At 34.2% G+C, this 91,734-nt stretch carries 74 protein-coding genes and 5 tRNA genes; 28 read left to right on the top strand and 51 right to left on the bottom strand.

The window, feature by feature from the left end; genetic code table 11:
• Positions 1 to 211: 211 nt before the first annotated feature.
• Both nadR and pnuC read left to right on the top strand, forming a co-directional pair.
• Complete coding sequence (nadR, locus tag B6C84_RS06065; RefSeq protein WP_034902156.1) at positions 212 to 1,444, top strand: multifunctional transcriptional regulator/nicotinamide-nucleotide adenylyltransferase/ribosylnicotinamide kinase NadR; 1,233 nt, start codon at positions 212 to 214, stop codon at positions 1,442 to 1,444.
• Between the two features lie 5 nt (positions 1,445 to 1,449).
• A complete protein-coding gene (pnuC, locus tag B6C84_RS06070) occupies positions 1,450 to 2,154 on the top strand; it encodes a nicotinamide riboside transporter PnuC (protein ID WP_065614590.1) in 705 nt (234 codons plus the stop codon).
• 71 nt (positions 2,155 to 2,225) lie between these two features.
• On the opposite strand, the gene B6C84_RS06075 is transcribed toward pnuC, so the two are convergent.
• The 6 genes from B6C84_RS06075 to B6C84_RS06100 are packed head-to-tail and all read right to left on the bottom strand — an operon-like array spanning position 2,226 to position 5,729.
• Entirely contained in the window at positions 2,226 to 2,852 is a 627-nt protein-coding gene (locus tag B6C84_RS06075) for a protein-L-isoaspartate(D-aspartate) O-methyltransferase (RefSeq protein ID WP_086354103.1), read from the bottom strand.
• Between the two features lie 5 nt (positions 2,853 to 2,857).
• Positions 2,858 to 3,880: a tRNA pseudouridine(13) synthase TruD gene (truD, locus tag B6C84_RS06080; RefSeq protein ID WP_086354104.1), complete on the bottom strand. Its 1,023-nt coding sequence runs from the start codon at positions 3,878 to 3,880 to the stop codon at positions 2,858 to 2,860.
• Between the two features lie 26 nt (positions 3,881 to 3,906).
• Positions 3,907 to 4,380, bottom strand: a complete 474-nt coding sequence (gene ispF, locus B6C84_RS06085; RefSeq protein ID WP_065614554.1) for a 2-C-methyl-D-erythritol 2,4-cyclodiphosphate synthase — start codon at positions 4,378 to 4,380, stop codon at positions 3,907 to 3,909.
• A 12-nt stretch (positions 4,381 to 4,392) separates the two neighbouring features.
• On the bottom strand, positions 4,393 to 5,088 hold the full coding sequence (ispD, locus tag B6C84_RS06090) for a 2-C-methyl-D-erythritol 4-phosphate cytidylyltransferase (RefSeq protein ID WP_244893529.1): 696 nt from the start codon (positions 5,086 to 5,088) through the stop codon (positions 4,393 to 4,395).
• 8 nt (positions 5,089 to 5,096) lie between these two features.
• Complete coding sequence (gene ftsB, locus B6C84_RS06095) at positions 5,097 to 5,390, bottom strand: cell division protein FtsB (protein WP_065614553.1); 294 nt, start codon at positions 5,388 to 5,390, stop codon at positions 5,097 to 5,099.
• Between the two features lie 21 nt (positions 5,391 to 5,411).
• On the bottom strand, positions 5,412 to 5,729 hold the full coding sequence (locus tag B6C84_RS06100; RefSeq protein WP_034902173.1) for a TusE/DsrC/DsvC family sulfur relay protein: 318 nt from the start codon (positions 5,727 to 5,729) through the stop codon (positions 5,412 to 5,414).
• A gap of 193 nt (positions 5,730 to 5,922) precedes the next feature.
• Here B6C84_RS06100 and B6C84_RS06105 point away from each other — a divergent pair.
• Positions 5,923 to 6,010: transfer RNA gene (locus tag B6C84_RS06105), tRNA-Ser, on the top strand.
• A gap of 265 nt (positions 6,011 to 6,275) precedes the next feature.
• On the opposite strand, the gene B6C84_RS11560 is transcribed toward B6C84_RS06105, so the two are convergent.
• Positions 6,276 to 6,431, bottom strand: a complete 156-nt coding sequence (locus B6C84_RS11560; RefSeq protein ID WP_165755147.1) for a hypothetical protein — start codon at positions 6,429 to 6,431, stop codon at positions 6,276 to 6,278.
• 568 nt (positions 6,432 to 6,999) lie between these two features.
• Here B6C84_RS11560 and B6C84_RS06110 point away from each other — a divergent pair.
• The 3 genes from B6C84_RS06110 to B6C84_RS06120 all read left to right on the top strand — a co-directional run bounded on the left by B6C84_RS06110 (position 7,000) and on the right by B6C84_RS06120 (position 11,369).
• Positions 7,000 to 8,175, top strand: a complete 1,176-nt coding sequence (locus B6C84_RS06110; protein ID WP_081300046.1) for an HlyD/EmrA/EmrK family protein — start codon at positions 7,000 to 7,002, stop codon at positions 8,173 to 8,175.
• Between the two features lie 8 nt (positions 8,176 to 8,183).
• Positions 8,184 to 9,713 carry a DHA2 family efflux MFS transporter permease subunit gene (locus B6C84_RS06115; RefSeq protein ID WP_086354105.1) on the top strand — a complete coding sequence of 510 codons (1,530 nt, stop codon included), beginning with the start codon at positions 8,184 to 8,186 and terminating at the stop codon, positions 9,711 to 9,713.
• Positions 9,714 to 10,550: 837 nt separating this feature from the next.
• Positions 10,551 to 11,369 (top strand): helix-turn-helix domain-containing protein, encoded by an 819-nt coding sequence (locus B6C84_RS06120; RefSeq protein ID WP_086354106.1) that lies wholly within the window; start codon positions 10,551 to 10,553, stop codon positions 11,367 to 11,369.
• Positions 11,370 to 12,124: 755 nt separating this feature from the next.
• Here B6C84_RS06120 and B6C84_RS06125 read toward each other — a convergent pair.
• Together B6C84_RS06125 and B6C84_RS06130 are read right to left on the bottom strand one after the other, a co-directional pair.
• Positions 12,125 to 15,442 carry a FimB/Mfa2 family fimbrial subunit gene (locus B6C84_RS06125; protein WP_086354107.1) on the bottom strand — a complete coding sequence of 1,106 codons (3,318 nt, stop codon included), beginning with the start codon at positions 15,440 to 15,442 and terminating at the stop codon, positions 12,125 to 12,127.
• Entirely contained in the window at positions 15,432 to 16,787 is a 1,356-nt protein-coding gene (locus tag B6C84_RS06130; RefSeq protein ID WP_086354108.1) for an SWIM zinc finger family protein, read from the bottom strand. Before B6C84_RS06130 ends, B6C84_RS06125 begins: the two co-directional genes overlap by 11 nt.
• Positions 16,788 to 17,135: 348 nt before the next feature.
• Between B6C84_RS06130 and B6C84_RS06135 the strand changes: the two genes are divergently transcribed.
• Positions 17,136 to 17,729 (top strand): hypothetical protein, encoded by a 594-nt coding sequence (locus B6C84_RS06135; RefSeq protein WP_086320570.1) that lies wholly within the window; start codon positions 17,136 to 17,138, stop codon positions 17,727 to 17,729.
• A 144-nt stretch (positions 17,730 to 17,873) separates the two neighbouring features.
• Here B6C84_RS06135 and B6C84_RS06140 read toward each other — a convergent pair whose 3' ends face one another.
• The 9 genes from B6C84_RS06140 to B6C84_RS06180 form a co-directional block, all read right to left on the bottom strand.
• Complete coding sequence (locus B6C84_RS06140; RefSeq protein WP_086320571.1) at positions 17,874 to 19,910, bottom strand: TonB-dependent siderophore receptor; 2,037 nt, start codon at positions 19,908 to 19,910, stop codon at positions 17,874 to 17,876.
• A 153-nt stretch (positions 19,911 to 20,063) separates the two neighbouring features.
• Complete coding sequence (gene fhuB, locus B6C84_RS06145; RefSeq protein WP_086354109.1) at positions 20,064 to 22,037, bottom strand: Fe(3+)-hydroxamate ABC transporter permease FhuB; 1,974 nt, start codon at positions 22,035 to 22,037, stop codon at positions 20,064 to 20,066.
• Positions 22,038 to 22,041: 4 nt separating this feature from the next.
• Entirely contained in the window at positions 22,042 to 22,950 is a 909-nt protein-coding gene (locus B6C84_RS06150) for an iron-siderophore ABC transporter substrate-binding protein (RefSeq protein WP_086354110.1), read from the bottom strand.
• Positions 22,947 to 23,711 (bottom strand): ABC transporter ATP-binding protein, encoded by a 765-nt coding sequence (locus B6C84_RS06155; RefSeq protein WP_086320574.1) that lies wholly within the window; start codon positions 23,709 to 23,711, stop codon positions 22,947 to 22,949. The genes B6C84_RS06150 and B6C84_RS06155 overlap by 4 nt, the downstream gene beginning before the upstream one ends.
• 59 nt (positions 23,712 to 23,770) lie before the next feature.
• On the bottom strand, positions 23,771 to 24,985 hold the full coding sequence (locus tag B6C84_RS06160) for an MFS transporter (protein ID WP_086354111.1): 1,215 nt from the start codon (positions 24,983 to 24,985) through the stop codon (positions 23,771 to 23,773).
• A 465-nt stretch (positions 24,986 to 25,450) separates the two neighbouring features.
• A complete protein-coding gene (locus tag B6C84_RS06165; protein WP_086320576.1) occupies positions 25,451 to 27,052 on the bottom strand; it encodes a bifunctional aspartate transaminase/aspartate 4-decarboxylase in 1,602 nt (533 codons plus the stop codon).
• 29 nt (positions 27,053 to 27,081) lie between these two features.
• The gene (gene aspT, locus B6C84_RS06170) at positions 27,082 to 28,782 is read right to left on the bottom strand and encodes an aspartate-alanine antiporter (protein ID WP_086320577.1); all 1,701 of its coding nucleotides are present in this window, start codon (positions 28,780 to 28,782) and stop codon (positions 27,082 to 27,084) included.
• Between the two features lie 297 nt (positions 28,783 to 29,079).
• On the bottom strand, positions 29,080 to 29,478 hold the full coding sequence (locus B6C84_RS06175) for a hypothetical protein (protein ID WP_034904273.1): 399 nt from the start codon (positions 29,476 to 29,478) through the stop codon (positions 29,080 to 29,082).
• Positions 29,479 to 29,504: 26 nt separating this feature from the next.
• Entirely contained in the window at positions 29,505 to 30,590 is a 1,086-nt protein-coding gene (locus B6C84_RS06180; protein WP_108720845.1) for a methyltransferase, read from the bottom strand.
• Between the two features lie 120 nt (positions 30,591 to 30,710).
• Here B6C84_RS06180 and B6C84_RS06185 point away from each other — a divergent pair, with 120 nt between their 5' ends.
• Genes B6C84_RS06185 through B6C84_RS06260 form a run of 16 tightly spaced genes read left to right on the top strand, consistent with a single transcriptional unit; the run spans position 30,711 to position 44,260 of the window.
• On the top strand, positions 30,711 to 31,430 hold the full coding sequence (locus B6C84_RS06185; protein WP_065578620.1) for a beta-ketoacyl synthase chain length factor: 720 nt from the start codon (positions 30,711 to 30,713) through the stop codon (positions 31,428 to 31,430).
• On the top strand, positions 31,412 to 32,209 hold the full coding sequence (locus tag B6C84_RS06190) for a lysophospholipid acyltransferase family protein (protein ID WP_065578619.1): 798 nt from the start codon (positions 31,412 to 31,414) through the stop codon (positions 32,207 to 32,209). The genes B6C84_RS06185 and B6C84_RS06190 overlap by 19 nt, the downstream gene beginning before the upstream one ends.
• A gap of 19 nt (positions 32,210 to 32,228) precedes the next feature.
• On the top strand, positions 32,229 to 32,483 hold the full coding sequence (locus B6C84_RS06195; protein ID WP_065578618.1) for a phosphopantetheine-binding protein: 255 nt from the start codon (positions 32,229 to 32,231) through the stop codon (positions 32,481 to 32,483).
• A gap of 15 nt (positions 32,484 to 32,498) precedes the next feature.
• Positions 32,499 to 32,747 (top strand): acyl carrier protein, encoded by a 249-nt coding sequence (locus B6C84_RS06200; RefSeq protein WP_034904287.1) that lies wholly within the window; start codon positions 32,499 to 32,501, stop codon positions 32,745 to 32,747.
• Positions 32,748 to 32,751: 4 nt separating this feature from the next.
• Positions 32,752 to 33,315 carry a COG4648 family protein gene (locus tag B6C84_RS06205; protein ID WP_034904284.1) on the top strand — a complete coding sequence of 188 codons (564 nt, stop codon included), beginning with the start codon at positions 32,752 to 32,754 and terminating at the stop codon, positions 33,313 to 33,315.
• Positions 33,285 to 34,655, top strand: coding sequence for an AMP-binding protein (locus B6C84_RS06210; protein ID WP_086320578.1), 1,371 nt, complete (start codon positions 33,285 to 33,287; stop codon positions 34,653 to 34,655). Before B6C84_RS06205 ends, B6C84_RS06210 begins: the two co-directional genes overlap by 31 nt.
• Complete coding sequence (locus B6C84_RS06215; protein ID WP_034904374.1) at positions 34,652 to 35,014, top strand: ApeI family dehydratase; 363 nt, start codon at positions 34,652 to 34,654, stop codon at positions 35,012 to 35,014. Before B6C84_RS06210 ends, B6C84_RS06215 begins: the two co-directional genes overlap by 4 nt.
• Complete coding sequence (locus B6C84_RS06220; RefSeq protein WP_086320579.1) at positions 35,005 to 36,738, top strand: glycosyltransferase family 2 protein; 1,734 nt, start codon at positions 35,005 to 35,007, stop codon at positions 36,736 to 36,738. Before B6C84_RS06215 ends, B6C84_RS06220 begins: the two co-directional genes overlap by 10 nt.
• A complete protein-coding gene (locus B6C84_RS06225) occupies positions 36,731 to 37,153 on the top strand; it encodes an acyl-CoA thioesterase (protein WP_086320580.1) in 423 nt (140 codons plus the stop codon). Before B6C84_RS06220 ends, B6C84_RS06225 begins: the two co-directional genes overlap by 8 nt.
• Positions 37,150 to 37,755: an outer membrane lipoprotein carrier protein LolA gene (locus B6C84_RS06230; RefSeq protein WP_217332130.1), complete on the top strand. Its 606-nt coding sequence runs from the start codon at positions 37,150 to 37,152 to the stop codon at positions 37,753 to 37,755. The genes B6C84_RS06225 and B6C84_RS06230 overlap by 4 nt, the downstream gene beginning before the upstream one ends.
• The gene (locus tag B6C84_RS06235; RefSeq protein ID WP_086320581.1) at positions 37,733 to 40,042 is read left to right on the top strand and encodes an MMPL family transporter; all 2,310 of its coding nucleotides are present in this window, start codon (positions 37,733 to 37,735) and stop codon (positions 40,040 to 40,042) included. The genes B6C84_RS06230 and B6C84_RS06235 overlap by 23 nt, the downstream gene beginning before the upstream one ends.
• Before the next feature lie 30 nt (positions 40,043 to 40,072).
• On the top strand, positions 40,073 to 40,642 hold the full coding sequence (locus B6C84_RS06240) for a DUF3261 domain-containing protein (protein WP_065578612.1): 570 nt from the start codon (positions 40,073 to 40,075) through the stop codon (positions 40,640 to 40,642).
• Between the two features lie 3 nt (positions 40,643 to 40,645).
• Positions 40,646 to 41,827: a beta-ketoacyl-[acyl-carrier-protein] synthase family protein gene (locus B6C84_RS06245; protein ID WP_086320582.1), complete on the top strand. Its 1,182-nt coding sequence runs from the start codon at positions 40,646 to 40,648 to the stop codon at positions 41,825 to 41,827.
• Entirely contained in the window at positions 41,827 to 42,300 is a 474-nt protein-coding gene (locus tag B6C84_RS06250) for a hotdog family protein (RefSeq protein WP_086354112.1), read from the top strand. Before B6C84_RS06245 ends, B6C84_RS06250 begins: the two co-directional genes overlap by 1 nt.
• A gap of 5 nt (positions 42,301 to 42,305) precedes the next feature.
• On the top strand, positions 42,306 to 43,037 hold the full coding sequence (locus B6C84_RS06255; RefSeq protein WP_086354113.1) for a 3-ketoacyl-ACP reductase FabG2: 732 nt from the start codon (positions 42,306 to 42,308) through the stop codon (positions 43,035 to 43,037).
• Positions 43,034 to 44,260: a beta-ketoacyl-ACP synthase gene (locus B6C84_RS06260; protein WP_086354114.1), complete on the top strand. Its 1,227-nt coding sequence runs from the start codon at positions 43,034 to 43,036 to the stop codon at positions 44,258 to 44,260. Before B6C84_RS06255 ends, B6C84_RS06260 begins: the two co-directional genes overlap by 4 nt.
• A gap of 187 nt (positions 44,261 to 44,447) precedes the next feature.
• Here B6C84_RS06260 and purD read toward each other — a convergent pair whose 3' ends face one another.
• The 10 genes from purD to B6C84_RS06310 form a co-directional block, all read right to left on the bottom strand.
• Positions 44,448 to 45,737: a phosphoribosylamine--glycine ligase gene (gene purD, locus B6C84_RS06265; RefSeq protein ID WP_086354115.1), complete on the bottom strand. Its 1,290-nt coding sequence runs from the start codon at positions 45,735 to 45,737 to the stop codon at positions 44,448 to 44,450.
• A gap of 27 nt (positions 45,738 to 45,764) precedes the next feature.
• The gene (purH, locus tag B6C84_RS06270) at positions 45,765 to 47,357 is read right to left on the bottom strand and encodes a bifunctional phosphoribosylaminoimidazolecarboxamide formyltransferase/IMP cyclohydrolase (protein ID WP_086354116.1); all 1,593 of its coding nucleotides are present in this window, start codon (positions 47,355 to 47,357) and stop codon (positions 45,765 to 45,767) included.
• Between the two features lie 175 nt (positions 47,358 to 47,532).
• On the bottom strand, positions 47,533 to 48,438 hold the full coding sequence (era, locus tag B6C84_RS06275) for a GTPase Era (protein ID WP_065651742.1): 906 nt from the start codon (positions 48,436 to 48,438) through the stop codon (positions 47,533 to 47,535).
• Positions 48,435 to 49,109: a ribonuclease III gene (gene rnc, locus B6C84_RS06280; protein WP_065578604.1), complete on the bottom strand. Its 675-nt coding sequence runs from the start codon at positions 49,107 to 49,109 to the stop codon at positions 48,435 to 48,437. The genes era and rnc overlap by 4 nt, the downstream gene beginning before the upstream one ends.
• Positions 49,110 to 49,120: 11 nt before the next feature.
• Complete coding sequence (lepB, locus tag B6C84_RS06285; protein ID WP_086354117.1) at positions 49,121 to 50,122, bottom strand: signal peptidase I; 1,002 nt, start codon at positions 50,120 to 50,122, stop codon at positions 49,121 to 49,123.
• A gap of 20 nt (positions 50,123 to 50,142) precedes the next feature.
• Positions 50,143 to 51,939: a translation elongation factor 4 gene (lepA, locus tag B6C84_RS06290; RefSeq protein ID WP_065578602.1), complete on the bottom strand. Its 1,797-nt coding sequence runs from the start codon at positions 51,937 to 51,939 to the stop codon at positions 50,143 to 50,145.
• Between the two features lie 127 nt (positions 51,940 to 52,066).
• A complete protein-coding gene (locus tag B6C84_RS06295) occupies positions 52,067 to 52,975 on the bottom strand; it encodes a MucB/RseB C-terminal domain-containing protein (RefSeq protein WP_165755148.1) in 909 nt (302 codons plus the stop codon).
• Positions 52,976 to 53,074: 99 nt separating this feature from the next.
• The gene (locus tag B6C84_RS06300) at positions 53,075 to 53,635 is read right to left on the bottom strand and encodes an RseA family anti-sigma factor (RefSeq protein ID WP_086354119.1); all 561 of its coding nucleotides are present in this window, start codon (positions 53,633 to 53,635) and stop codon (positions 53,075 to 53,077) included.
• Positions 53,636 to 53,670: 35 nt separating this feature from the next.
• Complete coding sequence (gene rpoE / locus B6C84_RS06305) at positions 53,671 to 54,243, bottom strand: RNA polymerase sigma factor RpoE (RefSeq protein ID WP_065614532.1); 573 nt, start codon at positions 54,241 to 54,243, stop codon at positions 53,671 to 53,673.
• 203 nt (positions 54,244 to 54,446) lie between these two features.
• Positions 54,447 to 56,918 (bottom strand): class I adenylate cyclase, encoded by a 2,472-nt coding sequence (locus B6C84_RS06310; protein WP_086354120.1) that lies wholly within the window; start codon positions 56,916 to 56,918, stop codon positions 54,447 to 54,449.
• Between the two features lie 108 nt (positions 56,919 to 57,026).
• Here B6C84_RS06310 and B6C84_RS06315 point away from each other — a divergent pair, with 108 nt between their 5' ends.
• The 3 genes from B6C84_RS06315 (at position 57,027) to B6C84_RS06325 (ending at position 60,489) form a co-directional block, all read left to right on the top strand.
• Positions 57,027 to 57,650, top strand: a complete 624-nt coding sequence (locus B6C84_RS06315) for an NUDIX hydrolase (protein WP_086354121.1) — start codon at positions 57,027 to 57,029, stop codon at positions 57,648 to 57,650.
• A 299-nt stretch (positions 57,651 to 57,949) separates the two neighbouring features.
• Positions 57,950 to 58,750 (top strand): YdgH/BhsA/McbA-like domain containing protein, encoded by an 801-nt coding sequence (locus B6C84_RS06320; RefSeq protein ID WP_065578596.1) that lies wholly within the window; start codon positions 57,950 to 57,952, stop codon positions 58,748 to 58,750.
• Between the two features lie 326 nt (positions 58,751 to 59,076).
• Complete coding sequence (locus B6C84_RS06325; protein WP_133052299.1) at positions 59,077 to 60,489, top strand: hypothetical protein; 1,413 nt, start codon at positions 59,077 to 59,079, stop codon at positions 60,487 to 60,489.
• A gap of 266 nt (positions 60,490 to 60,755) precedes the next feature.
• Here the strand turns inward: B6C84_RS06325 and B6C84_RS06330 are convergent.
• The 6 genes from B6C84_RS06330 to B6C84_RS06355 form a co-directional block, all read right to left on the bottom strand.
• Positions 60,756 to 60,830: transfer RNA gene (locus tag B6C84_RS06330), tRNA-Gln, on the bottom strand.
• 130 nt (positions 60,831 to 60,960) lie between these two features.
• Positions 60,961 to 61,035 (bottom strand) — tRNA-Gln (locus tag B6C84_RS06335).
• Positions 61,036 to 61,061: 26 nt separating this feature from the next.
• Positions 61,062 to 61,146 (bottom strand) — tRNA-Leu (locus B6C84_RS06340).
• 37 nt (positions 61,147 to 61,183) lie between these two features.
• A tRNA-Met gene (locus B6C84_RS06345) sits at positions 61,184 to 61,260 on the bottom strand.
• A gap of 117 nt (positions 61,261 to 61,377) precedes the next feature.
• A complete protein-coding gene (locus B6C84_RS06350; protein ID WP_086354123.1) occupies positions 61,378 to 62,475 on the bottom strand; it encodes a tRNA nucleotidyltransferase/poly(A) polymerase-related protein in 1,098 nt (365 codons plus the stop codon).
• Positions 62,476 to 63,090: a TIGR04211 family SH3 domain-containing protein gene (locus B6C84_RS06355; RefSeq protein ID WP_065578593.1), complete on the bottom strand. Its 615-nt coding sequence runs from the start codon at positions 63,088 to 63,090 to the stop codon at positions 62,476 to 62,478.
• A gap of 633 nt (positions 63,091 to 63,723) precedes the next feature.
• Between B6C84_RS06355 and B6C84_RS06360 the strand changes: the two genes are divergently transcribed.
• Entirely contained in the window at positions 63,724 to 64,728 is a 1,005-nt protein-coding gene (locus B6C84_RS06360) for a substrate-binding domain-containing protein (RefSeq protein ID WP_086354124.1), read from the top strand.
• Positions 64,729 to 64,924: 196 nt separating this feature from the next.
• Here the strand turns inward: B6C84_RS06360 and recB are convergent, their stop codons facing one another.
• From recB to B6C84_RS06375, 3 genes are read right to left on the bottom strand one after another with little or no spacing between them, the layout of a single operon-like run.
• The gene (gene recB / locus B6C84_RS06365) at positions 64,925 to 68,404 is read right to left on the bottom strand and encodes an exodeoxyribonuclease V subunit beta (protein WP_086354125.1); all 3,480 of its coding nucleotides are present in this window, start codon (positions 68,402 to 68,404) and stop codon (positions 64,925 to 64,927) included.
• On the bottom strand, positions 68,383 to 68,826 hold the full coding sequence (gene sixA / locus B6C84_RS06370; protein WP_217332131.1) for a phosphohistidine phosphatase SixA: 444 nt from the start codon (positions 68,824 to 68,826) through the stop codon (positions 68,383 to 68,385). Before sixA ends, recB begins: the two co-directional genes overlap by 22 nt.
• 25 nt (positions 68,827 to 68,851) lie before the next feature.
• Positions 68,852 to 69,148, bottom strand: a complete 297-nt coding sequence (locus B6C84_RS06375) for a YfcZ/YiiS family protein (RefSeq protein ID WP_086354127.1) — start codon at positions 69,146 to 69,148, stop codon at positions 68,852 to 68,854.
• A 181-nt stretch (positions 69,149 to 69,329) separates the two neighbouring features.
• Between B6C84_RS06375 and B6C84_RS06380 the strand changes: the two genes are divergently transcribed.
• Positions 69,330 to 70,697 (top strand): MFS transporter, encoded by a 1,368-nt coding sequence (locus tag B6C84_RS06380; RefSeq protein WP_165755523.1) that lies wholly within the window; start codon positions 69,330 to 69,332, stop codon positions 70,695 to 70,697.
• Between the two features lie 50 nt (positions 70,698 to 70,747).
• Here the strand turns inward: B6C84_RS06380 and B6C84_RS06385 are convergent, their stop codons facing one another.
• From B6C84_RS06385 to B6C84_RS06450, 14 genes are all read right to left on the bottom strand, one after another.
• Positions 70,748 to 72,514, bottom strand: a complete 1,767-nt coding sequence (locus B6C84_RS06385; RefSeq protein ID WP_086354129.1) for a DEAD/DEAH family ATP-dependent RNA helicase — start codon at positions 72,512 to 72,514, stop codon at positions 70,748 to 70,750.
• 348 nt (positions 72,515 to 72,862) lie between these two features.
• Complete coding sequence (nlpI, locus tag B6C84_RS06390; protein ID WP_086354130.1) at positions 72,863 to 73,714, bottom strand: lipoprotein NlpI; 852 nt, start codon at positions 73,712 to 73,714, stop codon at positions 72,863 to 72,865.
• 24 nt (positions 73,715 to 73,738) lie between these two features.
• Positions 73,739 to 75,853, bottom strand: coding sequence for a polyribonucleotide nucleotidyltransferase (pnp, locus tag B6C84_RS06395; RefSeq protein ID WP_086354141.1), 2,115 nt, complete (start codon positions 75,851 to 75,853; stop codon positions 73,739 to 73,741).
• A 317-nt stretch (positions 75,854 to 76,170) separates the two neighbouring features.
• On the bottom strand, positions 76,171 to 76,440 hold the full coding sequence (gene rpsO, locus B6C84_RS06400; RefSeq protein ID WP_065578587.1) for a 30S ribosomal protein S15: 270 nt from the start codon (positions 76,438 to 76,440) through the stop codon (positions 76,171 to 76,173).
• 147 nt (positions 76,441 to 76,587) lie between these two features.
• On the bottom strand, positions 76,588 to 77,511 hold the full coding sequence (locus B6C84_RS06405) for a LysR family transcriptional regulator (protein WP_086354131.1): 924 nt from the start codon (positions 77,509 to 77,511) through the stop codon (positions 76,588 to 76,590).
• Positions 77,512 to 77,752: 241 nt separating this feature from the next.
• Complete coding sequence (locus B6C84_RS06410; protein ID WP_133052300.1) at positions 77,753 to 78,994, bottom strand: hypothetical protein; 1,242 nt, start codon at positions 78,992 to 78,994, stop codon at positions 77,753 to 77,755.
• A 1,144-nt stretch (positions 78,995 to 80,138) separates the two neighbouring features.
• The gene (gene cas6f, locus B6C84_RS06415; RefSeq protein WP_086354133.1) at positions 80,139 to 80,708 is read right to left on the bottom strand and encodes a type I-F CRISPR-associated endoribonuclease Cas6/Csy4; all 570 of its coding nucleotides are present in this window, start codon (positions 80,706 to 80,708) and stop codon (positions 80,139 to 80,141) included.
• Between the two features lie 4 nt (positions 80,709 to 80,712).
• Entirely contained in the window at positions 80,713 to 81,726 is a 1,014-nt protein-coding gene (gene csy3 / locus B6C84_RS06420) for a type I-F CRISPR-associated protein Csy3 (RefSeq protein ID WP_086354134.1), read from the bottom strand.
• Between the two features lie 35 nt (positions 81,727 to 81,761).
• Complete coding sequence (gene csy2, locus B6C84_RS06425; RefSeq protein ID WP_086354135.1) at positions 81,762 to 82,679, bottom strand: type I-F CRISPR-associated protein Csy2; 918 nt, start codon at positions 82,677 to 82,679, stop codon at positions 81,762 to 81,764.
• Complete coding sequence (gene csy1, locus B6C84_RS06430; RefSeq protein WP_086354136.1) at positions 82,679 to 84,055, bottom strand: type I-F CRISPR-associated protein Csy1; 1,377 nt, start codon at positions 84,053 to 84,055, stop codon at positions 82,679 to 82,681. Before csy1 ends, csy2 begins: the two co-directional genes overlap by 1 nt.
• A gap of 67 nt (positions 84,056 to 84,122) precedes the next feature.
• Positions 84,123 to 84,446, bottom strand: a complete 324-nt coding sequence (locus B6C84_RS06435; RefSeq protein ID WP_133052301.1) for a hypothetical protein — start codon at positions 84,444 to 84,446, stop codon at positions 84,123 to 84,125.
• Positions 84,447 to 84,953: 507 nt separating this feature from the next.
• On the bottom strand, positions 84,954 to 88,325 hold the full coding sequence (gene cas3f, locus B6C84_RS06440) for a type I-F CRISPR-associated helicase Cas3f (RefSeq protein WP_086354138.1): 3,372 nt from the start codon (positions 88,323 to 88,325) through the stop codon (positions 84,954 to 84,956).
• A complete protein-coding gene (cas1f, locus tag B6C84_RS06445; protein ID WP_086319910.1) occupies positions 88,322 to 89,275 on the bottom strand; it encodes a type I-F CRISPR-associated endonuclease Cas1f in 954 nt (317 codons plus the stop codon). Before cas1f ends, cas3f begins: the two co-directional genes overlap by 4 nt.
• An 818-nt stretch (positions 89,276 to 90,093) precedes the next feature.
• Positions 90,094 to 91,482: a hypothetical protein gene (locus B6C84_RS06450; protein ID WP_086354139.1), complete on the bottom strand. Its 1,389-nt coding sequence runs from the start codon at positions 91,480 to 91,482 to the stop codon at positions 90,094 to 90,096.
• Positions 91,483 to 91,734: the final 252 nt, after the last annotated feature.

Below are 91,734 nucleotides of genomic sequence, written 5' to 3' on the forward strand. Positions count from 1 at the left end.
ATGATTTTATTTATTAATCTATTAAATATCATGTTAATAAAAATATAATTATCTACAGTTTTTTATGATCAAAAAATATTCATTATTTTATATTTAATCAGCATAAGATTTAAATTACAAATCAAAAATATTTATTTTTTGTTTAGTATATTGAACATTTATAAAAAATGATGTAAATTTTGTTACAGATAAAAAACAAAAAGGAGGCGGTATGGATGGTTTCAATTATTTAAAAGCAGCCATAAAACGCAAAAAATTATCATTACAGACTGTTGCTGATGCTTGTCAGATGACTAAAGGTTATTTGAGTCAATTGATCAATGATAAAATTAAAAATCCAAGCGCACAGAAATTACAATCACTTCATCATTATTTGCAAATAGACTTAGCTAGCAAAAATAAAAAAGTTGGAGTGATTTTTGGAAAATTTTATCCATTGCATACTGGTCATATTTATTTGATTCAACGTGCAATTAGCCAAGTTGATGAACTTTATATTATTCTTTGTTCCGATACTATCCGGGATATGGCGTTATTTGAAGAAAGTGCTATGTCACGCCAACCAACGATCAATGATAGGATTCGTTGGTTGTTACAAACATTCAAATATCAAAAAAATATCCATATTGAACTTTTAGAAGAAGATGGTATTCCGGCTTATCCAAATGGTTGGAATGAATGGAGTGATAGAGTCAAAAAATTATTTAAAGAAAAAGGCATTAATCCTAGTTGCGTCTATTCAAGTGAACCACAAGATGTAGCCATGTATAAAGATTTATTCGATTTAGACACAGTACTTATCGATCCTACTCGGCAATTTATGCAAGTCAGTGGTACTCAAATTCGTCAAGCCCCATTAAAAAATTGGCAATATATACCAACAGAAGTGAGACCATTTTTTGTGAGAACGGTAGCTATTCTTGGTGGTGAATCAAGCGGTAAATCGACACTAGTAAATAAATTAGCCAATATGTTTAATACCACTAGTGCTTGGGAATATGGCCGTGATTATGTATTTTCTCACCTTGGTGGCGATGAACGAGCATTGCAATATGCTGACTATGATAAAATTGCATTAGGGCATGCTCAATATATTGATTTCGCAATAAAACATGCTAACAAAGTGTCATTTATTGATACCGATTTTATTACCACTCAAGCGTTTTGTAAAAAATATGAAGGTAAAGAACATCCTTTTTTACAAGCTATGATCAATAATTATCGATTCGATCTAGTTATCTTATTAGGTAATAACACACCGTGGGTTGCTGATGGATTAAGAAGTTTAGGTAGTCCAAAACAGCGAAAAGATTTTCAACAATTGCTGATTTCATTGTTAGAAAAAAACCATATCAAATACATCCAAATTGATTCACCCGATTATGAAGAACGCTATTTGCGAAGTATCGAATTAGTCAATCAACTTATTAATGATGAAGAGTAATGATTATGAATAAATTAAGCCATTTTGTCATAGCTATTGGCCGCAATAAATTTTATCCATTGTTTTGTATTATTTGTGTCACCGGAGCATATATATATACGGATCCAATTAATGATTTCAATATACGCTATGCAGTATCATACGCTGGCGCATTTTTAGGATTGTTATGTGTAATCTTATTAGCTAAACGCAAAAATTTAGGTAATGTGCTTGGTATGCTAGCAGTAATCGCTGAATGTTGTGCAAATTTCCTTGGTGGCAATATTGGAGCAGGTTTACCAACGTTTTACTATTTTGGCTCACATATTTATGGCATATTAACTTGGCAAAAAAATCTAGATAATAATAAAAGCGTTAAAGTTCGTACTTTAAATGAAAACGCCTTTTTATATGCGTTAATATTCCTCATTGCGGCTGCTTTTTTCAATATTTATTTAACTAATGAAATCGGCGCAATAAATACCTCCTACCAACTTATTACTAACTGCTTTATATTCGGTCTAGGCGTAGTTGCTCAACTTTTATTAATGATGAGATATGCTTTCAATTGGTATTTATGGGTCTTATTAAATGTATTAGTTATTAGTTTAAATATTTATACTGACAATATTGTTATCGCAACTCAGTATTTAATTTATCTGTTTAATGCAGTATACGGTATTTGTGAGTGGAAACTTTCCGAACAAAAAGAAAAAGAGAAGAAAAATTAATTTTCGATAAATGAAAGAGAATAGTTAAATAGAAAAAGGAGCAAATAATCAAATTATTCGCTCCTTTTTCATTATTCTATATCACCATCAATAAGCGGAACAAATTTCACTTCACCTATATTCTGAGTAATAAAATTATCACCATCTCGCTCAATTAATTGTAACGTTTGCTGGTTTTTACCTACAGGTAACACTAGCCGCCCTTTGTCGGCTAGTTGTGTCAGCAGACTAGAAGGTACTTCGGTTGCTGCTGCAGTTACAATTATGCCATCAAATGGCCCACGTTCTGGCCAACCTTGCCAACCATTACCATGCCGAGTTGAAATATTATGGATATCAAGTAACTTTAATCGTCGTTTGGTATTCCATTGTAAGCTTTTTATTCTTTCTACTGAAAAAACATGATTAACTAGTTTGGCTAAAACTGCTGTTTGATATCCTGAACCGGTACCAATTTCAAGTACCCTAGCATTAGGCGTTAAGTTTAATAGTTCGGTCATTTTAGCAACAATATAAGGTTGAGAAATAGTTTGACCACTACCAATAGGTAACGAGCGATCATCATAAGCTTGATGTGAAAGCGCTTCATCAACAAAATTTTCACGTGGTATTGAAGCTATAGCATCTAAAACACGATCATCTTTTATGCCCTGCTGACGCAATAAGTCAATCAACTGCTGCCTTTTTAAACTTTGCATTTAAGTTACTCATTTCCAATAATCAATTCACGTAATACACTTGTTGCATAACAACCCGAAGGTAAATAAAAACTGATGTCCAAGTTATTTTCATCTCGCCATTGCCACTCTAGTTGCTCAGGACGTAACAATATTGAGCGTCGCATCGTTTCAACCCGTTCCTTTCTAAATAACTCAGTAAAACAAGACCAATTTTCCAAACAACTTTGTTCAAATGTTAAAGCAATAGATTCAGTACCTAATCCTGAATCCCCCACCAAAGGAGCGGTAATATTAATCTCACCATTTTGTAAACGTTGTTGTAAAAGTGATAATTCCTCTGTTTTAGACAAAAACCAACTATTACTTTTTGATAATTGTAATATATCCCCATCAACAACTGTTTGCTGAATCTGGCGTTGAATCCTTTGACTGACTATATCATTAAAAATAGCACTACGTGCAGCAGAAAGATAAAAACTTCGTTTTTTACGGTCTTTAACTGAAATTTCACCATTAGCCCACTTTATTGCTTGATAAATATTATTTTGCTCACGTCCAAATCGTTGTTCGCCAAAATAATTAGGAACACCATGCTGTTTAATTAACTCTAATTTTGATTCGACTTCTTGTTGACCAGTCAAATTTCTTAAAACAATTTTAAATCGGTTACCTTTTAAAGCCCCTATTTTCAGTTTTTTATTATGCCGAGTAACCTGCAATATTTGACAACCAGTTAAATCAAATTGTGAAAAATCTGGGGTATCTTGCCCTGGCATATGCAAACTAAACCATTGTTGGGTAACAGCTTGGCGATCTTTAAGACCTGCATAACTGACATTTTTCGCTGAAATGCCAACATATTTAGCTAACTGTTCAGCCACAAAGACCGTATTACAATCTTTCTTTTCGAGATAAACTAAAACATGTTCACCTTCACCAGTTAAATCAAAACCTAGTTCTTCGATAACAATAAAATCTTCATATTGTTGCTTATATAAACCATGGCTTGTTGGTTTACCATAAAAATAATTGAGCTCTGCTAACACGTAATCGCCTATTGTCTAATTTATCTCTATTTCTTTGCTAATAACACTACTGCTTCACAAGCTATACCCTCTTTACGGCCAGTAAAACCTAATTGTTCAGTCGTCGTTGCTTTGACACTAATCTGATCAAAATGAACTTGCAAATCTTCAGCAATATTAACCCGCATTTGATCGACATGAGGTCTCATTTTAGGTTCTTGTGCAATAATAGTAGTATCTAAATTAATTAATTTATAACCTTTAGATTGGATAATACCATACACTTCTTTCAATAATAATCGGCTATCTATACCTTTGTATTTAGGATCTGTATCTGGAAATAATTTACCAATGTCTCCTAAAGCCAATGCACCAATTAATGCATCAGTAATAGCATGTAATACCACATCACCATCAGAATGAGCAACAAGACCAAACTGATAAGGGATTTTCACTCCAGCTAATGTAATTGGCCCTTCACCACCAAATTTATGGACATCAAACCCATGACCGATTCGCATAATCTACCTATATTAATTTTGATTAGTTAAATAAAATGATGCTAAGTTTAAATCTTCTGGTCGAGTAATTTTTATATTATCTCGACGACATTCCACCAATAATGGATGACCACCACAATACTCTATAGCCGATGCTTCATCAGTAATTGCAATGTTATTTTTTAAGGCTTTACTTAAACATGTTTTAAGTTCACCAGCATTAAATAATTGCGGCGTAGCAGCTCCCCATAAATAAGTTCGATCGATAGAGTGATCAATAACAGTTTGATTATCTCTATAAGCTTGTTTAATCGTATCACTTAGTGGTGTTGCTAATATTCCACCCTTATTTTCGTGTAATACTCGATTAATTAATTTTGTAATATCTTCATGAGTAACACATGGCCTTGCGGCATCATGAACTAAGGCCCATTGGTTATCATTAACTAAATTTAAACCTGCTAAAACAGAATCAGCTCGAGTTTCACCACCATAAGCCACTTTAACATTATCTTGCGATGCGAGTTCAAGTGTATTAAAAAATTTATCCTCAGGACTGATGACCACCACTACACAGGAAATATTGGGATGAGTTAACAATTTTTGTATAGTATGTTCCAATATTGTCATTGGACCAATTTTTAGATATTGTTTAGGTAATTGGCTTTTCATGCGACAACCCACTCCTGCAGCAGGAACGATTGCGATAATATCACTATTATTTGTCACGTAATACCTTATTGTTTTGCTTTAGAATCAATAATTATTCGATAAAAATACTCATTGGCTTTAACCATGCCTAAATGACTGCGCGCTCTTTCTTCAATCGCTTCATAGCCTTTTTGCAAATCGTCAACTTCCGCAAACATCTGTTCGTTACGTGCTTTCAACATATCATTCTCTCGATGCAGATTCTGTAACATTTGCACATTTTCTTGATAATCATAAATGTTATTCTTCCCATACCACAATGAGTACTGTAAATAACCCAGCACTAGTAGTAATAAAAATGGAATTTTCCACCTAATCATAAGTTTAATTTATCTCTTAACTTAAATACATTTAACAGGTTTTGGTAAGCCTGCTAGTTTAGTTGCTTGTTTAGCTGGACCATCAGGAAATAACTTATATAAATACCTACTATTGCCCTTTTCTGGACCAAATTTTTTTTCCATTGCTTTAACCAATGCACGAATTGCCGGTGAAGTTTTATATTCTAAGTAAAAATCACGAACAAATAAAATCACTTCCCAGTGAGCATCAGTTAACTCTATAGATTCTAAAGTAGCTAATTCAGGTACTAAATCAACAGTCCAATCCTGCCAATTTTTTAAATACCCTTTATCATCAGTGTCTATTTGATTTAACATTTTTCAAAACATAACTTAATATTTGTTGCGTATTATACTCGATTAATAAGATTGCAACACTAGTTTTGGCGAGTAAACAATCTAGTTTTGTTGAATTTCGCCCGAATTTGGCGAAAATTAAAGCAGTCGATAAAAAATATTAAATTTACTATTTACAAACAAGTCCGTCTCCTTTAATATTCACAGCCATTGCGGAAGTGTGGCTGAGCGGTTGAAAGCACCGGTCTTGAAAACCGGCGAGGGGCGACCCTCCCAGAGTTCGAATCTCTGCGCTTCCGCCATCTTCTTTAAATATTATCTAAAAATCAAAAAGTTGAAATGGAATTTTTTTCAGTCTGCCATCTAGTATACCACTTTAGTTAAATAATCTTACAATCTTAAATAAGTTCTCATCTGCCAATATTTTAAGCCAATACGCACTAACTTATGGCTAAAACGGCTAAATTAGCCGAATTAGCAAAAAAATAATGAAATTTTTTTAAATTTAAAACACTAATTAAAAAAGTAAGTTTAGAGTAAAGCCTAACTCCTTTTTTATTCGGAATTTTATTGGTTTTTATTTAGCAATACATGTAATTTGTTATGTTGAGCGTAAAACTCTAAGTAATCAGCCACTTCATGCTTATCTGGATACCCTTTTTGATCACCAGTCATAATTAAACCTGTTAGTTGATTCATTGCTCTTGGTGTAAACAACAGCATACTATCTGGTCGTCTACGCCAGACGTCTCCTATACGTTCATCTCTTTCTAATATAAGAACAGTAATATTTTTTTAGTCAGAAATGATGCTAAACACAGTCGTAAGTCATGAATTATATCCTTTAATAGATATATGTTGGGTGAGCATATATCTATTCAATGGTTATTTAATTGAATAAACTAGCTATATTAAATCTCTCATTCTTTTTTTTAAATGAAAATAATTGTCAAAGAATAAATAACTATTTGAAATATAGAGAGTTAAATAAATGAATAATTTTTTTTTATAAAATGAAGTCAGCTTATTTGTTCAAGACAATATTACTCACCCATTTATATAATGCCATTAACTTTTCACAATCTAATAACCAAACAAGAGATGGAGTAACATAATGGAAAATAATAAGGAAGTGGCTATGTCTGTGAATTTTTTACTCGGTTGTGGGAGTAATTATATTATGGGTCAAACTCTAGTTATTGATGGTGGAATGTTTGCTTAATGAAACAGCATTTTGTGATGCTATTCATAGAAGCAATGATTAAAATAAAAAATGTAAATGGAGTGTACGATGGAAAACAACACCGATGGCCGACAATTCAATGGTTTAACACGATATAAAAAATTGATTATTTTATCTGTTATTTTCCTGGTTTCAGGGATAGGATACTTCATTTTTTGGTACATGTTTTCTCGGTTTACAGAATCTACAGATAATGCGTATGTTATGGGAAATCAAATTCCAATTCATACTCAAATAAGCGGAGGAATCTCCTCCATTTACGTTGATGATAATGACTTTGTGAGAAAAAAAGATGTTATCGCTCAATTAGAATCAATTGATGCTGAAAATAATTTTAGTTATGCAAAAAATGAATTAGCCAAGGTAATAAGAGAAATTCAACAGATCAAACTGACAACTGAAAAATTGTCAGCAAGTATTCAATTAAAGCAAGCGACATTAGATAAATTAGAAAAAGATTTAGCTCGGAGAGAAGGCCTTTGGTCTCGTAATGCTATTTCAAAAGAAGAAATAGAGCATGCTAGGCAAGATGTATTAATTGCGTTAAATGACTTAAAAATTTCCAAGCAAGAGTTAGAAATTAATAATGCCCTATTAATGCAGAATTCATTATTAGAACAACCACGTATTCAGCAAGCCATTTCTAAACTAAAGGAAGCTTGGCTTAACTTAAAACGAGTAACAATTGTTTCCCCTGTCACTGGATATGTTTCGAGGCGCCAAGTCCAAGTTGGAACACAGGTTAATAGAGGAGAACGATTATTAGTTATTGTTCCTTTGGATCAAGTTTGGGTAGAAGCTAACTTTAAAGAAGTTCAATTAAAACACATTCGAATAGGACAAAAAGTTAAGTTAACTAGTGATTTTTATGGAGATGATATTAAATTCGACGGGGTGATTACAGGAATTGCTATGGGAACGGGAAGTGCATTTTCGTTATTACCAGCACAAAATGCAACAGGAAATTGGATTAAAGTAGTTCAGCGTTTACCTGTTCGTATTGAATTGAATAAAGAGCAAATTAAGGAATATCCATTACGGGTAGGGTTATCTATGTATGTAACAGTGGATACCAGTGATGTAAGTGGAAAATTACTTACTGATATTTCACCTCAAGAAATTAAATATCAAACAGATGTACTTGCTTACGACTTAGATGAATTCGAGCAACTAGTACGAGAAATTATGCAAAATAACTTAATTTTAGAGAGTAATATTCAGTGAATCATAAAATGTCACCATTATATCTATCAGGTGCAAAATTAATTGGGCTTATTGTTGCATTGGCAACAGTGGCCTTCTTACAAATTTTAGATTTAACAATTGCCAATGTAGCACTCTCTACTATTGCTGGAAACCTAGGAACATCAAGTAGCCAAGCAACATGGGTAATTACATCATTTGCCGTATCCAATGCCATTTCAATTCCTATATCTGGATGGCTAGCTAAGTACTTTGGAGAAGTTAAATTATTTTTGTTTTCAATTTTGTTGTTTGTATTTGCTTCTTGGTTATGTGGTGTCTCCAACAGCCTTGAAATGTTAATTATTTCACGAGTACTACAAGGTGCGGTTTCTGGACCAATTATTCCTCTTTCTCAAAGCTTATTATTAGCTAACTCTCCAGATTCCAAAAAAAATATGTCTTTAGCAATATGGTCGATGACTATTATTATTGCTCCCGTCTGCGGACCTATTTTGGGTGGATGGATAAGTGACAATTTATTTTGGGGCTGGATTTTTTTACTAAATGTGCCAATTGGTCTAATAGCTTGGATAAGTACTAAAATATTATTAAAAGGACGAGAAACAGAAATAAGTAAATCTCGAATAGATACTATCGGGCTTGCTTTATTAATATTTGGTGTTGGTAGTTTACAGCTTATTTTAGATAGAGGGAAAGAACTGGATTGGTTTAATTCATCTGAAATTATTATTTTATCTGTGATAGCGTTAGTAACACTATCTTTTTTTGTTCTTTGGGAAATGACATCGAATCATCCTATTGTTGATCTATCTTTATTTAAATCAAGAAATTTTACAGTAGGGACAATTTGCATAAGTTTGGCATTTTTGCTACATATAGGCACATTAGTTATGCAACCACAGCTATTACAACGAGTTTTTGGTTATACTGCAACGTGGGCAGGATTAGCATTGTCTCCCATCGGTTTAGTTCCTATTGTTCTTGCTCCAATAGTCGGTCGTTTTGTTCCTTATTTAGATATGAGGAAGCTTGTGACTTTTGGTTTCATTGTTTTTGCTTTGTGCTTTTTTTGGAGAGCTTACTCATTTGAGCCTAATATGGATTTTTCGAGTTCTGCATGGCCCCAATTCTTTCAAGGATTTGCGATAGCCTGCTTTGTTATGCCTTTGAATATAATAATTTTAACTGATATACCTTCGCACAAGTTAGCGGCTGCAGGAAGTTTATTTAATTTTTTTAGAACATTATCTACTTCCATTGGTACTTCTTTAACAAATTCATTATGGGAACATCGCGAAGCAATTCATCACAACCAACTAACTGATCTAATGAATCAAAATATACAAACGCTAGAATACACATATCAGCAGTTTCAGTTGCAAGGTTTTTCTGAAACTCAAGCTTCGGCAAAACTAGCACAAAATATTACTAATCAGGGGCTGGTAATCGCAACCAACGAAATTTTTTGGCTATATGGAATTATTTTTCTACTATTAATCATAGTTGTTTGGTTTGCAAAATCAACCATTACATCAAAGAATGAAATAGAAAAATAGTTGGTTATATAAGTACGTAAGTCATAACAAGATTATAATATTTCGAAAAATAAAAATGAACTTCAAAAACTTTATTGATCGGATTACCTACATGTAATGTACATGTTTTTTTCTTTGTTTATACCTATGCAAAAAATATCTTCATATGAAAGTGTAATACCAGTTTAGCTAAACGCCTTATATAAACGCTCTTGGGCTGAAAATACTAAAGTAATGTAATGTGTTATGTCCATTATCATGTCACTGGGAGTAGGGCATTTTAGGATCGTTTGACTTAAATCAATTGCTTTTTGAGTGGACATTATTTTTTCTATATCAACTCCTATGCTTTGAACCTCATTTGAGTGTTTTATTGTAACCGCAGTTACAAAATTATTAGAGTGAAATATTGAACCAGCTATGTTTTTAGGTCATAAAACGGCTCCGTTGGAACTTTTTAGTCTCCAGTAATATTCTCCCTCGCGCAATAAGTTTTCTAATGCCATAGCAGAACACACTCTACCAGCTAAGAACTCTATTTTTCTTCTTACTGGAAAGTATTGAATATCTTTTTTTAATTTTAATGGTAAATCATCAAAATTATTAATATTAAAATTATCTACTGAAAAATGGCCAAAAGATTGCGAAATATTTTGCGATCCTATAATAAAGTTTTTGGTGATAGGTTTAAAATAGCCAAAAATACGTTTGTATTGTTCTTGATTAACTTTATATATGATATGTGTTATCCTTTAGTTAGTTTAAGTTAATCGAATTACGTATATATATAGTCTTTAAATATGGTTTATGTTACTGTTTTTAATGACAAGGATGTTTATTTAGCAAGGATAAAATATCATGTTAGACAATGATTTGTTAGTTAAAGTGCACCGACAAAATTTATCTACATTGCTTTTCATAAACAATATCACGACGGATTGGCATCGTCACCCTTCTCTTCAATTGACAATATCATTGCACAATATGTCTTTTGAGCTAGAAACACCAGATGAAAAAAAAGATGTGTTTGGTTTTATTATTCAATCAAATGTTCCCCATAAACTGAGCGCACCAGATGTCTGTTGTATTAATTTGCTTATTGACCCAGAAAACCCCTATTATCACTTATTATCGCATTTTACTGAAACTAATCCTGTTTATTTTCTTACTAAAGAAGAAGCATTAAAAATTGCCAGTTATTTTATGAAATCTGTTACTGTTAGCCAACCATTTGAACTTTATCACGTCTATAAGTTATTATGTGAGTCAGATCCTAATTGTTCATGTGATCAAGATAACCGCATTAATAAAGCAGTCTCTATTATTTCATCATTACCTATAAAGCAAATTTCATCGAGGGAAATCGCCGAAAAAATACACCTTTCTGAAAGTCGCTTTCTTCATCTTTTTCGTTCTGAGTTGGGTATTAATTTTAGGGGTTATCTATTGTGGAAAAGATTACAGGATGTAATTGATACACTCGACTCCCCTACAACACTGACAAAATTAGCCAATGATATGGGATTTTCTGATTCGGCTCATTTTAGTAGAACATGTTTATCTAGTTTGGGGCTGAGACCATCACAACTCAAACGAGCTTTAATAATTGATAATAAAGACACTATATGCGGAAAACATTACTGTTTGTACAGCGTATTTCAGGCATTACATACCTAAAATACACTGTATTATCGTTTATATACTACTAACTGAATATAAGATTCTTCGTTTCAGAAATATTGACCAAAGATTGCATTTGATTAATCGCAATACCATTAAGTGGTATCAAGCATTCGCAAGCACTTATACCTTGATGAATTAAGACTGAGTTAATACTTTGCAGATTAGATAAAATGACTAATTGCTCTTTTGAATCATTATGTAAACAATTAACAATGCATCCGAATATGGAAAAAAATACACTTGATAAATATTGAAGATAGTATGTTACATTTTCATATTGAGTACAAAACTAGAGGAACACCTATTCCTCATACACATCGTTATTATGATAAAAAATTAAATTTAATCAATATACGTTGAACCGAGAATATAACTATATAAAAAATATATATTTGCAAGTATTCTATCTGGAATTTTTTGGTAAAGAAATAACTGATTTCAGGATAAGTCATTTTCATTGTAATGTTACTTATTTTTTCTGCCCTGTAGTATCACTTCACCATTTATTTGTAAAAATAATTGAGGAGTGTATACCGTCACATTAATATTTGGGTGATTAATAACCTGTTCTCGTTTGGATGATTATGGATAGAGGAGTTAGCTATGCTTAAGGCTCATTTTAACTAAAACTATTACCTAAATAGGCATACTACTACAAAAGTATAACATCCTACTTAGGCATTAAAATTGATAATGCACTATAAATAAGTATATAAATATAGATTTAATAGTGCTGTAACAATCTTTGATTAAAGGTTAATATTCAAAGCTTCTTGTAACTGTTTTGCTTTCGCAACTGCTGTTGACTTTAATTTTGATGAAGCTATTTCGTGCAGACCTTCCCATTTAGCATCTTTGATGTAACCACGCAATGCAGCTTCTTTCAAATAAGCGGCATACTGTAAAGATATGTCTAAAATACGATTTGTCCAGACTGGTATTTTTTCCCCTCGACTAACAAGATTACCAACAAAACGAACACATTCAATTAAAATAGGCCAAAGTAGCGGTAAAAATTTAATTTCTTTTTCTAGTGACCTAATAAGTTTTGCAGGACTTACAATGGGATTTTTTAAAAATAGTAAAATTGCTCTACGAACAGTTTCTTCATCAATGCGACTCGTTAAAACATAATTTTCAGCAAAATAGGCACCCTCGCCATCTTGAGCGAGAAGTCCAATAACAATTATTAATAAAGTATTCGATAATGCTGGTATTTCTGTACTAGACAATGGGCCATCTTCATTTTTTAACCAATTTCGATATTTGCTCACCAGTAAGGCTTTTTTATCATTATCCCAATGCAAATAAACACTTTCTTGGCTATCTGTTGTAAATTTAGGGTGTTCCATGGGAGCCGGATATGCTTGACATTGCCCTTCTATTTCTAAATCAAAAAACCAATTTGTTTTTACTATATGAAAAACACGGTCATTAATATCTGGTAGTTTCAATGTAAAAATGAAAGCGGAATTAGATTTGCTTTGCTCAAATAAATCAATTGAGATAATAGCGCCATCATCAAGTACCGGAATGTTTCTTTCTTTTTTAGGCCAAATTTTATCAAAATCAGTTATATTAACTTCATTAGAATTTTTTGATTTAACAGACTTAATGTCTGGTAATTGGGTAATAATATATTTTGCTACACTGATTGCCCGTGAACTACCTGTTTTTTCAGCTAAAGCTCTCAAACCTAAAAGATCCAGTTGGTTTGGCGACGCAAGTCCATTGGTAACTGCAAACTGAACTTCGGGTAAAAATTCTGCCATAGCATCTACAATTTCATCAGTTCCTATTAGCAATCTCGGCGCTTTTAAAGACGCTAAAATTAATTCATCTAAAATTGGCCATACAACTGATAAAAGTCCTTGATGTGCAATATTTGACAATGTTGCAACTAAACTCACTAATTTAGAAGGAGTGTTATTTATCCAGTCTAGTAAGAAAACATCAGCAATTCCTGGTATAAGTAAACCTCTTTCCCATGCCTCATTCACGGCTAAGGCTATATCAGCTATAGCACGGGGTGATGCTGAACGCTGTGCAGCGAGAATATTCATTGCAACACCAGCAGTTAACGGTATTTGTCTCTTAGCAATTTGCCTAAAAATGAGACCCTTGACATGTTCCGTTTCATTGAAACAAGAAACACTCAGTCGTATAGCAGCATCACCCCAGAGCGGAAACACAGAAAATGCACTAGTAGTCAAATCACCTAAAGAATCAAACCTTTTAGGAAAGTATTGTAATGATGGGGTGGTTGGAATTTTTATATCCCAAAAATATTCCTCATTATAATCTAATAAAACTTCTTTTACTGGGCAATCAAGATAAGCTAAAACCATGTCACCAGCGTTAACAGGAATTTTTTTACCTGATTGTAAAATGACATCAACCTTTAACGTTTTTAATAAGTTTAAATTTTTACTACTTTGTGTTTTGGTATCCAAACGAGTTAAAGCTAAAAATATATCCGCTTCAAGTGCATGAATTTTATTTTTCTGATATTTTTCTAGTCGCTTACAAAGATCATCTACTGTAATTGAAAGATCACTCTTACTAGGAGTTGATAAAATACAAGGCAATTGATCTAAATTTTTGCACACTACATAATTACGAGCATGCAATACTTCATGTACCATATCTTTCTGATCTGCTCCCCAATAGCCTTCAGGTTCGATTCCTTTCACCCAACAAGCAATCAAATTAAGTAGTACATCAACAGATGTTGGTTTCACCCCCGCCAAACTTGTTCGAGCCGATTGAGGATCGTTATAAGCGATCTTATTTGCAACAGCTAAAAATCTTTCAGCAACAGTATCACAAACAAACTCTCTTCGACTAACCAGTTCACTGGCAAGCTCTGTTAGTGCTTGAGGTGTAACTTTTCCCCAATCAAATTGAGGACATGTCCACAAAGATGGTGTTTTTTGCCAAAGATATTTAATGTCCTGTGTATGACTTTCTTCAATTTGTGCATAATTGAGTTGCCAATGGTTAGCCAATTGACGAGCTAGCTTTGCAATAGATTTATCTTTATCGTCACACCATATCGCCAGCCATGGTGTGAGTTGCGCTACATCACTAGCGGCTTTTCTTGTCATTGCTGTTTTTAAAACTAACTGTTTTGTTGATTTAACCTTTGCTGAGAATGAAGCTATCATTACCTCATTTAAAAGTTCATCATCAACATTCTTTATCAATATAGGCGCAATTTTTGCAATTACATCTGATTCACCTTTGGCAAGTAAAGGAATCAAAACAGCTGTTCTTTCATATAACGTTGTAGTACTTATCCCTAACTCCTCTATTGCACTAACCCAAACCTTTCTATCCCCAGGTCGACTGGCAACATCTAACGCAAAAAAGATAAACTCTATGGCGTCTTGTTTTGAGAGCCAACCTTGTTTAACACCTTCGATAAATACAGAAAAGAATGGTCCAGTTGCAGGTACATTGACGGCAATCCCTATTTTAATATGCTCAGAAAATCTGCGTTTTATTTGTTCTTGTATTGGTAACTCTTGAGTCGATACTGCTCTAGAATAGTCTTCAGCAGGTAATCCCATAGACAAAGCAGCATAAACAGCCCAATCTTTCATATATTCGTAGCTTTCAGGAATAGCTAAATTTAACTGATCAACAAGTTGAACGGCAATATCACCAAATACACTTGAAGAGTGTTCAAATACTCTTCTTCTGGATACGCAAGCTTTGCTGATAAAGTTAGTCGCATATTTTTCACCTTTATCCTTAATAATAGGCAGTAATAAGGGCCTATCAGCAAAATAAGCAAACTCTAGAGCACGGGTGATAGAAACGCCAATCCTAATAGCATACAATGTGATATGTTTGAGATTGCATTCAATATATCCTTCATTGCTGTAATCGCTGTTTGCCTCTCTTTTAATAAGACGCTCCCAGTCTCCATTTTTTAGACCATTCAGCGCTATTTTTTGTTGTTCTTTTGTGCCTAGTGGTTGCTGTAATATGGTATCTATAGTTACTTTTTCCCATCCCAAAGAGTTAAAAATAGCAACGGCTTCTTCAAGCTTAGAGTTCATAAATACCTTCCTTGATTTGTACAGCTAAAACGTGCTTACAAGGGCCTTTTTTCTGTTGATTTTTAAGATACCAAGTACATGTACATTGTGGATTGCAATTCAGTTGATTTGTAGGAATAGACACTCGATAACAATCATCTGTAGAATTGACCATCCATGTCATCTCATCAATTTTTTCGATCCGATCAACTAATTTATGCGCACCAATAAGACGTGGATTATCTTTTAAAACTCGGTTCGGATCTTCTGGTAACTCACGATGAAAATAAGAACCTTCATATGCATCAAACCCAAGTTTTCCAGAAACGGCAAGATAAGCAAGTGCGCGCTCAATACGATAAGCCTCTAATGCTGAAGCATTTGACAATTGTTCTTTATTAATAAGCGCATCAAACTGTAAAAGATCATTCACTATTTTTGAATCTTCTTGTTCTACTGATGAAACTAAAGAGGTTAACAATGCTCCTTCACCAGAATATCCTTGCCATGTTTCAGCTGTTAAGCTAAGTGTTAAACGAGCACCCAAAAGGCTTACTTCAATCATGCATGGCCCCTGCTCGTTATTTTGCAAACAGTAAAAGGTTAAACTTTTAATATTCGTTATTAGGCGCTTAAGTGCATTGAGACGATGCAAGCCAGATATATAAACACTATGCGTATCGCTTCTAGACATTAATTTAATACCTGAACGCGATAATACAAGCCAACCAGATTGATTTTTACTCGTTACATTAGGTAGAGTACTCACAAACATTTGTGCTTGAGGTCCTTTTATTGTAAAAACTGGCTTCATGTTTTTATGAATTTCAGCGATATTGCCTAAAGCTCTTATCCACCGATTAGGCATTTGAACAGGCCGTTGTAAAATGATTTTTGCTAACCCATTGAGATGATTGCCTTTATCCTCTATATACCGTGTTGCTAACCCTTGATCACCTATATTTAAATGAAGTCTGTCTTTACTATTAACCTTAGCAAGAGCTTGTCTTAAACCAATACCAATATCAACATTAGTAGTACCTCGATGAATCTCTCCATCAAGGCCGTCTCTTAATAAATCTAAACGTGCATATACCCCATTACAGGCAGAAAAACACTCTGCTCTTACACGGTCACCTTGCGCTGAAAGTACCGGATCTTTTTGAAACTCAGGCTTATACTGGCAATAGTTCGTAGAGGTAATGTCTGCTAATGCAAGCAAGCCTCTTGCAATAATTTGAGGGTAAAGAGCAAAACCAGAAAAAAATACCGGATGATGAACAATACCTGTTGGCGTCAAAGCAGGCGAAAGCGCTAAAGCTAGTGCTCCATCAGTAAAATTTGATTGCTGAAAAAAAGCTCGCACGGTTTTTCCTAAATAAAAAATTTAAACAAATACTAAAATAGAACCAATGCTACATATGATATCTTTTAAGATTATATAGTTTATTGATAATTAGTTTATCAAAAACCAACAAAAAAGTGAGTTTTTTTAAAGGTAAACATTGCTTTTAGCATCTATTTATTAGAAGATTATTTATATTAGAGTTTTTATGAAAAATATCTGTTTTTAACTCTTATCTACCAATTTTATTGGCAATATTGAACGCCAAATATTTGTACAATAACAAAATTAAAATACAATAAACAACAATCTTTACTGAAATGCATACTTAGATTATTTGTTGCATATAAAAATATAGGAATAGAACACATGAAAGAACTATTAAAAAAAATCACTATATTATCTTTGTTGTTTGCAGCCCCATTATTTGCCAACCCAACTACTGAAAACATATCCATATTTAAAAAACAGAAGGAAGTTTTAAATGATGGAATAGAATATTTAACTTACTCAGCAGATATTGATGATGGTCGCTTTGTATTTATTGTTAATAATTATTCTAATAAAAACGATTATTCCAGAGAAGCGGTTGCGAGATATATCGTCGGTAACAATATTTATCGTGTAGTTTTAGTTGAGTTTTGTGTCGACGAAACTGATCTATGTGGTGAATTACCTACATTATTAACCCCGGTAGAAAAATTTGCTGATACTTTCTATCATGGTGAAGATCCTACAAATTACATTTGGAAGATCACTTACGTCAAAAATGATAAATTAGTCACTATTGAAGAATTTGCTACAATACCTAAAGTAGGTGATTTAAATGATTTTGTTGGTAAAATTCCGTCAGAGGAAGATGAAGAGGAAGGTATGGACTCTTCTATAAAGTATAATGAACAAGATATTAATTATAAACCATACATTCTAGATTGGGGCTATGGACCAAAAGTCAAACCATAATATAGAAAGATAATTTCATTTTAAACTTGTTCAAATGTATCAACAAGGTAAACTTTCTTACTATTTTATTTTTATGATATCTTTTTTTAAATAGTATAAAAAATGCAAACAATTGTTTGCATTTTGTTAGTTTATAGTTGATAACTACCATTTATAGTTAAGCGTTCCTACCACACTGCGTTCCGCACCGTAATAACACCAATAACTACAACCTGATACATATTTTTTGTCGGTTAAATTAGTTGCATTAACTTGTACTGACCATGATTTATTAAACTGATATTTAACCATTGCATCCCATAAGGTATAACTAGGTACACTTTCATTTGGATAATAGACTTCATCAACAGTTTTACCAATATAACGAAGCCCTGATCCAACAGTTAACCCATCAAGCTGACCATCAAATTTATAATTTACCCAAGCTGAAGCAGAATGTTTTGGAATTAATGAACTACGTGTTGTCAATGAAGCTGTTTGATCTGTTTTAGCATGAGTATAAGTATAAGCAAAATCCATATCTATACTTTTAGTAATATCAGCCTTTATTTGTAACTCTACACCTTTACTGCGTGCTTCTAATGTTTGTGATGCTTGCCCTGTCCCATTAGAAACAAATGAATTCTGAGATTTAATATCAAAATAGGCCAGAGTAAATGTACCATTTAACCAATCAGGCTCATACTTACCCCCTACTTCCCACTGTTTTGCTTCATAAGGTCGATACATTGTTTTGTTGACACTATCATAGCCATACACTGGCAAAAATGATTCTGAATAATTTATATAAGGTGCAATATTGTTATCGAAAATATACATTAAACCAGCATTATAGGCATTATGGTTATAATCACGATTAAAATCAGAACCACTCCAGTATCCATCATTTTTTATTTTGCTATGACGGATACCTTGATTGAAAATCAGTTTATTATCAAAAGTCAGTTGATTTTGTACATATGCACCTAATTCTTGTGCTTTTAATTTAAAAGGTGAATAACTACCTGTAATATTTGAATGAGTTAATCTTGGTTTAAAACGATTCACTGTACTAGCGCTGCCACTAAAATTATTTCCACTCATATTGGTATTTAAATAATCAATTCCAATTAATAATGTGTCTCGCCAATTTCCATATTCAAAATCTTTAGAAAGGCGATTATCAATTGTGTGAGTATTGTTAATACCTATTTGAGAATATGCAAAACGTGAATAATTTTTTCCATCAACTGTTGGTGTGAAATCCATACCATAAACACCTGATAAATCTAAATCTTGATGAGCATATTTATAGTTTTGCGTAAAAACAAGTCCATTATTGAATTGATGTCTAAATTCATAACCGACCGTTTCTGATTTACGATTAAAATTATCAAAATCTTTATCACCGTAATAAGTATCCCTTGCCACTTTCCCATATTTAGAATGAAATAGCGTGCCATAAGCAGGGAAAAATCCATTTTCAGGAATGCCAAAATCACGTTGGAAACTTGATAATAAAGTTAAAGAAGTTAGTTCATTTATGTCCCATGTTAAACTCGGTGCAAAATAATAATGCTTTAATCCAGTTTTGGTTTGTTGTCCATTTTCATCTCGATAGGCACCCACTAATCGATATCGTACATCATCAGTTAATATACCACTATAATCTCCATTTATTCCTACTTGTGCATGTGTTCCATAAAACACATTAACTTCACCAGCTGGAGCCTTTTTGGGACGTTTGGATATCATATTGACGGTACCGCCAGGTTTAGATGAACCATATAGTTGAGAACTTGCGCCCTTTAATACTTCTATTTTTTCCAGTCCGAAAATTTCAGGTGTTGAACCAAAATAACTATAAGTAAATTGAGGCATACCGTCTAAAGTAAATGAAACATCTAATCCTCTAATTTTTAACCAATTTGTGCGGCCATCATGACCATATGAACTATTTAATACGCCAGAAGTATAAGATAGTGCTTCGTCGACTTTTTTATAGTCTTTATCTTTAATCTGCTTTTCATCAATAGAATCTGTCGATTGAGTATCATAAAATTTGACCGTGCCTGTTTTGGCCATTGAACCAACAACTTCCATTGTATCAGTTGTTTCAGCATATGCGATGATAGGTAAAACAGATAATATAGAACAAACTAAAATACGTTTTTTAGGTTTAAAATGAGTTGAATAACTCATAGTTTTCTCCTTTTTGGTTATGAACTGAGCTCGTGAAATTGATCATTGAACTCCTCAATAATGCCATCAGTATGCTCAAAATATTGTTATCATGACTAATAGCAAAAATAGTATGACCATATGGTTTAAAAGTTTGCAAAAAAGCCGACATTATCAAGAACGCCTTATTAGATAGATAAAGCAAGACCCACCAATCAGTGATGCCATGACTCCTGTTGGAATTTCGTAAGGAAACATAATATTACGACCTAACCAATCAGCAGCGATCATTAATATGCTTCCAATTAGCGATGACATGAGTAATTGACTACGGATGAAATGATAACCAATAATCCGAGTAATTAATGGTGCAAGTAGACCAATGAAACTAAGTGGTCCAATTTGTAATGTGGCTAAAGTGATTAAAATGGTCGAAACGACAATTAATAAAAAACGAGCAATATTGCTATTCATGCCTAATGCATTGCTCATATTTTCTGGCAATTCCAACAAGCTTATTGGTCGTGAAAATATCAATAAGATAAATAAAATGAATAATGCTACTAAAAATATCACCACACTACTTAGTAGCCCACTACTGTATGTTGATCCCGATAACCATATTAATAAATATTGAATACGCGGATCGCCAGTAACTAAAAATAATTGAATCAGAGCCGTTAAAAAAGCTGCAAAAGCTATCCCCGTTAAAATCACTTTTTCTGGTTGGAATTTATTTTTAATATTAATTGCAATAATAAATAAAAAGGTCAGTAGAGCACCCAATAATCCCGGCAACCAAAGTGGCATGATGTCATACCCCATCGCCATAACTGTGACAATAATAGCAATAGCTGCACCTGAGCTAATACCTAACAAATCAGGGCTAGCCAGAGAATTATGGGTCATGCATTGCAGTAAAACACCACACATGCTTAACATGATTCCAGCCGAAATGGCAGTGATAATTCTTGGTAATTTAATGTTTAAAAGAGAATGATTCCAACCAGTCGATATAAAACCGTATTGTGTATTACTGATTGTTAAACTAGACCATAATAATATTAAGATTATTAATATCGCTAATATCCAGTGTCCCCTTGTTTTTATGGGCGTTAATAAATCACATCGAGTTAAAGAGTTATTATTTGATATACTAATTGTTGTAGGTAACGCTTTGAAAATTAAATAAAGCAATAAAGGTGTTCCAATAAATGCACTGACTGTGCCGACAGGCAAATAAAACGAACAATAGAACTGGATAATAACTAAAAGACAATCTGTTAATAATAAAATTAATCCTGCTGTTGTATATGAAAAGAGAAGCTTATGCCAGGCTTTGGTTAACTGCAATTGATTAATCATGGTAACTGCGGCTAAGCCGATAAATCCAATCATCCCAACTAAACTTAGTGTTGTAGCACATAAATAAGCGACAAACAAAATACAGACAACACGGATAACCACTACCGATACACCTAAGCTTTTTGCTTGAGTTTCACCTAATTGCATAACTTCAAATGAGCGCAATAATAAAATCAAGATGGCAAATGCAATCAAAGAGACAATAACTATCTGTTTGACATCATGCCAACTATCTTGAATTAATGAGCCAGCTTGCCAAGCAAAAATGTTTTTAGCCGCTTCAGGATGGAATATAACTAATGCTGTGGCTAATGCTCCCAAATATAAATTTAATATCAAACCTGACAGTAGCATCCTGATTGGTAAAAATTGATTACGATAAGACATCATAAACACAAGCAGTAAACTGGCAAGTCCACCTAAAAATGCAATCATTGCACTACTTAACCAAAGTAATAATGATGGTATAAATAGATGAGTGCCAAGTAGGGCAATATAAGCACCGCTACTTACAGCTAACGTTGAATCAGAGGCTAAGGGATTATAAGTAACTTGCTGTAGAATGATGGTACTAATACCTAATGCCCCACCAACCAATAAAGCCATAGTAAAGCGAGGTAACCAGTTATCGACAAGAATTATACGTTTTAATACACTTACTTGAATTAAATCAACTTGCAAAAAAGGCTGATGTAACTCATGCACAATAATCCAAACGATTGCTATCATAGCAAGTAAAAAAAGAGATAAATTAATTAAGATGATTTTCTTCAATGCCGACATACAATCACCATGTATTCACTGTTTGCTTAGTTAAAGCGTTGGTTAATGAAGAACTAAACCGTTGCATTGAAGGTAACGCTCCAAATCCCCACACAGAGGGTAAAATATAATAATTTCCCTGCTGACTAAATGGCAACTTTTGCCATAATGAATTTTTTTCTAATTGCTGATTAACATTAGCTGGATAAGGTTTAACAATAATAAGACTCGTATTTTTGGGTAATGTCGTTAAGTCGATTAAACTAATTTGACTAAATCCCCATGCATTTGTCGAATGTTGCCATGCATTATCTAAATTCAATTTAGTTAATACCACACCGTATAAACTATTGGCGCCATAGATACGTAACTGATGAGAGTCAATAAATTGCACAACTGCATAGGACTGCTTTGGTATTGTCTTTAAGCGTTGAATATTATCAGTAAACTGTTTTTCAGTCTGGCTTATCAATATCTGAGCCTGATTAGTTCTGTTGACTAGTTGCGCTAATTTTTCTGTTGTTTGTACGATGTACGACCAACTTGTACCTTCATTTGTGTAAAAATCAATTGCAGCTAACTTTATCGGAATAATATTTTTGGGGATCAGATTTTGTGTCCAAGTTGAATTTATCAATAGAGTGGGTTTTAAATTAGCAATTACTTCTAAATTAGGTTGTGATCTTAATCCTAAATCAACAATATTATCATTTAAGACAGGTTCACCTACCCACGTGGCATACTCTTTTGTATCACCTACTCCCACTAAAGGTGCTTGTAAAGCTAATAATGTTTCTGCGATAGTCCAATCCGTAGTGATAATTCTAGTTGGGTTATCAAATTGTGCATAATCCTGATTACTATCAGGTAAATGTATTATCCATAAAATAGAGCTTACAATAACAAAGCTAATTAAGGTTATTTTGAACTTCATGCTAAAGCAACCTTATGACTTCGAGTAGGATGATCAATGATCTCAAAATGAACACCATAAATTTCCCGTAAAATCGATGGCGTAATCATCTGTTTTGTCGGTAAATCATAAATTAATTGACCTTGTTTAAAAGCTAATAACTGGTCACAAAACTCACTAGCCAAATTAATATCATGAAGCACAATAATAGTCGTTATTTGATTCTTTTTGGCCAGCTGTTGAAGTAATTTCATTACTTCAATTTGATAATTAATATCTAACGCTGAAAGAGGTTCATCAAGTAAAAGATATTGACTTTGCTGTGCTAAACACATGGATAACCAAACTCGTTGACGTTCTCCTCCTGACAATGAGCTCAAAAAACGTTCTTTAAGATGTGCAGTATTTGTTTGTATTAATGCTTGATCAACAATTTTAAAATCTTTTTCCGTATAACGTTCAATTATGCCATGCCATGCAAATCGCCCTAATTTAACCAGTTCTTTAACCGGCAGATTAATGTCAGTAGGCAAATATTGTGGTAAATAACTTAGTATTCTCGCAAGCTGTTTATGTGAATAGTGAGTGAGTTCTTTTTCATCTAATGTAATAACACCAGATGTTGCGGCAATTTGCTTTGCTAATAATTTAATAAATGTCGATTTGCCAGAACCGTTATGACCAACAATACCATAGACAAGCCCTGGTTGAAATTGAGTCGTTACATGATTAACAACAAGGGTATCTTGAATTTGGTATTCAATATCTTGAGCAATAAGCATACTAATTTAATTATCCATCTAATTACACTTTAAAGTTATCCTATCTACCTATTCTGCTCCTATTTTCCCATTGTTCGGTTTGCATAGAATGCATTTAAAAATGCGAGTACTATTGAGCCGATTACAACTGGAAAATAACCAAATTTTTTTGCCAGATAATAACTTAGTGATATTACGATAAATCCACATATAAAACTTGGCGCTGATTGAGCATTACAAGCAGTAGAACGTGCCTGTGAACTATCTGAGTTGTCCATTATGATGGCAGTAATCGCAATAGACATTAAAGGTAAACTAAAGAAGTAAAGAAAACAGGCTAAATAGACATTAAAAATATTAACATAACCTAACGAGATCGGGATGAATGCAAGTAAAGCAAACGCATGAAAAAGTAATGAATAGGTTAAACTTTGTTTCCTAGATAATCGTTTGAGGATTTTTGCAACTAATATAACAGCCACTAAGCTAACAATGGATCCAAATACTTTTAATAAAATAGCAATATCTGATAATGCCCAACCATCATCGACAAGTATTGGTGATAATAGATTATAAGCCGGTAGGAAACTAAACGGCATAAGTATCAAAATAATTAACCAATTAATTCTACCTTTCCAGATGATAATCAGATCTTTCCAATATTGAGGATCCATATTTTCATATGTTGGCTTATTTTGACAGTAACGGTACTCTTCAAAAAAGAAAAGTTGAATTAATGTAAATCCAATTAAAATAGCAATTAATAATAAACAACCCATCCAACCAATATAGGCATAAAGTAGTAAAATTACTCCGCCGCCTAAAATATTACCTATCATAGAACCACTGGTTTTTATACTTGAAATAAGATAACGTTGCTGAACTAAAAAAATATTACAGGCTAATCCCGATATGGCTAATTCTTGAGTTGCAGTCATGGTCGAAAAAATAAAAATGATGGGTAAAATGATATAAAACTGTTGTATAGGATCTAAAAAAGCTATAAATATTAAACATACTAACATTAGCGTTAAAGAGATAAATAACCAATTGCGATAATGAGATATTCGTCTTTTTAAATATTTATCAATAACAGGTGCCCATAAAATTTTTAAACCAATTGGTAACATCATTAAAGGAATAAGACTTAACTGGTCTAACTCCATGCCATCTTTTCTTAGGATTAAAGCTAAGGCGATAGTTAAAAAGCCAATACCAACATATTCTGTAATATAAAGACTTACAAATAATAACCATACATTTTTAGGTAATTTAATTGTTGCATTGTCATTCATTTACTAATTATCCTTTTGCAGTACCTATTTTGTGGTCATAATATTTTCATTAATACTATTTTTTAGTAGTAAAAAATAAAACAAATTTAGATTTTTCGTACATTTAATATTTAACATATTTATTAATAGTTTATTTGTGCAGAAATACCTACTTGTCGTGGTTGCTGATAAGTTCTATATCGAGAAGATGAGGACATAAAGCACAAGCTAAATAAACTAAATTTTGCAGTTATCTTTTTCATCCGAATATACTAAAATTGATAATGATTTTCATTTGCGATCATATAGATTGGAAAATAAGCTGTCAAATTACTGTTTAAAAAAAATCAATATTATTAAATTAACTTGATTTTATTCAGAAGGAATAACTAAAATTTATAATCAAGTTAAATGATATATAAAATAAAAAACCCTAGTTAAACTAGGGTTTGATATGTAGATAGATGAATAAATCTAAGTGATTAACTATTTTTTCTTCGCTTTTCCTTGATACTCAGCATAATACTCTTGAGCAAGTTTTCGCATTGATAAGCCAATCGCTGCATATTGATATTCATTTAAGTTGGCTAATGAAGCTCGAGCCGAAGGATGTTGTACTGCAAATCCTTTACCTGGCAATAAAACAACCCCTGCTTCATCGGCAATTCTAAATAACATCTCAGATGGATTCTTATTTTTTAGGATCCATTTAGCAAATTTGTCATCATAAAGCTCTCGACAAATATGTTCTAGATCAATTAAGGTATAGTAATCAACACTGTTTTCATCAGTATGATGCGCAAGTCCTAAATGTTGATATAACGAAGCCGCTCGACGACGGATCAATGATTTTAATGCAGCTTTATAACTTTGATCGGTATCCATCATCTCACACAATGCAAATAATACCATTTGTACTTGTTGTGGAGTTGAAAGCCCAGCGGTATGATTTAGTGCAACTGCACGGCTATCAGCCACTAAACGATCAATAAATTTTAGGTTTTCAGGATCAGTTACAATAGAACTATAGCGTTTATTTAAAATCTGTCTCGTTTTGCTTGGTAATGCCTTAATTTTTTTATCGAATATATTATCACGTGCTGTTGCAATAACACCTAAACGCCAACCGGTTGCCCCAAAGTATTTAGAAAATGAATAAACTAAAATGGTATTTTTTGGACAAATAGCAAACAAGGATTGGAAATTATCAGCAAATGTGCCATAAACATCATCAGTTAAAATAATTAAATCCGGACGTTTTTTCACAATATCAGCAATGATCTGCAAGCTTTTATCATCAATTTTTACTGATGGAGGATTAGATGGGTTTACTAAATAAAAAGCTTTAATAGCAGGATCTTCTAATTTCCGTAATTCAGCTTCTGGATATTGCCAATTGGCATCAGGATCAGAGTTAACTAATACCTCTACTAATTGATAATCATTAAGCTCTGGAATTTCTAAATATGGTGTAAAAATAGGTGCGCCAATGGCAATTTTGTCACCTTTTTGGATTAAGTTATTTTCTTTCATAGAATTGAAAATATAAGCCATTGCTGCTGTACCGCCTTCAACGGCAAACAGATCCAGATCATCACGACCAAGATATTGTGCCCCCATTTGAGTGAGAACATATGCTTTAACTACCTCTTCACTAAAGCGTAACATTCTATCTGGTACAGGATAATTACAACCTAAAATACCTTCCACCATCTCTTGTAAAAATGCATTTTCATCTAGGCCAAGCTGATCGCGAATATAAGAAAATGCTTTACCTAAAAATGACACACCCGGAGTTTGATAATTTTGACGAACAAAATGTTCAAAACGACCAGTTAAACCAGCCTTAATTGGCATACCACCGACACCTTCATTCATATATGAAAAAGACATTTCGGATTCTTGTAACGCAAAAACACCAAGTTGAAAAAATGCTTGTCGTGGCCATGTTGCCAAAAAATTAGGATTACCACGCCCCGCATTTAACATCACACGGTCAGTATGGCTTTGTGCTAGTTTAATTAAATTATCTTTCAATTCAAAAGGACTTAAATTCGCATATTTTGCATATTCATTATTACTTTTCATAACCATGTATCCTTAATTTGAGATGTCAATTAAACAAAAGCAACAACTAATGGTCCTAATAACGTTAGGAAAACATTAGCTAAAGCATAGGTAATAGCAAAAGAATTGGTAGGAGTTGAGTTACCCGCTTTATTAAGTACTTCACCAAAAGCAGGATTCGCACTGCGAGAGCCAGCTAAAGCCCCGGCAAATACAGCCGAATTTTTATAACCTAGCACATACTTACCAAAATAAATACCAAGTAACATCGGCAATAAAGTCACCACAACACCGATTAAGAATAATGAAAGACCTTGATCTTTAATCGTATTAATGGCTTGTAAACCTGAGCTTAGCCCAACCACGGCTACGAAGCCAGCTAGACCAAAGTCTTTAAGTAATTGCACTGCTCCAGTTGGAATATTGCCAACAGTTTGATGCAAAGAGCGATACCAACCAAACAATAAACCTGATAATAATGCACCACCACCTGCACCTAAAGTGATTGGAATATCACTGACTCGGATCACAATAAGACCAATAATAAGTCCAACAACAAGACCTAAACCATGGAATATCCAATCAGTTTTTTCACTTTTGGTAATCGGCGCACCAATTCTGTCAACCACACGCCTTAAATCACCATCGGTACCATAAATGGTAATAACATCACCTAACTTAAATACCATATCATTATTTAATGGCAATGGTTGTCCATCACGATGAACAGCAATTAAATAAATACCATGCTTTAATTTCATCACTTCGTCAGATGAAAGCACTTGCGTTAAATTTTGACCGACATATCGAGTATTACGCATTTCAACATCTTGGGTATTCATCACCACATCCATACCCTGTGCTGAATTCACTTCTTCACCCAATAAATCAGCTGCAGCAATCATGGCATCCCGATGACCAACAACCAAAATAATATCTTTGGCTTTTAATAAAGTTTCTGGTGCAGCTTCAATAATACGATTGCCACGTTTGATTCGCTCAATACTAATACCATTAATCACCTTTTCTAAACTTTCAACGGTTTGATTAACCTTATTAGTAATACGATATAAGCGACCAGTTACATCAGATAAAGCAAAGTTTTGACCACTACCTAATAAAAGCGAGCCATGTAATTGTTCTGCTTCGGCCTTAATTGCATCGTCGTTAATTTCTCGCCCCATAATTTTCGGCAAAATGTTAACACAGACAATAATCGCGCCCAGTGAACCAAATATATAAGTCACTGCATAACCAATGGTTACATTACTTTGTAATCGGCTTAACTCTTCTGGGCTTAAGCCTAGCTGAGTTAGCGCATCAGATGCCGTACCCATAATGGCAGATTGTGTTAATCCTCCTGCAGCTAAACCAGCAGCAAGACCTTTATCTAAATTGAATAATTTGGCTAAAACTACTACCGTTACAAAACCAGCAACAGCAATAAATAATGCTAAAAAGATTTCACGTAGAGTTTTAACTCCTAATGAACGGAAGAATTGTGGTCCACTTTCGAAACCAACAGCATAGATAAATAAAGCGAAAAGCACCGCTTTAACGCCAGCATCGACAGTAACACCAAATACACTTAATGCCACTGCTACCAATAATGAACCAGCAACACCACCTAATTGAAATTTACCAATTCGAATTCCACCAATCAAATACCCTAAGCTTAAAGAGAGAAATAAAAGTATTTCGGGTGAATGCTTAAGTCCATCTAAAATCCAATTTGAAAGCCATTGAAACATAATAATTGTCCTCAAGTGCTAAGATTTATGAAATAGAAAAAGATAGAAAAGAAAAGATTGGAACTTGAATAATATTCATACTAATTTATGAATATGGATATATTTTAAACTTCAATACCAAGAATAGATAGTTAATTTTAACAATTAATATTATTGTCAGTAAATAACATTATATTGTCTAAAATATTAAATAGAAAAATATAATATCAACAATGAATTCAACATAAAAAAGCCCAAACAAATTTTGGGCTTAGTCGTTCTTTCTTTGAAAATAAAAATTATTTTTAGATTAAATTTTTATTTAGCTCTGAAAAGACTTTCTCTAATTTTAACATCAAGATTATTTACCCAACGATTGTAATTACGATGTACTTTTCCTTTACTATCTTGCAAGTTTGGACTAACAGACACGTAATTGATTGAGTAACTTGTTGCAGAATAAGGGATATCAACTACAATTTCAAATTTACGGTTGAATAAATGACCTCTAATTGTATTGCTATTTAAGACTTCCATTTTCCAAGTACCGAATGCTGCTTTACCTTTTGTTCCACTATCCAAAATAGCTTGTTTAACCTGTTCTTTAGTTAAACCACTAACAGGGGTAGTGATATTGTGTGGTGCTTGATATTTACCGGCACAACCAAATAATAGTGAAACTAAGAAAAATGCAGCAATATATTTAAAAAATTTCATTGTTTACTCCTTTAAGATTATTTTTATTAACGTTTTTTACATATAAGTAAAGTATGACCAAATCCAAGTCCATCAATATCTTTCTCAACGTGAAAACCAGCTTCATTTAAACATTGATAAAACACTTTAGAATGATAAAAACGACTATTACCGTTAGCTAAACAGGTAAAATAGAGAGAGGAAGCATTTAAGCTTAAAGCTCCTGCTTCAAAATTTTGACGATCCCAAAAAAGATCCATAATACAGACTGTAGCATCATCATGCATACTACGATGGATTAATTTTAATATCTGGGTAATTTGATCCAAACTAAAGCAATCTAGAAACTGACTCATCCACCATACATCTGCTTGATTGGGTAAAATTTGAGCATCCAATAAATTAACAGAGACACCATCAATACGATCATCATAACCTGCTTGTTTGATGTTTTCGTTAGCGACAGCTATTTGTTCAGGTAAATCTAAGATTGTTACTTGAGTTTTCTCTAAATGCTTAGCACAAAAAATCGCCCATTTACCTGTGTTTCCACCAATATCATAAATATGTTTTGGTTTTAATTGAATAATATAAGGCAAAGCAGCAGGAAAAGAGTGATCCGAATAAAAATGATCGAACTCGAACCAACTTTTTTTAGCTTGTTTTGGTAATGATTGTAATATTGGATAAATCGTTTTTCCCTCACCAAAAATTTTCAAGCCGCTTGGTTCACCCTTTTCAAGCGCTTCTTGAAGAAAAAACATGCTTTGATAGCAAATATCTTGGGAAAAATTGAGGTTAACTTCTGTCATTTTGTCATGTAATAAAAAATGACCTATTTTACCTAAAATATAGTTTGAATCTTGTTGATAAATGACACGTATGCTAAGTGCAACATCTAACAGTAGTTCAATTGCGTAAGAAGATAAAGAAACTTTTTTAGTTAGGTCATCTAAGTTAATACCATTTTTTCCAGCCTGATCAATTTGAGATAAAATCCCATGATTTTTAATAGCGATGATTGCTTGGAATAAAATTGGTGCAAAGGCAATTTTTTGGGCTTCTGTAATTGCTTCTAATGCAGTATAAATTTCTTTATTAAATCCATACTTGCTGTTTTCTTGTTCTGTCAATCTCTTGCCTTTTTATTGTTTTACTGTATTGTATAAATTAAATTTGATGTTTCTCAAGAATTATTGATTTAATAATATTACAAAAAGTAACTAAGTAAAGAATTAATTAAAAACATTACTATGAAATTTTCTTTTTCAATCGAAAATTGGTTTGCTTTATCTGCGGGTTTATCTTCTAAATCTGACTGGCAATTATGGTCAAAACAGATTAACCACAATTGGGATTTACCACTACCCAAACTCAATAAACTACCTATGATGCAAGCAAGGAGGATGAGTATTTCATCTCGCCTAGCAGTTGAAGTTGGTTTGGAGCTTATTGAAAATAACAAACTTGACTTAGCAATATTCTCAAGTAGGCATGGTGAACTTGAAAGAACATATAAAATACTTACAGCATTAAATCAAAATGTTGATATTTCACCAACTGACTTCGCATTATCAGTACATAATACAGCATCAGGATTATTCACGATTATTGCCAAACAAAAAGTGCCCGTCACTTCACTTAGTGCAAATGATGATAGTTTTCAGCAAAGTTTGTTAGAAGCACTACCGATATTACTTCAAAAAGATAAAAAAGTACTATTAATTGATTTTGATGGTATGATACCTCAATCTTATCAAACAATTGTTCACCAATTAATTCCTTACTATGCGGTAGGATATATTTTAACTAAAGGTAATCAATTTACTTGTCAAAGTATTGAAAAAACATCACAATCAAATCAAATCGACTATCCTCAATCGTTAGCTTTTTTAAATGCATTTTTAAATAAACAGCAACAATTCATCATAAAAGGTTTATCTCAAGATTGGCAATGGACTCTCAATACATAAAAAAACGAAAACCATATACCTTAAATCAGTGGTGGCGATTATTCGCAACTGCATTGGGTTTTATTATATTTGGTCTTTATGGGTTAATCGTTCTTTCGATAATCTGGTTTAGTTTATTGAGGTTATTCGTATGGAATAAACAAAAAAGAACAATAATTGCTCAATATAGCATTAGTATAAGTTTTAAAGTATTTTTGTGGATAATAAAATATCTAGGTATTTTTAATTATCAATTTACAGGAATTGAAAAATTAAAACACGATGAAGGATGTTTAATCATTGCAAATCATCCCTCTTTATTAGATGTAGTATTGCTGGTATCCGTTATGCGTAGATGTGATTGCTTGGTTAAAGGAGCTTTACTTAATAATATTTTCATCAGTCGCATTATTAAAACGGCAGGTTATATTCTTAATGGAGAATCAAGCAGGATACTACCACAATGCAACGAAATCTTGTCTAACAAGGGTAAAATTTTGATTTTCCCAGAAGGAACAAGAAGCATACCCAATAACCCTATAACATTACAAAGAGGTGCTGCAAACATAGCATTACGTTGCCATGCAGATATTCGAATCATACATATTCAATGCAATCCACCTTGGTTGATAAAACAACAAAAATGGTATGACATTCCTAAAAGAAAGGCAGTTTTCAATATCAATGTCGGTGAAAAGATTAAAATTGAAGACTTTTTAGACCAAAATACCACTATTGCCGCAAGAAAACTGACAAGACATCTTGCATCATTGTTAACCCTAGAACAATTAAAAGAATAACAGATACAAAGGAAATAAAATGGAAACTCTACATCATGATATAAAGGCATTAATAATTGATGTTCTTAATTTAGAAGATATCACACCTGAAGATATTGATACCCAAGCTCCACTATTTGGAGATGGATTAGGTTTAGATTCAATAGACGCACTAGAACTAGGTCTTGCGATCAAAAATCAATATGGTATTGTTTTATCATCTGAAAGTGAAGAAACCAAAAAAGCATTTTACTCAGTTGCAACTTTAGCTGATTTAATTAGTTCTCAACAGTAATAAGGAAGTTTTTTAATGGATAAGCAACAAATTTTTCAACAAGTTCAATCTGCACTAGTGCAACTTTTTGAATTACCTGCCGATCAGATTAAGCCAGAATCTAAACTTTTTGAAGAATTAGACTTAGACAGTATTGATGCTGTAGATTTAGTCGTACATTTACAAAAAAAGATTGGTAAAAAAGTCGATCCAGAAACATTTAAAGCAGTTAGAACCGTTCAAGACGTTGTTGATGCAGTAGACAATTTAATGAATACCAAATAGCATAATGAATAAGGTAAAGTTAATAATAAAAGCAATAACAGGGGTTATCCTGTTTTGCTACCCTTTAGTTATTTACTTATCTTTCAAATATCAAGTAATCAATATTGCTATTTTATGTATTGTTACATTGTTAATATTGAGACTAATTACATTACCCAATTTATTTTCAAATATAGGTTGGTTAGCTAAAGTTGTAACGTGCTTTGGGTTGTTATTAGCATTAATTAGTTGGATATTTAACGAATTTCAATTCTTACTTTATTACCCTGTAGCAACTAACCTACTATTCTTAATCTTTTTTGGCTACTCATTATATCAACCACAAAATATTATTGAAAAATTTGCCAGATTAAAAGAAGGTAATTTAACACCGAGTACAATTAAATATACAAGAAAAGTAACTATTTGTTGGTGTTTACTTTTTATATTAAATGGTTCAATTGCACTAATTACATGTTTCATTAATGATATGTATTGGTGGACAATATATAACGGATTAATAAGTTATATCTTTACTGGACTATTAATGGGGGGAGAATGGATTGTTCGTCAAAAACTAAAACATTAGTTTTATTATCGGAGCAATTATTACGCCCTGATTATGAAATAATAGCATACAGAAAACACCAACCACTAACAGTTGGTGATTTAAAAAAACTAACCAATACTATTATCAGCAAAATCAGAAAACATCCAGAAAAAAACTGGGTTTTATTCATGGATGACAGTTTTAATTTTGTTGCAGGACTTTTCGCTCTCCTATATTCAGGAAAACATCCACTGCTACTAAATCCTAACTATATTGAGTTACAACACTATTATCAGGCAATATTAACTGATATCGATATCGCAAATATTAATTTACCAACTACGCTACCAATCATTGATATCAATCAGCCTCAACTAGATGAGAAAATTAGTACAATCAATCCAAACTTTAAACAAACATCATTGACATTATTTACCTCAGGTTCAACTGGATTACCCAAACCAATTGAGAAATCAATTTCTCAACTTGAAAATGAAATTGCGATATTAATAAATAATTTAGGCGGACCAACCAATGATCTATTTGTTGCTTCTGTGTCACATGAACATATGTATGGGTTAACTTTTAAAATAATGTTATCGTTAAGTTGTAAAATACCTTTTGTATGCGAAACAATACTCTATCAAGAACAATTAGCAACTTACCAATCAAAAAAAATAACTTACATTACAACGCCATCAATTGTTAAAAATTTAGATAATAAATTACCGATTATTAAGTGTGAAAATGTGTTTTCTTCTGGCGGAAAACTGAGTTTCGACAATGCTCAATTTTGCTTACAAAATTTCAACGTATTACCTTGTGAAATTTATGGTTCAAGTGAAACAGGAATTATAGCAAAAAGAAAGCAAAAATCGTTAAATACGCCTTGGGAACTTTTTTATCCAATTCAAATAAAATACACCTCAGATCATCAACCACTATTGATATCACCATTACTGCAGCAAGCTGAATTACTAAGCGATAAATTACAAAAAATAGATGATACGAAATTCTATTTAAAAGGTCGCATAGATAAAATAGTCAAGATTGCCGAACAGCGCCTATCCCTTACATTTATAGAAAAGCAAATAAATAAACTAGCAGTAGTTGAAGAAGTAATTGTTATTCCATTAGAACAAAATAATCGAACTATTTTAGGCGCCATTATCAAAATAGACTCAACCAACAGTAAAGAGATAGATAACTTTAACCACTTTAAACTTACACAATATTTTCGACATTTAATAAAAGATACATTATCATTAGTTGAAACGCCCAAAAAATGGCGTTTTATTGAAAATTTTCCGAAAAATTCACAGGGTAAATGCACTTATACTGACTTAAAAGCATTATTTGATGCAACAGATAAGATATGAAAAAAGAGTTAGCCACAGAAATAAACATTATAAAAACTGAAACAGAAGCTAATATTGAAATGACCATACCATCAGATCTTTTTTGGTTTCAAGGGCATTTCCCTACACAACCAGTATTGCCTGGGGTGACACAGCTTAATTGGGTTATTAGTTATGCCCAAAAGCTATTCAATTCTAATTTATCAATATCATCTATTGAAGTAGTAAAATTTCAATCACCGATATTACCCAATGATCATCTAAAATTAACCTTAATTTGGGATAAAGACACCCAAAAACTAAAATTCACTTATAGTTTTATTACCCAGTACAATAACAATAAAATAGCAAGTACAGGAAAGCTTACCCTATGTCAGTAGTAGCACCGCACTTGTCTGATAGTTACTGTTTTATTATCCCTTGTTATAATCATAGTGATGCATTAGTCAATGTACTCAAAAATATTGAGCAATACCATATTCCTTGCTTTTTAATTGATGATGGTAGCGCATATGAGCAAGCACAAAAACTAATTGAAATCAGTAATCAATACCCATGGGTAAATTTAGTTCGATTATCTTCAAATAAAGGTAAAGGTGCGGCTGTTATGTGTGGGTTTAACCATGCATTTAATCAAAATTTTGATTATGCCATACAGATTGATGCTGATGGGCAACATGATAGCAAAATTGTAAAGCAGCTTATTGAACAATCTAAATTAAACCCAAATGCATTGATATCTGGTTGTCCTGTCTATGATGATTCAGTACCAAAACATCGCCTCATTGCGAGGTATATAACCCATTTTTGGGTATGGATAGAAACCTTATCTTTTAATATAAAAGACAGTATGTGTGGGTTTCGTATTTATCCTTTAAAACCAACATGTAAACTGATAAAACAATACCAAATTGGTAAAAAAATGGATTTTGATACCGACATCATGGTTCGATTATATTGGCAAGGCATTGATTCGGTTTTTGTACCGACACAGGTGACTTATCCTGTTGATGGTATCTCTCACTTTAAAGCATTCAAAGATAATCTATTAATTTCTTGGATGCATACACGACTTTTTTTGGGCATGTTGCCACGAATACCAAAATTAATAAAACATAACCGATTGAAGAAAAATAAAAATACGCACTGGTCACAAACTGAAGAACGTAAAGGTCTATTTGGTATTAAATTAATTTTAATGTTATATCGCTTATTAGGTCGTCGAGCGGCTCAAATAATCATGTTCCCGGTAATTAGTTATTTCTGGTTAACTGGAAAAAAACAACGGCAAGCATCCAAAATATATTTAGAAAAAATTCTTAAACAATATCAAAATGTTCCTTTAATAGAGAAGAAAAAATTAACTTCTTTCCAACATTTTCAACATTTTGGTGAATCACTCTTAGACAAACTTGCCAGCTGGCAAGGTGATATAAAACTTGATGACATTTATGCACCGAATAAAAACGAATTTTTAAAGTTAGTTTCGGAACAAAAAGGCATTATATTAATTTGTTCCCATCTAGGTGATATTGAAATGTGTCGAGCACTAGCTGAAATATCACATAATGTGAAAATTAATGCCCTAGTTCATAAACGTAATGCAGTACGATTTAATCAAGTATTAAAACAAGTTAATGAAGCTTCGATTATTAATTTAATTGAAGTCGCAACTTTAGGTGCAGATACAGCCATATTACTTCAGCAAAAACTAGAAGCTGGTGAATGGGTCGCTATCATTGCAGATAGGACTTCGGTTAATCCATATCAGAGAGTACCCGAAAACTCAATTATTTGGGCAAACTTTCTTGGTAAACCTGCTCCCTTTCCTAAAGGACCGTTTGTATTATCTTCTGCATTAAAATTTCCTGTTTACTTTTGCTGGGGATTAAAACCAAACGGGCGATTCCAAATATACCTTGAACACTTTACTGATGAGTTAAAACTATCAAGAAAAAACAGACAAGAAGAACTTGAACAAACTGTACAACTTTACGCTAATAGACTAGAACATTATTGTCTACAATCGCCACTTGATTGGTTCAATTTTTTCGATTTTTGGCAATTTAATCCACCTGAAACACTTAGAAATAAAGATGAATAATTTTAACAACTGCTATATCACAATCGACTATACCCCATCTTTTCATGATACTGATGCTATGGGTGTTGTTTGGCATGGTAATTATCTTAAATTTTTCGAAAAAGCTCGCGAAGCCTTATTTAGAAAATTTAACTATGGTTATAAAGAAATGATTGATTCTGGTTATCTATGGCCTATTGTTGATGCCAAAATCAAATATACCGCACCAGCGCTAGCTGAACAAACTTTAGAAATTAATGCCAAACTTGAAGAATATGAGCATAGAATAAAAATAAGCTACCTAATAAAAGACAAAAAAACAGGTAAAAAAACGACATCAGGCTACACAATTCAAGTTGCTGTATCGGCTGCTAATCAAGAAATGACCTTTGTCACACCTGACATATTTTTGCAATGTTTTGGATTAATCAAATGAAAAAATACCTTACTATTTTATTCTCGATGCTACTCTTGACCTTTTCAACTATATCCAGTGCAATAACGTTAACTGATTTACAACAGTTATTTAGTAAAAACCAAGTTGTTCGTGCTGATTTTGTTCAAGATCGCTATATTAATGGTTTAACTGCACCCATTCATTCAACAGGAAAAATGATCATATCCAAAGAATTAGGATTATGGTGGCAACAAAAGACACCTTTTGCGATGACATTAAAAATGAATCAACAACGGATGGAACAACGAATAGAAGGCCAAGAACCAGAAGTGATAACAGCAGAAAAACAACCACAACTTTTTCAATTTAATCAACTACTAACAGCAATTTTCACTGCCGATAAAGATATGCTTGAAAGTAATTTTGATATAACAGTTACCGAACAAAATAAATATTGGACCGTAACACTACAACCTAAATTGGCGCCCTTAAACAAAATTTTCAAACAGATAATTCTCAATGGTAAATCTTATTTAGAAAAAGTTACCATTAATGATATGCAAAACGATAAAACAGAACTGACATTCGCAAATCATAAAACAACGAAATTAAGTCAAAATGAACAATTGTTATTCCGATAATCGATTAATATTAACAAGAAGAGCAATTCTATGGTTAATAATCGCAATCTGTCTGATTTTTACTGCATATAATCTTTTAGTTAACAGTAAAATCAATAGTAGCGTTTTATCTTTATTACCCAAAGAACAAACCAACAATGTTCCGACTGAACTCATTGATGGCTTCCAAAATCGATTGGACAAACAGTTAGTCTGGTTAATTAAGCCTGCAAATAATGAATTAGAGCCAGTAAATTGGTGGTACCAAACTTTAAAAAAACAATCTTTCATCGGCGAAGTAAATGGTTATTTCGATGAACAATTTCAAAAAAAATGGGGAGAGTTTGCATTTAAATATCGCTACCAATTGCTCGACATAAAAACCAGCGAAAGATTGAAAAATCATACGCAACTAAATTGGATTCAAAGCCAATTATATTCTCCATTTAGTGGGATAAGTGCTACCGAATTAGAAAATGATCCGCTTTTACTTACACGCTCATCACAATTAAATCAACTAGCAAACTCAGGTGGGTTGACTATCCAAAATAACCGGTTGTCTGGACAAGATAACCAAGGCAATCAATGGTATATGATTTACGCTGAACTAAGTGATTCATCATTTAATATGAGTCAATCGCATAAGATTACCAGTCAGTTAAGTGATCTTACCAAACAATTACATGAACAATGGCCTAATGTTGAAATTTTAAAAAGAGGTGTGCTGTTTTACAGCGATTATGCAAGTAGTGAAGCTAAAGATGATATAACCACAATTGGTAGTCTATCAATCATCGGTATAGTAATATTAATTATTAGTATATTTCGATCCATAAGGCCGATAATTCTATCTTTACTGTCAATTTTTATTGGTTTAATTTGTGGTTTAATTGCGGTTTTAACTCTATTTGGTGAAATTCATATTATGACACTAGTTATGAGCACTAGTGTCATAGGTATAACCGTTGATTATTCACTTCACTACTTAACAGAACGACTGTTACATGGTAATCAAGAATCACCTTATGCCAGTTTAAAAAAACTAATATCAACGCTAACTTTAGCCCTGTGCACAAGTTTTATTGCTTATATTATTCTATTAATTGCACCTTTTCCCGGTTTGAAACAGCTATCAATATTTGCAGTATTTGGCCTGATAGGTGCTTTTTTAACCGTCATATGCTGGTATCCATTACTAGTTAACAAATTGCCTGTCCGTGAACATGTTGGTTATAAATTATTAAATCGCTGGTTAAATTTATGGCAATATAAACAGATGCAATGGTTAATGGTATCGATTGCAGTATTATTTATTGGTTATGGCTTAATTAATTTAAAGGTCGATGACGATATTGGAAAACTACAAGCATTACCAGTACAATTACAACAACAAGAACAAAAAATTATCAGCATCACCCATCAGACAACTGATCAAAAATGGTTTATCGTGTTTGGTGATACAGCTGAACAAACCTTGCAACGACTAGAACAGTTTTCACTCAAACTTGAAAAAGCCAAATTAGCAGGTTATTTTGAACAATATCAAAGTATAAATTTACCTTCGATACAAAAACAACAACAAAATATTGAATTAGTAAAACAATACAGTCCAGAAATTTTATCCTCATTAACGCAAATGGGAATTAAAACTAAGTTACCTGACCTTAATAAGAAACAAGCGATTATTACACCAGAGGAATGGCTACAAAGTGAACTTAGTCAGGGGAGAAAATTACTTTGGTTAACCTTACAAACAGGACAAAGTGCTACTTTAATTCCAATTAGCGGTATTAAAAATATCAGTGAAATTAAAAAATTATCTGAAATTGATAAAGGTATTTATTGGCTTGATCGTCGAGATGAATTTAACACTATGTTTACCTTTTATAGAATACACTTATCTCAACTTATTGCTGGAGCAGTAACTATTATTTGCCTATGTTTTATATTCTATCATCGTAAATATGGTTTAAAAGCAGCATTAAAAAGCACATTGCCAACCTTATTATCGATTGGTATCGCATTAGCTATGCATGGCATAACTAATCAAACTCTTAATTTATTCTCAATGTTAGCACTAATTCTTGTTATTGGTATTGGTATCGACTATAGTTTATTTCTTAGTAATGATAAAAGCCAAACTCAAAGTGCGTTATTAGCAGTTTTTATGGCTGCGTTAACCACAATATTATCTTTTGGCCTATTAATAATAAGCCATACTGTCGCAATCAAGGGGTTTGGATTGGTATTAACCAGTGGCATTTTTACTGCTTTTTTATTTGCTCCATTAGTTATCAATAATAAATAAAACGAATAATGAAATATTAGGTATAAAAGGATGAAGAAATATTTAAATTTAACTTTATTATTATTAAGTCTATTGATTTCAGCTTGCTCATCTCAACCTAAATCAGAAGCTTGGTTGACCAAAGGAACTAAAGTTAACTTGCCAAAATTAGATCTCAACCAAGATTATCACGATCAACAATTGTTAACTTTTAAATACAATAATCAAGAAAACTCAATTATCACAATCGTTGACATCAAAAACAACCATTTAACTGTAATGGGACTTTCTACTATCGGTATTCGTCTATTTGAAATCCAATATAACGGCAGTGAAGTCAAAGCGAAACAACATTTATTTATCCAACAACTACCTCCACCAGAACAAGTATTATCGGACATCATGTTAAGCATTTTGCCAACAGTTGCATGGCAAAAAGTATTACCTAGCAATTGGCAGCTCATTGATAAAGATTTATCTAGAACACTTATTAATGACCTACACGAAACCATTATTAATATCACCTATAATAAACAGTCCTCAACTGTTATACGCAAACCAATTAAAATTGAACATGCTGTATTTGGTTATCAAATTGCAATTCAGAGTATGGAACAATAATAGATGATTTATATTGCAGCGCTTGGCGCAATAAACACTTTAGGAAACAACAAACAACAAATAGCCAATAATTTATCAGAGAATTATTGTGCGAAACATTTCTTAACGAAACAAGACGGTTGGTTACTAAATGGCCATAATATCTGGTTAGGTAAAGTTACCGATGATTTGCCCTCAATTCCAGAACATCTGGTGCAATATTCAACAAGAAATAATCAATTACTCTATGCTGCATATTTGCAAATCAAACAACCAATACAACAAGCTATCGAAAAATATGGTACCAAACGAATAGCCGTCATAATGGGTACAAGTACTTCGGGAATACATGAAGGTGACAACAATATTAAATATTACCTAAAAACACACCATTGTCAGCCAAATTTTCATTACCATCAACAAGAACTGGGTGATCCGTCTAGATTTTTAACAGAATTACTCAACTTAAAAGGTCCTAGTTACAGCATTTCAACTGCTTGTACTTCTAGTGCAAAAGCAGTAATGAGTGGACAACGATTGATTGAATTAGGTCTAGTTGATGCTGCGATTGTTGGTGGTGCTGATAGCTTAAGCAGAATGCCAATCAATGGCTTTAATGCACTCGAGGCTCTATCAGATAGCCCTTGCATGCCATTTGCTAAAGATCGTAACGGCATAAACATTGGTGAAGCTAGTGGCATAATCTTATTAACCAAAGAAGAATCAAGTGAAATTGTTCTATTAGGCTCCGGGGAATCTTCAGATGCTTATCATATTTCATCCCCTCATCCAGAAGGAATTGGTGCGCAAGCTGCAATGGAAATGGCATTAAATGATGCTAACTTAACACCTAATGAAATTGGCTATCTTAACTTACATGGCACAGCAACAATTCTTAATGACCAAGCTGAAAGTAAGGCGGTTTATCGTTTATTTAATCAAAACTTGCCTTATTGCAGTTCAACTAAACATCTAACTGGGCATACATTGGGTAGTGCAGCAATTACTGAATTGGCCATAAGCTATTTGTTACTTAACCAAAATATTTATTTACCGCAGCAAGATTTTTCGATATCACCCTATGACATGAATCTAGATAAAATCAATATAGTTACAGAAAAAATGATGCTACAAACACCAATTATAATGTCAAATTCTTTCGCTTTTGGTGGCAATAATGCATCACTTATTATTGGAAAAGTATAATGCAATATCAATCAGTAAATTCCTATTTACCACACAAGACACCAATGATCATGATCGATAAAGTTCATTTAGTTAACAATAAACAAAGCATTTGCAGTGTTAAAGTTACTAAAGATGGCATACTCTCTCCATTTTTAAATAGAGATAATCAACTACCCAATTTTTTTGCTATCGAATTGATGGCTCAAACCATTGGCGTTTGGAATGGATATCATGATGCAAAAAAAAATCATTCACCACAATTGGGTATGTTACTAGGCGGTCGAGCAATAAAAAATACATTACCAGCATTTCCTCTTAATAGTGAATTACTAATAACCGCTAATTTAGTACTTTTTGATACAAAATTGGCTAATTTTGATTGCCAAATTACCATCAATCAACAATGTGTTTCATCAGGCAAACTAAATGTTTATGAACCCGATCACAATGAATTAGATCAACTTTTTGGTTCCCAGCGACTAGGAGGATAAGGATAATGAATCGAACAATACTTGTCACTGGAGCAAGTAAAGGAATTGGTAAAGCAATTGCTTGCAAATTATCATTAGATGGTTTTGATATCGTTATACACTACCATAGTGATAAACAAGGTGCGCTTGAAACGCAAAAATTCATAGAACAAACAGGTCAAAAAAGCAGACTCATACAATTTGATATCAGCAACACAGAACAATGCCAACAAGTAATTGAAGCCGATATTGAACTGCATGGTGCTTATTACGGTGTTGTGAATAATGCTGGAATTATTCGAGATGGAGCTTTTCCTGCTCTAACTCAAGATGATTGGAAATCGGTAATTCATACCGATCTTAATAGTTTTTACAATGTTTTACACCCATGTATTATGCCCATGATTGGATTACGTGATGGAGGAAGAATTATTGTTATATCATCAGTTTCAGGTATCGTTGGCAATCGAGGGCAAGTTAATTATAGTGCTGCCAAAGCAGGTGTAATTGGTGCAACCAAAGCGTTAGCCCTTGAACTAGCTAAACGAAAAATTACTGTTAATTGCATTGCACCAGGTTTAATTGATACTGGGATATTGGATATGGAACCAATAGCTTTAAAAGAAGCAATGAACATGATTCCACTGAAAAGAATGGGACACGTTGACGAAGTTGCAGGACTTGCAAGTTATTTAATGTCAGACAATGCTGGGTATATAACACGGCAAGTCATTTCAATAAATGGAGGAATGGTATGACAAAACGAGTAGTCATAACAGGAGTTGGTGGCATTACTGCATTTGGTAGCGAATGGACCGAAATTGAACACAAATTAAAACAATTAGACAATGCTGTTCGATACATGCCTGAATGGGAAATCTATGACGGATTACATACCAAGCTTGGTGCTCCTATTGATAATTTTGTATTGCCTGAACACTATACAAGAAAAAAAACCCGTTCTATGGGCAGAGTTTCTCTACTCTCAACCAAGGCAACTGAAATTGCCTTAGAAAAAGCAGGATTGTTAGATGACCCCGAGCTCACTAATGGCAATACTGGCATCGCATTTGGATCATCAACAGGTAGTACTCAACCAGTTGCGTCATTTGCAACTATGTTAAATGAAAAACATACCAATAACATCACTGCAACAACCTATATTCAAATGATGCCGCATACTACTGCTGTTAATACTGGCTTATTTTTTGGTTTGAAAGGTAGATTGATCACAACATCAAGTGCTTGTACATCTGGCAGCCAAGCGATTGGCTATGCTTACGAGGCAATAAAATACGGTATGCAAAAAATAATGGTAGCTGGTGGTGCCGAAGAATTATGTCCATCGGAAGCAGCAGTCTTTGATACTCTATTTGCTACTAGTCAACTTAACGACACGCCTAAACTATCACCACGGCCGTATGATCGCGATCGCGATGGTTTAGTTATTGGTGAAGGTGCAGGAGCATTAGTTTTGGAAGAATATGAACATGCCAAAGCTCGCGGAGCGAAAATTTATGGTGAAATTATTGGCTTCAAAACTAACTGTGACGCCAGTCATATTACTCAGCCAAGACAAGAAACAATCCAGTATTGTATCGAACAATCATTAAAAGATGCAGGATTAGATGCTAACCAAATTGGTTACATTAGTGCGCACGGCACCGCTACCGCACGAGGAGATGTAGCTGAAAGTAACGCGGTTGCAAATATTTATGGTAATAAAACACCAATATCATCATTAAAAAGTTATTTTGGTCATACCCTTGGTGCTTGTGGTGCAATAGAAGCGTGGTTAACGTTAGAAATGATGCACTCAGGTTGGTTTAACCCAACTATTAACTTAAATGATGTGGATCCACAATGCGGTGATCTTGATTATATTGTCGGTGAAGGGCGAAATTTAGATATTGAATACTTTCAAACTAATAATTTTGCTTTTGGTGGTATTAATACTTCAATTATAATCAAAAGAATATAGTTTACTCTTTTAGACATTACAAATACCCCAAACAAATTTTTTAAGAAAATTTTTTTTGGTTCTATTTGTGCTATAAAGAGGCTATGCTTAACTTTTTGGGGTTAAAAAACCCCTCTCCTCAATTTTTTTTAACTTATTAACAGATAAAAAATAGCGCTATACAGCGCTATTTTTATTGATTAGTCTTCTAACTATTTTTTTCTCGTTCAATAGCTCGATAACCAATATCATGACGATAGTAACAACCATGCCAATAGATATTTTTAAGTTGTTCATAGGCATATTGTTGAGCTTCAGATACCGTGTTACCTAGTGCAGTAACACAAAGAACTCGCCCACCATTAGTATATACTTGTCCATTTTCTAAGCTGGTTCCAGCATGAAAGACTTTGCAATCTTGATCTATTTCAGCAGGTAAGCCTAAAATGACATCTTTAGTATTGTAATCACCAGGGTATCCACCTGCAGCAAGAACTACCCCTAAAGCAGGTCTTGGATCCCATTTTGATTTAATTGTGTTTAATTTACCTTCTACGGCAGCTAAACAGAGTTCAACCAAATCAGATTGCATTCGCATCATTATTGGTTGGGTTTCAGGATCACCAAATCGACAGTTAAATTCAATAATTTTTGGATTACCTTGTTTATCAATCATTAAACCAGCATAAAGAAAGCCGACATACACATTACCTTCCTGTTCCATGCCATTAACTGTTGGATAGATGATTTGTTCCATCACTTTAGTAAATACATCATCAGTTACCACTGGCGCTGGTGAATATGCACCCATTCCACCAGTATTAAGACCTGTATCACCATCCCCTACTCGTTTATGATCTTGACTGGTTGCCATTGGTTCAATATGTTTACCATCGACCATAACAATAAAACTGGCTTCCTCACCATCAAGAAACTCTTCAATGACAACTCGATGACCTGCATCACCAAAGGCATTACCCGCTAACATATCATGTACAGCATCTTCGGCTTCTTTTAGCGTCATAGCGACAATCACACCTTTACCAGCAGCTAACCCATCGGCTTTTATTACAATTGGCGCACCTTTTTGGCGAATATATGCAATAGCAGGCTCAATTTCGGTAAAATTTTGGTATTCAGCCGTTGGGATATTGTGACGAGCTAAGAAGTCTTTAGTAAAAGCTTTTGATCCCTCTAACTGTGCAGCCGCTTTAGATGGGCCAAAAATTTTCAATCCAGCTTTTTGAAAACTGTCAACAATGCCGATAACTAATGGCGCTTCTGGTCCGACTATGGTTAAGTCTATTTGTTGCTCCTGTGCAAAATTTAATAGTCCGGCAATGTCGGTTGCTTTTATATTGATGTTTTCTAAATTTGTTTCAAGTGCGGTACCTGCATTACCCGGCGCAACAAATACTTTGGTCACTAATGGTGATTGTGCTGCTTTCCATGCTAAGGCATGTTCACGCCCACCATTACCGATAACTAAAACTTTCATACAAGGTCCTTTCAATACTTTTAAAGATTAATGCCTAAAATGACGCATATTGGTAAAAATCATCGCAATATTATGCTCGTTTGCGGCTTGAATAACTTCATCATCACGAATCGATCCACCCGGTTGAATAACGCAAGTAACGCCCACCGCAGCGGCTGCATCTACGCCATCTCTAAATGGAAAGAAAGCATCAGAAGCAACTACCGAACCAGCAACTTCTAGGTTTTCATCTTTTGCTTTGATGCCGGCAATTTTCGCTGAATAAACACGGCTCATTTGCCCTGCACCAATACCAATTATCATATTATCTTTGGCATAAACAATGGCGTTAGATTTAACAAATTTTGCTACCTTCCAACAAAATAGCGCATCGGATAGTTCTTTTTCAGTTGGTTGGCGTTTGGTAACAACTTTTAACTGATCTTTAGTAACCATACCTAAATCTTTTTCTTGTACAAGAACCCCACCATTAACACGTTTAAAATCTAAACTAGTTGTAGAACTACTTGACCAACTACCACATTCAAGTACACGAACATTCTTTTTAGTTTGTGTGATAGCTAAAGCATCTTGGTCAATTGAAGGTGCAAGAATCACTTCAACAAATTGTTTATCGACAATAGTTTGAGCGGTCTTAGCATCTAAAGGGCGATTAAAAGCAATAATGCCACCAAATGCAGAGGTTGGGTCAGTTTTAAAAGCATTTAAATATGCAGTTAAAATATTATCACTTACTGCAACACCGCAAGGGTTGGCATGTTTGACAATTACACAAGCAGGTTCATCAAAGGATTTTACACATTCCAATGCAGCATCAGTATCGGCAATATTATTATAAGATAATTCCTTACCTTGTAGCTGTTTAGCGGTTGCAATAGAGGCTTGCTCAAGCTGTTCTTCAATATAAAATGCAGCTTGTTGATGAGCATTTTCACCATATCGCATATCTTGTTTTTTAATAAACTGCAGATTTAAAGTTCGAGGAAACTCTCCAGCAGGCTTATCAGTGTCGCCATAATATGGTGGGACAAGTTTACCAAAATAGTTAGCAATCATGCCGTCATATTGAGCTGTATGTTCAAAAGCTTTTATTGCTAGACTAAAACGATATTTAAAAGAAAGGCAATTTTGTTGGTTATCCAACATATCAATGATTGTGTTATAGTCCTGACAATCAACCACAATCGCAACATCTTTATTATTTTTGGCGGCAGAACGTACCATAGTTGGCCCACCAATATCGATATTTTCTATCGCATCTTCTAAACTACAGTTTGGATCAGCAACAGTTTTTGCAAAAGGGTATAAGTTCACAACGACCATATCAATTGGGTCGATCTGATGTTGTTGCATGACGTCATCATCAACACCTCGACGGCCTAAAATACCACCATGTATTTTAGGATGTAAGGTTTTAACTCGGCCATCCATCATTTCAGGAAAACCTGTATAATTAGATACTTCAGTAACAGGAATATGGTTGTCGATTAATAGTTTAGCGGTACCACCAGTGGAAAGGAGTTCTACATTACGATCTGATAAAGCTTTGGCAAATTCAATAATTCCTGTTTTATCAGAAACACTAAGTAGAGCACGACGGATAGGACGAAACTGCTGCATGAAAAAGCTCCGAAATTAAAATTCTAAATCCAAGTCAGTGAAAGGCTATTATATATAAAACCAGAGTAGATGTTTAGCATTAACTTTTGAAAAATAAATCGGAACAGGAGTTGATAAATTAGAAAGTAATCATCAGGCAAAATCTTTGCCTGATATTTATACAAAAGGATTTGGATTAATCGTCACTATAGCCTAAGCTTCGAAGAGCTCGCTCATCATCAGCCCAGCCAGCTTTAACTTTTACCCATAATTCTAAATGAACTTTATTATCAAAAAATAATTGCATATCTTTACGTGCTTCTATGCCAATTTTTTTGATTTTTTCACCTTTATTACCAATGACCATTTTCTTTTGACCATCACGTTCAACCAAAATTAAACCATTGATACGGTACATGCCGGTACGCTCATCGACTTTAAATTGTTCTATTTCAACCGTGACAGAATAAGGTAGTTCATCACCTAAAAAGCGCATTAGTTTTTCACGGATGATTTCTGAAGCCATAAACCGTTGTGAACGATCAGTAATATAATCTTCTGGGAAATGATGTTCACCAACAGGTAAATGTTTTTTTACAATGTCTTTGATGATATCAACGCCTTCACCTTTTTCAGCACTAATAGGCACAACATCCAAAAATTTGATTTTTTGGCTGATTTCTTGAATATGAGGCAACAGCTGGGTTTTATCTGTCACATTATCAATTTTATTAATCACCAGTAATACAGGCGCTTTACAATCTTTAAGTTTGCCTGCAACCATTTCATCATCATCAGTCCAGTGTGTGCCTTCAACAACAAAGATAACCAATTCAACATCACCAATTGAACTGCTAGCAGCACGATTCATTAACCGGTTAATCGCTCTTTTTTCTTCAATATGAAGACCGGGGGTATCAATATAGATAATTTGATCATCACCTTGAGTATCAATACCTACAATACGGTGACGTGTAGTTTGTGCCTTACGTGAAGTGATTGATACCTTTTGACCAAGTAGTTGATTTAATAAAGTTGATTTGCCGACATTTGGTCTACCGACTATGGCAACAAATCCACAATGTTGTTTTGATTCTGTCATTTTATACCTAATTGGTTTAGTGCTTCTTGAGCTGCGGCTTGTTCAGCCTTGCGACGGCTTAAACCTCGTCCTAAATATTGATGATCATCATTATCAATTTTGCATTGAATGAGAAACTCTTGCTCATGATTATCACCAGTAACTTCAAGAATTAAATAGCATGGTCGTTCATGTCGAATACCTTGCAAATATTCCTGTAATCGTGTTTTAGCATCTTTTTGCTTAATGCCGGGTTTAATTTCGTTTAAACGTGTTGTATACCAAGCTAAAATTAACTGACGAATATTTTCAATATCGCTATCTAAATAAACAGCACCGATGATAGCTTCCACGGCATCAGAAATAATCGACTCACGGCGATAACCACCACTTTTTAATTCGCCTTGACCTAAAATAAGATAATCACCTAATTTAAACTCTTTGCCCATTTCAGCAAGAGTTTGACCACAAACTAAACTTGCTCTCATTTGGCTAAGATCACCTTCATCTTGCTTACTAAATCGATGATAAAGCTCATCAGCAATAACAAAACTAAGGATTGAATCACCTAAAAACTCTAGCCGCTCATTGTGCATTTTATTCGCACTGCGATGAGTCAGTGCGAGTTGTAGTAAAGATGTATCTTTAAACTGATAACCAATCGATTGTTGTATTTGATTCAAATTTTTCATAGTTATCACAGTTAATGGATCCCACCGATACGGCTGAATCGAATTCCTGTAGGCCATTCGTCAGGTTGTTTTTCAAAGCTAATCCAAATAGCGGTTGCACGACCAACAAAGTTTTCTTCAGGAACAAAACCAAAATATCGGCTATCGCCACTATTATCACGATTATCACCCATCATAAAGTAGTTACCTTGTGGTACTACCCAAGTTGCAACAGGTTGACCTTTTTGATGATAAAAATAACTCGGATCTTCCTCTATTCCAGATGTAGTTAAAATATCATGTGACTTATTACCCAACGTTTCTTGTTGAATTTTTATATCAAACGTTCTTATAAATTGAGAATCAACAATACCTTTGTCCTTATATTGTTCCAAGGTATAAAAACTTGGGTTAGATTTATCTTTTTCGTGTACTTGTTTCCAATTGCTTGGCTGTGGTTGAGTATAGTGCAAATCTAATGGCTCAGATCGTTGACCAACACAATTACTATCCGTTGTTTGACAAGCAGGATAAATAACTACTTTCTTTTCATTAACCAGATAAACAATCTTATCACCAGGTAAACCAACCACACGTTTAATTAGATCCATTTGCGGTATGTTAGGATGCTTAAATACAGCAACATCCCCTCTTTGGGGTTTTCCTGTAGCAATTAGTACTTTATTGTTAATTGGATTTTTTAAGCCATAAGAAAATTTTTCAACCGCAATAAAATCACCAATTAATAAAGTTTGCATCATCGATCCTGAAGGAATCTGAAAGGGTTCATAAATAAATGAACGAATAACAAAAACCACGAATAAAACCGGAAAAAAAGATGCTAAGCTTTCAACCCAACCTTTTGGTTTTCCAACCTCAGCAAGGACTCGCCCATCAACCTCACCATTATGGGCTTTACGCACTTCTTCTACTTTACGTTGTCTAGCTGGTTTCCATCTAAATTTTTCTAAAAACCAGAAGATAGCGGTAATAAAAGTTGCTAATGTTAATATGATGGCAAATGTTCCAGCCATTTGTTTTCCTCTTTAACTGATTAATCTTTTCCTACATGCAAAATTGCTAAAAACGCTTCTTGAGGTAGTTCAACATTACCTACTTGCTTCATACGTTTTTTACCCTCTTTTTGCTTCTGTAAAAGTTTCTTTTTACGACTAACGTCACCGCCATAACATTTGGCTAATACGTTTTTACGTAATTGTTTTACTGTAGAACGTGCTATTACATGATTACCAATTGCCGCTTGAATTGCTATATCAAACTGTTGACGAGGGATAAGATCTTTCATCTTTTCCACTAGTTCTCGACCACGGTAAGGTGCATTATCTTTGTGTGTGATAAGCGCTAATGCATCAACTCGTTCACCATTAATTAATACATCAAGTCTTACCATATCAGCAACTTGGAAACGCTTAAAACTATAATCTAAAGATGCATAGCCACGTGAAGTCGATTTAAGTTTATCAAAGAAATCCAATACAACTTCGGTCATTGGTATTTCATAAGTTAATGCAACTTGATTGCCATGATAAACCATATTAACTTGTACACCACGTTTTTCAGCACATAATGTTATTACATTACCTAAGTAAGTTTGTGGTACTAAAATGTTACATTCAGCTATCGGCTCACGTAGTTCTTGAATATTGTTTACGGCCGGTAGTTTAGCAGGGCTATCAACATAAATGATCTCATTTTGAGTAGTTAAAACCTCATAAACTACCGTTGGAGCTGTAGTAATAAGATCAAGGTTATATTCGCGTTCTAACCGTTCTTGAATGATTTCCATATGCAACAAGCCAAGGAAACCACAACGGAAACCAAATCCTAATGCGCCTGAATTTTCTGGCTCATAAAAAAGTGAAGCATCATTAAGACTTAATTTACCTAATGCATCACGAAATGCTTCGTAATCATCTGAGCTAGTTGGAAATAAACCTGCATAGACTTGTGGTTTTACTTTCTTAAAACCTGGTAATGCTTTCTCAGCAGGTGCTCTGGCCGATGTTAAGGTATCGCCGACTGGTGCACCTAAGATATCTTTAATAGCACAAACCACCCAACCTACTTCACCACAATGTAAACAGTCTTTATCAACTTGTTTTGGTGTAAAAATACCTAAACGATCAACATTATAAGTCATTCCGGTACTCATAACTTTGATTTTCTCACCTTTGCGTAGTTCACCATTTTTAATACGAATTAGTGATACAACACCTAGGTAGTTATCAAACCATGAGTCAATAATTAGCGCTTGTAATGGTGCATTAGAGTCACCTTCGGGTGCAGGAATATCATGAACAAGTTGTTCAAGTACATCAACCACCCCAACACCAGTTTTCGCTGAACATCTGACTGCATTGCTGGCATCTATACCAACAATGTCTTCAATCTCTTCCGCCACTCGTTCAGGTTCAGCCGCAGGTAAATCGATCTTATTAAGTACTGGTACGACTTCTAGATCCATATCAAGTGCCGTATAACAATTGGCAAGTGTTTGCGCTTCAACACCTTGTCCTGCATCGACTACCAATAATGCTCCTTCACATGCAGCTAACGAGCGTGATACTTCATAAGAGAAGTCAACATGCCCAGGAGTATCAATAAAATTCAGCTGATATGTTTGGCCATCTTTAGCATGAAAATCTAAAGTAACACTTTGAGCTTTAATCGTAATCCCTCGTTCACGTTCCAAATCCATCGAATCTAGAACTTGAGCTTCCATTTCGCGATCAGAAAGTCCACCACAAATTTGGATAATACGATCAGAAAGCGTTGATTTACCATGGTCAATATGAGCAATAATTGAAAAATTGCGGATATTTTTATTCATATCAATAAGTTATATTTTAGTTATGTACTGTTAATTATCATTAATGTTATTGGCTATAAATAACAAGTCAAATAATCACGAATTTGAAAGCAGACATTCTACACATTAATAGTGAGTAAGCATAGTGTTATCGAGAGTTTTCCGGTGATTTCTCAACAATATTTTGTGCAATTTTTTCTATTGTTACTTGTGGTAAATTACCAATAATTATGATATTTTTATTACCCATGTTAGTTGAGAAAATCGTTCGGCCACCTTGCTGAATAATTTGATTTAATTGACTGGCCTGCTCTAAAGAAACATTTACAGTAAATGAAAATACACCATCAGAAAACAGCTTAGTCGCTATATCAGAACTATAAAAGTTAACATTATAAGCAGCAATCTCTTTAAACCCTTTAGGTAACCATGCTAAACGCCAAGCATCAAGAAGATTATTCTGTTTTTCAATTGATAATAAAATTGGGTAGGTTCGATTATCAATATAATTTTTAAATTTTTTTGCATCAAATTCTTTATCAAGATCAACCACTTTTAATTGATTAATAATATCATTATCTTCATCTAACAAATCAATGCGTAGTGGTAAAAAATTTTCATCATCGATCCATATAACATAACTATAACGATCTTTATCTTTAGCAATGACTTTGACTAATTGAGCACCTCGATTAGCCGTTCTAGTCTTACCTAATAAAATAAAGTCATAAATATTAGCTAATGAATTAAAATCATTATAAATAACGTCAGGAAAAGCCTCTGTAATGCGGGAACTTGAAATCGAAAAAGAAGGACTATCAGGTTGGAAATAACTAGTGGTATTATTATGTAAAATTATCTCTTTAGCTGGACCTTCAAGATAAAGCAGTTGAGCATTGATATTTTCTTTTTTGTCAGCACCTAAATGATTATATTCAAAGGTAGTTGCATATTGATCTTTATCTTGCGCAATAAAATGAATTTGATAGTCACGCGTCTGCACAGCTTTGGTCATTTTATTGAGTAAACTCAACGCATCATGCGTTTCTTCCGCCATAACAGATGCGGAAAAAAATATAAAAAACAGAGTAATAAAAAAATTATTACTCTGTTTTAACATAAATTTTATCAAAGAATAAAGAAAATTCATTTTTAGTTAACGGGCATTTAACCTTTTTTGTAATTCATAATCTTGAACCAACAACCTAATCTTATCATATTGTCTTTTTTCAAGAAGTTGCTGATCATTATGTTGTTGTATACCACCAACAGGCGCAACGTTTACTCCCATAGGGATAGTATTTAGCGTAGGCGCACCACTAACATCATCTGATTGACCTTGATGATATTGGACTCCCGCAATAATAGCTAAGGTAACACAAGCCGCTAATCCAATTTGACTAACTTTAGCCATAATATCTTTCATTCGAATCCAGAATAGATTTTCGGCTTTTGGAATTGAAATCTCACTTTGGGATGGCTGCTCAGTTAATTGTGGATATAAGTCATCATCAGCAATCGCCATAGCAACTTGTTTGGTAATATCTAATGTTAATGAACTACCGTGCAATTCTCCTCGCATTGCGTCTCTTGCAATATGATAACGATGCCAGCAGGATTGCAAACTTTCATCATGGCTAACCATCTCAACAACATGTTGATCAGTTAACTCACCATCCATTAATAATGAAAGTTGCTGTTTCTGTTCTATTTGCATAGTAGATACCTTAAATTTCTTGCTACTTAATTTATTTAACCAATTAAAGGTTTAATTTTTTCATCAATAGCATCACGAGCTCTAAAAATACGTGATCTAACTGTTCCAACCGGTGTTCCCATAATTTCGGCAATTTCCTCATAACTTAGACCGTCAATTTCACGTAATGTGATAGCAGTTCTCAAATCATCAGGTAATGCTTCAATTGCTTCAAATACAACTTTTTCAACTTCTTTAGAAAGAACTAAACTTTCTGGGTTATCGACATCTCTCAATGAGTCGGCACCTTCGTAACTTTCAGCTTCACTAGCATCAATATCCGAAGATGGCGGTCGTCGACCTTGCGAAATTAAATAATTTTTTGCTGTATTAACCGCAATTCGGTACAACCAAGTATAAAAAATACTTTCCCCTTTAAAAGAGCTTAACGAACGATAAGCTTTGATAAAGGTTTCTTGCACAACATCAGGGACCTCAGAAGGTAAAACATAACGTGATACCAAATGAGCTAGCTTATTTTGATAACGAACGACAAGTAAATTAAACGCATTTTTATCTCCGTTTAAAACGCGATCAACTAAAACTTGGTCTGTTATTTGCTCCCCCATTAAAGGCCATTCCTCATTATGTTAATAACTATTAGTTGGCCCAAAACTGTGCACTCTAACAGTTAGATTCGTAAATTTAAAAAAAGTTCCCATTATTTTAATAGAAATTTCATTTTTTTAATCAATCATTTTCATTTTTAATTATTTATATACTAAAAGACAATGATTTTATTAAATTTTTAGATAAAAAATTTTTTAGATAATTAATTCAATAAGAAGATTTCGCGCTCGCCCGCATCGTTATATGTGATTTGATAAAATTGCGGTAAATTAAAATTAACTGAACTACTGGTAGTGAAAGTAAAACGGTCATCAGATAATACATAAAAATCATTGATATCTTTAACCATATTTTCTTTAGTACCATTACAATTACGGTATATTTCTATTTGATTATGTTCATTTAAAATATATAAATCAAATCCTGTAGTAGTATCTTCAAAGAAGAATTGAATAATACCTTCATAAGCGACGCTATCTATCTCTTTAGGTAATTCATTACTTTCATCTAAGATATTTAACGGCCTACCTTGAACTTTATTATTCGATACCGCTCCATAAAAATCAATAGCATTTTCGAATTGATGAAATGAAACGCCAAATCGTTCAAAAAATAGATACCATGAAGCACCATCTATTCTAAGTGGTTTGACTTGGGTTAAGTTATTTTTAGTAGTCGTCAATCGTAAATCAACACAGTCATCCATCAGTTTTTTCATTTGTTTACAGACTTCATGACTAAGATGTTTACTATAACAAAAAATTTCGACCGAATTAGGTAAATCAGCATCTTTATGCATACGATTAAGTAACGCTTTTATGGCTTCCAGCACACATAAAGAACCACTAAAATGTAATACCCGAATTTCATTCCATGAGTTACGATAAAGTAAATCTATAGAACCAACTAAACTTAACTCTTGCTTGCCATAATTTAAAACATTAGTACTAATTTCATCCTCAAGTTCTAAATTAATAGTTGGATCATCTTCTAAATTCAAGATAATCGCCAAATGGCGTATTTCACAAGGCCCATATAACTGTTCTTCAGTTGCGGCAGGTACATCTATCGGAAAATAATTTTTCAGATCTTCGATGAGCTTGGTTATTTTTTGATTATCTCGCTCATCACCATCGTAATAATAAAAATTGGTCGAATCAGAAATTAAACCATTAAAGTAACACCAACCAACTAATTTAACCAAGTATTTACTATATTCTAAGTATTGGTGACCAATAATAGAATTTAGTTTAGGTGTTTGATTGTAAACATACCAACCAGCTCGATTGATACGATCTTCTTTGACATGAATAAAAGTTAATACATCTTCTTGCAGATTATCTGAAATATTAAGTTTTAATGTTGAAATTTTACCCGGTAAAACTTCAAAAGAGGCATATAATTTACGAGTCAGTATAGCCAAGTCTTGTGGACTAATAAGTGAATCTAAGTTATTACGACGACCAAAATTGAGTAAATTACGATAACCTGTCATCATGGTATGGAGCAATATTTCGTGTATTTCACGTACTTGTTCTATTTTCCATGTTTTACTGGCGTCCAATTTTACCAATAACTTATGCGTCCATCCCCATTGTTGTACTAATTCATTTAATATTTTTCGACGCCATAACAATGGCTGATCATTATCTGATAATTTTTCATTTACTTTTAAATAAAAACAATGCCTTACCAATTCAAGACGTTGAAAATCTCTAATTTCAATTAGATAATTAGAAATCCGATCTAATAACATAGAGTATGAATCAAGATAATGATGAACGTGAATTTCACCTTTTTGAATATACTCGCGCATTTCATAAGCAATTGGTCTATTTTCAGGATAGATTGAAGAATAAGCTTCAAGTAGTAATGTTTTTAATACAGCTTTAAATGGCGAATCAATACTTTTATAGAGTTGCCATAAACTTGCACCAAAATACTCTTCAGCAGACAATCCTGTGAGTGGTCCAAAATCGATCCATTCTTCACGTTTGATTATATTAGCGACCACTAATGCTTGAACACATTTTTCATAAGTTGGGTAAGTAACATCATTAATAGTAAAATCAGCTGGAACTGCAAACCATAGTAGTCGTTTACCAGCTAAAAGATTGGCGGAACGATAGAACTCTTCCAGCAATAAAATATGTTGTGCTGAACCACAGTTTTCACCCATCAAACATTCATGATGTTGGTTGATAAATCGATCGACATCAACGACAAATAATGTAAGTTTTACACCTAGTTCCTCAGCCCACTCTTCAATCAATCGACACTTCGTTATTAAAGCTTGCTTTTTAACTGTAGATAAATTATTTTCGATACAAACCCATATATCAAGATCAGAGGTAACCGCCTGTCCTATAGAGCAGGTACTCCCCATTGAATATAGTGCAGATATGTCAGAATATTTTGTCTGTGTAGCGCTCTTAAAATTGAAACAATGTTGTAGTTGTTCAATAATCTCATTTGAAGGTTGATAGTATGCAATACCTGATGGGGTATCTATATTTTGATAACCGGGAAGATCTGGATGATGAAAATGAAAAAGCACTGGTAACAAGGTAAAAACTCGTTGGAATTCCAAAGGCATTCCACTTCGAGCTCGCTCATGTTTCAGAATAGCAAGATCATCAAGTTCTTTTTTTATGTTATTAATATCGTATTGCATAGTATTATTCAGGTGAAACAGATGTACTATTGACGAACAATTTCTCCAATAATTTTATATTATAACGTAAAAAGAATGTAAACCTAAAAATAAAACGAAATAAATATTATGACCACAATCAAAAAAATATCACAATCTTTAAAAAAAACCAAAAAACAATTTCACACCATTAATAAAGCAGCAGTATTAATACCCATTATCTCTATCAAAAATCAATTACACCTACTTTTTCAAGTACGTTCAAAGCAACTCAAATGGCAACCCGGTGATATTTGCTTTCCTGGTGGTCGAGTTGAAGTAACTGATGATAGCCCTGAATATACAGCTAAACGTGAAACCTTTGAAGAATTAGGCATTCCTATTGATCAAATAACTATTTTGGGGCAATTGCCGAAATTTATTGCTTCATTAGGTATGATGATTTATCCATTTGTCGCAAAAATCGAATCTTTAGATAACTTGCTACTTAATCAAGATGAAGTTGAATCTGTTTTTACGGTTCCACTTGAATGGTTTATTAACCATCAACCGAAACAAGCTAACATGTTAGTCGGTTTTAAGCCTGATGACAATTTTCCATTTGAATTGGTACCTAATCGAAGCGCAAATTGGCAACAAAAGTCGCAACATGATGTTCATTTTTATCAATATGATAATTTTGTTATTTGGGGATTGACTGCACAAATTATTAATAGTTTTATAAGTACCATCAAAAGTAATACTCAATTATAAATTACAGTTAAATTAAATATGCTTCAGTTCTGACTTTAACATAAAATGCTTTAAGAAAAATTTTTTCAAAAAAAACTAAGTGGTACCTACACAAATATTTTGATTAATATATACTATTAATCGGTTGTTTCTCATTTCTATCATTTCTACCCTGTTTTATCTAGCTGTCTGAAAGAATTAGTAAAAGATTTATTTCGAGAGCGTTATTCGTTTTTCAAAACTCTCATGCAATACCCCCATAGAATAAGCGTTACAAATTGTTTTTTAATTTTTATAACATAAATATGAAGGACATTATTATGAAACGTTTTAATAAATCATCTATTGCATTAGCTTTACTATTATCTCTACCTGTTGCCAATATTTATGCGGCATTACCATTAACAGCAGAAGAAAGTAATAACCTCATTCCTTATAAAGAAATTTCAGTAACTGGTAGCTATTTACAAGCACAAAATGCAGCAGATGATATATCTAAAGCTGCTGATGAAGCTGGAGCAAAATATTATCATATCACTGGTATTGAACAACCAGCTACTGGTACTTCAACCGATCGTGCTGTTGTTTATGCTGATATTTATTTATCAAATGCGCCAATTGCTGTCAGCAAAGATGAAGCTACCCATAATGGTATTGTGCTTTATCCTCGCTCTAAAGCACTTTATTATTTACCATTTGAAATAGTTAAATACAAAGGTAACTATAACAATACCTCTGAAATAATGGATTCAGCAAGTAAATTAGCAGCAGAAAAAAATGCTTATGCATTTTATGTGTATTCAATTACTGCCGATGATGTTAAAAATAATGAGCAGGAAATTGATGTTGCTTTATTTAAAAAAGATGCGCCAGTCCGTGACTTTATTATCTCTAAAGCTATTGCAGGTCAAGATGCTTATGAAATCACTAGTGATGCTTTCAAAGTGATGAAACCTTATCAAACTATTGTTTTCCATGGCACATTTAATAATACTAGCGAAATTAGTGCTGCTGCACAAAAATATGCTATCGCTAATGATGCTAATTTCTATTATGTCAAAGAAGTCTCTGCCAATCGTGCCGGCACCGCTCAAACAGTTTATGTAAATTTATATAAATAACGATCCACTACATAATTATCCATGTGTTAAATATCATATTTTTACACATGGATTTTTTACAAAAATTAACTTTTAGTTTCAAGCTCTACCTAACAATGCAATTCATAAAAAAGATTTTTATCCAAGAATTAAGCTTTTCACGATTTAAGTTTTTAGTAATAAGTATCAGCATAATTTAAACACAATAAATGTATCTTTTTTATTTAAATTTAAGAATTAAAAGGTAAGGTAAGATGATGTTATTGAAAGGATTTAAATTTATACTGTTTTCTCAATTTCAATGCTTAACACGATTTATCATATTCTTTTTAATTTCAGTATTTTTAATGAACGGTTTAGCTTTGGCATTGGATACAAAAACAGTAGAGGTTATTCATGGTTCCGCTCCCTATTTTACTAACCCAGATGCGATAGGCATAAATGGTTCTCGAGAATATAATCAACAAAACTTTCATTATTTTGGAGTAAAATTACAAACTACAATAAACTCTGAGTTAAATAGTTTAAACGACACAATAAAGTCCATAAATTTCCCTCAAGTTGATCCTAATACAACCACACCAAATCAATTGTTAACTATGTTAAAGTCTGATTATGGTTTTGAACCTATAATAATGCCATTTTCACCTACTAATCCAATTGATAGCCAGAACGTCTCTGATGATGACGGCGATGTTATAACTACAATAACCCCACCTGATGGCGGTTTTAAAATAGATTGGTTCTATCGAGCTGCCAATATATCCTATTTGTTATTGGAGCCAGATAGAAATAGAACCTTTTGTGAGCTAGCACGGTTGGGGTGGAACCCATATATCAGAATTTCAGGCACTATCGCTTTAGTTTCTGAATATGGCATGCCAAATTATACAATTTATTCGACGCCTAAAAGTGACTTTTTGATTTACAATGCGATCAAACCTACAGTTTGTGCAAATCGACCATCAATTGTATATTCATTCCCTTTCGAAAATCGAGATTACACTGGTGACTGGGCTCATTTAACTTGGGGTGATAACAATCAATACATAGTTGATTCTGGCTTCGTCAATAAAGTCAGTGCTGGTGGTTTTCCAACTACTGGATTTGATCAAGCACGATTTCTCATGTTTATAGCTGGTGCACCTTTTGATTTATCGACAATAACATCATCAAATAGTTCAAAAGGAGTAAATGTTCAAGTAAATACAATTAGTGATAATGATGTAGATAGCCACCTAGCTAACACGGCTGTTCAAATTAAATTGCTAGGAGAAGCCACTGAAGCAAATCCTACATTTTCTATAAAATCCAACGGTGAAGATATTTATTCGTTTACTATTAAGAAATGGTTCTCCGCACCCAGCCAAGATTTTTATCCTTATAATCAAAGTAGAAGTGTTTGTCAGGGAAACTATATCGTTCCATCTATTGAAGATTTAACCAACAGTGACCAAGGTCTTATAACTAGTGGTGGTGCTTGCCAATCTGATAATAACTCAGATAATTGTCTAGCCATTACAACAAATCACTATTATCGTCAGGTTGGAAACAATCTTTTAGCTGAATGGGGTGATGTAACTAACGAAGAAAACTATTATCATCACACTTATCCCGGTAACCATTTTCCTAGAGGACATTTATATTGGACTTCAGACGAAAGAGATAGTAATAACCAATATGCAGTAGGTTCAACAAAAGGGGCTATTGAATGGCAGTTGAAAGATAATGAATTATATTTTGTTTGTGTGCTGAAATAGAAAATTTATTCATAAATTGCGTTATAAGATGATATAACGCAATTTTCATTGTTATTATAGTTAAAATAATTTTAATTTCGCTTTTAAAAAGCAGATAATCCACTTTAGTATTTACTGTTAAAAGCAACTCATCATTTATATATTAAATAAGATAAATAAACTTAATCCAAAAAATAACTAGTGGCTGATTTTTCAACTATGACTATCAATTGACATTAATCAATTCACTCAAAAGAGTGATACATAGATAATGTTTGAAAATTAAATGGCTGGGGTACCAGGATTCGAACCTGGGCATGGCGGGATCAAAACCCGCTGCCTTACCGCTTGGCTATACCCCAATATGAATGGAGATTAGATATCTGATAAATATACTAATTCCGCATATTTTTATAGAATTGATTATAGTGGCAAAGTTCCAATATAAAAATAGACTAAAAAGTCGGATATAAAAATATGAGCAGATTGGAATGGCTGGGGTACCAGGATTCGAACCTGGGCGTGGCGGGATCAAAACCCGCTGCCTTACCGCTTGGCTATACCCCAATAAAGGATAGACATTAAGATTAAAATGGTGCGGGTGGAGAGACTTGAACTCACACACCTTGCGGCGCCAGAACCTAAATCTGGTGCGTCTACCAATTTCGCCACACCCGCACTGTATACTTTCGGTAAAAGTACAAACTAATCTTAATGGTGGCTACGACGGGATTCGAACCTGTGACCCCATCATTATGAGTGATGTGCTCTAACCAGCTGAGCTACGTAGCCATTTCATTCGCAACGTCATAACCAACACTGCGAGGCGCATTATGCTTGTGTTACGGCAAATCGTCAACCCTTTTTTTTAGATATTTTAAAAAAAAGTGACGATTGATTAAGATGCAATCAAATACCGTTTAATATCACTTCAATTCGCCTTTTTTGTAACTCATTATGAATTAACTTTCCAGTATAACCTTCGGCAATTATATTTTGAACATCGACTGCTTGAGCTAATTTATATGCTTGTTCAAGGTATTGAGCTTGAGGAAATAATTCCGTTTTAGCATAAGATTGGCTAGCAATTATCAATTGATTAAGATGGGCTGGGTTGCGCCATACATCTATTTTATTGAACAATTCGATAATTTGTTCCGCAGTTAATTGTATCACGTTAGTAACACTATTATGAAATTGCTGCACCATAATTGCTAATTTCGTATATTGATTAGGGGCTTTAATTTGTAAACAAAGTTTTTCTAGCTCAGTTTTGGATACAAACTCACCACACAAGACTGCAAAGCGCACGGTCAGATCATCAGTCAATAAAGTCGATTTTTTTAATGCATCAGTAATAGTGCTGGAAAGTTTGAGTGATGGAAATAATAATGCTAAAGCACCACATTGTTCCAGTACTTGAAAATAAACTTGCGGATCCTCGGTCGCTAGCGCCTTTTCAGTCTCTTTCCATACCCGTTCTGCTGTAAGGGTATTTATTTCACCAGCAGAGACCATCTCTTTCATTAAATTATTCGTTTCAGCAACAATTCTGAAACCTAAATGGTGATAACGGGCAGCGAAACGGGCCACTCGCAAAACTCGTAGGGGATCTTCTCTGAATGCAGGAGAAACATGGCGTAATAATTTAAGCTTAATATCATTAACACCATGATAAGGATCGACTATATTGCCTTCTTGATCCATGGCAATCGCATTTATAGTAAGATCTCGTCGAATAAGATCTTGCTCTAAAGTAATATCTTTACTAAAGTCACAAATAAAGCCTGTATAGCCTTTACCTGATTTCCGCTCTGTTCGAGCTAGAGCATACTCTTCTTTAGTTTTGGGATGTAAAAAAACAGGAAAATCTTTACCAACCTGTTGATAACCTAATGCTAAAAGTTCATCTGGGGTTGCACCAACCACAACCCAGTCTCGATCAACAACAGGTAGATGTAACAATCTATCTCTAACTGAACCGCCAACAAGATAGATTTTACTCATTTAACGCATCCAACGATCTTTTTTACGACGACCAGGCATAATAGCCGGCAAAATAAGACCAAGAAGAAAACCACCACCAGCAACTAATCCACCATAAGTAAACCAAGTTACAATCAGATCACGGCGCTTATCATCAACTTGATTTAACATAGACTCAAGCTTCATCTCTTGCTGTTTATTAAGTTGTTCTAACTCATTATTCTTAGCTTGTAAGCTTTCAATCGATTGTTCAGCTTTTTGTAGTTTTTCGGCATAATCTTGGATGGCATTTTGTTGATTTTTTTCTGCATTATCAACTTTATCTTTATACTCAGCAAGTTGTGCTTCTAATAATGGCACAAGTTCTTTAAAACTAGGTTGATCTTTTAATTTATTAGACTCAATCCAAGCTGAACTACCATTAGGAAGCTGTATTCGTGTATATTTACCATCAGCACTTTTTTCAAGTTCAATTACTTTTTGACCGGCTTTAACTGCGTTTGAATAAGCATATTGAGAGCTAGGGCCTCGGCGTAGATAAATATCAACATTTTCAGTAACATATTTATCAACTGCATTTGCACTAAAAGCTACAGCAATAAAAGAAAGTAAAGTAATAATATTCTGTTTTTTCATGATATTTTAAATTTTTACCCACAATAAAAACATGATAACACAAAAAGTAGCCTTTTCGCACAACCATTTATAATAAAAATTTGATAATCTCAAATTTTATTAACAATAAATGAAACCGATTACATTCATTAAAATATAAATCAAAAAACAATAATCCAATGATGTGAATAAATAAAAAAAATCATCACATTATTTAGGACTCAGCAAAATATAAAGTTAATAGTCAATAATTATGCTATGCAATTTATTATCCAACACCATTGGTTAATAAATATTTATTTACTATTACTAGAACCAAACCCAGTTAAACCATGTTAATAGACGTAATAACAAACTAAAATATTTACTTTTTTCATTCAATTTAACAGCTTAGCATTTTCAATCTTCTACATTAATATATTTTTTATTGAAACAATTCATATAAAAATGAGCTTATTGGCAAACTAAAAATTTTGTTCTATTATAACCAGTTAAGTAGATATTCAGAATATTACGGGCAATAACAATAGCAAATGTAATCGTAATATTTGAATCTTAGGTTTTCAGCCAATTTACGAGCTATTTATTCTAATCAATCGATAATTTGAAAACTCTATATTGGCAATAAGTTAAAAAAAGTTAAAAGGATTTTTTATGGCGACAATCAAAGATGTTGCAAAGTTAGCAAAAGTTTCCGTTGCAACGGTATCACGGGTGATTAATAACGCTGACAATGTCAGTAATAAAACACGTGAAACAGTAAAAAAATCCATGGAAAAATTAAATTATTATCCTGATGCTAACGCCCGAGCTTTATCCCAACAAAACTCTAATACTATTGGCATCGTGGTAGCAGACCTATCCGATCCATTTTCTGGCGCGATGATTAGTACTGTTGAAAAAGTTGCAGCGAAAAACGGTCATTTTTTGCTGATTGGCAATGGTTACCACAATAAAAAACAAGAATATAATGCTATAACCAATCTTATAGAACATCGTTGTTCTTCTTTAGTCGTGCATGCAAAAATGCTAGCGGATGATCAATTAATAAAGCTGATGCAGCAAATTCCTGGTATGGTTCTAATTAATCGAATATTGGAAGGTTTTGAAAAACGCTGTATTGCTCTTGATAGTCGTTATGGTTCCTACCTAGCCGTTAAACATTTAATTCAGCATGGTCATACTAATATTGGATATTTATGTTCCAATCACAGCATCTCTGACTCAGCAGATAGATTACAAGGCTATAAAGATGCATTAATCGAGCATCACATTGATATTAATGATAATTTTATTGCCTTCGGTTCTCCTAATGAAGAAGGAGGAGAACAAGCAATGATGTCTCTTTTAGAACGAAATCGACAAATTACGGCGATTTCCTGTTACAATGATTCAATGGCTGCTGGTGCTATGTCAGTATTATACGATAATGATATAAAAATTCCGGATGATATTTCGATCATTGGCTTTGATGATCTTTTAATTGCTCGATATTTACATCCAAAGCTAACAACTATTCGTTATCCATTACACACAATGGCCGAACAAGCAGCTGAACTTGCATTACAATTAGCAAAAGGAGAACCTCCGCCAGCTAACTTAATCAATGTATTTATTCCAACGTTAACTAAACGATACTCCGTTAATAATATTCGCTAATTAAGATTAAGTTTAAAACGAACAAGGCGCTAGGAAATGTCGAAAACTTTATAATAACAGTTTTCGACATTGACCTATTTATCCAGATAAGACTACCTAAAGCCAAACTTCAGTTTGCACACCAAAACTAATTTGATTTTCTTTGCCATTATGTTGTCCAGATATCGCAAAATCACAAGTATTTGTGCCTAGTTGATTAAGTTAAATCTTTCCCATCAAATAATTTATCGAGTTTCTCTATAAACTGTTGCTTTGGTAGATGATAAAAGATCCCTTGTTTAGGAAGTCCCCGTAAAAATAGATAATAAACACCACCAAAATGCGTTTCATATCGATAATCTGCTAAACGGCTGCGTAAAAATCGATGCAGGGCTAAGCAATAAATTTGATACTGCAGCTCATAACGATGCTCACACATAACTTGATTTAATGCTGACTCGGTATAAGCCTCTACCCCATCACCTAACCAATTTGATTTATAATCTACAATATAATATTTACCCTGGTACTCAAACACTAAATCGATAAATCCTTTTAACATGCCTTGTACAGTTTCAAAATCTAAAGGAGGACATTGTTTGGATAAATCATCATACTCTTTACATAAACTATCTAATTGCTTACTGGTCACAGCACTGCGAATGGGAAAATAAAATTGTAATTCATTAATACATTGGCTATTTAAAACATCGGCTAATAACGGCCCATCTTGATCTTGTCTTTTATTTAGTTTCGTTGCTAAAACCTGTTGTAACCAATCACTTAGCACTGTTAACCAATACGGTGGTAAACTCAATTTTTTAATCGTACTAGCGCACAAATCCTCGGCATTAGTTGGCGTTAAATTTTCCATAATGGAATGCAACAATGTACCAACGTATGCACCTTTTGGAAAATGATGGATATCATATTGCTCTTCAGTTGATAATGAATCGGCGGATTCGAGATTATTTTCACGCCAATCACTAAGCATAGTTGAATTAAGACCAACCATATTATTATGTTTTTGTAATTCGGTATAACTGGTTACACGCCAACTATTAGATAATTTACGTTTAAATACATTGGCGGTAAGTGAAAGATTGGCGGCTAATTCAGCATTAAACTGCTCACCTAAAATAGGTAATTGTAATTCAACCAAATCAGCAAATTTAGCAATTGAACGCAAGTCACCTTTTAATAAATAATCAATCGCTGATTGACTGTTTTTTAATGATGCTAAGCCAACACTACAATGAAAGATTGAACGTGTCATAGCAACATAAAGTAAACGTAAATCTTCGGCTAAACGTTCATCTTCAATCTGTTGTTTTATTTCATCGGTTAATAGCCAAGCATAAGTTGGTTGATAGTCATTATTTTTGTCATGATAAAACTGACTATCTGAATTTCGAAATTGAGCTGCAAATGGTAACCAAACAATAGGAAACTCTAAACCTTTAGATTTATGAATAGTAATAATTTTTACTAAATTTTCATCACTTTCTAATCGTTGCTCATGATTTTCTAAATTTGCATCAGGACTGACAATTTGTCTTGATAACCAACGAACCAAAGCATGTGGACTATCAAGTTCGTCGGCAGCTTCTTGCAATAGCTCACCTAGATGCATCAAATTAGTTAAAGTCCGTTCACCATTTGGGCTAGCTAATATATTTTCAGCTAACTGACGTTTTTTCATCATCCGGCGCAACATGACTAACACACCATAATATTGCCAGATAATCTGATATTGCTTAAACTCCTCTATCAAACCTTCCCATTTATCTTGATCATCAGTTATTTGCTCAAGTTCAGTCATGGTTTGTCCTAACAGTGTCGTCATTAAAGCTAAGCGCAAAGCGGTTTCATTTTCTGGCATAAGCACTGCTTGTAACAAACACAAGACCTCCTGTGCCTCTTTAGCTAGAAAGACACTACTGCGATTAGATAAATAAACGCTTTTAACCCCAACACTGGTTAACTTTTGTTGGATGATCTCTGCTTCGTATCCGGTACGGACTAAAATGGCAATATCAGCAGTTGTAATTGGTCGTTGACCATCTTTATCCTTCAATAAAATGGTCGGATCCATCAACCACGTCACAATCTGCTTGGCACAACAGTTGGCGATATGCTCTTGATAATCGGTTTTTGTGCTAACTTCATCAGGTAATAAGTATGCCGCTAAAGCATTAACCTCTTGATTATTGATAATCAAACCTTTTTGTTGATTACGTTCGGCACTTTCCATTGGTAAAAATGGAATATTTTCAAAAATAAACGGATTATCATGATGATTAAATAACGAATTAACTGCATTCACCATCAATGATGAAGAACGGTGGTTAACCTGCATAGTAAAATTATTTTCACCAGTTGATGATTTTGCTTTTAGATAAGTAAAAATATCTGCACCACGGAAGCTATAAATCGCTTGTTTAGGATCTCCAATAAACAGTAACCCAGTCTCTTTCGGATAACGATTATAGATACGATCAAAAATTTTATACTGCACCGGATCGGTATCTTGAAATTCATCAATCAGCGCTACACAGTATTTTTTCGCAATACTCTCAGCTAATCGATTTCCATTTCTAGCGCGCAAAGCTCGGCTCAACTGGCTTAAGAGATCATCAAAACTCATTTCACCACGTTTTACCTTCTGAATATAAATACGCTTTTGAATGATTCTAACGATATCCATTAGAACTTCGCCACGTAAATCAATAGAACTATTACATAACGCTTCAATATTCTCAAAAACGGCATGACGCGGAGGATTTTTACCTTGCTTGGTTTTTTCGTTTAAAATCGATTGACTAAATTTAGTTAACTCACTCGGTAATTTAAACGATCGCGTTGGCAACTGGGCCCAACTCGTAACTTTAGCCAACCAATTCGGTAAATAACGGCTACTATAGGATTGTTTATTAATACCTGATTGTGCAATGATCTCTGGAAGATCACTAGCAGCATCTAACCACTGTTTTTTAACCTGATCGATCTGCTCAACATGTTTTTGATGGAAGTGCCGGATTTTTTCGGTGATATCAACACTCTCTTCTGATTTCTCATCAAATTCAAAATTTAAATAAGGTCTGATATCAGATAGCAATGTTTCTGGATCCTGCCAATAGTCAAGAATCAGGTAGGCTAATGCTTTATCGAGAGGAACAAAATAGTTACGCCAAAAATCTTGCACAACTTGTAACTTTAGATCTTGTTCATCTGTTATCAATGTTTGTTCAAACAGTACACCTGATTCGAAAGCATGACTAGTCAATATACGTTGACAAAAACCATGAATCGTATAAATCGCCGCATCATCCATTGATTGTTGAGCTTGGGTTAATTTCTGTATTGCTTGGTTGCTATCATCAACTAAATCAATTAATTGTTGATAAATTGGATCATCATGATGACCTTGTAACAACCCTAATCGTAATTCTTGAATATTTTGCCTGATACGAGATCGCAGTTCTTGAGTAGCGGCCTTAGTAAAGGTCACCACTAAAATCTGATTAACATCAAGAGGTATGGGGTAACTGTTTTCCCCGATACCTAATAATAACCGCAGGTAAATAAATGCGAGCGAATAGGTTTTACCCGTTCCTGCTGACGCTTCGATTAGCGTTCGACCAGTTAAAGGTAAATCAAATAAATTAAGCTTTTTTATTTCACTACATGAAACCATTCTAGCTTTCCTGCCGTATTAGCGAATAAATCAACACAAGCAATAGCAGCTGTAGGAAACATTGGTGGTGAAACATCTGGACATAACTCATTAACCAAATAACCAACTAGAGGTAGATGCGAAACAATAATCACATTTTCGATACCACGATCGGGTAGTGTCATTAATAAATCAGCAATATGAGAAGGGCTACCGCCAGGCACCAAAAGATTATCAGTTTCGAATTGAGAAACTCGGCAGTGTGAGGATAATTCAGTGAAAGTCTGTTGGGCTCTTAAATAAGGACTGACTAACCCTAAATCAAATTTAAAATTTTGTTGATTAAGCCATAGTCCAGCCTGACAAGCTTGTTTTAAACCATAATCAGTTAAAGTACGACTTGCATCAGATGAAGCAGCAAAACCTGCCTCACCATGTCTCATAATACAAACTTTCATAAAAGAATGATTAACGTAATTTCAATTGGAAAATCATACATTCAGCGCCACAGCAGAAAGTAAATTTAGCTGTTAATTTATAACCATTTTCAACTTTATCGATGCTGCTGTTAATTTCACAAGGCTCTGTTTCAACAGCTTTTGCAGCTTGAGTTAATTTAGCTAATTTGGCATTTGCTTCTGATTCAGATGTAAAAACATGCTCATATTCTGCACTACAATCTTCATTATCTATAATTGTACCTACATCAACGCAACAACATGCAGGTGTTTCGTTAGCTTTACATTTATTTAAAGAATCTGTCATTGTGTACCTCTACCTCTGTTTTACCGATTAATATGGCATTAGTATACTCTTAATCACTATTAAGGGCAAAATGTTAAAAACCTTTACCACAACACAAATTTTTGGCGTATATTAAAGTTTTATTGTTATTTTTCCGAATCAATCAAATTACATGATGCAACAGAATAGTCACGTCCGAAAAATGGCGATTTTAGTCGCTGCAACGTTTTTCATGGAAAATCTAGACGCTACAGTGATCACCACGGCAATTCCAGCTATGGCAAAATCATTTTTAACCAATCCTCAAGATTTATCTATTGGGATTAGTGCCTATATGCTAGCACTTACCATTGGTTTACCGGCCAGTGGCTGGATCGCTAACCGTTTCACCGCCTATCGAGTCTTTTCGATTTCGATTGTTTTATTTATGTTAGCATCAATATTGTGTGCCATATCGACTAATCTGACCATGTTTACCATCGCAAGATTAATTCAAGGTTTAGGTGGATCATTAATGGTGCCTGTAGGCAGAACGGTGGTATTAAGTCGAACGGAAAAACAACATTTAGTCAGCACTATTTCTATTTTAGTTTGGCCAGGCTTAATTGCGCCATTAATGGGACCGATTATTGGTGGCTTCTTTGCTCAATATCTAACATGGCACTGGATATTTCTTCTTAATATCCCATTAGGTTTTATCGCGCTATTTTTCGCTCAGCGATTATTACCCAAAGAATTACCTGAAAAACGTACATTTGACGGTGTTGGATTTATCACCTGTGGTTTAGGCCTTTTACTATTTGTTTATGGGCTTGAAATGATTTCTCATTCAAATAGTAGTCTCTGGATAGGCGTAACAGTATCTTTGGTTGGTAGCCTAATATTAATCTTTGCCTACTATCATTTAGCTCATACTCAACACCCATTAATTAGTCTATATGCCTTTTCTAAACGTACATTTAGAATGACCTTTTTTGGTGGTTCATTAATACGAATTGGCTTAAATAGTGCTCCGTTTATCTTACCGCTAATGTTTCAAGTCGGTTTTGGTTGGTCGCCGTTAACTGCTGGTTCACTACTGCTATCATTGTTTGCCGGAAATATTCTGCTTAAAACAGTAAATACACCTTTAATTCATAAGTTTGGCTTCCGCAAAATTCTGATTATCAATGGATTGTTATTATCTTCAAGTTTTGTGTTATGTGCCCTTTTCACGCCACAAACACCTATCATCTGGATTATATTAGTGCTATTCTTTTCCGGTGGTGCTCGTTCTATTCAATTTACTACCATCACCACGCTTAGTTTTTCAGAAATTGATAAAACAGAAATACAGAGCGCTAATATTTTATCTACCATTTTCCAGCAGCTAAATAACGTACTCGGCATTGTGTTAAGTGCTTTATTTTTATTTATTGCATCTAGCTATAATGGCCATAGCCAAACTGGTTTAATGGTGGAAGATTTTAGATTAGCACTATTAATGGTAGCAGCAATGACCTTGTTAGCAATGATTGACTTTATTACCTTGCCAAAAAATGCTGGTAATAATCTCAAAGATAAGCAATAAAAAACCCCTGCCATTTGGCAGAGGTTCTTAAGAATTAAACCGTAAAAATATTAGAACTTAGGTGCGCTAGGACGGCCACGTTTTTTCGCAAAACCTTTGTCATTAGATTCTGGTTTACTACTTTTACGCCCACGTTTAGCTTCAGATGGCTTACCTGCTACCAAGCTCATTTTCATTGGTTGATTAAGTACTCTAACCCGTTCAAAGTGCTTAAGGATATCTTTCGGCATGCCTTTTGGTAACTCAACGGTTGAATAAGTTTCATAAAGTTTGATATTACCAATATAGCGACTACTAATATCGGCTTCATTAGCAATTGCACCAACAATATGACGCACTTCAACACCGTTTTCTTTACCAATTTCGATGCGATACATATCCATTTCACCCACATCTCGGCGTTCACGACGTTTTGGTGACTCACGATTATCACCACGTAAGCGACGTTCACCATTTCGATTATCACGATCACGAAATTCTCTTGATGGTTTAAATACTGGATCAGGCGGAAGAATCAACGGACGATCACTCTGAGCTAATCTCAATAATGCTGTTGCAATCGTTTCAAGATCTGCGCCACTATCTGCTTGGATTTGCTCTAATAACGCTTGATATTGATCTAAATCGGCACTTTCTAATTGTTGCTGAACTTGCTGAGTAAATTTCGCTAAACGACGTTTTTCAAGCAACTCTTTAGATGGTAATGCTACTTCAGGAATCGGCTTTTTAATTGTTTGTTCAATATTCTTAAGTAAACGACGTTCACGACTATCAACGAATAAAATTGCTCGTCCTGCACGACCTGCACGACCAGTTCGCCCAATACGGTGAACATAAGATTCCGAATCAAGAGTGATATCATAGTTAATAACTAAACTGATACGCTCAACATCTAAACCTCGAGCAGCCACATCAGTTGCAATTAGGATATCTAATCGGCCATTACGTAAACGATCAAGCGTTTGCTCACGAAGTTGCTGAGTCATATCACCATTCAAAGCAGCACAACTATAACCATTTTTTTCTAATACTTCGGCGACATCTAATGTAGCGGTTTTGGTACGAACAAAAATAATTGCTGCATCAAAATCTTCAGCTTCTAAAAAGCGTACAATTGCTTCGTTTTTACGCATGCCGCGCACTAACCAATAACTCTGATCGATATCTGGTGCAGTTTGCTTAGTCCCTTTGATTTGCACTTCTTTCGGATTATGCATAAAACGTTTAGTAATACGACGAATTGGTGCCGGCATTGTTGCTGAAAACAGTGCTGTTTGATGATCTTCTGGGATCGTAGCCATAATACTTTCAACATCATCAATAAAGCCCATTCTTAACATTTCGTCGGCTTCATCTAAAACTAATCCTTTAAGATTAGAAAGATCTAATGTTTTACGATTTAAATGATCTAACAATCGACCTGGAGTACCGACTACAATTTGTGGACCTTGTTTTAATGCACGTAATTGTACGTCATAACGTTGACCACCATACAGTGGTAAAACTTTTACTCCTTTCACATATTTTGCATATTCAGCACAGGCATCAGCGACTTGAATTGCCAATTCACGAGTTGGTGCTAAAACCAATAATTGTGGTGCTTTTAAATTAGCATCAATATTCATCAAAAAAGGAATGGAAAAAGCAGCAGTTTTACCACTACCAGTTTGTGCCATACCCAACACATCGTTCCCTTGTAAAAGTAAAGGAATACATTCTGCTTGGATTGGCGATGGTTTAGTAAAACCAAGATCATTTAATGCGTTAAGGATTTCCTCAGATAAACCAAGGTCAATAAAAGATATTTCTGTTGTCATGTAAACTCGCTTGCAAATTGGATATATAGGCTTACTTTTAAGTTAGCAACACACCTGATAATTACTAATCAAGATAATTTATGAGGATTACAATATTGCTCATAAAATATTAGCTTACCTAAATAAAACACTATATAAATTTATGCCAGCTCACTAAATTGAAAATTTACAACTCACCCCAATAACTAACTGCCAATAATCACGCAATCAAATATGCATAACTGTTGCTTAAATAATTACTTTATTTAATACAAAAGATAGATAGCATAAAAATAATTGAGAATATTATGGGCAAATCAGAACTACGCTATAACAATATTTTCACTTTTAAAACTGGCATGACCCTTGTTACTTTTCTTCAAGTAACTTAATTTCGTAGAGTGCCTGTTGATGTTCAACAAAGTTATAAATATTATTAGCTAAAGCATATTTAAATAATATTTTGGCACGCTCATTGTTACCTTTACCTTGGTAATATTTACCTAAATAAAAGTACGCTTCACATAGGCGTTCGGCTAATTGCCGGTCATTTTCAACACCTTGTTGAAGGTTTTGCATTAATTTAGATTCACTAATATTACCTAAATAAAATGCAATGATATCACCACCATAACTCATTTTATCGCTTAGTTTATCGTAACGATTTTGTAACTGAGTTAAGGCAGCTTGTTTATCTATTTCTTTTTCAATCAAATAAAGCCATAAAACGCGAACAGGTTCGTTGACGTCATATTGATAGAATTTTTGTGCATCAAGCTGTGCAGCTTGATAATGTCCTGTACGATATAAAGTAATTGCACGATTCAAATAACCAAAAGCATAAGATGGATCTATTTCTAGTGTAGTATTAAATGCCATCATAGCGTTATCGAAATCACCATCTCTTAGCGCATAAGTACCAAGAAAATTATAAACATCTGGGATCTCAGGATTGAAGCTTAAAAGGTGATTAAAATCACTTTGTGCAAATGCTTTAAAACCTAATGAATCGTAAACAATTCCTCGTTCAAAAATCAGCTGCATTCGAGAAACAGTATCAAGATCTCGTCTTGATAACTGTTGACTTATTTCAGCTATTTTCAACTCATCATCATACGAAACTTGCTCAGGAACAGCAATTAAAGGCAGAGAATTAGAACAACCTGACAAGATAATGACTGCAAAAATACAGCACAACATTCGCAGGTTGAATAATCTCATATTAAGCTCCTAGTGAATCATATTTTATTCAGCTGTTGGCGCAACTTCTGGCGCTGACTCAACCGCATCTTTCATACTTAAACGAATTCGACCTTGGCGATCAATTTCTAGTACTTTAACATTCACTTCTTGACCTACTTTTAAGTAGTCAGCAACTTTTTCCACTCGATGATCAGCGATTTGTGAAACGTGAACAAGTCCTTCTTTTCCACCAATAACTGATACGAAAGCACCAAAATCAACAATACGTGTTACTTTACCGGTATAGATTTTACCAATTTCAACATCAGCAACTAAATTATTGATACGGGCAATTGCATCTTGTGCTTTATTACCATCCGATGCTGCAATTTTCACTGTACCATCATCTGCAATTTCAATAGTAGTACCGGTTTCTTCAGTTAATGCACGAATCGTTGCACCACCTTTACCGATAATATCGCGGATCTTATCTGGATTAACATTCATCGTATAGATACGAGGAGCAAATTCAGATATCTCTTGACGAGGTTTATTAATCGCTTGTTCCATTACCCCTAAAATATGCAAACGAGCGCCTTTAGCTTGGTTTAAGGCAACTTGCATAATTTCTTTCGTGATACCTTCAATTTTGATATCCATTTGTAGTGCACTTACACCTTCACGGGTACCAGCTACTTTAAAGTCCATATCACCAAGATGGTCTTCATCACCTAAAATATCAGATAATACTACAAAGTTATCGCCTTCTTTAACAAGGCCCATGGCAATACCAGCAACCGAAGATTTAATTGGAACACCAGCATCCATTAATGCTAATGACGCACCACAAACTGAAGCCATTGAAGAAGATCCATTAGATTCAGTAATTTCAGAAACTACACGTACAGTGTAGGGAAATTCTTCTTTGCTTGGCATTACCGCAGCAACACCACGTTTAGCTAAACGACCATGACCAATTTCACGACGTTTTGGTGAACCAACCATACCTGTTTCACCAACTGAATATGGAGGGAAGTTATAATGTAAAAGGAAGCGTTCGGTATATTCACCAGTTAACTCATCAATGATCTGCGCATCACGTTCAGTACCTAAAGTAGCGGTAACTAATGCTTGCGTTTCACCACGAGTAAATAATGCGCTACCATGAGTTCTTGGTAATACATTGGTACGAATATCCAGAGCACGAATCATATCTTTTTCACGACCATCGATACGTGGCTCACCAGCAATAACACGTTGACGAACGATTTGGCTTTCTAAATCAACAATAATGTTAATAACTTCATTTTCGTCAAGTTCTTCATCTTTTTCTTTAAGTGTGGCTAACACTTCTTCTTTAATTAAATCGATTTGCGCATAACGAGCTTGTTTTTCAGTAATACGATAAGCTTCACCTAAACGATCTTTGGCTAATTCAGAAACCGCATTAAATAGCTCTTCATTTTTAGCTGGTGCAACCCAATCCCATTTTTCACAGTTCGCTTTAGCCACAAATTCATTGATATTATCAATTACAACTTGTTGTTGATCATGGCCAAATACCACTGCCGCTAACATTTGGTCTTCAGTTAATAAATCGGCTTCTGATTCAACCATTAATACCGCACTTTTGGTACCGGCTACAACTAAATCTAAACGACTAGTCGCTAATTCTTTTACTGATGGATTTAACACAAATTCATCATTGATAAAGCCTACACGAGCAGCACCAATTGGGCCATGGAAAGGAACGCCAGATAAACAAAGTGCAGCTGATGCACCAATCATAGCAACTAAATCAGGGCTTACTTCAGGATTCACTGATACCACTGTTGCAATGATTTGAATTTCATTAACAAAACCTTCAGGAAATAATGGACGAAGTGGACGGTCGATTAAACGGGCAATTAATGTTTCGCCTTCACTTGGGCGACCTTCACGTTTGAAAAAGCCACCAGGAATACGACCAGCAGCATAAGTACGTTCTTGATAGTTAACGGTTAAAGGGAAAAAGTCTTGTCCTTCTTTAACTTTTTTATTAGCAACTACAGTGACAAATACCGCAGTATCGTCCATGTTAACCATAACTGCAGCAGTTGCTTGACGCGCCATAATACCCGTTTCTAAAGTAACAGTATGGCGACCATATTGGAATTTTTGATATGTCGGATTAAACAAAATAATGTCCTCTTGTAATAAATCACGTTGAAGTTTGATATTTCGACAGGAAGCAGCATGACGCTGGAACATATTGATACACACTTCAACTATGTGTGGGATACTAAACAAAAGATTATTTCACTGTCACGACTAATGACAAATCTATAAATTATAGAGCTCTCATTAGTCGCGCGAAACATGAGATACAATCTTTTATTTTATTAATTTCTATCTTCAAAGCATTTATTTAGCTTTTCGGACTCTGCATTATATCAAAGCCTTGAATTTTCACAACGAAAAAAGAGGCCTAGGCCTCTTTTCAAGTAGATAAATAATTAGCGACGTAAACCTAGTCTTTGAATTAATTGGCTATAACGTTCAAAGTCTTTACGACGTAAATAATCTAATAATTTACGACGGCTAGACACCATGCGTAATAAACCACGGCGGCTATGGTGATCTTTTTTATGCTCAGAAAAATGACCTTGTAAGTCATTAATGCGTGCAGTTAAAAGAGCAACTTGAACTTCAGTTGAACCAGTGTCGTTAGTACCACGACCATATTCAGCAACGATTTTCGCTTTAGCTTCTACAGTTAGAGACATAATAAACCTCTTAATATAAATATAAAAAATGGAATGACCGATCTCTAATTCAGACATCCCTCGGCATCCATATAATAAATATATGAATCGTGCGCAATTATACTGGAATTTACTGAAATAGCAATTTGATTTATTAATCGCAAACGCTTATTTGAGCTTAAAACCATACTCTTCTTGAATAAGCTTTTTCAACGCTTCGATATAATTTTGTGCCGATAAACTTAGCTGTGCTTTTTGTGATGTTATCCAGCCAATTAATATCTTTTCTTCGACATCTAAAGGGATAGATAGAATGTCTGAACCATTTAAATCAGTACTGAGCACACCGGTACTAATGGTATAACCATTTAATCCATGCAATAAATTAAATAAAGTTGCCCTATCACTGACATGAATACTCTTTTTATGATACACAGTACTTAAAATCTCTTCGGAAAAATAAAAAGAGTTATATTCACCTTGTTCAAATGAAAGATAGGGAAAATCCTCTAAATCATCTAATGTTAAAGACTTCATGGCCGCCAAAGGATGATGGGTACTGATAAATACATGTGGATCAGCCTCAAATAGTGGATTAAAAGTTAAACGATGTTCTTTAAGCAAACGTAAAATAACTTTTTGATTAAAATCAGTTAGATACAAAATACCTACTTCACTACGTAAATTAGCCACATCAGTTATAATATCGTAAGTACGAGTTTCACGTAGGGTAAACTCATATTCATCAGTATGATTCTTTTTGATTAAATTAACAAAAGCGTTTACCGCAAATGCATAATGTTGGGTAGATATTCTACACAATTGTTTGGAAGGTACTTTTTTAGCATAGTGCTGTTCTAGCAACTGAGCTTGATCTAAAACCTGTTTTGCATAACCTAAAAATTCAACTCCATCAGTCGATAATGAAACTCCTTTAGATGTCCGTACAAAAATTTCAATACCAAATTCAGCTTCCAACTCCTTCACTGCAGTTGATAAACTTGGTTGAGTAATATACAAATTTTTAGCAGCCTCATTGATTGAGCCTGAACGGGCAATTTCTAAAATGTAACGTAACTGTTGAAGCTTCATAATAATGCTAGTAATCAAAACCAATATTAATTCAGAATATAAACTACTATAAACATTGTCTAGAAGATTGTACAGCAAAAGGCAATTAACCGTTTTTACGCTGCCTATATATTGTAAAATTTTTATTTTAGAAGATTTTGGGCTTTAAAAAGTACGCTCCTCAAATTGTTAACACAACTTATCATTGTTTTTAAAATAAAGTTATATTTGCCATTTTGGTAGTCATTAACATAATCTCGGGTTAATCTCCACGACATATTGAATTGGCTGAAATTGTCAATCCATTACGGTTTATACTTGGTGTAATAGCATATCCATCGACTTGAACATAAAAAGGCTTGTAAGCATCATTTCTATCTGCTGTCCACATTTTATCTCCCCAAAGTGAATTATAACTGTTCAATGCCCCCCATTCGCCCATAAAATTACCTAAACCACGAACAAAACCTCGTGTATTATTATTACCTTTAAGCTCTACAAGCGTATATAGCAATCCCCTGCGAAAATTGTCATCCATCGCTTCCGCTGTTTGGGTTCGGCGTTTTACATTGTTACTATTTCTGCCACTACAATAATCCAATATGTAATAAATTGTTTTAGGAACATGTACCCATTGTCCATGTTCAGCACCTCCATTCCAAACATTTCGATCTCCAGGCTCGTTCATACCGTCAAGAATCACTTGATTGGTAAAATTACTCTTATTGCCCATTTTTGATGGCCATTTACTCGGTACCGGTATGGTAAAACTATCCATCCAAATCCAATCTCGACCGTTAAAGTATTCCATGGTTATTACCGGCGTACCATTTTGAATAAATTGCCATTTTTTTTCTGCCGCATAATTAACCGTGCAGTTTGCACCATAACCATTGATGGTCGATAACCATATTTTGCCACCCCCATTATGTGAATAACAGCGATAACGACTTTGGTCTGCACCTGCACCTATTAACGTAAATGCCGCATTTTGAAAACCCGTGGTCGGAAAGCCACTCCAACGAGAAAAGCCCCAAAAGTTATGAAATACATTTCCGTCATAACCACCATAATTACCCATATCATTTGGTCTTAAATAGCAGATACTGGGATTATGGGGAATGACGGTATATTCCACCCAACTATTACCATAATAACGATTATTCGGCACACCATAAGGGGTATTAGCTTGGATATCCCAAACCTCTACTCTTAATTTATACGGCCCACCACAACCCCATAATTCATTACCTAACCTATCATACGGAATTTGTACGCCATTTTCATACCATGTTGCTTTTAGATAACCTGACACATATCCCCCCCCTTCATCACCATCTGCATCACCTATAGTAAGATAAGGGATATGATGAGCATTACCATCACTGATGACACTATGGGACAAGACTTGATTAAAATGCATACCGGGCGGCGCTTTAATGGCAACCCCGGCATCCCAGGCGCTTATCCAATTATAACCACCTTGACCATTAGGAAAATTCAAACCTATTATTTGACGCAAATCAGTTAAAGGATTAAAACCATCGCCTAATATAATATAGGGAGAATTGCCGGCAATAACTTTTACGGTACTGGCTCTTAGGGATGTTAGTGCATAACTACTTGATGAAAAGAATAAAACTAAAGTAACGGCGAAAACGCTAAAAAGCGGCGAAAATAAAAATAACCTTAAAAATCGAGGAAAAAATAAATTATTAGAAAAGACTAAACGTTGATTGCAATAACGAGATGAATTTAAAGTATAAGTTGGGCAGGTTTGGTGTTTGGTGTTTGGTGTTTAAAATTATAGTTCATAACAACAACCTTGTCAAGTAATTCCATGTTTTATTTGGTTTTTTTAAGTTAATTTGACTAAATAACAGCCGATTATTGTACTTAAAATCCGCTAAAAGTATAGTGACTGAAAATAATCTATGCAACTGATTTTAGAATCTAAATTGTTAACTTTTGTAAAGTTTAATCTCAACAACATCAATCCGCAAAAACCTTATTTCATAATTCTTGCCTACCTAGTTTTAGATATTTTTACCTATTCAGATCATTTCAGTTATTAAGGATTTTAAGCTCAAAAAACCCCGTTCCTCAAATTTTTTAGGCTTATGCAGCCTAGAAGCGCCCTTCGGTTGCTCAACGTCAAAACATAATTTTCTAAACGGCTTATGCAGCCTAGAAGATCAGGTAAGACGTTAAAAGAAATGTCATCTGTTTCTAAACGGCTTATGCAGCCTAGAAGCAACAACCACCAATTGCGAGGCGTTGGGGTGGTTTCTAAACGGCTTATGCAGCCTAGAAGCGCCGAATAGGTGGTTTAGAAATATGACATTATTTCTAAACGGCTTATGCAGCCTAGAAGTAGAACCCAAAATACTATAAACATCGTTATGCAAAAGGCAAAATCTATTTTACTTTGCAAAAACCCTTTTTTTCGGTAGTTTTTCAATTAATTGATTTTTAAACAGTTTATTTTTAGTTAAAAAAAAGGGTTAACACTGCATGGTATTTAAGTTTCAAAAACCCCCTTTCCTCAAATTTTTTAGCTTTAAAAAGTACGCTCCTCAAAATTTATGCTGTTAATATGGTTAGATATTGGCAGTTAAGGGCATTATAATAATGCCCTTATTATTTAGTTAAAAATCAGGAACAGTAGCAGTTTTGCTGAGTCCGTAACTATTAAATGTACCTTGAACAGCCGTTGCACATTTTTGTTGTTTCAGCCACATAATAAAATGTTGCCCTGTGCTTTTACTAGCAAAATGAAGGTGTGGATAGTTCAAATGAATGCTACCCCATTTTTCAACCATTTTGCTTTTTACCTCGGCTGACCATTTACCTTGTGCGGTTAAACGTTTTTCGGCTCGTCTTAAAGCACTTTGCCCCTTAGGATTAACACGAATTAACCGTAAATAACCTTTAACACTTGTCGGTACAGATGTTATTGGCAGGGCTAAGGTGTAATCATTAATTACAGTTTGCTGTAGTAAGGCAGTTCTAAATTGTTGTAACTGCGCTTCATCGCCAAATAACCGGATAATTCCGCCTAATGTTCTGTGGACATTATAACAAGGAAAGCTAACCGCAATATTGCCTTGATGATTAACTAACACCTGATGCAGTGATTGCATAACTTGATTAATCACTTCTGTTTCAGTTATCTCCAGTTGCGGAATTGCCCGTAGTTCAAAATAGTGAGTAAGCATAATATTACTCCTTACCACTAGCACCAAATACACCACCACGAATCAGAACTGCGATAACATAATGTTGTTGTTCAAGCGTTGGTTTTTCACCTTTGAGTACCCAATTATCAAATAAGGTATAAAAATCCTGTTTTTGTTTAGGTTGTCTAAAAGCATGTCCCATAGTGGTAACAGCACCATAAGGTTCAATGGCAATCGGAAACTCGGCGTTTTCAGCATACCAAGTATCAATAGTTCGAATGGCATTGCTGATTTTTTGCGAGTGCATTGCTGCCTGACCATTTTTTTCATACAGGACTTTACTTTTTTCTTTACCAGTATCCAAAATTAATTCTTGTGATGGATAGACCTCTTGCCCCAATCCCATTTTTAATTTGGCTTGAATATCAAAAATAACAAACTCTTTGCCTAATAAACCTGCTTCAATCAAGGCGGCAAGGTCATTTACCGATTTGTCATCATAATCAAATGAATTTAATTGATATTGCTTAACATCACTCACTTCAATCGTTGCTATTTTGTCATCTTTTTTACGAGTAATGCTAATACTGATTTGTTCAGCAACCATACGATTACGCCATAACCAACGGCCATTTAATATATTGATAGCATAACGTTTAGCTAGTGCTTGCATCCCTTCAGCCTTAATATAGCTTTGAGTCGTTTTGGTTAACTCTTCTTGGTAATCAATATCATTACAGACTGATGGCGAACCTAAGAAAGGTAGCACTTTACAGCTCCATTTAACCACCAAGGTATCTTTATCGGCATCAAGCGCTGCAACATCGACTGTTTGTAAATTAGCTTTTTGAATTTCAGCATCTAATTTAGCCGGATCATTTGCTAAAGCATTTTTAAGCCGATTCGAAATGGTACCTCTAACAGATTTTTCAGATAATAAAACTGGTGTTAATTTTTGGTCATCATGGCTATTTTGCTGGGCAAAAATGGCATCAGAAATATCAAAACTACGTTCAAAGGCTAATACTGATGCGGTGGTGATTTTATCTTTACTCATAATTTATTCCTTTTTTCAATGCTAAACTTGTTTAATTAATCTTGATTAATAATATAAATATCTGCGTCATTCGATTGCAGTTCGCTGCATTTATAACGCCAAAATGCTTGTGATAAATTGTCTTGTAACCTTAGTGGAAATACCCACTTACCTAATCCATAAATACATTCGACAAATTGCGTTGGATGCTCATTACTACGGGCATGTTCAACCATTCCTGCGTCAAACAGTGGTGAAATAGCTTGATAACCAAGGGGTATCGGTACTAACCAACCTCGTCCCTGCTTGACCGATGTGGTTTGCCAATGCTCTTTTTCTTGCGGATGATGATGCAACATGGCAGTTTCAACTAACGCGTCAAGTGCAGTAGCATTCGGATCTTTTTGTTGTAGCTCGGCGGTGATTTCCTGTAACTCTTGCTGTGCTTCTACTAAAACAAATGCTGGTAATAAAAGTTTTGATAAGGATTCATCTGACTCATCTGAAGAAAGTAATGAGACATTTTCAATTGATATAACCTGACCACCGGCAATACGTTGCTGATAAAGTTTTTGCTTCATCTGCTTAATAAATGATTGTTGTTGCTCAGTATTGTATAAGGTTTCCATATCGTCTATTTTCACCTCTACTAGCAATGAGACATCAAGATGAACTCGACCTTCTTCAATAATTGAACGAGTATCACCATTTTTAGCTAACGGATTGCGGGTAAGACGAAATGTATAATCCGCATAATTATTAGGTCGATAAACTTGTACATCACAATCATGACAAGCGATTAATACACCATCCAGATAGATAGGATGATCCGACTCAATTTTTCGATTTAAAGCATGAATCGCCCCTAAAAAGCCCGAGATAGCCGGAAAACCATAAGTTAATGGACTAGAAATGGCATTGGCATTATGAATTTTGACATGATCAAAAAAGAGATAGAATGTTAAATCTGCCATTAGAAGATCCCCTCCTTCCTACGTTGACTGGCTTTTACTGCTTCGCGAAATTCGCGACGCCACTCTTGAGATTCAGCATCAGAGAATTGTTTTTTAGTATTGTCGAATTTTTCTATTAAGGCATTTTTAATCCAAAAAGCAAAATCCTTTTCTAATTCAACAACCCAATTACCTTGCTCATACTGATGTTTAAAGTTTTCTTCATCTTCAAGTTCGGCCCGATTAGGATCAAGCCAAAGTTTTTGTGACATCAGCAACGAATAATCACGACTCCAACCTGCCGGCATGGAAGTTTGTATATTCCGAGCAAATTTAAGCAATAAAGTTAAAATAACCGCAAAGGCATCTTTTCGATTATCCCGCTCTTCAACTACATTTTTGGGTGCAGCAACCATATCGAACAGTAGACGAAAACCAAATCGGCAGAAATACTGTAAGGAATTGTCAAATACACTTTCTTTTTTTTGACCAATTGACGGAAATTGAGAGCGCTCGAATTTAGGTGGCATTGAAGGTAATAAAAAATTACGACCGCCTTGATTACTAGTTAATTGACTTACCCCTTGTGGATTACTACCTCCTAGTTTTACCACTGCTAAGTGATGGAAAGTAAAATAAGGTTGATGTTCTACTCCTTTCAAGCGCCGTTGTTCACGAGCTTTTTTATTTTCTTCGGAAAAGCGGGTTTGTACTTTTTGATAGACTACATTACACAAAGATGTGGGATGCAGAGGAACAAGCAAACGATAATTATCTTCTTGTTGTGACAAATAACTCTCTTCACTATTCGGCCAATAAAATTGCTTATTAAGTTCGTCAGCTTTCGGTTTTTCAAAATCATTAAAAATAACTTTTTTAAAATTGGCTAAATAGATTGCTGCTTTCTGCTCATCATCAGATAGCGCTTTTAGTACAGCTGGATGATCGTCAATAATTAATTCTAATAATGTTTTATTATTTACGGTTTGATTTAGAAGAGAAAATATATCAAGAGAAGCAGCGTTTCCCGAACAGTCTGCTTTAATAGTTAACGGGGTTAATGAAGAAACATATTGCTGCTCATTAGGTTTTGCTATTGTAAAAAAGTTAATATTATTGCCTAAGCTTGAAGAATGAATGCCTTTAGATGTTGTATTACACACCGATATCCAGAAAATACGTCGAGTTGCAGCATCTTCCATCCAATTTTCAAAATCAAATCTTTTACTAAATTCTAAAACCTTCTGTTGAGATTCATTAACAGCATTTTGATCGCCTGCTTGTTTAGCTTTTTCTAATTTGGTCAGTTCACTTTTATAACTGCTGTTATTAGCAAGCCGTTGCTGAAGAAAGTCGACAATGACCTTTCTTATATCTTGCCAAGAAATATTATTCATTGGCCCTCCTTATATTTGTAAAAACGAAACAAAAAAGGCTTATACTTTTTAGTATAAGCCTTTATTTTTATGCTACTTTATAAATCAAATATAACTTTAAAATATTAAGTGCGTCATTATTATATAGCCATTCATTATTAGCGCTTAAATGACGATATTTTTCTTTATTTAACTGCAAATTTTTAATTAATAATTCAACTTCTTTTCTAGTTGAGATATTAAGTATTTTCATAATATCTTTTATTGAATAATAATTAGAATTTGATGCTAAACTTAGAATAACTTCATCATTTGCAGCTTGTTTATCAATTACAAATTTTTGTAATTTATTTAATACAAATTGGTCAATTGAAATTTGACATTGTATCGTCAACGTTTTATCCTTTGACAAAATTTTGTCCTCCTATTACATTTTTGGATAAAATTCAAATAACCCCAAATCTAGCCCATTTGGGGTTTTCTTTTATATTACACATGATTTTATAGATGTAATAATATGTAATTTTCATTACATATTTGTCATGTTAACTTTATCAAAATTTTTAGTCAATATTTTTTAAAAATATCAAAAGAATGTCATAAGAACAATTAATCACAAAGAAAAATTAACACATTGATTAATAAGAAAAACCGCCTATTCGGCGGTTATGATTTCGATTCACATTCAAAAGAATGTCATATTTCTAAACTACCTACACGGCAGTGAACAATTTAAAAAATTATCGCACTGAGTGGATTTGTTTCTAAACCACCAATACAACGGGCAGTTAAGTATAGAGTAATTACTCAAACATTACTAGCATGCATAACTCAGCTGATTATTTTCTATAAAAATAGTTGAGGAAACACCTTTTTTAAAGATAAAATTTTTCTAAAAAATAATAAATAACCTCTTCTTTTAACCTCTATCTTTATAAAAACCAAAATAGGGATGAAAGCACCAGCGTGTTTTGCTATTCAGATTAATAGTACAAAATTCATTAGCTAGCCGATAATGATTTTTATCTGGAAAATATTCCGCTATTTGAGTAATCGCTTGCTCAATGGTATTAGTAAGCCATGGCTGCATCAATGGATTGCTAAATTGCCAATTATCATATTTAAAATTTTCGTTTTGCGGATCACCACAAAGTTCATTTGGCGTTTGCCAAGCGATTTCGGCATAACTAAATCGGTATTCACCGTTGTCATCAAGTTGGCAAATAAACTCATCTTGTGGTTGCTCTTGCAGCCTAAAAGGCGAGATTAACTGTAGATGAACACAATGGTGATGTGCTAAATCAGTTTGCCAATAACTGGTAACATAATTACTATTACAAGCATTGATTGGAAACAAATTTGCCATAACCTTATGTTCTAATTCTGCTAGTGTTAAGCCTGCTTGCGCATCAGTCATAATACGAGGAATCGCATTAATATTTTTTAATTGTTCTGACGTTATCAGTTGCTCAGTCTTATGTGTTTTTAACAAAAACAATGGTTCTTGTTCAAACCCCGGTTTAGTAAAGCAAGCGCTATTAACACCTAAATTGTTGCCGTTTTTCATCGCTTCTAAATTACTGCCTAGAATCGCCACATTGGCACTTTTGGCTATTTTTTCCGGTCTATGCCGCCAAACTCGTCCTACTAACTGAATAATTGAACGCATTGAAGATGGCTCAACAATTGCCCAATCATAATCATGGTCACGCCCAACTTCAGTAACCGGTGTGCCGATGACGATAAAAATATGATGTTGTTTATCACTGTTTTTTATTGCTGCACGGATTTCAGGTTGATCAAATAATTTATTAGCATCACTACGGTTTAAAATTCTATCCAGTTTTTCTTCTAATTGACTGCGCAATAGTAGCAGTTGTCTGGCATGATAAACCACCAGATGAAATTGAACATTTGCCGGTAACTCAGTTTGCTGGTAGATTTGCTTAGTGAGCGACATCACATCATCAATGTGCGCAAAGCGCATTAAACCGAGACTAATTTTTTTGTTGGTTTGCGGATCTTGTTGATGATGCTGTAAATGAAAATGATAAGCTTGATCTAATAACTGTTGCGCCAATAGAGCATAGCCGAGATCTGAATTTTCTTTTTTATGTAATGAGTAATTTAATAATTCTAAAATTTGTCCTCGACGACGAATTGTCCCTTGTTGCAACTTCGCTATTCTTTTTTCGATAAACTTCGTATGATGATGTTTAAAATTAACCGTATCAGCTATTTGTTCGACTGACTGCTGATATTCATCAAACCATCCACAAATAATCCCCTGATTAGATCTTCCTGTATTCTGATTCCAAATTTTTCGACCGGCTTGATAAGCATCAAATAAACCAGCAATAAGGTCTGGCGTTAAGGTGGCAGATGAGAGTAGCACTTTACTGCCATAAAGCCCGGCTAAATGAACTAACCTTGCCAAAGCAGGTAAATCTCGCTGATCAAAATCATCCGGTTCATCTAAAATTAAATCTGCGGTAAGCAACCTTAAGGTAGGGGCAATATATTTGCCACCTCTGAGACATTCGCTAGCTTGCATTAAGTGATCAACGGTACATGTCACAATCGGCGCATAGATTAATTGACGGGCCTTACTGTTTTCGATAATGGTACCGAGTTCACAGTCAGCAATACCACTCTCTGCCACATCAATATATTCATCGACTAATGATTCTGTCGATTCACAACCACGAGTTTCGGGATTAATCTCTTTATCTTTATCTTTATCTTTATCTTTATCATTTTTATTTTTATTTTTATTTTTATTTTTATCAATTTCTGCTTGATTTTCTAATTCAAATAGGGTCTTTGTTGCCCGACCACCAACCAAAATAGCTAAATGTTCATCGGTCAAATGCAATCTTTCTCGTAATGCTTTACCAGTTTGTAAGGTTAATACTCGTAATCCTAAAGCAATCGTAAATCGTACCCCTCGCTGTGGATTTGATAATGCATACATAATTCGCCCATTAGCTAAGGTTTTACCACAGCCAGTCGATGCCATATTGACGCCAAAAAAGCCATTATCCTCACTTAATTGTTGATAACTTTTAGCTAAATCAAAAGCATGGTTTTGCCATTGAAAGCGTTTAATCGTTGTACGTTGCGTAAATGGTTTATGCTGATTAATTGCTGGTAATTCAGTGTTGATTTTAGGAAGCAAGCGAGCAAAACGAGCGCTAAAATTAGCAACACCTAATAGATGATCATCTAATCGTTGATTGGCGTGCTGGCTTTTATTGGTATTGGCGATAAGAATATCTTCAACCCTTTGGGCTTCTTTGTCATTGATTGATATGCTGGAATAGTTATGGTCAGCAACCATAAGACTTAGTCGTGATAAATGTAATAATAATGAATCAACAGTGGTCAGTTGCATTAAAGGTGGGTGATTAATTGCCTTGCTTGCATAGCGACTTAATTTTTTAAGCCAAGATTGGCTCAAAGTTATATCACTTTTAAGTTGCCAAAAATCGACACTGTCTTGTATATTTCCATTTCTAACCCAGTTTTCAACAGCAGTAAAAGTGCTAAAAAAACTTTTTAGTTTTAGACCAGATAGAAACATATCTCTCAGTAGCTTCTTATCTTTATCACCACCTAACGAAGTTTTTAAAAACGGCATACGATGGTGTGACACAATTAACCAGCCAATCCATTGGGCCAATAATGGCAATTGAGAGAGATCGTTTTTTTCTGTCTTTGCTAGCTCTTTATACCAATCAGGTCTTAATTGTTGATAATCAGCAAAATTAGCTAAACGGGTTAAAACCTCTTGATTAGTGGTACAATCACGAATCATCAATAAAAATAACTGTAATGAAATCCACTCATGACGAAACGGATCACCTGCTGGTCGACTTTTCCGTAATTTATCTTGAAAACCGACTGTTGCTTTGCCCAAATCATGCAATAGCGCAGCAATGGTTGCGATAAGTTGGATAGATGTGGCATATTGCCAACTATTTTCACTATCATTGCGTAATATATTACGCTTAGTACGATTAGTTGGCACTCGTCCTTGTTGATTAAATTGGCTTTTATCACCAACAATCCAGAGTAGATCGGTTAGATTTTTTCCATGCGTCCAGTAACAAGCAACTGCAGTATTTTTTCGCGCTGTTTTACGTAATAATTTATACAGTGTCTGTAAACCATCGGCAGTCATCGGCGTTTGCCAAGTTCGTTCACCACAACGTTCAGCAAACTGATCGATAATACGACGTGTCTGAGTTAATGCATTTTTCTTGCATTGGCTAACCAGTAAAATATTCATGGTTTATCTGCTATCTGTTTCAATGTATCAATAATCATATCCAGTGCACCTAACTGTGCAAATTGAGAAATACATGCCTGTCGGAACTCTTTTTCACTATCACCTTGTTTAGCTGATATAAAAGCTTGTGGTAACACAATGCCATCTTTAATAATATCAGCAGCATCAAATACTAGCCCCCCACGTCTGGTTTTGCCATGTAATATAGCCAAACCATGTGGTAAGCCTAATACCCAACAAGCTGTTGCACCTAATCCATAAGCTAAATAATTACCATGATCTAAAAATTGATTAGCAGGATCATAATGCTTACCACGTGAACCTTGCTCCCGTTTAAAATTATCATCTTGTAAAGTAAGTTGATTTGCCATGCCATAAAGACGTTTACTAATACGTCCTTCTGCAGCTAACAATGCTTGACTTGTTGTAGCATCATTGAACTGTTTTTCAGCATCGTTTAACAGCGTTATGAGTTGCTTATCGTCAACTTGCCAATCAAATTTCGGCCAACATTGTTGAATAATTTTGAGTCGCTGTTGTTGAAGGGTTTTCGCAGCTTGTAGGCGGAGATTATCGTCAAACCAGAATTGACACCAACTTTGCAGATATTCGGTTGCACGATATTCACTTTGCGGTGAAAAGAATTGGCAGGCAAATTCCGATTCTGTCGAGGAAAATAGAGGCGTTCCCCCTCCCCCACAAAAGCCAATCATAACTCCTGCTCGAGAAAGTTCACGCACCGCAGCTTGAGTTAATGAAGTACCTGTACCAAGTAAAATACAGCTGGTATTGGCTATTGGAATATTCCAATATAATGACTGCTGCCCTTGATCGGTCACATATTCAACTCGACCACCATTGACTAAAACTCGACAATGCTCTAAATAATAGATATTTGCACGCTTGGAATGTAAAATGGTTTTAAGATCAGACGAATGAATCAAATCCATGATATTTAGACAGTAAATTCAATTTATAATGATGATAAAATAACATTACTTTGTGTAAAAAACGATCTTTTTTAAAATAACTATAATTATCCAAAAGATGATACAAATGATTTTGCTGCCTACACGGTAGTGAACGATAATCAATGTTTGCGATGATTCCGACTTAGTTTCTAAACTACCTACACGGTAGTGAACCATGGGCTAAACATACAGCAAGGTTAATTTGCTTTCTAAACTACCTACACGGTAGTGAACGAGCAAGGATTTGGATTAGAAGAAGTTGCGCATTTCTAAACTACCTACACGGCAGTAAACTAGAATCCAATATACTATAAATGCAGTTGGCAAAAAGACAAGGCGCAATTTTACTATTAAAAACCCTTTTTTTAAGTGATTTTTTAATATATTGATTTTTAATCATTTTATTTTAAGTTAAAAAAAAGGGTTAGCAATAAGTAGGAATTTAAGTTTCAAAAACCCCTCTCCTCAAAATTTTTTAGTTCTTTATTTTTTAGTTGTTTGAGTTTCGGACGTTTGTTGTTTTGTGGTTGTTTCTATACGGTAATTACGTCCGAGTTAAGAGGGTTGGCGCGAACCCTCTTTACAATCTCCCGCGGCGACCACGCAAGTGGTCACGATGTGACTACCTTCTGCCTGCGTTCGCTGTTAACGCTCCTTGCCAAACATCCCTGTTTGCCATGCTAACCTCTCTCAGTTGTCAGCACATTGCGAATGTCGCACCACAAAAGCGCTCTTTATCCCCCTAACGTTATTTTTCTTATCCTCAGCTTTAATACCTAAGAACTAAGAAATAATAGTTAAGGATAGGTACAGATTCCTTGGTGCGCCCAGCCATGTTCACTACGATATATTTTACCGTCACTCGCGCTAACTGTATGATTAAACCGACGACCTCCCTCAACCACAAACTCTTGCGCAAAATAGCCACTAATGCTGTAGATGTCGGTGAAGCCGGCCCGGTTATAATTCTTCATCCCCCCCCATTCCGAGAACAATCCTCCACCAATTTGACGACTGGCAGGAGTATCATTAGGAGAAGGACGATCAGCCCCGAACTCTGTACACACTCCTTCCCTCCCATAATGATCTTTACAAGACCCATTAGTTAACTCCTTGACATTTGGGATACGGTATCCTCCAAGACCATTACACCAAGATTCTCTATAGCCCCACACCTCAGGACCACGATGAACAAACCACTGCTTTAACACAAATCCATATTTGACCACCGCATTACCACTACTATCACGACCGACTAACTCAAATGTCTGCGGTAAAGATAGGCTATCGATTCTACCTGGATTTTCTGAGGCCCATTGATTACGGTTTGTGACGGCAGGACCCGTTAGGGTGACTCGAACGCTGGTACTTGTTGAATTGGTCATCGTCGCCGTAATACCACCATGAGAAACCGGCGCCCAAGATAAGGCCTGACTAACACCACTAATATCTAAATCAAAATACAAATTATTAGCACCAGTAGTCGGGAAGTTTAAATCATAAGACGACGGCGTAGCTGACTGGGTTAGAAAACCCTTACGAGGGTCCCATATGTCAGCAGGTGCGGTGTTAGCTGTACCGAAAGCTAAGTCAGGTCTTGCAAAACAAATCGCTGGCGCGGCCTTAGGATTAATATAATAAGTGGCATTACCTGCCGTAAAACGACTTTCATTAGGTACCCCATAACGTGTTGTTAATGTACCTTCACCATTAGATAAGGTTAATTTATATGGCGCTTTACAAATAGTCAGTACTTCATTACGGGCAACAGCTCGATTATTTTTATCGACAATAGATACATTTAAACGACCGGTAGCGGTGATACCATTAACTCCCTGACCATCGCCATCATCATCTCCCCAATAATTATACGGTGTGCCAATAAGTGAACTTAATGCAATAGAATCAGTATCCCTTGGTACTAACATACCAATATCATTAAAACTCTGACCAACAACAGGTAAAACGATAGGATTTCTTTCTGAATTATTGGTTGTCGGAGTAAATCTTCTTCCATCTGAAAGCGATATCCCGAGTAGCGCTTCAGTATTGGTTACCCGGGTTCGACCACCATCAAAGGTTAAATAAGGTGCTGAGCCATAAATAATATTGGTCGTTTTAGTGGTTAATGCATAGTTAGCAAAAGAGATAGACTGTAAAACAACTACGGTTAATACCAAAACCATCTGCCGAGATAAACAGGCTAAACTAAGAAATTTTGAAAATTTTTGCCGGAATTTCGGAAATTTTGGAAATTGCTGAAATAATAAACTGCGGTGAAATAATAAACGGTGTGAGCTTAACTTTAGAAAGGTGAAATTATAGGTTGGGCAGGTTGTGTGTTGTGTGTTGTGTGTTGAAAATTATAATCCATATCAGATATCCTTGTCAATCCAATTTTATGATTTATTTAAAATTTTAAGCCTAATGGCATGATT

The sequence above is a fragment of the Gilliamella apis genome (assembly GCF_002142155.1).
GTDB classification, from domain to species: Bacteria; Pseudomonadota; Gammaproteobacteria; order Enterobacterales; family Orbaceae; genus Gilliamella; species Gilliamella apis.

What these genes read in the sequence shown, in the direction of transcription:
- B6C84_RS06200 (WP_034904287.1), top strand. Translation starts at nt 32,499, where the DNA reads ATGGATAAGCAACAAATTTTTCAACAAGTTCAATCTGCACTAGTGCAA.
- B6C84_RS06240 (WP_065578612.1), top strand. Translation starts at nt 40,073, where the DNA reads ATGAAGAAATATTTAAATTTAACTTTATTATTATTAAGTCTATTGATT.
- B6C84_RS06245 (WP_086320582.1), top strand. Translation starts at nt 40,646, where the DNA reads ATGATTTATATTGCAGCGCTTGGCGCAATAAACACTTTAGGAAACAAC.
- B6C84_RS06255 (WP_086354113.1), top strand. Translation starts at nt 42,306, where the DNA reads ATGAATCGAACAATACTTGTCACTGGAGCAAGTAAAGGAATTGGTAAA.
- purD (WP_086354115.1), bottom strand. Translation starts at nt 45,737, where the DNA reads ATGAAAGTTTTAGTTATCGGTAATGGTGGGCGTGAACATGCCTTAGCA.
- B6C84_RS06235 (WP_086320581.1), top strand. Translation starts at nt 37,733, where the DNA reads ATGAACAATTGTTATTCCGATAATCGATTAATATTAACAAGAAGAGCA.
- B6C84_RS06175 (WP_034904273.1), bottom strand. Translation starts at nt 29,478, where the DNA reads ATGAAATTTTTTAAATATATTGCTGCATTTTTCTTAGTTTCACTATTA.
- rnc (WP_065578604.1), bottom strand. Translation starts at nt 49,109, where the DNA reads ATGAAAAATTTGAATCAAATACAACAATCGATTGGTTATCAGTTTAAA.
- B6C84_RS06295 (WP_165755148.1), bottom strand. Translation starts at nt 52,975, where the DNA reads ATGGCGGAAGAAACGCATGATGCGTTGAGTTTACTCAATAAAATGACC.
- B6C84_RS06120 (WP_086354106.1), top strand. Translation starts at nt 10,551, where the DNA reads ATGTTAGACAATGATTTGTTAGTTAAAGTGCACCGACAAAATTTATCT.
- csy3 (WP_086354134.1), bottom strand. Translation starts at nt 81,726, where the DNA reads ATGAGTAAAGATAAAATCACCACCGCATCAGTATTAGCCTTTGAACGT.
- B6C84_RS06215 (WP_034904374.1), top strand. Translation starts at nt 34,652, where the DNA reads ATGAAAAAAGAGTTAGCCACAGAAATAAACATTATAAAAACTGAAACA.
- B6C84_RS11560 (WP_165755147.1), bottom strand. Translation starts at nt 6,431, where the DNA reads ATGCTGTTGTTTACACCAAGAGCAATGAATCAACTAACAGGTTTAATT.
- B6C84_RS06135 (WP_086320570.1), top strand. Translation starts at nt 17,136, where the DNA reads ATGAAAGAACTATTAAAAAAAATCACTATATTATCTTTGTTGTTTGCA.
- B6C84_RS06355 (WP_065578593.1), bottom strand. Translation starts at nt 63,090, where the DNA reads ATGAAAAAACAGAATATTATTACTTTACTTTCTTTTATTGCTGTAGCT.
- cas6f (WP_086354133.1), bottom strand. Translation starts at nt 80,708, where the DNA reads ATGCTTACTCACTATTTTGAACTACGGGCAATTCCGCAACTGGAGATA.
- B6C84_RS06205 (WP_034904284.1), top strand. Translation starts at nt 32,752, where the DNA reads ATGAATAAGGTAAAGTTAATAATAAAAGCAATAACAGGGGTTATCCTG.
- B6C84_RS06260 (WP_086354114.1), top strand. Translation starts at nt 43,034, where the DNA reads ATGACAAAACGAGTAGTCATAACAGGAGTTGGTGGCATTACTGCATTT.
- cas3f (WP_086354138.1), bottom strand. Translation starts at nt 88,325, where the DNA reads ATGAATATTTTACTGGTTAGCCAATGCAAGAAAAATGCATTAACTCAG.
- B6C84_RS06195 (WP_065578618.1), top strand. Translation starts at nt 32,229, where the DNA reads ATGGAAACTCTACATCATGATATAAAGGCATTAATAATTGATGTTCTT.
- B6C84_RS06100 (WP_034902173.1), bottom strand. Translation starts at nt 5,729, where the DNA reads ATGTTAAATCAAATAGACACTGATGATAAAGGGTATTTAAAAAATTGG.
- lepB (WP_086354117.1), bottom strand. Translation starts at nt 50,122, where the DNA reads ATGGCTGGAACATTTGCCATCATATTAACATTAGCAACTTTTATTACC.
- B6C84_RS06385 (WP_086354129.1), bottom strand. Translation starts at nt 72,514, where the DNA reads ATGACAACAGAAATATCTTTTATTGACCTTGGTTTATCTGAGGAAATC.
- B6C84_RS06300 (WP_086354119.1), bottom strand. Translation starts at nt 53,635, where the DNA reads ATGCAAATAGAACAGAAACAGCAACTTTCATTATTAATGGATGGTGAG.
- B6C84_RS06315 (WP_086354121.1), top strand. Translation starts at nt 57,027, where the DNA reads ATGACCACAATCAAAAAAATATCACAATCTTTAAAAAAAACCAAAAAA.
- aspT (WP_086320577.1), bottom strand. Translation starts at nt 28,782, where the DNA reads ATGTTTCAATGGCTTTCAAATTGGATTTTAGATGGACTTAAGCATTCA.
- nadR (WP_034902156.1), top strand. Translation starts at nt 212, where the DNA reads ATGGATGGTTTCAATTATTTAAAAGCAGCCATAAAACGCAAAAAATTA.
- ispF (WP_065614554.1), bottom strand. Translation starts at nt 4,380, where the DNA reads ATGCGAATCGGTCATGGGTTTGATGTCCATAAATTTGGTGGTGAAGGG.
- B6C84_RS06140 (WP_086320571.1), bottom strand. Translation starts at nt 19,910, where the DNA reads ATGAGTTATTCAACTCATTTTAAACCTAAAAAACGTATTTTAGTTTGT.
- B6C84_RS06115 (WP_086354105.1), top strand. Translation starts at nt 8,184, where the DNA reads ATGTCACCATTATATCTATCAGGTGCAAAATTAATTGGGCTTATTGTT.
- ftsB (WP_065614553.1), bottom strand. Translation starts at nt 5,390, where the DNA reads ATGATTAGGTGGAAAATTCCATTTTTATTACTACTAGTGCTGGGTTAT.
- csy1 (WP_086354136.1), bottom strand. Translation starts at nt 84,055, where the DNA reads ATGAATAATATTTCTTGGCAAGATATAAGAAAGGTCATTGTCGACTTT.
- B6C84_RS06230 (WP_217332130.1), top strand. Translation starts at nt 37,150, where the DNA reads ATGAAAAAATACCTTACTATTTTATTCTCGATGCTACTCTTGACCTTT.
- pnuC (WP_065614590.1), top strand. Translation starts at nt 1,450, where the DNA reads ATGAATAAATTAAGCCATTTTGTCATAGCTATTGGCCGCAATAAATTT.
- nlpI (WP_086354130.1), bottom strand. Translation starts at nt 73,714, where the DNA reads ATGAGATTATTCAACCTGCGAATGTTGTGCTGTATTTTTGCAGTCATT.
- B6C84_RS06320 (WP_065578596.1), top strand. Translation starts at nt 57,950, where the DNA reads ATGAAACGTTTTAATAAATCATCTATTGCATTAGCTTTACTATTATCT.
- B6C84_RS06360 (WP_086354124.1), top strand. Translation starts at nt 63,724, where the DNA reads ATGGCGACAATCAAAGATGTTGCAAAGTTAGCAAAAGTTTCCGTTGCA.
- B6C84_RS06250 (WP_086354112.1), top strand. Translation starts at nt 41,827, where the DNA reads ATGCAATATCAATCAGTAAATTCCTATTTACCACACAAGACACCAATG.
- rpsO (WP_065578587.1), bottom strand. Translation starts at nt 76,440, where the DNA reads ATGTCTCTAACTGTAGAAGCTAAAGCGAAAATCGTTGCTGAATATGGT.
- B6C84_RS06075 (WP_086354103.1), bottom strand. Translation starts at nt 2,852, where the DNA reads ATGCAAAGTTTAAAAAGGCAGCAGTTGATTGACTTATTGCGTCAGCAG.
- fhuB (WP_086354109.1), bottom strand. Translation starts at nt 22,037, where the DNA reads ATGTCGGCATTGAAGAAAATCATCTTAATTAATTTATCTCTTTTTTTA.
- B6C84_RS06380 (WP_165755523.1), top strand. Translation starts at nt 69,330, where the DNA reads ATGGCGATTTTAGTCGCTGCAACGTTTTTCATGGAAAATCTAGACGCT.
- B6C84_RS06225 (WP_086320580.1), top strand. Translation starts at nt 36,731, where the DNA reads ATGAATAATTTTAACAACTGCTATATCACAATCGACTATACCCCATCT.
- B6C84_RS06375 (WP_086354127.1), bottom strand. Translation starts at nt 69,148, where the DNA reads ATGACAGATTCTTTAAATAAATGTAAAGCTAACGAAACACCTGCATGT.
- B6C84_RS06185 (WP_065578620.1), top strand. Translation starts at nt 30,711, where the DNA reads ATGAAATTTTCTTTTTCAATCGAAAATTGGTTTGCTTTATCTGCGGGT.
- B6C84_RS06150 (WP_086354110.1), bottom strand. Translation starts at nt 22,950, where the DNA reads ATGAAGTTCAAAATAACCTTAATTAGCTTTGTTATTGTAAGCTCTATT.
- cas1f (WP_086319910.1), bottom strand. Translation starts at nt 89,275, where the DNA reads ATGGATTTGATTCATTCGTCTGATCTTAAAACCATTTTACATTCCAAG.
- B6C84_RS06160 (WP_086354111.1), bottom strand. Translation starts at nt 24,985, where the DNA reads ATGAATGACAATGCAACAATTAAATTACCTAAAAATGTATGGTTATTA.
- B6C84_RS06155 (WP_086320574.1), bottom strand. Translation starts at nt 23,711, where the DNA reads ATGCTTATTGCTCAAGATATTGAATACCAAATTCAAGATACCCTTGTT.
- rpoE (WP_065614532.1), bottom strand. Translation starts at nt 54,243, where the DNA reads ATGGGGGAGCAAATAACAGACCAAGTTTTAGTTGATCGCGTTTTAAAC.
- B6C84_RS06125 (WP_086354107.1), bottom strand. Translation starts at nt 15,442, where the DNA reads ATGAACTCTAAGCTTGAAGAAGCCGTTGCTATTTTTAACTCTTTGGGA.
- B6C84_RS06405 (WP_086354131.1), bottom strand. Translation starts at nt 77,511, where the DNA reads ATGAAGCTTCAACAGTTACGTTACATTTTAGAAATTGCCCGTTCAGGC.
- B6C84_RS06210 (WP_086320578.1), top strand. Translation starts at nt 33,285, where the DNA reads ATGGATTGTTCGTCAAAAACTAAAACATTAGTTTTATTATCGGAGCAA.
- B6C84_RS06190 (WP_065578619.1), top strand. Translation starts at nt 31,412, where the DNA reads ATGGACTCTCAATACATAAAAAAACGAAAACCATATACCTTAAATCAG.
- B6C84_RS06220 (WP_086320579.1), top strand. Translation starts at nt 35,005, where the DNA reads ATGTCAGTAGTAGCACCGCACTTGTCTGATAGTTACTGTTTTATTATC.
- B6C84_RS06325 (WP_133052299.1), top strand. Translation starts at nt 59,077, where the DNA reads ATGAACGGTTTAGCTTTGGCATTGGATACAAAAACAGTAGAGGTTATT.
- era (WP_065651742.1), bottom strand. Translation starts at nt 48,438, where the DNA reads ATGACAGAATCAAAACAACATTGTGGATTTGTTGCCATAGTCGGTAGA.
- B6C84_RS06310 (WP_086354120.1), bottom strand. Translation starts at nt 56,918, where the DNA reads ATGCAATACGATATTAATAACATAAAAAAAGAACTTGATGATCTTGCT.
- B6C84_RS06350 (WP_086354123.1), bottom strand. Translation starts at nt 62,475, where the DNA reads ATGAGTAAAATCTATCTTGTTGGCGGTTCAGTTAGAGATAGATTGTTA.
- sixA (WP_217332131.1), bottom strand. Translation starts at nt 68,826, where the DNA reads ATGAGACATGGTGAGGCAGGTTTTGCTGCTTCATCTGATGCAAGTCGT.
- csy2 (WP_086354135.1), bottom strand. Translation starts at nt 82,679, where the DNA reads ATGGCAGATTTAACATTCTATCTCTTTTTTGATCATGTCAAAATTCAT.
- lepA (WP_065578602.1), bottom strand. Translation starts at nt 51,939, where the DNA reads ATGAATAAAAATATCCGCAATTTTTCAATTATTGCTCATATTGACCAT.
- purH (WP_086354116.1), bottom strand. Translation starts at nt 47,357, where the DNA reads ATGCAGCAGTTTCGTCCTATCCGTCGTGCTCTACTTAGTGTTTCTGAT.
- B6C84_RS06110 (WP_081300046.1), top strand. Translation starts at nt 7,000, where the DNA reads ATGGAAAACAACACCGATGGCCGACAATTCAATGGTTTAACACGATAT.
- recB (WP_086354125.1), bottom strand. Translation starts at nt 68,404, where the DNA reads ATGGTTTCATGTAGTGAAATAAAAAAGCTTAATTTATTTGATTTACCT.
- B6C84_RS06450 (WP_086354139.1), bottom strand. Translation starts at nt 91,482, where the DNA reads ATGGTTTTGGTATTAACCGTAGTTGTTTTACAGTCTATCTCTTTTGCT.
- B6C84_RS06165 (WP_086320576.1), bottom strand. Translation starts at nt 27,052, where the DNA reads ATGAAAAGTAATAATGAATATGCAAAATATGCGAATTTAAGTCCTTTT.